The organism is Accumulibacter sp. (assembly GCF_029255285.1).
Classification (GTDB): Bacteria; Pseudomonadota; Gammaproteobacteria; order Burkholderiales; family Rhodocyclaceae; genus Accumulibacter.
In genome coordinates this window covers 1-114512 of sequence record NZ_JAPUVI010000029.1, presented here as the reverse complement: position 1 = coordinate 114512, position 114512 = coordinate 1, and the positions used below count along the sequence as shown (strand labels likewise).

110 protein-coding genes and 1 tRNA gene (1 of these 111 running past the window's edge) are annotated in these 114512 nt (G+C 62.0%); 44 read left to right on the top strand and 67 right to left on the bottom strand.

Translation table 11 applies throughout. The annotated features are described in order from the left end of the window. The 8 genes in view from Q1M07_RS04805 to Q1M07_RS04770 are tightly spaced (at most 7 nt apart) and all read left to right on the top strand, a layout consistent with a single transcriptional unit that may run on beyond the window. On the top strand, nt 1-1154 hold the 3' portion of the coding sequence (locus Q1M07_RS04805) for an NAD(P)/FAD-dependent oxidoreductase (RefSeq protein WP_300451417.1). Its footprint begins 181 nt before the window's first position; the window shows 1154 of its 1335 coding nt (coding positions 182-1335); its start codon lies beyond the left edge, outside the window; the stop codon is at nt 1152-1154. Between the two features lie 7 nt (nt 1155-1161). Then, nucleotides 1162-1926, top strand: coding sequence for a DUF1365 domain-containing protein (locus Q1M07_RS04800; protein ID WP_300451414.1), 765 nt, complete (start codon nt 1162-1164; stop codon nt 1924-1926). Further along, nucleotides 1923-3113: a cyclopropane-fatty-acyl-phospholipid synthase family protein gene (locus Q1M07_RS04795; protein WP_300451411.1), complete on the top strand. Its 1191-nt coding sequence runs from the start codon at nt 1923-1925 to the stop codon at nt 3111-3113. The genes Q1M07_RS04800 and Q1M07_RS04795 overlap by 4 nt, the downstream gene beginning before the upstream one ends. Then, the gene (locus Q1M07_RS04790) at nt 3082-3693 is read left to right on the top strand and encodes a chalcone isomerase family protein (protein ID WP_300451408.1); all 612 of its coding nucleotides are present in this window, start codon (nt 3082-3084) and stop codon (nt 3691-3693) included. The genes Q1M07_RS04795 and Q1M07_RS04790 overlap by 32 nt, the downstream gene beginning before the upstream one ends. A gap of 1 nt (nt 3694) precedes the next feature. Further along, nucleotides 3695-4921 carry an MFS transporter gene (locus Q1M07_RS04785; protein ID WP_300451405.1) on the top strand — a complete coding sequence of 409 codons (1227 nt, stop codon included), beginning with the start codon at nt 3695-3697 and terminating at the stop codon, nt 4919-4921. Next, the gene (locus Q1M07_RS04780; RefSeq protein ID WP_300451402.1) at nt 4918-5439 is read left to right on the top strand and encodes a DUF3833 domain-containing protein; all 522 of its coding nucleotides are present in this window, start codon (nt 4918-4920) and stop codon (nt 5437-5439) included. The genes Q1M07_RS04785 and Q1M07_RS04780 overlap by 4 nt, the downstream gene beginning before the upstream one ends. Next, nucleotides 5436-6191: an SDR family oxidoreductase gene (locus Q1M07_RS04775; RefSeq protein WP_300451400.1), complete on the top strand. Its 756-nt coding sequence runs from the start codon at nt 5436-5438 to the stop codon at nt 6189-6191. Before Q1M07_RS04780 ends, Q1M07_RS04775 begins: the two co-directional genes overlap by 4 nt. Nucleotide 6192: 1 nt before the next feature. Beyond that, the gene (locus tag Q1M07_RS04770) at nt 6193-6624 is read left to right on the top strand and encodes a nuclear transport factor 2 family protein (RefSeq protein WP_300451397.1); all 432 of its coding nucleotides are present in this window, start codon (nt 6193-6195) and stop codon (nt 6622-6624) included. A gap of 175 nt (nt 6625-6799) precedes the next feature. Here the strand turns inward: Q1M07_RS04770 and Q1M07_RS04765 are convergent, their stop codons facing one another. Next, nucleotides 6800-7252, bottom strand: coding sequence for a group II intron maturase-specific domain-containing protein (locus tag Q1M07_RS04765; protein WP_300451394.1), 453 nt, complete (start codon nt 7250-7252; stop codon nt 6800-6802). A 737-nt stretch (nt 7253-7989) separates the two neighbouring features. Between Q1M07_RS04765 and Q1M07_RS04760 the strand changes: the two genes are divergently transcribed. From Q1M07_RS04760 to Q1M07_RS04740, 5 genes are all read left to right on the top strand, one after another. Beyond that, nucleotides 7990-8814, top strand: a complete 825-nt coding sequence (locus Q1M07_RS04760) for a class I SAM-dependent methyltransferase (protein ID WP_300451392.1) — start codon at nt 7990-7992, stop codon at nt 8812-8814. A gap of 1257 nt (nt 8815-10071) precedes the next feature. Further along, nucleotides 10072-11214, top strand: coding sequence for a glutamine-hydrolyzing carbamoyl-phosphate synthase small subunit (gene carA, locus Q1M07_RS04755; RefSeq protein WP_300451498.1), 1143 nt, complete (start codon nt 10072-10074; stop codon nt 11212-11214). After that, nucleotides 11207-14413: a carbamoyl-phosphate synthase large subunit gene (carB, locus tag Q1M07_RS04750; RefSeq protein WP_300451389.1), complete on the top strand. Its 3207-nt coding sequence runs from the start codon at nt 11207-11209 to the stop codon at nt 14411-14413. Before carA ends, carB begins: the two co-directional genes overlap by 8 nt. A 66-nt stretch (nt 14414-14479) precedes the next feature. Further along, the gene (greA, locus tag Q1M07_RS04745) at nt 14480-14956 is read left to right on the top strand and encodes a transcription elongation factor GreA (RefSeq protein WP_300451386.1); all 477 of its coding nucleotides are present in this window, start codon (nt 14480-14482) and stop codon (nt 14954-14956) included. A gap of 2 nt (nt 14957-14958) precedes the next feature. Next, the gene (locus tag Q1M07_RS04740) at nt 14959-15423 is read left to right on the top strand and encodes a DUF4149 domain-containing protein (RefSeq protein ID WP_300451384.1); all 465 of its coding nucleotides are present in this window, start codon (nt 14959-14961) and stop codon (nt 15421-15423) included. Between the two features lie 51 nt (nt 15424-15474). Here Q1M07_RS04740 and Q1M07_RS04735 read toward each other — a convergent pair whose 3' ends face one another. Further along, the gene (locus Q1M07_RS04735) at nt 15475-15834 is read right to left on the bottom strand and encodes a YhbY family RNA-binding protein (protein WP_300451381.1); all 360 of its coding nucleotides are present in this window, start codon (nt 15832-15834) and stop codon (nt 15475-15477) included. Between the two features lie 48 nt (nt 15835-15882). Here Q1M07_RS04735 and Q1M07_RS04730 point away from each other — a divergent pair, with 48 nt between their 5' ends. The 4 genes from Q1M07_RS04730 to glmM all read left to right on the top strand — a co-directional run bounded on the left by Q1M07_RS04730 (nt 15883) and on the right by glmM (nt 20873). Beyond that, on the top strand, nt 15883-16527 hold the full coding sequence (locus Q1M07_RS04730) for an SAM-dependent methyltransferase (RefSeq protein WP_300451378.1): 645 nt from the start codon (nt 15883-15885) through the stop codon (nt 16525-16527). 100 nt (nt 16528-16627) lie between these two features. Continuing rightward, nucleotides 16628-18511, top strand: coding sequence for an ATP-dependent zinc metalloprotease FtsH (ftsH, locus tag Q1M07_RS04725; protein ID WP_300451375.1), 1884 nt, complete (start codon nt 16628-16630; stop codon nt 18509-18511). A gap of 120 nt (nt 18512-18631) precedes the next feature. Then, entirely contained in the window at nt 18632-19405 is a 774-nt protein-coding gene (folP, locus tag Q1M07_RS04720) for a dihydropteroate synthase (protein WP_300451495.1), read from the top strand. A 100-nt stretch (nt 19406-19505) separates the two neighbouring features. Beyond that, nucleotides 19506-20873 (top strand): phosphoglucosamine mutase, encoded by a 1368-nt coding sequence (gene glmM, locus Q1M07_RS04715; protein ID WP_300451372.1) that lies wholly within the window; start codon nt 19506-19508, stop codon nt 20871-20873. Nucleotides 20874-20913: 40 nt separating this feature from the next. Here glmM and Q1M07_RS04710 read toward each other — a convergent pair whose 3' ends face one another. From Q1M07_RS04710 to acs, 5 genes are all read right to left on the bottom strand, one after another. Further along, nucleotides 20914-21198: a DUF4212 domain-containing protein gene (locus tag Q1M07_RS04710; RefSeq protein ID WP_300451370.1), complete on the bottom strand. Its 285-nt coding sequence runs from the start codon at nt 21196-21198 to the stop codon at nt 20914-20916. A 70-nt stretch (nt 21199-21268) separates the two neighbouring features. After that, nucleotides 21269-23308: a sodium:solute symporter family protein gene (locus Q1M07_RS04705; protein ID WP_300451367.1), complete on the bottom strand. Its 2040-nt coding sequence runs from the start codon at nt 23306-23308 to the stop codon at nt 21269-21271. Nucleotides 23309-23318: 10 nt separating this feature from the next. Beyond that, the gene (locus Q1M07_RS04700; protein WP_300451364.1) at nt 23319-24026 is read right to left on the bottom strand and encodes a 3'-5' exonuclease; all 708 of its coding nucleotides are present in this window, start codon (nt 24024-24026) and stop codon (nt 23319-23321) included. Between the two features lie 2 nt (nt 24027-24028). Continuing rightward, nucleotides 24029-25936, bottom strand: a complete 1908-nt coding sequence (locus tag Q1M07_RS04695; protein WP_300451361.1) for a putative nucleotidyltransferase substrate binding domain-containing protein — start codon at nt 25934-25936, stop codon at nt 24029-24031. Nucleotides 25937-26132: 196 nt separating this feature from the next. Next, the gene (gene acs / locus Q1M07_RS04690) at nt 26133-28097 is read right to left on the bottom strand and encodes an acetate--CoA ligase (protein ID WP_300451358.1); all 1965 of its coding nucleotides are present in this window, start codon (nt 28095-28097) and stop codon (nt 26133-26135) included. A gap of 262 nt (nt 28098-28359) precedes the next feature. On the opposite strand from acs, the gene Q1M07_RS04685 reads away from it, so the two are divergent. The 7 genes from Q1M07_RS04685 to Q1M07_RS04655 all read left to right on the top strand — a co-directional run bounded on the left by Q1M07_RS04685 (nt 28360) and on the right by Q1M07_RS04655 (nt 35351). After that, complete coding sequence (locus Q1M07_RS04685) at nt 28360-28917, top strand: TIGR00645 family protein (RefSeq protein ID WP_300451356.1); 558 nt, start codon at nt 28360-28362, stop codon at nt 28915-28917. Between the two features lie 46 nt (nt 28918-28963). Beyond that, the gene (locus tag Q1M07_RS04680; protein ID WP_300451353.1) at nt 28964-30484 is read left to right on the top strand and encodes a fumarate hydratase; all 1521 of its coding nucleotides are present in this window, start codon (nt 28964-28966) and stop codon (nt 30482-30484) included. 55 nt (nt 30485-30539) lie between these two features. Further along, nucleotides 30540-30884, top strand: coding sequence for a RidA family protein (locus Q1M07_RS04675; RefSeq protein ID WP_300451350.1), 345 nt, complete (start codon nt 30540-30542; stop codon nt 30882-30884). Between the two features lie 15 nt (nt 30885-30899). After that, nucleotides 30900-31685 carry a glutamate racemase gene (gene murI / locus Q1M07_RS04670; protein WP_300451347.1) on the top strand — a complete coding sequence of 262 codons (786 nt, stop codon included), beginning with the start codon at nt 30900-30902 and terminating at the stop codon, nt 31683-31685. A 4-nt stretch (nt 31686-31689) separates the two neighbouring features. Next, on the top strand, nt 31690-32964 hold the full coding sequence (locus Q1M07_RS04665) for a TIGR03862 family flavoprotein (RefSeq protein ID WP_300451344.1): 1275 nt from the start codon (nt 31690-31692) through the stop codon (nt 32962-32964). 91 nt (nt 32965-33055) lie between these two features. Then, nucleotides 33056-34678 carry a peptide chain release factor 3 gene (locus Q1M07_RS04660; protein WP_300451341.1) on the top strand — a complete coding sequence of 541 codons (1623 nt, stop codon included), beginning with the start codon at nt 33056-33058 and terminating at the stop codon, nt 34676-34678. Nucleotides 34679-34715: 37 nt separating this feature from the next. Further along, nucleotides 34716-35351 carry a YceH family protein gene (locus tag Q1M07_RS04655; RefSeq protein WP_300451338.1) on the top strand — a complete coding sequence of 212 codons (636 nt, stop codon included), beginning with the start codon at nt 34716-34718 and terminating at the stop codon, nt 35349-35351. A 56-nt stretch (nt 35352-35407) separates the two neighbouring features. On the opposite strand, the gene Q1M07_RS04650 is transcribed toward Q1M07_RS04655, so the two are convergent. From Q1M07_RS04650 to ylqF, 29 genes are all read right to left on the bottom strand, one after another. After that, nucleotides 35408-35968, bottom strand: a complete 561-nt coding sequence (locus tag Q1M07_RS04650; protein ID WP_300451334.1) for an NUDIX hydrolase — start codon at nt 35966-35968, stop codon at nt 35408-35410. 61 nt (nt 35969-36029) lie between these two features. Beyond that, nucleotides 36030-37505: an NADH-quinone oxidoreductase subunit NuoN gene (gene nuoN, locus Q1M07_RS04645; RefSeq protein WP_300451492.1), complete on the bottom strand. Its 1476-nt coding sequence runs from the start codon at nt 37503-37505 to the stop codon at nt 36030-36032. A 27-nt stretch (nt 37506-37532) separates the two neighbouring features. Continuing rightward, complete coding sequence (locus tag Q1M07_RS04640) at nt 37533-39017, bottom strand: NADH-quinone oxidoreductase subunit M (protein WP_300451331.1); 1485 nt, start codon at nt 39015-39017, stop codon at nt 37533-37535. Nucleotides 39018-39040: 23 nt separating this feature from the next. Further along, nucleotides 39041-41131, bottom strand: coding sequence for an NADH-quinone oxidoreductase subunit L (nuoL, locus tag Q1M07_RS04635; RefSeq protein ID WP_300451328.1), 2091 nt, complete (start codon nt 41129-41131; stop codon nt 39041-39043). A gap of 2 nt (nt 41132-41133) precedes the next feature. Next, on the bottom strand, nt 41134-41439 hold the full coding sequence (gene nuoK, locus Q1M07_RS04630) for an NADH-quinone oxidoreductase subunit NuoK (RefSeq protein ID WP_186407231.1): 306 nt from the start codon (nt 41437-41439) through the stop codon (nt 41134-41136). 87 nt (nt 41440-41526) lie between these two features. After that, nucleotides 41527-42129 (bottom strand): NADH-quinone oxidoreductase subunit J, encoded by a 603-nt coding sequence (locus Q1M07_RS04625; RefSeq protein WP_300451323.1) that lies wholly within the window; start codon nt 42127-42129, stop codon nt 41527-41529. Nucleotides 42130-42141: 12 nt separating this feature from the next. After that, nucleotides 42142-42630, bottom strand: a complete 489-nt coding sequence (nuoI, locus tag Q1M07_RS04620; RefSeq protein WP_300451321.1) for an NADH-quinone oxidoreductase subunit NuoI — start codon at nt 42628-42630, stop codon at nt 42142-42144. 10 nt (nt 42631-42640) lie between these two features. Further along, on the bottom strand, nt 42641-43690 hold the full coding sequence (gene nuoH, locus Q1M07_RS04615; RefSeq protein ID WP_300451319.1) for an NADH-quinone oxidoreductase subunit NuoH: 1050 nt from the start codon (nt 43688-43690) through the stop codon (nt 42641-42643). After that, nucleotides 43690-46017, bottom strand: coding sequence for an NADH-quinone oxidoreductase subunit NuoG (gene nuoG, locus Q1M07_RS04610; RefSeq protein WP_300451317.1), 2328 nt, complete (start codon nt 46015-46017; stop codon nt 43690-43692). The genes nuoH and nuoG overlap by 1 nt, the downstream gene beginning before the upstream one ends. An 11-nt stretch (nt 46018-46028) precedes the next feature. After that, nucleotides 46029-47333, bottom strand: coding sequence for an NADH-quinone oxidoreductase subunit NuoF (gene nuoF, locus Q1M07_RS04605; RefSeq protein WP_300451489.1), 1305 nt, complete (start codon nt 47331-47333; stop codon nt 46029-46031). A gap of 26 nt (nt 47334-47359) precedes the next feature. Then, the gene (gene nuoE, locus Q1M07_RS04600; RefSeq protein ID WP_300451316.1) at nt 47360-47833 is read right to left on the bottom strand and encodes an NADH-quinone oxidoreductase subunit NuoE; all 474 of its coding nucleotides are present in this window, start codon (nt 47831-47833) and stop codon (nt 47360-47362) included. Beyond that, nucleotides 47833-49086 carry an NADH-quinone oxidoreductase subunit D gene (locus Q1M07_RS04595; protein ID WP_300451315.1) on the bottom strand — a complete coding sequence of 418 codons (1254 nt, stop codon included), beginning with the start codon at nt 49084-49086 and terminating at the stop codon, nt 47833-47835. The genes nuoE and Q1M07_RS04595 overlap by 1 nt, the downstream gene beginning before the upstream one ends. Continuing rightward, complete coding sequence (locus Q1M07_RS04590; protein WP_300451314.1) at nt 49079-49687, bottom strand: NADH-quinone oxidoreductase subunit C; 609 nt, start codon at nt 49685-49687, stop codon at nt 49079-49081. Before Q1M07_RS04590 ends, Q1M07_RS04595 begins: the two co-directional genes overlap by 8 nt. Nucleotides 49688-49709: 22 nt before the next feature. Continuing rightward, nucleotides 49710-50186 carry an NADH-quinone oxidoreductase subunit B family protein gene (locus tag Q1M07_RS04585; protein WP_300451313.1) on the bottom strand — a complete coding sequence of 159 codons (477 nt, stop codon included), beginning with the start codon at nt 50184-50186 and terminating at the stop codon, nt 49710-49712. A gap of 3 nt (nt 50187-50189) precedes the next feature. Then, the gene (locus Q1M07_RS04580) at nt 50190-50564 is read right to left on the bottom strand and encodes an NADH-quinone oxidoreductase subunit A (protein WP_300451486.1); all 375 of its coding nucleotides are present in this window, start codon (nt 50562-50564) and stop codon (nt 50190-50192) included. A gap of 59 nt (nt 50565-50623) precedes the next feature. Further along, a tRNA-Leu gene (locus Q1M07_RS04575) sits at nt 50624-50708 on the bottom strand. A 65-nt stretch (nt 50709-50773) separates the two neighbouring features. Continuing rightward, on the bottom strand, nt 50774-51145 hold the full coding sequence (gene secG, locus Q1M07_RS04570) for a preprotein translocase subunit SecG (RefSeq protein ID WP_300451312.1): 372 nt from the start codon (nt 51143-51145) through the stop codon (nt 50774-50776). A gap of 214 nt (nt 51146-51359) precedes the next feature. Further along, nucleotides 51360-52766, bottom strand: a complete 1407-nt coding sequence (locus Q1M07_RS04565) for a metallophosphoesterase (RefSeq protein ID WP_300451311.1) — start codon at nt 52764-52766, stop codon at nt 51360-51362. A gap of 50 nt (nt 52767-52816) precedes the next feature. Then, nucleotides 52817-53431: a serine/threonine protein phosphatase gene (locus tag Q1M07_RS04560; RefSeq protein WP_300451310.1), complete on the bottom strand. Its 615-nt coding sequence runs from the start codon at nt 53429-53431 to the stop codon at nt 52817-52819. Nucleotides 53432-53502: 71 nt separating this feature from the next. Then, on the bottom strand, nt 53503-54765 hold the full coding sequence (locus Q1M07_RS04555) for an anion permease (RefSeq protein ID WP_300451483.1): 1263 nt from the start codon (nt 54763-54765) through the stop codon (nt 53503-53505). 242 nt (nt 54766-55007) lie between these two features. Continuing rightward, nucleotides 55008-55691 (bottom strand): TIGR00153 family protein, encoded by a 684-nt coding sequence (locus tag Q1M07_RS04550; RefSeq protein ID WP_300451309.1) that lies wholly within the window; start codon nt 55689-55691, stop codon nt 55008-55010. A gap of 373 nt (nt 55692-56064) precedes the next feature. Further along, nucleotides 56065-56700, bottom strand: a complete 636-nt coding sequence (locus Q1M07_RS04545; RefSeq protein ID WP_300451308.1) for a DUF47 family protein — start codon at nt 56698-56700, stop codon at nt 56065-56067. A 105-nt stretch (nt 56701-56805) separates the two neighbouring features. Further along, entirely contained in the window at nt 56806-57819 is a 1014-nt protein-coding gene (locus Q1M07_RS04540) for an inorganic phosphate transporter (RefSeq protein ID WP_300451307.1), read from the bottom strand. A gap of 13 nt (nt 57820-57832) precedes the next feature. Continuing rightward, complete coding sequence (locus Q1M07_RS04535; RefSeq protein WP_300451306.1) at nt 57833-58471, bottom strand: DUF47 family protein; 639 nt, start codon at nt 58469-58471, stop codon at nt 57833-57835. Nucleotides 58472-58656: 185 nt separating this feature from the next. Then, nucleotides 58657-59415: a hypothetical protein gene (locus tag Q1M07_RS04530; RefSeq protein WP_300451305.1), complete on the bottom strand. Its 759-nt coding sequence runs from the start codon at nt 59413-59415 to the stop codon at nt 58657-58659. Beyond that, on the bottom strand, nt 59415-60080 hold the full coding sequence (locus Q1M07_RS04525; RefSeq protein WP_366983952.1) for an AAA family ATPase: 666 nt from the start codon (nt 60078-60080) through the stop codon (nt 59415-59417). Before Q1M07_RS04525 ends, Q1M07_RS04530 begins: the two co-directional genes overlap by 1 nt. A 269-nt stretch (nt 60081-60349) precedes the next feature. Further along, entirely contained in the window at nt 60350-63061 is a 2712-nt protein-coding gene (locus Q1M07_RS04520; RefSeq protein ID WP_300451304.1) for a LuxR C-terminal-related transcriptional regulator, read from the bottom strand. Further along, nucleotides 63058-63960, bottom strand: a complete 903-nt coding sequence (locus Q1M07_RS04515) for an acyltransferase (protein WP_300451478.1) — start codon at nt 63958-63960, stop codon at nt 63058-63060. The genes Q1M07_RS04520 and Q1M07_RS04515 overlap by 4 nt, the downstream gene beginning before the upstream one ends. Nucleotides 63961-63992: 32 nt before the next feature. After that, nucleotides 63993-64877, bottom strand: coding sequence for a ribosome biogenesis GTPase YlqF (gene ylqF, locus Q1M07_RS04510; protein WP_300451303.1), 885 nt, complete (start codon nt 64875-64877; stop codon nt 63993-63995). Nucleotides 64878-65010: 133 nt separating this feature from the next. Here ylqF and Q1M07_RS04505 point away from each other — a divergent pair, with 133 nt between their 5' ends. Continuing rightward, the gene (locus Q1M07_RS04505) at nt 65011-65832 is read left to right on the top strand and encodes an SAM-dependent methyltransferase (protein WP_300451302.1); all 822 of its coding nucleotides are present in this window, start codon (nt 65011-65013) and stop codon (nt 65830-65832) included. A gap of 58 nt (nt 65833-65890) precedes the next feature. Next, nucleotides 65891-66208: a hypothetical protein gene (locus tag Q1M07_RS04500; protein ID WP_300451301.1), complete on the top strand. Its 318-nt coding sequence runs from the start codon at nt 65891-65893 to the stop codon at nt 66206-66208. A gap of 7 nt (nt 66209-66215) precedes the next feature. Here the strand turns inward: Q1M07_RS04500 and fliE are convergent, their stop codons facing one another. The 3 genes from fliE to Q1M07_RS04485 form a co-directional block, all read right to left on the bottom strand. Next, nucleotides 66216-66539: a flagellar hook-basal body complex protein FliE gene (gene fliE / locus Q1M07_RS04495; protein ID WP_300451300.1), complete on the bottom strand. Its 324-nt coding sequence runs from the start codon at nt 66537-66539 to the stop codon at nt 66216-66218. Nucleotides 66540-66604: 65 nt separating this feature from the next. Further along, nucleotides 66605-67978 carry a sigma-54 dependent transcriptional regulator gene (locus Q1M07_RS04490; RefSeq protein ID WP_300451299.1) on the bottom strand — a complete coding sequence of 458 codons (1374 nt, stop codon included), beginning with the start codon at nt 67976-67978 and terminating at the stop codon, nt 66605-66607. Between the two features lie 15 nt (nt 67979-67993). Next, nucleotides 67994-69169, bottom strand: a complete 1176-nt coding sequence (locus Q1M07_RS04485; protein WP_300451298.1) for an ATP-binding protein — start codon at nt 69167-69169, stop codon at nt 67994-67996. 104 nt (nt 69170-69273) lie between these two features. Here Q1M07_RS04485 and fliF point away from each other — a divergent pair, with 104 nt between their 5' ends. The 13 genes from fliF (at nt 69274) to fliR (ending at nt 80339) form a co-directional block, all read left to right on the top strand. Next, nucleotides 69274-71028: a flagellar basal-body MS-ring/collar protein FliF gene (fliF, locus tag Q1M07_RS04480; RefSeq protein ID WP_300451297.1), complete on the top strand. Its 1755-nt coding sequence runs from the start codon at nt 69274-69276 to the stop codon at nt 71026-71028. After that, nucleotides 71018-72016 carry a flagellar motor switch protein FliG gene (gene fliG / locus Q1M07_RS04475; protein WP_300451296.1) on the top strand — a complete coding sequence of 333 codons (999 nt, stop codon included), beginning with the start codon at nt 71018-71020 and terminating at the stop codon, nt 72014-72016. Before fliF ends, fliG begins: the two co-directional genes overlap by 11 nt. A gap of 13 nt (nt 72017-72029) precedes the next feature. After that, entirely contained in the window at nt 72030-72755 is a 726-nt protein-coding gene (locus Q1M07_RS04470) for a flagellar assembly protein FliH (RefSeq protein WP_300451295.1), read from the top strand. Then, a complete protein-coding gene (gene fliI / locus Q1M07_RS04465) occupies nt 72752-74170 on the top strand; it encodes a flagellar protein export ATPase FliI (RefSeq protein WP_300451294.1) in 1419 nt (472 codons plus the stop codon). Before Q1M07_RS04470 ends, fliI begins: the two co-directional genes overlap by 4 nt. Nucleotides 74171-74225: 55 nt before the next feature. Continuing rightward, complete coding sequence (gene fliJ / locus Q1M07_RS04460) at nt 74226-74672, top strand: flagellar export protein FliJ (RefSeq protein ID WP_300451288.1); 447 nt, start codon at nt 74226-74228, stop codon at nt 74670-74672. Between the two features lie 59 nt (nt 74673-74731). After that, nucleotides 74732-75868, top strand: a complete 1137-nt coding sequence (locus Q1M07_RS04455) for a flagellar hook-length control protein FliK (RefSeq protein WP_300451286.1) — start codon at nt 74732-74734, stop codon at nt 75866-75868. A 92-nt stretch (nt 75869-75960) separates the two neighbouring features. Next, entirely contained in the window at nt 75961-76509 is a 549-nt protein-coding gene (locus Q1M07_RS04450) for a flagellar basal body-associated FliL family protein (RefSeq protein ID WP_300451284.1), read from the top strand. Between the two features lie 11 nt (nt 76510-76520). Continuing rightward, the gene (gene fliM, locus Q1M07_RS04445) at nt 76521-77525 is read left to right on the top strand and encodes a flagellar motor switch protein FliM (protein WP_300451281.1); all 1005 of its coding nucleotides are present in this window, start codon (nt 76521-76523) and stop codon (nt 77523-77525) included. A 67-nt stretch (nt 77526-77592) separates the two neighbouring features. Then, the gene (gene fliN, locus Q1M07_RS04440; protein ID WP_300451475.1) at nt 77593-77955 is read left to right on the top strand and encodes a flagellar motor switch protein FliN; all 363 of its coding nucleotides are present in this window, start codon (nt 77593-77595) and stop codon (nt 77953-77955) included. A gap of 130 nt (nt 77956-78085) precedes the next feature. Continuing rightward, a complete protein-coding gene (gene fliO, locus Q1M07_RS04435; protein ID WP_300451278.1) occupies nt 78086-78541 on the top strand; it encodes a flagellar biosynthetic protein FliO in 456 nt (151 codons plus the stop codon). After that, the gene (fliP, locus tag Q1M07_RS04430) at nt 78528-79280 is read left to right on the top strand and encodes a flagellar type III secretion system pore protein FliP (RefSeq protein ID WP_300451274.1); all 753 of its coding nucleotides are present in this window, start codon (nt 78528-78530) and stop codon (nt 79278-79280) included. The genes fliO and fliP overlap by 14 nt, the downstream gene beginning before the upstream one ends. Next, nucleotides 79277-79546 (top strand): flagellar biosynthesis protein FliQ, encoded by a 270-nt coding sequence (gene fliQ, locus Q1M07_RS04425; RefSeq protein ID WP_300451271.1) that lies wholly within the window; start codon nt 79277-79279, stop codon nt 79544-79546. The genes fliP and fliQ overlap by 4 nt, the downstream gene beginning before the upstream one ends. 7 nt (nt 79547-79553) lie before the next feature. Continuing rightward, nucleotides 79554-80339, top strand: coding sequence for a flagellar biosynthetic protein FliR (fliR, locus tag Q1M07_RS04420; RefSeq protein ID WP_300451268.1), 786 nt, complete (start codon nt 79554-79556; stop codon nt 80337-80339). Here fliR and Q1M07_RS04415 read toward each other — a convergent pair. From Q1M07_RS04415 to flgB, 12 genes are all read right to left on the bottom strand, one after another. Then, nucleotides 80336-80872 (bottom strand): hypothetical protein, encoded by a 537-nt coding sequence (locus tag Q1M07_RS04415; protein ID WP_300451265.1) that lies wholly within the window; start codon nt 80870-80872, stop codon nt 80336-80338. The genes fliR and Q1M07_RS04415 overlap by 4 nt on opposite strands. Before the next feature lie 18 nt (nt 80873-80890). Further along, nucleotides 80891-82234 (bottom strand): flagellar hook-associated protein FlgL, encoded by a 1344-nt coding sequence (gene flgL / locus Q1M07_RS04410; RefSeq protein WP_300451263.1) that lies wholly within the window; start codon nt 82232-82234, stop codon nt 80891-80893. Between the two features lie 9 nt (nt 82235-82243). Beyond that, a complete protein-coding gene (flgK, locus tag Q1M07_RS04405; protein WP_300451261.1) occupies nt 82244-84286 on the bottom strand; it encodes a flagellar hook-associated protein FlgK in 2043 nt (680 codons plus the stop codon). 73 nt (nt 84287-84359) lie between these two features. Next, complete coding sequence (flgJ, locus tag Q1M07_RS04400) at nt 84360-85322, bottom strand: flagellar assembly peptidoglycan hydrolase FlgJ (RefSeq protein ID WP_300451259.1); 963 nt, start codon at nt 85320-85322, stop codon at nt 84360-84362. 33 nt (nt 85323-85355) lie between these two features. Beyond that, nucleotides 85356-86441: a flagellar basal body P-ring protein FlgI gene (locus Q1M07_RS04395; RefSeq protein WP_300451472.1), complete on the bottom strand. Its 1086-nt coding sequence runs from the start codon at nt 86439-86441 to the stop codon at nt 85356-85358. A 63-nt stretch (nt 86442-86504) separates the two neighbouring features. Beyond that, a complete protein-coding gene (locus Q1M07_RS04390; RefSeq protein ID WP_300451257.1) occupies nt 86505-87197 on the bottom strand; it encodes a flagellar basal body L-ring protein FlgH in 693 nt (230 codons plus the stop codon). 9 nt (nt 87198-87206) lie between these two features. Then, nucleotides 87207-87989, bottom strand: a complete 783-nt coding sequence (flgG, locus tag Q1M07_RS04385) for a flagellar basal-body rod protein FlgG (protein WP_300451256.1) — start codon at nt 87987-87989, stop codon at nt 87207-87209. 16 nt (nt 87990-88005) lie between these two features. Then, entirely contained in the window at nt 88006-88755 is a 750-nt protein-coding gene (gene flgF, locus Q1M07_RS04380; protein WP_300451254.1) for a flagellar basal-body rod protein FlgF, read from the bottom strand. Nucleotides 88756-88790: 35 nt separating this feature from the next. Then, nucleotides 88791-90044: a flagellar hook protein FlgE gene (gene flgE, locus Q1M07_RS04375; protein ID WP_300451251.1), complete on the bottom strand. Its 1254-nt coding sequence runs from the start codon at nt 90042-90044 to the stop codon at nt 88791-88793. A 15-nt stretch (nt 90045-90059) separates the two neighbouring features. Next, nucleotides 90060-90743 carry a flagellar hook assembly protein FlgD gene (locus Q1M07_RS04370; protein ID WP_300451248.1) on the bottom strand — a complete coding sequence of 228 codons (684 nt, stop codon included), beginning with the start codon at nt 90741-90743 and terminating at the stop codon, nt 90060-90062. Nucleotides 90744-90768: 25 nt separating this feature from the next. Continuing rightward, complete coding sequence (flgC, locus tag Q1M07_RS04365; protein ID WP_300451245.1) at nt 90769-91173, bottom strand: flagellar basal body rod protein FlgC; 405 nt, start codon at nt 91171-91173, stop codon at nt 90769-90771. A 5-nt stretch (nt 91174-91178) separates the two neighbouring features. Continuing rightward, nucleotides 91179-91580: a flagellar basal body rod protein FlgB gene (gene flgB, locus Q1M07_RS04360; protein ID WP_300451242.1), complete on the bottom strand. Its 402-nt coding sequence runs from the start codon at nt 91578-91580 to the stop codon at nt 91179-91181. Between the two features lie 238 nt (nt 91581-91818). On the opposite strand from flgB, the gene flgA reads away from it, so the two are divergent. The 3 genes from flgA (at nt 91819) to Q1M07_RS04345 (ending at nt 93395) form a co-directional block, all read left to right on the top strand. Continuing rightward, entirely contained in the window at nt 91819-92529 is a 711-nt protein-coding gene (gene flgA, locus Q1M07_RS04355) for a flagellar basal body P-ring formation chaperone FlgA (protein WP_300451239.1), read from the top strand. A 93-nt stretch (nt 92530-92622) separates the two neighbouring features. After that, entirely contained in the window at nt 92623-92904 is a 282-nt protein-coding gene (flgM, locus tag Q1M07_RS04350; protein ID WP_300451236.1) for a flagellar biosynthesis anti-sigma factor FlgM, read from the top strand. Between the two features lie 14 nt (nt 92905-92918). Further along, on the top strand, nt 92919-93395 hold the full coding sequence (locus Q1M07_RS04345; protein WP_300451233.1) for a flagellar protein FlgN: 477 nt from the start codon (nt 92919-92921) through the stop codon (nt 93393-93395). A 5-nt stretch (nt 93396-93400) separates the two neighbouring features. Here the strand turns inward: Q1M07_RS04345 and motD are convergent, their stop codons facing one another. From motD to fliW, 14 genes are all read right to left on the bottom strand, one after another. After that, nucleotides 93401-94231 carry a flagellar motor protein MotD gene (motD, locus tag Q1M07_RS04340; RefSeq protein ID WP_300451230.1) on the bottom strand — a complete coding sequence of 277 codons (831 nt, stop codon included), beginning with the start codon at nt 94229-94231 and terminating at the stop codon, nt 93401-93403. A 3-nt stretch (nt 94232-94234) separates the two neighbouring features. Then, nucleotides 94235-94975 carry a flagellar motor protein gene (locus tag Q1M07_RS04335; protein WP_300451229.1) on the bottom strand — a complete coding sequence of 247 codons (741 nt, stop codon included), beginning with the start codon at nt 94973-94975 and terminating at the stop codon, nt 94235-94237. Continuing rightward, nucleotides 94968-95714 carry an RNA polymerase sigma factor FliA gene (locus Q1M07_RS04330; protein ID WP_300451226.1) on the bottom strand — a complete coding sequence of 249 codons (747 nt, stop codon included), beginning with the start codon at nt 95712-95714 and terminating at the stop codon, nt 94968-94970. The genes Q1M07_RS04335 and Q1M07_RS04330 overlap by 8 nt, the downstream gene beginning before the upstream one ends. 17 nt (nt 95715-95731) lie before the next feature. Next, entirely contained in the window at nt 95732-96613 is an 882-nt protein-coding gene (locus tag Q1M07_RS04325; protein WP_300451223.1) for an AAA family ATPase, read from the bottom strand. Then, a complete protein-coding gene (gene flhF, locus Q1M07_RS04320; protein ID WP_300451221.1) occupies nt 96606-97964 on the bottom strand; it encodes a flagellar biosynthesis protein FlhF in 1359 nt (452 codons plus the stop codon). The genes Q1M07_RS04325 and flhF overlap by 8 nt, the downstream gene beginning before the upstream one ends. Then, on the bottom strand, nt 97961-100048 hold the full coding sequence (flhA, locus tag Q1M07_RS04315) for a flagellar biosynthesis protein FlhA (RefSeq protein WP_300451218.1): 2088 nt from the start codon (nt 100046-100048) through the stop codon (nt 97961-97963). The genes flhF and flhA overlap by 4 nt, the downstream gene beginning before the upstream one ends. Continuing rightward, complete coding sequence (gene flhB / locus Q1M07_RS04310; RefSeq protein WP_300451215.1) at nt 100041-101180, bottom strand: flagellar biosynthesis protein FlhB; 1140 nt, start codon at nt 101178-101180, stop codon at nt 100041-100043. The genes flhA and flhB overlap by 8 nt, the downstream gene beginning before the upstream one ends. A gap of 172 nt (nt 101181-101352) precedes the next feature. Then, nucleotides 101353-103278, bottom strand: a complete 1926-nt coding sequence (locus Q1M07_RS04305; RefSeq protein ID WP_300451212.1) for a chemotaxis protein CheA — start codon at nt 103276-103278, stop codon at nt 101353-101355. 10 nt (nt 103279-103288) lie between these two features. Then, nucleotides 103289-104161, bottom strand: a complete 873-nt coding sequence (gene cheZ, locus Q1M07_RS04300; protein ID WP_300451210.1) for a protein phosphatase CheZ — start codon at nt 104159-104161, stop codon at nt 103289-103291. Between the two features lies 1 nt (nt 104162). Further along, complete coding sequence (gene cheY, locus Q1M07_RS04295; protein ID WP_300451207.1) at nt 104163-104552, bottom strand: chemotaxis response regulator CheY; 390 nt, start codon at nt 104550-104552, stop codon at nt 104163-104165. Between the two features lie 151 nt (nt 104553-104703). Beyond that, the gene (locus Q1M07_RS04290) at nt 104704-105642 is read right to left on the bottom strand and encodes a chemotaxis protein (protein WP_300451204.1); all 939 of its coding nucleotides are present in this window, start codon (nt 105640-105642) and stop codon (nt 104704-104706) included. A gap of 28 nt (nt 105643-105670) precedes the next feature. Further along, entirely contained in the window at nt 105671-106639 is a 969-nt protein-coding gene (locus Q1M07_RS04285) for a chemotaxis protein (protein ID WP_300451201.1), read from the bottom strand. A gap of 112 nt (nt 106640-106751) precedes the next feature. Continuing rightward, the gene (locus Q1M07_RS04280; RefSeq protein ID WP_300451198.1) at nt 106752-108449 is read right to left on the bottom strand and encodes a methyl-accepting chemotaxis protein; all 1698 of its coding nucleotides are present in this window, start codon (nt 108447-108449) and stop codon (nt 106752-106754) included. Nucleotides 108450-108682: 233 nt separating this feature from the next. Then, nucleotides 108683-109120, bottom strand: coding sequence for a flagellar assembly protein FliW (fliW, locus tag Q1M07_RS04275; protein WP_300451195.1), 438 nt, complete (start codon nt 109118-109120; stop codon nt 108683-108685). 174 nt (nt 109121-109294) lie between these two features. On the opposite strand from fliW, the gene Q1M07_RS04270 reads away from it, so the two are divergent. Continuing rightward, entirely contained in the window at nt 109295-111616 is a 2322-nt protein-coding gene (locus tag Q1M07_RS04270) for a Tex family protein (RefSeq protein ID WP_300451192.1), read from the top strand. A gap of 330 nt (nt 111617-111946) precedes the next feature. Here the strand turns inward: Q1M07_RS04270 and Q1M07_RS04265 are convergent, their stop codons facing one another. Then, a complete protein-coding gene (locus Q1M07_RS04265; protein ID WP_300451188.1) occupies nt 111947-112822 on the bottom strand; it encodes an adenylate/guanylate cyclase domain-containing protein in 876 nt (291 codons plus the stop codon). Nucleotides 112823-113241: 419 nt separating this feature from the next. Here Q1M07_RS04265 and Q1M07_RS04260 point away from each other — a divergent pair, with 419 nt between their 5' ends. Further along, entirely contained in the window at nt 113242-113997 is a 756-nt protein-coding gene (locus tag Q1M07_RS04260) for a fused MFS/spermidine synthase (protein WP_300451185.1), read from the top strand. Nucleotides 113998-114082: 85 nt separating this feature from the next. On the opposite strand, the gene Q1M07_RS04255 is transcribed toward Q1M07_RS04260, so the two are convergent. After that, the coding region (locus tag Q1M07_RS04255; protein WP_300451182.1) for a chemotaxis protein CheW at nt 114083-114512 on the bottom strand (430 nt) is incomplete at its 5' end.

Genomic DNA, 114512 nt, shown 5'->3' with positions numbered 1-114512 from the left:
TCGTCTTCAACGAGAGGACCTACCCCAACCTGATCGCGCTCTTCGAACACCTCGGCGTCGACAGCGTCACGAGCCAAATGTCTTTCGCCGTCAGCCTGGAAAACCCGCGGCTCGAATGGGCTGGCAGCGACCTCGCGACCCTGTTCGGCCAGAAGCGCAATCTCGTGCGCCGCGAATTCTGGGGCATGCTGGCCGACATCCTGCGTTTCAACCGCGAAACCGGCGACTGGCTGCTCGCCTACCCCGACAACCGGCAATGCCTGCGCGATTTCCTGACGGAAAGACGCTATTCGGCGGCCTTTGCCGACTGGTATCTGCTGCCGATGGCGGCCGCGATCTGGTCCTGCCCGACCGCCCAGATGCTCGATATGCCGCTCGCCACCTTCATCCGATTTTGCCGAAACCATGGCCTGCTGCAGGTCTTCGACCGTCCCATGTGGCGCACCGTCGAAGGCGGTGGCCGCGAATACGTCCGCCGCCTGGCCGCCAGGATCAAGGACAACGGTTCGCAATGCCGTCTGGCGTGCGCAGTCTGCGCCGTGACACGCGAAGGCGGCCGCCTGCGCGTCTCCCATCGCTTCGGCAGCGAGCATTTCGACCAAGTGGTCATGGCCTGCCACAGCGACCAGTCGCTGGCCATCCTCGGTGGCACGGCCAGCGATGCCCAGCGCCAGGTGCTGTCGGCCGTCCGCTATCAGCCCAACCGCGCCGTATTGCACACCGACCCGAAGCTGCTGCCGCGCAACCGCAAGTTGTGGTCGGCCTGGAACTACTTTGCCGCGGCGGGCCAGCCGGGTGAACAGCCGGTCGGGGTTTCCTATCTGATCAACAAGCTGCAGCCGCTGCCTTTCGAAGCGCCGGTCGTCGTTACCCTCAATCCGGCACGCCAGCCTGATCCCGCCAAGATACTGGCTGAATTCGACTACGCTCACCCGATCTTCGACAGTCCGGCCATCGCCGCCCAACAGAAGCTCCGCGATCCGGCCAGCGCTATCCAGGGCGATGGCGGCATCTGGCTGGCCGGTGCCTGGGGCCGTTACGGTTTCCACGAAGACGGCCTGAAGTCGGCCCTGCGCGTCGCCAACGGCATGGGGCTGAACGCGCCGTGGCAGCCCTTGCCCGCTCCGATGCGGCGCGCCGCCGCCTTTGCCTGAGCGTGCCATGACTCCCTCGCCGCGACTCTTCCTCGGTCATGTGATGCACCGCCGACTGCGGCCGGTGGTCCATGCCTTCGTCTACCCCGTCTTCTACATCCAGTTACCGGTGCGCGATCTGGCGGCCGGAAATTGCCTGTTCTTCGGGGTCGACCGGAGCAGTCTGCTCAGCTTCCGGCAAGAAGACCACGGTCCGCGCGACGGCAGCCCACTGCTGCCCTGGATTAGCGCCCAACTGCGCGCACGTGGTCTGCCGGACGATGGCGAGATCATCCTGCAGACTTTTCCACGCTTGTTCGGCTACGTCTTCAACCCGGTCAGCTTCTGGTTCTGCCATGACCACGCCGGCGCACTGATCGCCGTGCTCGCCGAGGTCAATAACACCTTCGGCGCGACACATGCCTACCTACTGCACGAGCCTGACGGCACCCCGCTGCGTGATGGGCAGGAACTGTGGGCGGACAAGGAATTTCACGTTTCGCCGTTCAACGAGATCACCGGTGGCTACCGCTTCCGCTTTTACCTCGACCGGCCAGTACCCTTGGCCCGCATCGATTACGACGACGCCGAGGGCGAACTGCTGCTTACTTCCATTTCCGGCAAGCCGCGGACCTGGGGTGCCGCGGCGCTGCTCGGCGCCTTCCTGCGCATGCCGTTCCTGACCGCCGGCGTGATCGTCCGCATCCACTGGCAGGCCCTGAAACTCTGGCTAAAAGGGGTGCCTTTCCGTGGTGCCCGTGCCCCCCAAGCTCTCCAGGAATCAAGCAAATGAACGACACCATGATACTTCGCGGCGGCGAACGCCTGGCCCGCGACACCCGCCTGACCTTCGAGTTGCTGGAAAAACTCCGCGGCGGCCTGCTCGAAATTCGTCTCCCCGACGGCTCTGGCGCCCTGTTCGGTGACGGTGAGCACGGCGTCACGCTGCATGTGCGCGACGAATCCCTGTTCGGCATGGTCCTGGCGCGCGGCGACATCGGGCTGGCCGAAGCTTATCTCGACGGCCTTTGGGACTCCCACGACGTCACCGGCCTGCTGACCTTGTTGGCCCGTAACCGCGAGGCGATCGGCAGGGCGGTCTATGGTTCCTGGCCCCGTCTGCTGGCGGCGCGCCTGCGGCACCGCCTCAACCGCAACAGTCGCGCCGGCAGCCGGCGTAACATCATGGCTCACTACGATCTCGGCAACGACTTCTACCGACTCTGGCTCGACCCGAGCATGAGCTACTCCGCCGCCATCTATCGCGAGGTCGATGACGGTACGCTGGCGGCGGCCCAGCGCGCCAAGTATCACCGCATCCTGCAGCGCCTGGCCGCCCGCCCGGGCGAGCGCGTGCTCGAAATTGGCTGCGGCTGGGGCGGCTTTGCCGAACTCGCCGTCGCCCAGGGCCTCGCGGTGACCGGTGTGACGCTTTCGCCGGCGCAGCTCGACTGGGCGAAGAAACACGTGCCGAACGCGGACCTGCGCCTGCAGGACTACCGTGACATCAACATCATGGAAAGTTTCGACCACGTCGTTTCCGTCGAGATGTTCGAAGCGGTCGGCGAACGCTTCTGGCCAGGCTACTTCAAAGCCGTGGCCAGCGCGCTGAAACCGGGTGGCCGGGCGGTGATCCAGAGCATTACCATCCGCGACGACCTGTTTTCCAGCTACCGCAAGGGCACCGACTTCATTCAGCAGTACATCTTCCCAGGCGGCATGCTGCCCTCGCGCAGCGCTTTCCGTGCCGCCGCGGCCAGGCAGGGGCTGGCGGTGCGCGACGAATACGCTTTCGGACTCGACTACGCACGCACCTTGGCCGAATGGCGCCACACCTTCGAAGCGAACTGGCCGGCCATTGCCCTCCAAGGCTTCGACGAAACCTTCCGCCGCCTCTGGCGGATGTACCTTTGCTATTGTGAGGCCGGCTTTCGGGCCGGAAACGTCGATGTCGTCCAATTCGAACTTGCTCATCGTTGAGCGGCTGGCACCAGGCCAGCCTGAGCACGAAGGCTACGCTCGGCCGCTGGAAATCGGCGGAAAAAACCCGCCGGCTTGCGCCGCGCGTCGTCGGATACTTCTTGCCCTGGCAGCGTTGCCGTTCGCCGTCTTCGCGCGCACCGACCCGACCGCCGGTCTTTCGCGCTGGGGCAGCGGCGAGTTCCGGCGCTTTGGCTTGCTCGTCTACGAGGCCACCCTGTGGGCTGCGGACGACCCGCAACGCCCGCCATTGGCGCTGAAGCTTACCTACCGGCGCAGCATCGCCGCGCAGGCCATCGTCGATGCAAGCGTCAAGGAGATGCGCCATCTGGGCTTCAGCGACGAAACCACGCTGCAGCGCTGGGGACAGCAGATGACCCGCCTGTTCCCCAACGTCATGCCGGGCGACCATATCCTCGGCTATTTCGCGCCCGAAGCGGCCGTCTTCTATTTCAACGACCGGCGGCTCGGCAGCATCGAAGACGCGGCTTTCGCCCGCGCTTTCTTCGCGATCTGGCTTGACCCGAAGACCAGCGCCCCCGAATTGCGTGCCGCGCTGCTCAAGCGCCAGGCGGGCTGACATGCACACCGGCAAGGTTCTCGCTTACGGCCTGCTCGGCCTGCCGCTGGCCTTCGCCGCGCTACCTCTGTACGTCCATGTGCCACGCTTCTATGCCGAAACCGCCGGCCTGCCTTTGGCACTGCTCGGCTTCATCCTGCTCGCCGCCCGCCTGCTCGATGCCGGCATCGACCCCTGGCTCGGCTGGCTGGCGGATCGCGTCTCGCGGCCGCGCATGGTGGCGATCGCGCTGCTGCCGTTTGGCATCGGCTTCATTGCTCTGCTCAACCCGCCGGCCGACTATCCGGCTCCCTGGCTGCTAGGCTCTCTGGCCTTGACCTACTTCGGCTTTTCCGCCGCCACCGTCGCCTATCAGGCGTGGGGCGCCGACATCGGACGCGACGTCGGTCAGCGCACCCGGTTGACAGCCGCCCGCGAGGGCTTCGGCCTGCTCGGCGTGGTACTTGCCGCCGCCCTGCCAGGTTTGCTGGCCAGCCGCCTCGACGACGGCATCGCCCGCCTGAGCTGGGTACTGCCGCCCTTGCTGCTGATCTCCGCGGCGACCACCTTTTCCTGGGTCGCCGCCGGTACTCCCCTCGCGCAACCTGTCAGCCAACCGCTGCTGCCAAGCCTGCGTCGCGTTTTCGCCGACCCGGCCTTCCGCCGCCTCCTTCTGGTCTTCGTGGCAAACGGCATTGCCGCTGCCCTGCCGGCCACGCTGTTCCTGTTTTTCGTGGCCGATGTGCTGCGCTTGAGCGAGGCAAGCGGTGCCCTGCTGGCCCTCTATTTCGTCGCCGGCGCCGCCTCGTTGCCGCTCTGGGTCCATTGTGCGACGCGCTACGGCCGGGTCGCCGCCTGGCTCGGGGCGATGGGCTTGTCGATCGTCGCCTTTGCCGGCGCCAGCCTGCTCGGCCCCGGCGACCTCGGACCCTTCGCGGCCATCTGCCTCGCCTCCGGTGTTGCACTCGGCGCCGATCTTGCGCTACCGGCGGCCATCGCGGCTGACCTCGGCGAGCGGCAGGGGCAGGCGGGCGCCTGCTTCGGCGTTTGGAACTTTGTCGCCAAACTCAACCTGGCGCTGGCCGCAGGGCTTTCCCTGCCCTTGCTCGGCAGCCTCGGCTACGTCCCCGGCAGCGGCCATGGGCTGCTGGCGCTGACCGTCGCTTATGCCCTTCTGCCGCTCGCTTTCAAGTCGCTGGCCGGCCTGTTGCTCTGGCGCTGGCGCCATTCCCTGGAGATCCTGCGATGAAACTCTTGTTCGCCGCCGCTTTCGCACTGGGCATTGCTGGTTGTGCCGCCATCGAGGTCGATCGATACCGATCGGAACAACCGGCGCTCGACCTGAAAGCGTATATGAACGGCACGCTCGACGCCTGGGGCATGTTCCAGAGTCGCTCGGGCGAAGTGACGAAGCGCTTCCACGTGCTCATCGATGCGCGCTGGGAAGGCGACACAGGCACCCTCGACGAGCATTTCCGATGGTCTGACGGCAGCACGTCGCGCCGGGTATGGACGTTGACCCGGCAGGCCGACGGCAGCTTTCGCGGCAAGGCCGACGATGTGGTCGGCGAGGCCGTCGGCGAAGTCTCGGGCAACGCCTTGCGTTGGCGCTACGTACTCGCCTTGCCGGTCAATGGCAAGGTCTATCACGTCGATTTCGACGACTGGATGTTCCTGATGGACGACAAGGTGATGATGAACCGATCCGCCATGTCCAAATGGGGCTTTCATTTGGGCGAAGTCACGCTGACCTTCGTCAAGCGATGAACCCGACCTTCACCGACTGGACGGGAAAGCGCGTCTGGCTGATCGGCGCCTCGAGCGGCATAGGCGCAGCGCTGGCCAGCGAACTGGCCAGACGTGGCGCACGACTGGTGCTCTCGGCGCGCAACGCGGCAAAGCTGCAGGAGCAGGCGCCCGCCGGTGCCCTGCCGATGCGCTGCGACGTGACCGACACGGACAGCCTGGCCGCTGCCCACGCGACCGTGCTGGCGACCTGGGGCGGCATCGACCTCGTGGTCTACCTGGCCGGAGACTACGTTCCGATGCGCGTCGCCAATTTCGATCTGGCCGTCGCCGAGCGGGTCATCAAGGTAAACTTCACGGCAGCCCTGCGCGTCGCCGCCGCCGTCCTGCCCGACCTGAAGCCGGGCGGCGGCATCGCTTTCGTGGCCAGCGTCGCCGGCTATCGCGGCCTGCCCAAGGCATTGTGCTACGGCCCAGGCAAGGCGGCACTGATCCACTTTGCCGAGGTCCTGCACCTCGATCTCGCACCGAAGGGAATCGGCGTCTGGGTGATCAACCCCGGCTTCGTCGCCACGCCGCTCACCGCCCAAAACGATTTCGCCATGCCGTGCCTGCTGACGCCCGAACAGGCGGCAACGGCTATAGTCGATGGCTTCAGATCGGCAAACTTCGAAATCCATTTCCCGAAGCGCTTCACCTGCCTGATGAAACTGTTGGCATGGCTACCCTATGGCTGGTATTTCCCACTCATCCGCCGCTTGACCGGAGGCTGACATGAGCATCGACGCTCTGGTCCGTTTCTACGAAACCCTGAGTCCGGCGGATGTCGCTCGCTTTCCTGAGTTCTACGCCGAAAATGCCTGGTTCAAGGATCCGTTCAACGAAGTGAGCGGTGTGCATGCCATCCAGAGCATTTTCGGCCACATGTTCCGCCAGGTCAGCAACCCGTTTTTCGTCATAGGCGAGCGGATCGTCGACAAGCACGGCGCGATGCTGGTGTGGACCTTTCATTTCGGCCTCCGACCGTGGTGCAGCGAGCCACTGGTTATACGCGGCGTCTCGCATCTGAAATTCGACCCCGATGGCAAGGTCAACTACCATCGCGACTACTGGGATACCGCCGAAGAGCTGTACACGAAGCTTCCTGGCATCGGCCTGCTGATGCGAAGCCTGAGCAAGGCACTGGGCAGCGGCAACGCGGGTTAGCCGCCTATCGAACTTAGTAGAGTCGAGATGTGGCGCGCTGGCGGTAGGCTCAGCTTGTCTGTTTCCGTCCCTTTCGTCTGACGGTGCCCAAGTAGCTTGGTCATAGCCCCGTTTCCACATCCCGCTCATCGAACCGGACGTGCGGATTTTCCGCATCCGCCTCTCGGACAAGACGTCACGCTTTCGCCCACGGAAGGTCGTGCGTTCTTTTCGGCAAATTGACCAGCTTCAACTTTTCGTAGAAATACCGGTCGGGGTAGCATCGTTCCCCCTTGCCCAGAACCTTGTGTTTCGCACACAACCACCGGCGGAGCCGTGTGAGCACATGGGCGTTGATCGCTCGATAGGCCGGGCTGACTGGACCCATGTTGAAGTAATTCGCCCAGCCAGTTAGTTTCCGGTTCAAGCGTCCCACGACATACTCGGCGTCCAGCAATATTCGGCGGCGGTCGGTTTCCTGGATGATGCTGTCCACCATGCGTTTGATGCTCTTCCGCGAGGGCCGGGCGCTGATATAGGCGCGCCCATTCTTCTGGTTGTAGCACCGCCCGAAGGTGTAACCCAGGAAGTCAAACCGCTCTTGCGGTATTGTTGGTCTTGAACCAAGGCCCCTTTCCTCCATCGGCATTACCCGGCTTCACCGATACTACGGGCCTCTCCGCCACCCCACCTCGCCCGGCCTGTCCCTCGCGGGCCTCCGGTTGGTCTTGCGCTTGACCACGGGATGGGGCTTCCCGTGTTGCGTCTGCCTTCCTCTTCCACACATGCCGTCACCATTACCCCGGCGGAACCACAGACGGCATTTCGCTCGCATTCGCCTGTAACAACGGCCTTCCCCGCTTCCCGGCGAGTCGGCTTCCGCATTATCACTTTCGAGGCCTGCTCGATATTCATTCACATTACGGCCTGCATGGTCGCCAAGTTCCTTACAGAACCCTCTACACCAGAGGCTTCAGCCGCTTCGTTGCCTCCACGACTGCTCCAGTTGCTACCGGCCGGAGCGAAAGTTGCCGGGCGAGTTTCGCACCCGCTGGAAGACAGCGCCTTGACACGGCGCACGGAAAGTGCTGATTCAATTTTTTTCACCACAGCTTGCCGGCTTCGAAGTCGTTGAGGATGCCGGTGAGTTGTGTGGTAAGCGTTCGGGCAAGGCGCGTCGCACGTCGTCGAGCCGGCCCCGGCGGAACTGCTCGGTTTTGTATAAGATTCATGTGATTGCCCTGAAGCCGAGGCGGCCTACAGAGTAAAGTGAACGAGCCTGTGATATGATGATATTGTGATTATGGCGGTGGTGCGGTCAGCGCTTCGCTTTTCGCAGACACCGTCACGGTAGGCAGAATTGGCTGTTCCGTAGGAGGTGAAAAGATGACGGGCGTTGTACCGAAAACTCCGTTGCCCGGGTCATGGAATCACTCCAGCGACGACAGGTTCATCGATTACTACGAACGACAGAGCCTGTCCAGCGAAAAAATCGCACGCTTTACGCTGGTCCGCGACAAGGCTATTGCGCTTCTCGGTGCCGGACACGGGTGCACGGAGCAACTCGATGTGGTGGACATCGGGTGTGGCTCGGGCACGCAATGTCGGCTATGGGCTCGGCAAGGACACCGGGTACGTGGACTGGATGTGAGTGCCCCCTTGATTGAACTGGCCCGCCAAAGGGCAAAGGCGGAACAACTCGATGTCCAGTTCGATGTCGGGTCAGCCACTGAGCTGCCGTACGCAGGCGAATCGGCAGATGTCTGCCTGCTGCCCGAACTGCTTGAGCACGTCGCCGACTGGCAAAGCTGCCTGAACGAAGCGATACGAATTCTGAGACCGGGCGGCCTGCTCTACCTTAGCACCACCAACTGGCTATGTCCGATCCAAGAGGAGTTCCAGTTGCCCTTGTATAGTTGGTACCCCGGCTTGTTGAAGCGAAGATTCGAGCGCCTCGCCATGAGCACACGCCCCGAACTGGCCAACCACGCGAAGTACCCAGCGGTGAACTGGTTCACCTTCTATTCCCTCGCCGCCTATCTGAAACGCCGCGGCTTTCGCTGCCTGGACCGCTTCGATCTCGTCGACACCTCGACGATTGGGGCGCTGCAACGGTTCGCCATCGGCGCGCTGCGGGCGATACCGCCGCTACGCTTTGCTGGGCACGTATTCACCCCGTGGACGGTAGTTTTTGCCCTGAAAGAGCAGTAGAGCACGATCACGAGTGCAATTCGGCTCCGCACAACCAGGCTATCGGACTTCCAGCGACGAAGTAACGCGCCATGCCCGACGTACATGTTCAAGTTCAGGGGTGCGTCGCTTGCGGCGCGTCCCGCTGGAGCAGCCCTCCTGGGTTGAGGCCAGAGCTTGGGGCTCCCACGCGAAGAAGCGCTAGGCGCTTCGGCTCGACGCGGTAGAACACCACACACGAAAACCGCGAAGCAATGGCACGCCCTACCTTGCCGTGTAGGTTGGAAGGCACTCGCCGATCATCGGCCTTCAGTCCGGAAAACAGGCAAACGGCAGCAGGCGAACAGCCACCCATCGACTGGGCGCCCCCACCCTACCCACCCTGACGGAGCCGACCAAGCATCACGTGCTGGCATGAATCGACGGCCTGTTGGATGGCGCCGCTTTCACCTGGGGGCAGGTCGAAGGCACCGCCTGGCAGCAAGGAAAGCTTTGAGGCGGATTTCCTGGCGCACTACCGCCACCGGGTCGCGCCCGAGCGCTAGTGCGCGCTGGCGGCGATCAAGCCGTGCCGAGTGCCGATCAGCCTCAAGAGGCAGGTCAAGAGCGCAGGACTCTTGTCATGCTAGCGACCCGCACCAGCGATGGCGGAGCAAACGACTGGCCAAATCAGGGGCGGTGAGCTGTCCCACCGCAATGCCTTGGCCAGGGTCTTCCGGGCGAGGATCCGGGCGGCGGCCTCCCGGTGGCTATCCGACGACGCAGGTGGAGCGCCAATCGGTGGACCGTGGCGAACCGGCCCTCATCCATCTCGGGTGCCACTTGTCGCGCAAAACGCCATTCGGGAGAGCGACATCGCCGCCTGTCATGACGGCCGATCGGCTAGCCCCATCGCATGCCAGGAAGGCGAGGATGGAATGGCGGACCGTGTCCGGCGCGGGTTTTCCGTAGCGCGTCCCGCGGCGTGTACTGCCGAAAGGATATCGGCGCGCGCGTTCCGTCGAGCTTCTCGGAGCCAGGGGCGGTCCCGGCCGCCAGCCGGCGATGTGCTGAAAACTGTTCGTTGGACTGTCGCTCGTCAGCCGGCGACAACGCAGTCCGACTGAGCAGAGAGTTCCTCCAACATGCCAAATCGCCCACCAAGAGGCGTGCTCCGGTATAATCCCGCCGCTTGCCAGTAGCCAAGCGGGAGGGCCTCATGTCCGTCCCGCTTTTGCGCATCTGAGGCCCGGACGGCGGCGCATTCGCCAGCCGCACCAACAGGAGTTTTTCGTGTCCTTGTTACCCACTCTTCCGCCCGCCATCCTCGCCCTGGCCGACGGTACGGTTTTTCGTGGCCAGACGATAGGCGCCGAAGGGAGCAGCAGCGGCGAAGTCGTTTTCAATACGGCGATGACGGGCTACCAGGAGATCCTCACCGATCCCTCGTATTGCCGCCAGATCGTCACGCTGACCTGCCCGCACATCGGCAACGTGGGCTGCAACTCAGAGGATTTCGAATCCCGTGGCAACTTTGCCGCCGGTCTGGTGATCCGCGATCTGCCAGTTCGCGCGGCCAACTGGCGTTTGCAGGAGACCCTCGCCAGCTACCTCAAAAAACACGGCATCGTGGCTATCGCCGGTATCGACACGCGCCAACTGACGCGAATCCTCCGGGAAAAGGGAGCCCAGGCCGGGTGCCTGATGGCGGGTGAGGTCGATGACGAGCAGGCAATCGCCGAAGCGCGCGCCTTTCCCGGTCTCGCCGGCATGGATTTGGCCAAAGTCGTCAGCATCGGCGCACCCTACCAGTGGACGGCGGGCCAGTGGTCGCCGAACGGCGATCTGGCACCCCCCGCCATTCAATGGCATGTCGTGGCCTACGATTTCGGTGTCAAGCACAACATCCTGCGCCTGCTGGCGTCGCGCGGCTGCAGGATCACCGTCGTTGCGGCGCAGACCAGCGCCGCCGAGGTCATCCAGCTTAATCCCGATGGCGTCTTTTTGTCGAATGGTCCCGGTGATCCTGAACCCTGTGATTACGCCATCGCGGCGATACGCGAGATCCTGGCCGCCGGGATCCCCACCTTCGGCATCTGCCTGGGGCACCAACTCCTGGCGCTGGCATCCGGCGCCCGCACGCTGAAGATGAAGTTCGGCCACCACGGCGCCAATCACCCGGTCAAGGATCTGCACACCGGCCAGGTTCTGATCACCAGCCAGAACCACGGCTTTGCGGTCGACAGCAGCACCTTGCCCGACGAACTGCTGGCAACACACATTTCGCTGTTCGACGGCTCTCTACAGGGTATCGCTCGCCGCGACGTGCCTGCCTTCTCGTTTCAGGGCCACCCGGAAGCCAGCCCGGGCCCGCACGACATCGCCTATCTGTTCGATCGTTTCATCAGGATGATGCAGGACAAGAAGCCACACCATGCCTAAGCGCGCAGACATCAAGAGCATCCTCATCATCGGCGCTGGACCGATCGTCATCGGCCAGGCCTGCGAATTCGACTACTCGGGAGCGCAGGCCTGTAAAGCGCTGCGCGAGGAGGGTTTCCGGGTCATCTTGGTGAACTCCAATCCGGCAACGATCATGACCGATCCAGAGATGGCGGACGTGACCTACATCGAGCCGATCACCTGGCGAGTCGTCGAGAAAATCATCGACCGGGAACGTCCCGACGCCCTGCTGCCAACCATGGGCGGACAAACTGCGCTCAACTGCGCGCTCGACCTGGCGCGGCATGGCGTCCTGGAGCGTTTCGGCGTCGAGATGATCGGCGCCACCCGGCAGGCGATCGACAAGGCCGAAGACCGCGAAAAGTTCAAGACCGCAATGACCAGCATCGGCTTGGCGTCGGCGCGCTCGGCTGTCGCGCACTCGATGGAGGAAGCGCTGCAGGTGCAGGCGATGATCGGCTATCCGGCGATCATTCGGCCCTCATTCACGATGGGCGGTTCGGGTGGTGGCATTGCCTACAATCAGGAAGAGTTCGTCGACATCTGCAAGCGGGGGCTCGAAGCCAGCCCAACCCGAGAACTGCTGATCGAAGAATCGCTGATTGGCTGGAAAGAATTCGAGATGGAGGTGGTACGGGACCGGAACGATAACTGCATCATCGTCTGTTCGATCGAAAACCTCGACCCGATGGGCGTCCATACCGGTGACTCGATCACCGTCGCCCCGGCCCAGACCTTGACGGACAAGGAATACCAGCTCATGCGCAATGCCGCTGTCGCGGTCTTGCGCGAGATCGGTGTCGATACCGGCGGGTCGAACGTGCAGTTCGCGATTTGCCCGACCGACGGACGGATGATCGTCATCGAGATGAACCCGCGCGTTTCACGCTCGTCGGCACTGGCTTCGAAAGCGACCGGTTTCCCAATTGCCAAAGTGGCGGCGAAACTGGCCGTCGGCTATACGCTCGACGAACTGGCCAACGAAATCACTGGCGGCAAGACGCCCGCGTCGTTCGAACCGTCGATCGACTACGTCGTCACCAAAGTGCCACGTTTCGCCTTCGAGAAGTTTCCCGAGGCCGATTCCCGGCTGACCACGCAGATGAAATCCGTGGGCGAGGTGATGGCCATCGGGCGGACTTTCCAGGAATCGCTGCAGAAAGCTTTGCGCGGCCTGGAGGTCGGTGTCGATGGCTTCGACGAGCGTAGCGTCGACCGTGAAGAGATCGAGACGGCACTCAGCGAGGCGCGTCCGGAACGAATCTGGTACATCGCCGACGCCTTCCGCATCGGCCTGCACCTAGACGAAATTCAGCGCCTGACCGGGATCGACCCGTGGTTCCTGGCACAAATCGAAGACCTCTACACGAAAGCCGAGCGCATCCGCAGCCGGCCACTCGCCTCGCTGTCGCGCGACGAGATACGGCACCTGAAGCGCGCCGGCTTCTCCGACAGGCGACTGGCGACGCTGATGCGAACGACGCAGACGGCGGTCCGCGAGCGTCGTCACGAGTTGGGCGTGCGACCGGTCTACAAGCGCGTCGACACCTGCGCCGCCGAGTTCGCGACCGATACCGCCTATCTGTACTCGACCTACGAGGACGAGTGCGAGGCAAAGCCGAGTGACCGGCAGAAGATCATGGTGCTCGGTGGCGGCCCGAACCGGATCGGCCAAGGCATCGAGTTCGACTACTGCTGCGTGCATGCGGCCTTGGCGATGCGCGAAGACGGCTACGAAACCATCATGGTCAACTGCAATCCGGAGACGGTATCCACGGATTACGACACCTCGGACCGCCTGTACTTCGAACCGCTGACGCTCGAGGACGTTCTCGAGATCGTCGCCGTCGAGAAACCACTCGGCGTCATCGTCCAGTACGGCGGCCAGACCCCGCTCAAGCTGGCGCGCGACCTCGAAGCCAACGGGGTAGCGATCATCGGAACCAGCCCGGACATGATCGACGCCGCGGAGGACCGCGAGCGATTTCAGAAGCTGCTGCGTGATCTGGGTCTCAGGCAACCAGCCAACCGGACGGCACGCAACGAAGCCGAGGCACTTCGCCTGGCGGCCGAAATCGGCTATCCGCTGGTCGTTCGACCATCGTACGTCCTCGGCGGTCGGGCCATGGAGATCGTTCATGACCCGCGCGACCTCGAACGCTATATGCGTGAGGCGGTCAAGGTCTCGAACGATTCGCCGGTCCTGCTCGACCGTTTTCTGAACGACGCGATCGAGGTGGACGTCGATGCGCTCTGCGACGGCGAAGACGTACTGATCGGCGGCGTCATGGAACACATCGAGCAGGCCGGAGTACATTCGGGCGATTCGGCGTGCTCGTTGCCACCCTACTCGCTGTCGGCTGAACTGCAGGACGAACTGCGCCGGCAGACCCGGCTGATGGCCAGAGGATTGCAGGTTTGCGGCTTGATGAACGTGCAGTTTGCCATCCAGGGCGGCGTGGTTTTCGTCCTGGAAGTGAACCCGCGGGCGTCGCGCACTGTTCCCTTCGTCTCGAAGGCCACCGGTTTGCCACTGGCGAAGATCGCTGCCCGCTGCATGGTCGGCAAATCGCTCGCCAATCAGGGCTTCGCCAGGGAAGTGATTCCGCACTATTTCTCGGTCAAGGAAGCCGTTTTTCCCTTCGCCAAGTTCCGCGGCGTCGATACCATCCTCGGCCCGGAAATGAAATCGACCGGCGAGGTAATGGGTATCGGACTCAGTTTCTCCGAGGCCTTCGTCAAGAGCCAGATGGCGGCCAGCGTACGCTTGCCCACTTCCGGTCAGGTCTTCATCAGCGTCAAGGAATCGGACAAGCCGAAAGCCGTGTCGATCGCCCGAGATCTGCGAGCCGCCGGCTTCACGCTGCTCGCGACCAGGGGCACGGCCGCGGCGATCGCCGCGGCCGGTGTTGCGGTGACTGTGGTAAACAAAGTAACCGAAGGCCGGCCGCACGTCGTCGATATGATCAAGAACCACGAGATCGTCCTGATCGTCAACACAGTTGATGAGAAGCGCAAGGCAATCAGCGATTCCCGCTCCATCCGCACCTCCGGACTGGCGGCGCGGGTGACCATCTACACGACGATCTGGGGCGCCGAAGCCGCGACGGCCGGGATCCGGAACCGTGGCGAACTCGTTGTCTATCCGCTGCAGGACTTGCACGCGCAACTGCACTGACTAACCTAACCCAAGACCGTCGCCGCTTCCCGCCGGGGCGACGCTTCCTTGCTGGCCGCGAATGTTATGAGCAAGACACCTCTGACCGTCAAAGGGGCGGAAAAACTCCGCGCCGAACTGCATCACTTGAAGACCGTCGAGCGCCCGCGTGCGATCGCGGCTATCGCCGAAGCGCGTTCGCACGGCGACCTCTCGGAGAACGCCGAGTACGATGCCGCCAAGGAAAGGCAGGGCTTTATCGAAGGCCGCATCAAGGAAGTCGAAAGCAAGCTGGCCAATGCTCAGATCATCGATCCGAGACTGCTGGACGCCGATGGGCGCTGCGTTTTCGGAGCTACGCTTGATCTCGAGGATCAGGAATCCGGTACCCGAGTCAGCTATCAGATCGTCGGCGAGGACGAAGCCGACATCAAGGCCGGAAAGATCTCGATCAATTCGCCGATCGCCCGCGCACTGATCGGCAAATTCGCCGGTGACGTCGCCGAAGTCCAGGCGCCGGGCGGCTTACGCGAATACGAAGTACTTGACGTACGTTACGAGTAGCCATGCGGCGCTTCGCTGACGCACTGTACGATGTGGCGCTGACGCTGTGGGTCGGGGGGTTGTGGACCATCGGCTATCTCGTTGCGCCAAAGCTGTTCGTCGCGCTGGGCAGCGATCGTTCGCTGGCTGGCGCGCTCGCCGGGCAGTTGTTCGATCTGATCGGCTGGCTCGGACTGGGATGCGGAACCTACCTGCTGTTGTTCATGATCCTGCGCGCCGGCACGGCTGCCCTACGCCGCTGGAACTTCTGGCTGGTTCTGCTGATGCTGCTGCTCGGCGCCGTCAGCCTGTTCGGCATTCAGCCGCTGCTGGCGCAGCTGAAGTCCGACGCCCTGCCACGCGAAGTGATGGAGAGTGTGCTGCGCAACCGCTTTGCCACCTGGCACGGCGTATCGAGCATTCTCTACCTCGTCCAGAGCCTGCTCGGCCTGCTGCTGGTCGTCGGCCAGCGGCGGGGCGGCAAGTAGGTGCGCCTCCTTCCTGGTTCAAAGCGCGCCGGACGACTTGCGACAGAGGTTTCAGTAGGCGGCCTCGCCCTGGAACCGACGTTTGCCACGCCGCGGCTCAACCTGCCTGACCCGAGGTTTGGCGGCTTTTTCCTGGCCCTCGGGCAGCGGGCGCCAAATCACCAGCAAGCGGCCGATATGCTGAACCGGCGCCGCTTGCAGGCGCTCACAGAGCGTGCCGAGAAACTGCTCGCGGAGCTGCCGGTCGCCGTGATGGATACGGATCTTGATCAACTGGTGACACAACAGGCGGCTGTCGATCTCCTTGACCACCGATTCGGAAAGGCCACCGAAACTGATCGAAGCGACGGGTTGCAGGGCGTGGGCACGGGCGCGCAGAACGCGGCGCTGGTCGGAACTGAGAGAGAGCATGCAAAGCACCCTTTTTCTTGAAGAACGCATTCTAGCGGGTTCACCCGGATGAAACGAAGCCGAACGAGCCCAGCCTGGTTGCGCGAGCATGTCAACGACGCTTACGTGCAACGTGCCCGCAGCGAAGGCTATCGCTCACGCGCCGCGTACAAGCTGATGGAGATCGACGACAAGGATCGCCTGATCCGTGCCGGCGACATCGTCGTCGACCTCGGCGCGAGCCCTGGCGGATGGTCGCAGGTGGTCGCCAAGCGACTGCAGGGCCGTGGACACGTCATCGCCGTCGACCGGCTGGCCATGGAGCCCCTGCCGGGCGTCAGCTTCCTGCAAGGAGATTTTCGTGAGCAGTCCTTCCTGCTCCACCTGGAAAACCTGCTGGCCGGTGCCGAGGTAGGGCTTGTTCTTTCCGACATGTCACCCAATATCTCTGGCATCTCGGTCAGCGACCAGGCGCGGGCCGTGCATCTGGCGGAGTTGGGTCTGGAGTTCGCCTGCAACTGGCTGAAACCGGACGGTGCGTTCCTGGTCAAATTGTTTCAGGGACATGGGTTCGAAGGATTTCTCGAAGCGATGCGAACGAGCTTCAAGTCCGTAGTCTTGCGCAAGCCGGCGGCATCACGCGACCGCAGCCCTGAGGTCTATTTGCTCGCCAAGGCCTTGAAAACCCGATCCGCCAATCGGCATCCTGTTTGATTCGGCAGGCGAAAATCGGTTTAGAATGGTAAATTCTTGGAAGACGGTCAGGCTAACGCTAGCTGCCCGCGCCGGACAACGTGGAAGAAGAGGTAAGGCATTGAATAACATGTTCAAGAATCTGGCCGTTTGGCTGGTTATCGGCCTCGTCCTGATGACCGTTTTCAACCAGTTCAATACGCGCCAGGTCGCCCAGTCTTCGATGGAGTACTCGCAATTCATCGAAGAAGTGAGCAAGGGAACGATTGCCAAGGTCGTGATCGAAGGGCGCGTGCTCAAAGCCACGACGACCGACGGCCGCAAGCTGACCAGCTACGCGCCTCCTGACCTGTGGATGGTGTCCGATCTGCTGAAGCACGGCGTCAAGATCGAGGCCAAGCCGGAAGAAGAGCAATCGTTCCTGATGAGCATCTTCGTCAGTTGGTTCCCGATGCTGTTGCTGATCGGCGTGTGGGTTTTTTTCATGCGCCAGATGCAGGGCGGCGGCCGCGGCGGCGCTTTCTCCTTCGGCAAGAGCAAGGCGCGTCTGCTTGACGAGTCGACCAATACGATCACCTTTGCCGATGTTGCCGGTTGCGACGAGGCGAAGGAAGAAGTTTCCGAACTGGTCGATTTTCTGCGCGATCCCTCCAAGTTCCAGAAGCTGGGGGGACGCATCCCGAAAGGCGTCCTGCTCGTCGGCAATCCGGGAACCGGCAAGACGCTGCTTGCCAAGGCCATCGCTGGCGAAGCCAAAGTGCCTTTCTTTTCGATCTCCGGGTCGGACTTCGTCGAAATGTTCGTCGGGGTTGGCGCCGCACGCGTGCGCGACATGTTCGAGAACGCGAAGAAACACGCGCCCTGCATCATCTTCATCGACGAACTCGACGCCGTCGGTCGTCAGCGTGGGGCGGGTCTTGGCGGCGGCAACGATGAACGTGAGCAGACGCTGAACCAGATGCTGGTCGAAATGGATGGCTTTGAAGGCAGCGTCGGCGTCATCGTCATCGCCGCCACCAACCGTCCCGACGTACTCGACCCGGCGCTCATGCGCCCCGGCCGTTTCGACCGCCAGGTCGTCGTGCCGCTACCCGACATCCGTGGCCGCGAGCAGATTCTCGCTGTCCACATGCGCAAGGTACCGCTGTCACCTGACGTCAAGGCAGACATCATCGCGCGCGGCACACCAGGTTTTTCGGGCGCCGACCTCGCCAACCTGGTCAACGAGGCCGCACTGTTTGCCGCCCGGGGTAACAAACGCCTGGTGGACATGGAGGATTTCGAGAAAGCCAAGGACAAGATCATGATGGGTGCCGAGCGGCGCAGCATGGTCATGAACGAGGACGAACGTCGGAATACGGCTTACCACGAGTCGGGGCATGCGGTGGTTGCCAAGCTGATGCCGAAATCCGATCCGGTGCACAAGGTAACGATCATTCCGCGCGGCCGGGCGCTTGGACTGACGATGCAGTTGCCCGAAGAGGATAGGTATGCGTACGATCGTGTCTATCTGATGAGTCGGATTGCTGTGCTCTTTGGCGGTCGTATCGCCGAAGAATTGTTCATGAATCAGATGACGACCGGCGCGTCGAACGACTTCGAGCGCGCCACGCAAATGGCGCGTGACATGGTCACCCGCTACGGCATGTCCGACGCTCTCGGCCCGATGGTGTATGGCGAAAACGAGGGAGAGGTTTTCCTTGGCCGCTCGGTGACAACGCACAAGAACATGTCTGAAGCGACGATGGAGAAGGTGGACGCAGAGATCCGCCGGATCATCGACGAACAGTACGCGCTGGCGCGCCGACTGCTCGAAGAGAACCGCGACAGGGTCGAGGCGATGGCTGCCGCACTGCTTGAATTGGAAACGATAGACAGCGACCAGATCGACGACATCATGGCCGGCAAGCCCCCGCGGCCACCCAAGCAGACGCCGTCGAAACCGTCGAGCAGAACCGACAACAACACGCCGGATGCGGCGCCGAGCGCAACGGCTCCGGCCTGAGCTAGACCCTTTCGAGCAGCGCGCGGCGAGGTGTCCGACATCAGTCCCGGCGCGGCAGGAGAGGCCGGCCGGAGCTTGCGTTGCGGAGCGTTTGAGCTCACCCTGAAGCGCCCGCTGATCATGGGCATTGTCAATCTGACGCCGGATTCCTTTTCCGGCGACGGTCTGGCGGCAAGCGTCCGACAGGCTGTCGCGTACGCGCGCAAGCAGATCGAGGCCGGCGCCGATCTGATCGACCTCGGCGCCGAATCGTCCCGGCCGGGTGCTGCTCCGACGCCGGTCGACGAGGAACTGCGACGCATCCTTCCGGTACTCGACGCGCTTGCTGGCTGCGGCGTGCCGGTTTCGGTTGATACCTACAAGCCGGAAGTCATGCGTGCGGTGCTGGCACGCGGAGCTTCGATGATCAACGATATCCGCGCACTGCGCATACCCGGCGCGATCACCGCGGTGGCCGACAGCGATTGCGCGGTCTGCCTGATGCACATGCGGGGTGACCCCTCGAACATGCAGGACAACCCGGTGTACACCGATGTCGTCGACGAGGTCCGCTCCTTCCTCCAAGCTCGTGTAGCCATCGCGACGGCAGCAGGAATCGGAGCTGATCGCCTGCTACTCGATCCCGGTTTCGGCTTCGGCAAGACGCTGGCACACAATCTCGAGCTTCTGCGCCGTTTCGCGGAGTTGCCTTTTGCCGGCCTGCCGATGCTGGCCGGCATGTCGCGCAAGTCGATGCTCGGTGCGATCACCTCCCGTCCGGTCGACCACCGACTGGCCGCCAGCCTCGCGGCCGCCCTGTTGGCGATACAACGTGGCGCCCAAGTGGTCCGCGTTCATGATGTCGCCGAGACACGCGATGCGCTGGCGATCCTCGCCGCGGTGGACATCGATTGAGGGCCTGTGCGTTTGTTCTCGGCGCCCTGGCGCCGGTTTGCGTAGAATGAACAACATCGGCGGACGGCCACCGGTCTACAACTCTGGGGAGTGAAGAAACGTGACGAGAAAGTATTTTGGTACCGACGGCGTGCGCGGGCGTGTCGGAGACAACCCGATCACACCGGATTTCGTGATGCGCCTCGGCCATGCGACGGGACGCGTACTGGCGGCACGCGAAGCGGCGCGTAGCCATGTCAAGGCCGGCGAACGTCCGGCGGTGCTCATCGGCAAGGACACCCGTATCTCAGGCTACATGCTCGAAGCGGCGCTCGAAGCGGGTTTTTCGGCGGCCGGCGTCGACGTCTGCCTGGTCGGGCCGATGCCGACCCCAGCCATCGCCTATCTCACGCGCGCCTTGCGCTTGCAGGCGGGAATCGTCATCTCCGCCTCGCACAATCCATACTACGATAACGGAATCAAGTTCTTCTCGGCGCGCGGCACCAAACTGCCGGATGAACTCGAGTTGGAAATCGAAGCAGCACTCGACGAACCGCTGAGCTGCGTTCCGTCGGCCGGCCTCGGCCGTGCCCGCCGGATCGACGACGCCGATGGACGTTACATCGAATTCTGCAAGAGCACGGTACCTTTCGAGCTCGACTTGCGGGGACTCAAGATCGTCGTCGATTGCGCCCACGGCGCCGCCTATCACATCGCTCCTCACGTCTTTCACGAACTGGGCGCTGACGTCAGCAGCATCGGCAGCGAACCCAACGGCCTGAACATCAATCAGGATGTTGGCGCGACGGCACCCGCGGCACTGCGTGAAGCCGTTCTGGCCCACGGCGCCGACCTCGGCATTGCCCTGGATGGCGACGCGGATCGAGTGATGATGGTTGATTCGGAGGGTAACCTATACGACGGAGATCAACTGCTGTTTGCCATTGTCCGTAGCCGCCTTCGGCAAGGCCCGGTAGCGGGTGTGGTCGGCACGCTGATGAGCAATCTGGCTCTCGAACACGCGCTTGCCGCGCTCAAGGTACCTTTCGTCCGCGCGGCGGTCGGCGACCGCTACGTGATGGAGGCGCTACGACAAAACGGCTGGCTGTATGGCGGCGAGAACTCGGGACACATTTTGTGCCTCGACCGGCACACCACCGGCGACGGCATAGTCTCGGCACTGCAGGTGCTGTCAGCACTACGTGAAAGCGAGGGAGACCTGCGGCAGTTGCTCGGAGACCTCATGCTCTATCCACAAAAGTTGATCAATGTGGCCTTGAGCAAGGGCTTTCCGTGGCAGAAAAATCCCTTGATCGCCGCCGTTCATCGTCAGGTGGAGAGTGAGTTGAATGGCTGCGGCCGGGTATTGTTGCGCGCCTCGGGTACGGAACCTCTGCTGCGCGTCATGGTGGAGGGTCAGGATCCGGTAGTCGTTTCCCGGGCAGCCGAGACGCTCGCCGGTGCCGTACGGGAGGCCGTCTCCTCGTGACGTCGGCGAGTGGCTACGACTTTGTGGGGTTCTTGCTTGATCAGGGGCGCTGGTCGTCGGCCTCGTGCTCGACCTCGTTGACGCCATATTCGCGGTCGAGATCGTTCATGTAGCGAGCGTAGCACCAGATGATGATGACGTAGATCAGCGGCGAACCTTGCGCGCCCATATAGAAACCTAGCGGAAAACCCAACAGGGTGAACCTGGCGAGATCGCGTGCGAAGTAACTGACCACAAAGGTGACGACGAACCAGATCGCGAGCAGCAAGGCGGTAATCCTGAGGTTGCGCCGCCAGTAGTCCTGATGCTTCTGGGTAAGTTTCACCCCGCCCTCCTCGCCACTGGCGAAAGCTTGCGAGCGCAACTCGTTTCGGCCGGAGCGGTACAGGCGATGATCACGAACGATCGGCTTCCGGATAGCGCACGCTTTCGACGAAGTCCTGCGTCTCCTTATCTGGTGGCTTGCCGCATAGACTGACGACGATGATCGTCAGGAAGCCGGCAGCGACGCCCCAGACCCCAGCCGAAGTCGACTGGATTCCGAGCCAGGGCTCCATGCCGATGCCGTCGATACCCAGCCACGGAATGGCGTCGAACTGGACTCGCACCATGTAATAGATGGTGACCAGCAGCCCGATCGTCATGCCGCTGACCGCACCAGCGGGAGTTGCCCGCTTCCAGAATACTCCGAGAATCAGGGCCGGGAAAAGCGCCGAGCCGGCCAGCGAGAACGCCCAAGCCACCATGAACAGGATGGTTGCTGGTTTCTGGGAAGCCACCGTCGCCGCCAGCACGGCGACCACCAGGAGCAGCGACTTGGAAACCACCAGCCGCCACTGTGTTGTGGCGTTCGGCCGGAAGACCTTGTAATACACGTCGTGCGACAAGGCACTGGCGATCGTCAACAGCAACCCGTCAGCCGTGGACAGCGCGGCCGCGAGCGCTCCGGCCGCAACCAACCCGGAAATGACATATGGCAGCCCGGCGATTTCCGGAGTGGCCAGCAGAATCACGTCTGGGTTGAGCGACAGTTCGGCGAGTTGCAGAATCCCGTCGCCATTGACATCCTCGATCGAGACCAAGCCGATCTTGCCCCAGGCGCTCACCCAGACAGGCAACTGGGCCATCGACGAACCGATCAGAGTCGAGTAGATCTCGTACTTGGCGAACACGGCGTACGCCGGTGCCGTCAGATAAAGCACCAGAATGAAGAGCAATGACCAGAACACCGAAGTACGCGCCTCACGCACGCTCGGTGTCGTGTAATAGCGCATCAGCACATGCGGCAGCGCGGCCGTGCCGACCATCAAACAGAATACGAGGGTCAGGAAATTCAGGCGCGCCGTCTCATTCACGCCGTCCCCATCTCCCGGATAAACCGTCACGTGATGCTCGGGCTCTGCGCCCCGCTGCGCCGCTTGGCGCATCAGATGCTCCCAGTAATCGCGGGCTGCGTCGCTGGTATGGGGCAACTCGCGGCGCTGACGCTCGATGGCGACGACATCTCGCATTTGCGCATTGCTGCTCTTCAGCTCGTTGATGCGGGCCGATAGCCGCTCCCTCTCTTCTTCGAGGGAGTCCGGAAGCGTCAGGATCCGCTCGTAATACTCGTCGGCACGCTGGCGAAAGAGGTGGCGCGAATCGATCTCGGCGGGGTCGTCGAAAATTTTCTCCTCCAGTGCTTGCACCTGTTGCAGCACCTGGCCATAGGTCAGTTGGGGCAGCGGAATACCCGTCACTTGGTAGGAAAGAATGGTCACCGGCACGAGATAGGCGACGATCAGGATCATGTATTGCGCGACCTGTGTCCAGGTAACGGCCCGCATGCCTCCGAGGAAGGAACACACCAGGATTCCAGCCAGGCCGACGAATACCCCGATCTCGAACTGCAGCCCGACGAAGCGACTGGTAATCAGCCCGACACCGTATATCTGAGCCACAACATAGACAAACGATGCGAGAACCGTGGCGAAAACGCCGACCAGACGTGCCGGCTTACCGCCGTAGCGGGCGGCGAGAAAGTCGGGGATGGTGTATTGCCCGAAACGACGAAGATAGGGCGCCAGCAACAGCGCAACGAGAACATAGCCGCCAGTCCAGCCCATGACGTACGCCAGCCCCTGATAGCCCGACAGATAGAGTGTACCGGCAAGCCCCATGAAGGAAGCGGAACTCATCCAGTCGGCACCGGTCGCCATTCCATTGAACACCGCCGGGATTCGCCGGCCGGCAACGTAGTACTCCGAAATGCTCGCCGTGCGCGCCAACACACCGATCGTGGCGTAGAGGAAGATGGTAAGAAACAGGAACGAATAGCCGATCCAGCGTGGCGGCATGCCGTAGCGCTCGAGGATCGCCAGCACGACGATGACGATGAAAAAGCCGGTGGTATAAAAAGCGTAGTAGCGGCGCAGTGGAGCGGAAAAAGCGGCCATCGCTTGTCGCCTAGCCGCTCTGATGCATGTGGCGGCGCGCTTTCGCGAGTTCCAGAAAACTGTTGGGGGTTTCGAAGCCCTTACGGGTGGCCCGGGCGATGGTGATCTGGAGGAGCTTGGCGGTGACAAAGGCGTCCGACACGACATGATGCCGCTGGATGCTTTCGATCGCGAAGTGGTCCAGCCAGGCGTCCAGGCACCACTGCGCGTCGTCGCTGATATCGCGAAACAGGTCGGACATCACCCATGCCAGATCAATCCATGGCTGCCGCAACTCGATGCCAAGATCCTTCGCCATCGTCCCGGCGACGATCTTTCCGGCAAACAAAGCGTGGTAGGCCACCCAAGGCGACTTGCCGGAAAAACGAAGAAAGGCCAGCATCGCGTCAGCCGGCGCCAGGCTCGCCTCGGGGCGGTCAACAAAGAAGGGCGACGCAGCGGCATTCACCCGGTCGTTCGCCAGCGATACGTAAAAAGCGTCCTTGAAGTCTATGAGCCCATCGACCACCGCCAACGCGCCGATCGAGACCAAGCGATCGGCCTTTGCGTTGACCGCCGTCGTCTCGACATCCACGACCACGTAGCGAGATCGATAGTGCGAACGCTTCAAGTCCGCCGGCGGCAACTCGTTCCAGTCCGCAAGCAAACGCTGCTGGCTGGAACTCAGTTCCCCGATGAAGCGCTCCTGGCCAGCCAACAGTCTGGAATACCACGCCATGATCAGAGCTGATAGTCGAGTTTCAGGCGCGCCTGCAGCTTGCGCGCCTGTCGGAAGGCTTCTTTGAGAACGCGCCGCTCGATCTCGTTCAGTTCGTCCGGCTTGACGAGGTTGTCCCCCGGTCTGCCATGCTCCTGCTCGAAATGCTGGTGCCGCAGGCGCAGGAGCTGGAGGAAATTGAAGCCCTCGATGCTCGCTGCAAGATCATCCGGACGGATATGCATCAAACCACCGGCTCGCTTGAGACGGGAAACCGTGTTGGTAGCCTCGACCTGGCGTGCCAGGGCGAAAACCCGTGCGGCGTCGGTAAACAGGCGGACGCCGTACTTCTTGAGATCGATCGTTCCCGGGTGCTCGGGGTCGGCATCGGTCACGAAGTCCCGGATCCTGCCAAGCGGCGGCGCCACACTGAGTGCATTCTGGGCCAGCATGCGTAAAAAAAGCGGATTCCCCTGCGCCTGCCTGAAGAGCGACAAACGCAAGCGATGAGCCAAGTTGAACTTGCCGTAAAGCGGCCGAAAATCGAAAAATATGGTCGCGTTCAACAAGGCCTGTGGCTCCGGCTCGCGTACCCAACACGCAAAGCGTTCATCCCACTCTTCAAGCGTCAGGCAGAGCTCCGGGTTGCTGGCCATGATGTTTCCCTTACACAGCGGGAAACCACACTTGTCCAGATCATCGTTGACATCTCTGGCAAACTCGAGAAAACGCAACTGCGTTTGCTCGCGATCCATGATGTCGGTCAACAGGTAAACGATTCCGTTATCCTGATCGGTGGTGAAGGTCTGCTCATCGCGCCCTTCCGAACCGAAGGACAGCCAGGCCCAGTCGATGCCGTAAAGGTCGTGGCGGTCGAGATTGAGTTCGATGACGCGACGAGTCACCGTATCGTTGAGTGTGGAAATGAACTGTGTCATCTCTTGTCCGCCGACGCCTTCGGCAAGCATCGTCAGTGACAGCTGGCGGACGTCGTTACGCGCGTGCTGCAGGACTTCGATGCTCGCCGCCGAGTCGATCGCGTGCCGGATCTGGCGCAGACCGGCACCCTGAAGCTTGAACAGATCACGCTCCGAAACCACTCCCTGCAGGCAGCCACCCTCGTCTACCGCCAACACATGCCGGACCGCGTGCATGGCCATGGCCAACGCCGCGTCGTGTGCGTTGGCGGCGAGCGGCAGGGTCAGCGGCGCCGGCGACATCACGCTGGCAATCGGTTGATCGAGCGAAGCCCCCGGTAACACGATGCGCTTCAGGACATCGGACAGGGTAAAAATACCGATCGGCTGTTGTCCGGCATCGACGACGATCATCGAACCGAGGTGACGTGCGGCCATCAGCTCGACCACTTGGCGAATCGAGGTTTCCGGCCCCACCGCTACCGGCTGGCGCTTGATGATCGCGCCAAGTGGGGAATTCATCGTCTTCTGCTCGCCGGCTCGCTGGGCAAGTTGAAGCTGCAACTGTTGCTGCGACTGGTTGAGCAAGCCCGCGATATGCTGCGTACAGAAGAGGTTGAAGACCGTACTTTTTTGGGTCAGACTAAAAAAGTCGTCAGCCGGCAAGTCGTAGCAAAACACGTCGTCACGTGCGACATAGACAGTGGACGACGGTTGCTGAGCCATCAGCGCGGAAATCGAAAAACACTGACCGGGGCCCAGCGTGACCGCCGAGTGCTCGACGCTGGCACTACCGCCGGGTTTGCTTCGTACTTTCCCGCGCTGCAGCACATGCAGGGTGCGCGCAACGCCCATCTCGCTGGCCAGAATCCGCGCGCCCTTTGGATAGTGCGCGAGCTTGACGTGCTCGGCCAGGAAACGCAAAGCCTCCGCCTCCATGCGGTCGAATGGCGGATAGGCCCGAAGGAAGTCGATGGCGGCGGAAACCAGCATTGCCGTCGCACTATTGCTCATCCCTGCTCCTCGATCGGTACAAACGAAGAGGCCGGCGGCGCCGGCCCGACAGGCAATTCCTGCTCCTGGGGATGTTCGCTCGCCCAGCCCTTCCTGCGAGCGGAAGCGCCGGGCGTTCGCGTGTCACGTTGCCGGAAATGATTCGCCCGACCAGGCAAGTGCCACGTCGCCAGGCGAACCGCTGACGGCCGCCGGATTAGCCACGCAGTTGCTCGAGAATGGCCGGATTCTCGAGCGTCGACACATCTTGCGCGACGGTTTCCCCCTTGGCCAGCGAGCGCAGCAGGCGGCGCATGATCTTGCCTGAACGCGTCTTGGGCAGGTTTTCGCCGAAACGAAGATCCTTGGGCTTGGCGATCGGGCCGATTTCCCGGCCGACATGGTCCTGCAACTCCTTGATCATCTTCTTCGCCGCCTCGCCGGTCGGCCGCGGCCCCTTGAGGACGACAAAGGCACAGATCGCCTCACCCGTCAGATCGTCCGGCCGACCAACGACCGCGGCTTCTGCCACCATCGGGTGCGATACCAGTGCGGACTCGATTTCCATCGTCCCCATCCGGTGCCCCGAGACATTCAAGACGTCGTCGATCCGACCGGTAATGGTGAAGTAACCAGTATTGACATCACGTATCGAACCGTCACCGGCAAGATAGAGTTTGCCATTGAAGTCGTCGGGGTAGTAGGACTTCTTGAAACGCTCGGGGTCCCCCCAGATGTTGCGGATCATCGCCGGCCATGGCCTCTTGACGACCAGCAGGCCGCCCTTGCCCCAGTCGAGTTCAGTACCGGTCTCGTCGACGACCGCCGCCTGGATACCCGGGAAAGGCAGCGTGCAGGAGCCGGGGACCAGCGGCGTGACGCCCGGCAGCGGGGTAATCATGTGACCGCCGGTCTCGGTCTGCCAGAACGTGTCGACGATCGGGCAGCGGCCACCGCCGACGCTGTCGTAGTACCACTGCCAGGCCGCCGGGTTGATCGGCTCGCCAACCGTGCCGAGCAGACGCAGCGACGACAGATCGTACTGTGTCGGCCCCACCGCCGGATTGGTATCGGCCGCCTTGACCAGCGAGCGGATTGCGGTGGGTGCCGTGTAGAAGATGTTGACCTTGTGGTCCTGAATCATTTTCCAGAAACGACCGGCATCCGGGTAGGTCGGGATGCCCTCGAAGACCACTTCCGTACCGCCGCAGGCGAGGGGTCCATAGGTGATGTAGGTGTGGCCGGTCACCCAGCCGATGTCCGCCGTGCACCAGAAGAGATCGTTCGGCTTGAGGTCGAAAGTCCACTTCATGGTAACGATGGCGTGCAACAGGTAACCGCCGGTCGAATGCTGTACCCCCTTGGGCTTGCCCGTCGAACCCGAAGTGTAGAGCAGGAACAGCGGATGCTCGGCCTCGACCCATTCGGGCTCGCAAACGTCGGACTGACCGGCGATCACATCGTGCCACCACACGTCGCGTCCGGCGACCATGTGGCATGCCCCACCGGTGCGCTGGAAAACGATGACGTTTTTGACCGACTCGCAACCGCCGAGGGCAATCCCCTCGTCAACGGCTGGTTTGAGCGGCAGCCGCTTTCCGCCGCGGCATTGCTCGTCGGCGGTGATCACCGCCACGGCGCCGGCGTCGTTGATCCGGTCGCGCACCGACTGGGCAGAGAAACCACCGAAAACGACCGAGTGGATTGCGCCGATACGCGCGCAGGCCTGCATGGCGACAATGCCCTCGATACCCATCGACATATAGATGACGACCCGGTCACCCTTCTTGATACCGCGCGCGCGCAGGCCGTTGGCGAACTGGCTGACACGCGCCAGCAGTTCCTTGTAGGTGATTCGGGACACCGCTCCGTCATCGGCTTCGAAAACGATCGCCACCTTGTCGCCGAGACCCGCTTCGATGTTGCGGTCCAGGCAGTTGTACGAAGCGTTCAGCGTGCCGTCGGCAAACCACTTGAAAAACGGCGCATTGGATTCGTCGAGCACTTGCGTGAAGGGCTGCTTCCAGGAAACGTGCTCACGGGCGAGGCGGCCCCAATAGCCCGTGTAATCCCTGGTGGCCTCGTCACACAGTGCCTTGTAGGCATCCATCCCGGAAATCGTGGCCTGTTTGACAAACTCGTCGGAGGGCTTGAAGAAGGTTACGGCCTCGTTCAGTGACATGTTCGATCTCCTGTGCAGTGTTTTGATAGAGGTTTCAAGACGTCGATGCAGCAAGCGGCGACAAGAAGCGATTGTTCGCGACTCCCACCCGGCAGCGGGCATGCAAGCCCTTAGGCTACCATTTCGTGTCACGCCAACTGTGTGGGATTAAACGCCGCCAATCTTACACACCACTTACGCCACTCTGCCCGGGCAAGCACGGAAGCGCGCTTTCATTGATGCTAAAATCCGTCATCCAACCACCACTAAAGCTGAAAAACGAATGGCATCCCTGAAACCCACGGTCGACCGGCTCGAAATGTTCATCTTTTGGAGCCGCTGGTTGCAGGCACCACTCTATCTCGGTCTGATCATTGCCCAGGGCGTCTATGTCTATCTGTTCATGGGCGAGTTGTGGCATCTTATCCACAATCTGTTCTTCAGCAACACGCGCATCAGCGAAACCGAGGTCATGCTTGTCGTGCTCGGGCTGATCGATGTCGTGATGATCGCCAACCTCCTGATCATGGTCATCATTGGCGGCTACGAGACCTTTGTTTCGCGACTCGACCTCGAAGGACATCCGGACCAGCCGGAATGGCTGTCACACGTCAATGCCGGCGTGCTCAAGATCAAACTGTCGACGGCGATCATCGGCATTTCCTCGATACATCTGCTGAAGACCTTCATCAATGCCGGAAACATGAACGAACACACGATCAAGTGGCAAGTCGTCATCCATGCGGTCTTCCTCCTCTCGGCGCTGTCGATGGTCTGGGTCGATCGAGTAATGACCCAGACGCTGGCGCTGAGTAAGACCACGCACGGAGCGCAACACTGACGGACGATTCATGCGGGGATTCCCCGACCCACCGAAGAGGGCTGAAATGACCACCATCAAGCAAGAAGATTTCATTCAGAGCATTGCCGACGCATTCCAGTACATCAGCTACTATCACCCGCTCGATTACATCAAAGCGCTCGGTGCCGCCTATGAACGTGAGCAGAGTCCGGCGGCGAGAGACGCCATCGCCCAGATTCTGACCAACAGCCGCCTGTGTGCGGAAGGTCGGCGGCCAATCTGTCAGGATACGGGAATCGCTGTCCTCTTTCTCAAGATCGGTATGGACGTCCGCTGGGATGCCACGCTATCGGTGCAGGAAATGTGCGACGAAGGCGTGCGCCGCGCTTACAACGACCCCGACAACAAGCTGCGTGCCTCGGTGTTGCTCGATCCGGCGGGTGCGCGAAAGAACTCGCGCGACAACACGCCGGCGGTCGTTCATTACGAGTTGGTACCCGGCCACCATTTAGAAGTCATATGCGCGGCCAAGGGGGGTGGCTCGGAGAACAAGTCCAAGTTCTATGCGCTCAATCCCTCTGACTCGATTGTCGACTGGGTGTTGAAAACCGTCCCGACGATGGGCGCGGGCTGGTGTCCGCCAGGAATTCTCGGCATCGGTATCGGCGGCACGCCGGAAAAAGCCATGCTTCTGGCCAAGGAATCGCTAATGGCGCCGGTCGATATCCATGAACTGATGGCCCGCGGCGCAAGCAATCGGGTCGAGGAGTTGCGGCTCGAACTGTACGACAAGGTCAACGCGCTCGGCATTGGTGCGCAGGGGCTCGGGGGCCTGACCACCGTTCTCGACGTCAAGATTCTCGATTACCCAACGCATGCGGCCAGCCTGCCGGTCGCGATGATCCCGAACTGTGCCGCAACTCGCCACGTACACTTCCATCTCGACGGGTCCGGACCGGCCGTCCTGACCCCACCCGACCTCGAGCAGTGGCCCAAGGTCAACTGGATGCCGAATACACAAACGTCCACGCGCGTCAACCTCGACACGCTGACGCCGGCTGAGGTCGCCGCCTGGAAGCCGGGGCAAACGCTTCTGCTCAACGGACGAATGCTGACCGGCCGCGATGCGGCGCACCAGCGCATACAGGACATGCTGGCCCGGGGAGAAAAGCTGCCGGTGGACTTCAGCAACCGCGTCATCTATTACGTCGGTCCGGTGGACCCCGTGCGCGACGAAGCCGTTGGCCCCGCCGGGCCGACAACCGCGACACGGATGGACAAATTCACCGAGATGATGCTCGCCCAGACAGGGCTGATCTCGATGGTCGGCAAGGCGGAACGCGGACCGGCGGCGATCGCCGCGATACGCAAGCACCGATCAGCCTATCTGATGGCCGTTGGCGGCGCCGCCTATCTGGTGGCCAAGGCGATCCGGACAGCCAAAGTGGTCGGTTTCGCCGACCTCGGGATGGAGGCGATTTACGAGTTCGAGGTGAAGGACATGCCCGTCACCGTAGCAGTCGATTCGACCGGTACGTCGGTGCATGACACGGGCCCGAAGGAATGGCAGGCGAGGATCGGCAAGATTCCTGTAACCCTCGCCTAAACCCCCTGAGCAAAAGCGCGATGGCCGAGCGGCCGGTTGGTGTTGGAGGAAAGACATGGCGATAGAGCGGCACGGAACGACACAGCGGTATTCCGACATTTGCGCCTACGGCAATTCGATCTATCTCGTCGAAACGCCGCAGACGCTGGACGCCAACGTCGCAACGCAAACGCGCGAAGTGTTGGCCGGTGTCGAAAAACTGCTCGAACAGGCCGGCAGTGACAAATCGCGACTCCTGATGGTCACCATCTACCTGCGGGATATCAGTGACGCTATCGCAGTAAATGCCGTCTGGGATCGCTGGGTTCCGCGCGGGACGGCGCCGGCGAGGATCTGCATCGAAGCGAAACTGACGCACCACGACTTCTTGCTCGAGGTAGCGGTCATCGCGGCGCGCTAATCTGTTGTCGGACGCATGATCGGTGTTTTCGACAGCGGTCTCGGAGGCCTTTCGGTGCTTGCCGCGATCGCTCGCGAGCTCCCCTCGGCCGACCTGGTCTACCTGGCGGACACGGCACACCTTCCCTACGGCGACAAGGACGACTCCTTCATCCGCGATCGTGTCCTGAGGATCGGCGGTCACCTCGTCGAGGCAGGTTGTGGCGTGATCGTCGTCGCCTGCAACACGGCCACCGTCGCCGCCGTGACCGCTTTTCGTGAAGCCTTTCCGAGACTACCGGTGGTCGGTGTCGAGCCCGGTGTCAAGCCGGCAGCTGCCGCCTCACGCAGCGGCCGGATCGCCGTATTGGCCACCACCTCCACGGCGCGTAGCCCACGCTTGGCACAGCTTATCCGACAACACGCGGGTTCCGTACGCGTGGCCGTCGAGCCCTGCCCCGGCTGGGCGACGCGTGTCGAAGCCCTGCACCTCGAGGATCCCGATTTCGTCGACGAGGCGCGTCGGCATTTGGCGCCATTGCTCGCCGACGGCGTCGATCAGATTGTCCTTGGCTGTACCCATTACGCCTTTCTCTGCCCAACCTTGGAGCCCATCGTCGCCCACCAGGCAACACTGGTTGACGTCGCCGACGCCGTGGCCCGCCAGTGCGTTCGCCTTGCCGGCGCCTCGGCGCTCGGCCGCGGCCAGTTGACCTTGCTCGCCACCGCCCAGCCAGAGCGACTGCATGCCGCCCTGCCCGCACTCGGCCTCTCGTGGTTGACGCATCGCCTCAAGGACTCGGCGCGTCTGGTCGTCGCCTGACCCCGTGGCCGCATTGCCGCACGCTGTTGTGGTCGTCGGCGGTGGACCAGCCGGGCTCATGGCGGCCGAGACACTGAGCCGCGCCGGAGTCGGAGTTGACCTCTACGACGCCATGCCGTCGTTCGGGCGCAAGCTTCTGATCGCCGGCCGGGGAGGTCTCAACATTACTCACTCTGAAGCCGCGCCCCTGTTCTGCAGCCGCTATGGCCAGCGCCAGGCTCAAATCGCTCCGCTGCTCGCCGCTTTCGGACCCGCAGCCGTTCGCGAGTGGGCCCATGGCCTGGGCATCGATACCTTCATTGGCAGTTCGGGCCGCGTCTTTCCGAGCGGGATGAAAGCGGCGCCGCTTCTGCGCGCCTGGCTGCATCGCTTGCGTGATTCTGGGGTGCACTTCCACGTACGGCACCGTTGGCAAGGCTGGAGCAGAACGGAGGCGGGGGAAAGAACGAAGCTCTTGTTCTCGACCCCTGACGGAGATCGGCAGCACGAGGCCAAGGCCGTAGTCCTGGCCCTGGGTGGCGGCAGTTGGAGCAGACTCGGCTCGGACGGGCACTGGTACGCGCTGTTTGAAAAGGCCGGCATAGCTTTGGAGCCCTTGCGTCCGGCCAACTGCGGCTTCGACTGTGACTGGAGCGCTCACCTGCGCGAGCGCTTCGCTGGTCAGCCGATCAAGTCGGTTGTCGCTTCGTTTCAGGACTCGGAGGGGCACTGGCAACAACGGCAGGGAGAGTTCGTTCTCACCGCCAATGGTGTCGAAGGTAGTTTGATCTATGCCTTGTCGGCCCCGTTGCGCGACCGAATCGCGGCCATCGGTTCGGCGACCCTGCAACTCGATCTGTTGCCCGGGCGAGAACTGGCCAGCGTGATCAGTGAGTTGTCGAGACCACGCGGCACCCGGTCGCTCGCTGGCCACCTGCAAAGCCGCCTGCGGCTCAGAGGTGCCAAGGTCGCGTTACTACGTGAATGTGTCCCGGCGGACGATGTTTCCGACCCCGCACGCCTCGGCACGGCGATCAAGTCGCTGCCCCTGCGCTTGATCGCCGCGCGACCACTCGACGAGGCGATCAGCAGTGCCGGAGGCGTGCGCTTCGAAGCGCTCGACGAACGATTGATGCTCCTCAATTGGCCGGGAGTTTTTTGTGCCGGCGAAATGCTGGACTGGGAAGCGCCCACCGGCGGCTATCTGCTCACCGCCTGCCTGGCCAGCGGCCGTGCGGCTGGTCTGGGTGCGCTGGCGTGGCTAGGACGTTCGACCGGTGCAGTTCCCGCGTCGGTCTAGACTTGCTATAGTTCGCGCTGCGCACCGCCAGCGGGTCAGCTTTCACCTTCCGCCGGCGGCTTTTGTTTTGCTGCCGCCGAAGGTTTTCGCGATGAGCATCACCCCGAGCCATCTCCACTTTCCGCCCGAGATCCTGCGCGACATCGCGCGACGACGAACCTTCGCCATCATTTCCCACCCGGACGCGGGCAAGACGACGCTGACGGAAAAACTGTTGCTGTTCGGCGGCGCGATACAGCTCGCCGGGACCGTCAAGGGGCGCAAGAGCGCTCGCCATGCGACTTCCGACTGGATGGAAGTGGAAAAGCAGCGCGGCATCTCGGTAACCAGTTCGGTGATGCAGTTCGACTATCGCGACCACACGATCAATCTCCTCGACACGCCGGGCCACGAGGATTTTTCCGAGGACACCTACCGTGTGCTGACCGCCGTCGATGCGGCAGTGATGGTCATCGACGCCGCCAAAGGTGTCGAAGCGCAGACCATCAAACTGCTAAACGTCTGCCGCATGCGTAACACGCCAATCATTACTTTCGTTAACAAGTTCGACCGCGAGGTACGCGAGCCTTTTGACCTGCTCGAAGAAATCGAGTCCGTCCTCGGCATCGAATGCGCGCCGGTCACCTGGCCGATTGGCATGGGCAAAACTTTTCGGGGCGTCTACCACCTGTTGAACGATCGTCTGCTTCACTTCGCCGCTGGCCAGGAACGACGCAGCGAGTCGGAGCCTTTAGACGGTCTCGCCAACCCTCTGCTCGACGCGCAGTTTCCCGCCGAGGTGGGAAAGCTGCGCGAAGACGTGGACCTGATTCAGAGCGCCAGCAGCCCTTTCGATCTGGTGGGTTTTCTCGCCGGGCGCCAGTCGCCCGTTTTTTTCGGGTCAGCGATCAACAACTTCGGTGTCCAGGAGATTCTCCAGGCGCTGCTGGATTGGGCCCCCCCACCGCAAGAGCGCGACGGCGGCACACGCCGAGTGCAACCCGGCGAGGCGACCTTCACCGGCTTCGTGTTCAAGATTCAGGCCAACATGGATCCCAAGCATCGTGATCGGATCGCGTTCTTCCGCGTCTGTTCGGGCCGCTACACGCCGGGCATGAAGGTCAGGCACCTACGCCTGGAACGCGACATGAAACTGGCCAACGTGCTGACTTTCATGGCCAACGAGCGTCTGCTGATGGAGGATGCGGTCGCCGGGGACATCATCGGCATTCACAATCACGGCAATCTTCACATCGGCGATACCTTGAGCGAGGGAGAGGCGCTAAGCTTCAAAGGAATTCCCTACTTTTCGCCCGAGCTTTTTCGCGTCGCGCGCTTGCGCGACCCACTGAAGAGCAAGCAACTGTTGAAAGGTCTGCAGGAACTCGGCGAGGAGGGAGCGATTCAGGTTTTCGAGAATCTCGCCAGCGGCGCACTGCTGCTCGGTGCTGTCGGCTACCTGCAGTTCGAAGTCGTCGCGCAGCGCCTGCAAACCGAGTACAAAGTCGACGCGATATTCGAACCGGCCGACATCTACACGGCGCGCTGGTTGAGCTTTCCGGACGACGCGACACGCCGCAATTTCGAGCGTGAGCAACTCCACCGAATGGCGAAGGACGTCGACGGCAACCCGGTTTACCTGGCCAGCACGCGTTACAACCTGGAAGTGACGAGCGAGAAATGGCCGCGCGTCGGCTTCCTCGACTCGCGGGAACACGGACAGCTACTCGCTTGACGCCCCACCAAGCGCACTTTCCAGAGAAAGACGACCGATGCCAGACAGCCTGCCTGCCCTGAGTTTTCTCGAAGCACGCATTCTCGGCGTGTTGGTCGAAAAGGAAAAGACTACTCCCGACACCTATCCGCTGACGCTGAACAGCCTGACCGCGGGCTGCAATCAGAAGTCCGCGCGCGATCCGGTGACGAATGTCAGCGACAACGAAGTGCAATCAGCACTGGAGAATTTGCGTAGCCGCGTTCTGGTGCTCGAAACCTACGGCGCGTCTGGACGCGTACTGCGCTACGCGCACAACTTCGGCCGCGCCTATGGCCTACCGACGGCGAGCGTCACTCTGCTGGCCATAATGGTACTGCGCGGCGCGCAAACCGTCAGCGAACTGCGCGCCAACAGCGAACGCCTGTACCACTTCGACGACAGCTCCTCGGTGGAAGCTTATCTGCAAGAACTGGCGGCGCGCGGCGGCGGCCCGCTCGTCAGCCGGCTGCCGAAGCAGGCCGGCGCGCGCGAGCATCGCTGGGCACACCTGCTGTGTGGTCCGGCCACGCTAGGCCCCGACGCTGCGCCGCAGGAAACGACCCGGGCAACCGCCGCCCTGGAAGAGCGTGTGGCTCGCCTGGAGATGGATCTGGCTGAACTGCGGGCGACGATAGCGGGAATCACGCGCTAGCGCCCAACCTCGGTAGCCGAACGCAAGCGGCGATTTGCCTGTCGCCGCCGCATCGATCACCAACCGGCGAGGATGACTTTCTCCGCCCAGAATAGCGCGGTAACCGTTTTCGCATCAGTGATAACGCCGCTCCTCACGGCCGCCAGCGCATCTTCAAGCGACAGACTCAAGAGGTCGAGAAACTCTCCTTGGTCGGGTTTGGGCGCGGATGCGCGGGATACGGAACGGGCGAGAAATATCTCGATTCGCTCGTCCGAGTAGCCTACACAGGGATGCATTGTTCCGAGATGGCGCCAATCACCTGCCACGTGACCGGTTTCCTCGCGCAGCTCCCGGATAGCGGTTTGGAGAACTTCCTCGCCCGGATCGATCTTGCCGGCCGGCAGCTCGAGGAAGCTGCGGTGCAGCGGATAGCGGTGCTGTCGCACGAAGAGCATACGGCCATCGTCGGACAAGCCGATGACCACCACCGCGCCCTGGTGTTTCACGTATTCGCGCAGCCTTTCCGCGCCGTCCGGCAGGCGCACGCGATCACAGCGCACGTCGAGCAGTTTGCCGCGAAAAACCTGCGTGCTGTCGAGTGGCTCCTCGCTCAGGTGTCGGTATTCGTCGTCCATTCTGAGACTCCCAATGAAAACGCCCCGCCTGGCGGGGCGTGGGCGATCGACCGAGCAGCGCTCAGAGTGAGCGCAGAAGCGCGACGGCGCAAAGCGACATCAAGGCTTGCGGAAAAATCCCCAGCAAGGCCACCGCCAGACCGTTGGCTGAGATCAAAACCTTCATGTCCATCGGTGCCTCGATGGGTGTGGCATCGATGGGCTGATCGAAATACATGATCTTGACGACGCGCAGATAATAGAAGCAGCCAATCAGCGAAAAGAGTACCGCGACGATCGCCAACCAGAGCTGACCAGCCGCGACGACCGACTGCAATACGGAGAATTTGGCAAAGAAACCGACGAAGAACGGTACTCCCGCCATCGAAAACATCATCATCATCATCAGTGCGGCGAACCAGGGGCTGCGCTTGTTGAGGCCCTTGAGGTCATCGAGATCATCCGATTCGACGCCGTTCCTGGCCAGCAAAAGAATCATGCCGAATGTGCCCGCGCTGGTCAGGACATAGGTCACGACGTAGAACATCGACGCGCTGTAGGCACTGATAGAGACGAAGGGCGCATCGCCGCCGACGACGCCGGTGACCAAGCCGAGCAGCATGAAGCCCATGTGGGAGATCGCCGAATACGCCAGCATGCGCTTCAGATTAGTCTGCGCGATGGCAGCAACGTTGCCGATGGCCATGGACAATACGGCGAGCAGGATCAACATCGACTGCCAATCCGAAGACACAACGATCAGGCCGCTGACCAGCATGCGGATGACGATCGCGAAGGCGGCTAGTTTCGGTGCGGTGGCGATAAATAGCGTGACAGCCGTCGGCGCGCCATGATAGACGTCCGGAATCCACATGTGAAACGGAACGACTCCCAGCTTGAAAGCTATCCCTGAAACCAGGAAGACCACACCAAATACGAGAATCGTCCGGTCGACCTGGCCGGTGTCCAAGCGCTCGGCGACCGCCCTGATCTCGAGCGTACCGGTGGCACCGTAGATCATCGACATGCCGTACAGGAGAAGACCTGACGCCAGCGCACCCAGCACGAAGTACTTCATCGCCGCCTCAGTTGCCGGTACCGAATCGCGATTCATGGCGACCATCGCGTAGAGCGACAGCGAAAGCAGTTCAAGCCCGAGATAGACGGTCAGGAAGTGATTCGCTGAAATCATCACCATCATGCCCAGTGTGGCGAAAAGCACGAGGACGTAATATTCGCCCCTGGCCATCTGTTCGCGTTCGAGGATGTAGCCGCGCGAGTAGAACAGCACGACGAGCACCGTCAGGTAAAGCAGCAGTTTCAGCAAGTCGCTCAGGAGATCGCCAACGTACATATTGCTAAAGGTATAGCCGACGTCCGCGGAAGTCATCGCAAAGGTAAGGACCGCTGTCGCGACCAGGGTAAGCTGCGTGGCGACGAATGTCAGCGTCCGCTTCTTGTCTTTGACAAAGAGATCGAGCAAAAGGATCAGGCAAGCCATCGCCAGCATGAAGATCTCCGCACTAGCGAGTCGAAGATCAGGCGTCTGGAACTGCATGTCGGCAAGAGTCATAGCGGCTACCAATTATTGGATCTTGCTGAGGGCGACGTGACGCAACAACTCGTTTACAGAGCTGTGCATGACTTCAGTAAAGGGCTGCGGATAGAGACCCATGCCCAGCGCACCAAGCGCGAACAGTACAAAAATGAAAAACTCCCGGGCGTTGATGTCGGCGAGTTCCGCGACATGGTGGTTGGCCACGGCACCGAACACCACTCGCTTGTACATCCACAGAGTATAGGCCGCACCGACGACCATCGTCGTCGCTGCCGCAAAGGCTATCCAGAAGTTGTAGCCGACGGCGGCGAGGATGACCATGAACTCGCCGACGAATCCGGAGGTGGCCGGCAGACCGGCGTTGGCCATCGCAAAAAGCATGAAGAATGCGGCAAATTTCGGCATCTTGTTGACCACACCGCCGTAGTCGGCGATCTGCCGCGAGTGCGCCCGATCGTACATGACGCCGATCGAGAAGAACATCGCACCGGAAACAAAGCCGTGAGAAATCATCTGTACGAGCGCACCCTCGATACCCATGGCGCTGAAAATGAAGAAACCGAGAGTCACGAAACCCATGTGCGCAATCGACGAGTAGGCGACGAGTTTCTTCATGTCCTCCTGGGCCAGGGCGACGAAGCCGATGTAGATGATGGCGATCAACGACAGTGCGATCACCAGGCCGGCCAGTTGGTGCGAGGCATCCGGCGCGATCGGCAGGGAAAAGCGCAGGAAGCCGTAGGCACCGAGCTTCAGAGCGATCGCCGCGAGGACGATCGATCCACCGGTCGGTGCTTCGACGTGGGCGTCTGGCAGCCAGGTATGCACCGGCCACATCGGTACCTTGACTGCGAAAGCAACCAGGAAGGCGAGGAACAACCAGGTCTGCGGCGCCATCCCGAGAGGCATTTGGTGCCAGTCAAGAATAGAGAAGCTGCCGCCCGATTTCAGGTACATGTAGATCAGCGCCAACAGGAACAGCAGAGACCCCAGAAGCGTAAAAAGGAAAAACTTGAAGGCCGCGTAAACGCGGTTCGGACCACCCCAGATACCGATAATCAGGTACAGGGGGATCAACGACGCTTCGAAGAAAACATAGAACAGCAGACCGTCGAGCGCCGAAAATATGCCGTTCAACAAGCCCGACATGATCAGGAAACCGGCATTGTACTGCGCCACCTTGCTGTCGATGACCTGCCAGCCGGCAAGTACGACCGTCACCGTGATGAAGCTGTTGAGAATGACGAACAGCATCGAGATGCCATCGACGCCGAGATGATAGTTGACGTTGAAGCTGGGAATCCAACTCTTCAGCTCAACGAACTGCATGGCCGGCGTATGCATGTCGAAACCGGTATACAGCGGTATCGTCACCAGCAGGCCGGCGACGGCACCCAATAGCGACAGCATTCTTGCCAGCGGTGCGTTACGATCCGATCCCGTTGCCAGAACCAGTAGCCCGGCAAGAATCGGAACCCAGATGGCAAGAGAGAGAAGCGGCGTGCCTGACATATCGTTCCCAGTCTTTCTCTAGCTCAGGCGCGCGTGACCCAAAGGGTCATCAAGACGAACACGCCGATGATCATCGTAAAAGCGTAGTGGTAAATGTGACCGGTCTGGAACAGGCGAGCCACGGCGGATAGCCAGCCGACAAGGTGCACCGCACCGCTGACGATGACACCGTCGATCAGGCCGGTGTCGCCGCCTTTCCACAATCCCCGTCCAAGCAGACGTGCACCGCCGGCAAAGACGACATCGTTGAACTTATCGAAGTAGTACTTGTTGTCGAGCAGGGTGTACAGCGCGCCAAAACGGCTCTTGATGGCGGCCGGAATGTCCGGGCGTTTCATATATAGAAACCACGACAACGCGACGCCCAGGAAAGCCAGCCAGAACACGGCCGTGGTCACGGCGTGCGTTGCCATGGCAAAAGCGCCGTGGAAATGATGGGCAAGTTCCTTCATTACCGGATGCGCGCCCGAATCGACGAAAATCGACTGCTTGAAGAAATCGCCGAACAGCATCGGTTCAATTCCGATATAGCCGATGACCACCGAAGGTATCGCCAGCATGACGAGGGGCAAGGTCACCACCCAGGGCGTCTCGTGTGGCTTCTGGCCCGGCGCGAGCCCATGATGGTGTCCGGCATCATGGTCATCGCTGGCATGATGTGCATCGTCGTGCGCCGAATGGTCGTCGTGGGCCGAGGCGTGACCGGCCTTGGCAGTGGCCACCGTTTCGGCATGATGTGGCACCTTGCCAAAACGTTCCTCACCGTGAAATACCAGAAAGTACATCCGGAAAGAATAGAAGGCAGTGACGAAAACGCCAGCCATCACAGCGAAATAGGCAAAGCCGGAACCCGGCAAGTGCGACAGAGCCACGGCCTCGATAATCGAATCCTTCGAATAGAACCCGGCGAAGAACGGTGTCCCAATCAGCGCCAGCGAGCCGATCAGGGAGGTAATCCAGGTGATCGGCATGTACTTGCGCAGACCGCCCATATTGCGTATGTCCTGGTCGTGGTGCATGCCGATGATCACCGAGCCGGCGCCGAGGAACAGCAGCGCCTTGAAGAAAGCATGTGTCATCAGGTGGAAGATGGCCACCGAATACGCGGAAACACCCAAGGCAACAGTCATGTAGCCAAGCTGCGACAGTGTCGAATAGGCCACCACACGCTTGATGTCGTTCTGGATGACGCCGAGAAAGCCCATGAACAGCGCCGTTATCGAACCGATCACGACAACGAACGAGAGCGCCGTATCAGACAGCTCGAAGAGTGGCGACATGCGGGCAACCATAAAGATGCCGGCCGTGACCATCGTCGCCGCGTGGATCAGCGCGGAGATCGGTGTCGGACCTTCCATCGAGTCCGGCAACCAAACATGCAGAGGGACCTGCGCCGACTTGCCCATCGCGCCAATGAACAACAGGATGCAGATGGCAGTCATCAGTGCGACGCGGCCCTCGCCGAACAACGCGATGCTTGTCTCGCTGGCGAGCGATGGCGCTTTGGCGAAAACGGCGGTGTAATCGAGCGTTCCAAAATAGGTGAGGACGAGACCGATACCGAGAATAAAACCGAAGTCGCCGACGCGGTTGACCAGGAAGGCTTTCAGATTGGCGAAAATCGCCGTCGGCCGGGTGTACCAGAAACCGATCAGCAAATACGAAACCAGGCCAACCGCCTCCCAGCCGAAGAAGAGCTGCATGAAGTTGTTGCTCATGACGAGCATCAACATCGAAAAGGTAAACAGCGAGATGTAACTGAAAAAACGGTTGTAGCCAGGATCGTCCTGCATGTAACCGATGGTGTAGATGTGAACCATCAGCGAAACCGAGGTGACGACCAACATCATGGTCACCGTCAGTTGATCGATCAGAAAACCAACCTCGAAACGATACTCTCCCGACGTTAGCCACTGGTAGACCGGCCCATTGTAAGTATTGCCCGCCATCACGTCCTGAAAGATGACGAACGAGACGAAGCACGCCACGGCAACGCCGGCGATCGTTACGGTATGCGCCATCCAGCGCGGAATCACCCGGCAGAAAAGGCCGGCGATGATCGCGCCGACAAGCGGCGCCAGAGGGACCATCAGGTAGAGCTTTTGCATTTCCATGTTCAACCCTTCAGGCTGTCCAGATCATCCACATGGATGGTTTTCAGGTTACGGAACAGCACCACCAGAATCGCCAGCCCGATTGCCGACTCGGCAGCCGCGACGGTCAGGATAAAGAAAACGAAGACCTGCCCGGCGAGATCCTGCATGTAGTGGGAAAAGGCAATGAAGTTCATGTTCACCGCCAGCAGCATCAGCTCGATCGACATCAGGATGATGATCAGATTCTTCCGGTTGAGGAAAATGCCAACGACGCTGATTGCGAAAAGGATCGCGCCCAGGATCAAAAAGTGGGACAGTGTAAGCAAGGTGCCTCCCTGATTCCTTCTGCATTGAGCGGCCAGGCTTGGCCGCGCCGTCTTATTCTCGTTCTTGGTGTGCCGCCTGAAGTGCGCTCAGTCCCTCTTCTCGGCGGGCATCTGAAGCACGCGGACTCGATCCCTGGCCTTGACGAAGACTTGCTGCGACGGGTTGACCGCCTTGTTCTTTCTCCTGCCGCGCTGAGTCAGGGCGACGGCGGCAACAATCCCGACGAGAAGGATCACTGAAGCGAGTTCGAAGGGGTAAACATACTCCGTGAACATCAGGCGCCCGACGGCCTGAACGTTGCTTTCGTCGGCCGCCGTCTGGCGAACGCCGCTCTCCAGGAAACCCAGGTAGTTGCCGCCGAGCACCATACCCATCTCGGCCACCATCAGCAACGCGATGATCGAACCCAACGGCAGGTAACTCCAAAATCCTTCGCGCAAACGATCGAGGTTGATGTCCAGCATCATTACTACGAACAGGAAGAGGACCATAACCGCACCGACGTAGACCAGGACGAGCGCCATGGCCAGGAACTCGGCCTGCAGAAGAACCCACACGCCACTCGCTGTAAAGAAGGCAAGAACCAGGAATAGCGCGGCGTGCACCGGATTGCGCGCAGTGATCACACGCAACCCCGCAAACACCAGGATCGCCGAGAGAAAATAGAAAACGAAGGTCTTGAATTCCATCGCGTCGGCCTGTCAGCGGTATTTCGAGTCGAGTTCGCGGTCGGCAGCGATCTGCGCTTCGTAGCGGTCACCATTGGCCAACAGCATCGGCTTGGTGTAATAGAGGTCGCCACGTGTTTCCCCGTGGTACTCGTAAACCCGGGTTTCGACGATCGCATCGACCGGACAAGCTTCCTCGCAGAAACCGCAAAAGATACATTTCGTCAGATCAATGTCGTAGCGCGTCGTCCGGCGCGACCCGTCGTCACGCTGGTCGGACTCGATCGTAATCGCCATCGCCGGACAAACGGCCTCGCACAGCTTGCACGCGATACAGCGTTCCTCGCCGTTCGGATACCGTCGCAGGGCGTGCAATCCGCGGAAGCGGAAACTCTGCGGAGTTTTCTCTTCCGGGTACTGAACGGTAATCTTGCGCGCAAACATGTAACGCCCGGTCACTGACATTCCCTTGAACAGTTCCCTGAGCAACAGGCTGTTGAATACTTCCTTCATCGAACCCATGGCTAGCCTCTCACTTCCAGATGTTCATCGGCGACATCATCCAGCAGCCGACGACGACCAGCCAGATCAGACACAAGGGTATGAACACTTTCCAGCCGAGACGCATGATCTGGTCGTAGCGATAACGCGGGAAAGTAGCGCGAATCCAGAGGAAGAAAAAAAGGACGGCAGATATCTTGAGGAACAGCCACAGGATGCCGTCGGGCAGGAAACCCACCGGAGATAGCCAGCCCCCCAGGAAGAGTGTCGAGGCCAGCGTCGACACCAGGATCATGTTCGCGTATTCGGCAAGAAAGAAAACCGCGAAAGCCATTCCCGAGTACTCGACATGGAAGCCGACGATTTCCGATTCGCCCTCCGCCATGTCGAACGGCGCGCGGTTGGTTTCAGCGACGATAGACACCAGATAGACGACGAACATCGGCAACAGCGGCAACCAGTTCCACGACAGAAAACCGAGCCCCTTCTCCGCAAAATAACCTTTCCCCTGACTATTGACGATGTCGCCCAGGTTGAGACTGTTGGAAACCATCAAAACCACCACCAGCGCCAGACCCATGGCGACTTCGTAGGAGATCATCTGCGCCGCCGAACGCATTCCCCCAAGGAAGGCATACTTGGAGTTCGAGGCCCACCCCGACAGGATAATTCCATAGACGCCGATCGAAGTAATCGACATGATGTAAAGGAGGCTGGCGTTCACATTCGCCAGCACCAGCGTATCGTTGAAAGGAACGACCGCCCAGGCGGCAAGGGCCGGAGCAAAAGCGAACATAGGCGCAATCAGAAAGACGCCCTTGTTGGCACCGGTCGGAATGACGACTTCCTTGAGCAAGAGTTTCAAGCCGTCGGCGATCGGCTGGATCAGTCCCCAGGGGCCGACGCGATTCGGGCCGATGCGCACTTGCATCCAGCCGATGACCTTGCGTTCCCAGAAAGTCAGGTAGGCAACCGCGAGGAGTAGTGGCGCGATGATCAAGACGATCTTGAGAAGCACCCAGACCAGCGGGAACAAGGATCCAAACAGACCCTGCAGCAGCCCTTGCAGCGCATCCACCATCACGCACGCTCCACGTTGATCGCACCGAACATTTCACCCAGTGCCGCGGTCGCACGATGCGCGGCGGCGACCCGAACACAGCCGACCGGCACGGTCTCGTCCAGCCGTGCGACGAGAACAGCCTCGCCGGAGCACTGCTTGACACGTACCGAAGCGCCGTCGCTGGCGCCCACGGTCGCCAGCGTTTCCGCGTTCATGCGCGCTGTCGGCAGCGCCGCGTCAGTCGTCCTCTGCAGCGCCGCCGCTCGCCGGACCAGCGGATCGGACTGGTAAATCGGCACATCGGCGATGCGTTGCAAAGCCGCACCGGTGGCCGGCAAGACCAAGGCTACGCCATTGAGGCCGTTACCCAGACCGCTGACGAAACCCTCGCCAGCCGGAGCCACCTCGTCGCGCACCTGCTCGCTCGATTCGTAGTCGAAGCCAGGCAGGTCGAGCAAGTTACCCAGCACACGCAGCACCTTCCAGCCAGGCCGAGCATCGCCCAGAGGTCGGACGACACCCTTGAAGCTCTGCAAGCGACCTTCGGCATTAACGAAGGAGCCCGAGGTCTCGGTAAAAGGCGCCGTCGGCAGGAGGACGTCCGCATAGTCGCGCACCGTGCCGTCCTTGAAAGGCGTCAACGAGACCACCAGCCTCGCCTCACGAAGCGCAGACAGGGCCTGCTGCGGATCATGGCAATCAAGTTCCGGTTCGACGCCCAGCAAGACATAAGCCTGACGCGGCTGGGCGAACATTTCATACGCGTTGAGCGCCGTCGGCAAGGCCTTCGCGACGTAGCCACCGACACTGTTGGCTGCTTCGCCGATGAAGCCGCAGCTCGCGCCGGTGATCCTCGCCAACTCGACGGCCAGAGCATGCAACTGTGCCGCCTGCGGATGCTGCTCGGCAGCGTTTCCCAGGAAGATGGCACGCTTTTCGCCGTCCAACAAGCTCCTGGCTATCGCCTGGCTGACTGCGCAGGGATCAATGGATTCGAGCCCCGCGGCAACCGTCTCACCCTTCAGTTGAGCCGCCGCCTTCACGACAGCCGCCAAAGCCCGCGGCAACTCAGCGGGGGACACGCTGAGTTGCGCGTGCAGCTTGATCAGTGGATCATCGGCCCCCAAGCTCAACAGGCTTACCTTGCCCCACTTCTTGGCGAGCTGACGCAGACGCTGGGCGAACAATGGGTGGTCCTTGCGCAGGAAGCTGCCGACCACCAGCGCCGCATCGAGATCCTTGATTTCCGACAAACGGAGACCAAGCCAAGGGACTCCGCCAAGCTTGCCGTCGCTCGAGAAATCGCGGCGGCGCGGGCGGAAATCGATGTTGCCCGAACCTAGCGCGCGGACCAACTTCTGCAGCAAGTAGATTTCTTCGAGCGTCGCGTGCGGTGAGGCCAGCCCGGCCAGGGCCTGGCCGCCGCTACTGCCGACGATGTCCTTGAGCGCGTGCGTGACGTAATCGAGCGCAATGTTCCAGTCGACTTCGCGCAGCGAACCATCGACACGAATCATCGGTTTCGTTAGCCGCGCCGGAGAACCCAAGGCTTCGTAGGAAAAGCGCTCCCTGTCCGCTATCCAGCACTCGTTCACGTCTTCGTTCTCGCGCGGCAGAACACGCATGACGACGTTGTTCTTCACCTGCACCGAAAGATTGGCACCAAGGCTGTCATGCGGGCTGATCGATTTGCGACGCGCCAGTTCCCAACTGCGCGCTGCATAACGAAACGGCCTGGAAGTGAGGGCGCCGACCGGGCACAGATCGATCATGTTACCCGAAAGCTCCGAGTCGACCGACCGTCCGACGAAGGTCATGATCTCCGAATGCATGTTGCGATTGGCCATGCCGAGTTCCATGACCCCAGCAACTTCCTGCCCGAAGCGAACGCACCGCGTGCAATGAATGCAGCGCGCCATTTCCTGCATTGATATCAGCGGACCGACATCCTTGTGAAAGACGACTCGCTTCGCTTCCTGAAAACGTGAGGCGCCGCCGCCATAGCCGACCGCCAAATCCTGCAACTGGCACTCACCGCCTTGGTCGCAGATTGGACAGTCGAGCGGATGATTGATCAGCAGGAACTCCATCACGCCCTTCTGCGCCTTGATAGCCAGATCAGAATGCGTGAACACCTTCATGCCGTTGGTCACCGGCGTTGCGCAGGCCGGCAATGGCTTGGGCGCTTTCTCGACCTGGACCAAACACATGCGACAGTTCGCAGCGATCGAGAGCTTCTTGTGGTAGCAGAAATGCGGGATATAGGCGCCAATCTGCTGCGCGGCGTCCATAATGGTGCTGCCATCCGGCACATGCGCTACCTTGCCGTCGATTTCGATTTCCATCGTGTCGGACCCTAAACCGTTGCCGTGAAGAAGCCACTGCCAGCACGCTGGACATCAACGGGCACCAGGCACTTCTTGTGTTCGATGTGATAGGCGAACTCGTCACCGTAGTGCTTGACGAAGCTCTGGACCGGCATCGATGCCGCATCGCCAAGCGCGCAAATCGTGCGGCCCATGATGTTGGTGGTAATGCTGGCCAGCAAGTCGAGGTCATCGCCGCGCCCCTGGCCATGCTCGATCCGATGCACCACCTTGTACAGCCAGTTGGTTCCTTCGCGACAGGGCGTACACTGCCCGCAAGACTCTTCGTAGTAAAAGAAGGAAAGGCGCTCGAGCGCCTTGACCATACAGGTCGTTTCATCCATGACGATGACGGCCCCCGATCCCAGCATCGAGCCAGCCTTGCTGATCGAGTCGTAGTCCATAGTGCACTCCATCATCGTCGCCGCGGGGACCACCGGTGACGATGAACCACCAGGAATGCAGGCTTTCAGTTTCCGGCCGCCGCGCATGCCCCCGGCCATCTCGAGCAGAGTGACGAACGGCGTGCCAAGCGGAACCTCGTAGTTCCCCGGCCGATTGACGTGGCCCGAAACGGAAAACAGTTTGGTGCCACCGTTATTTGCCTTGCCCACCTCCAAAAAGTGCTCGCCGCCCAGATTGAGGATGTAGGGGATCGAAGCAAAGGTTTCGGTATTGTTGATCGTCGTCGGCTTGCCGTACAGACCGAAGGAAGCGGGGAATGGTGGCTTGAAGCGTGGCTGACCCTTCTTGCCCTCGATCGACTCGAGCAACGCCGTTTCCTCGCCGCAGATGTAGGCCCCGTACCCGTGGTGCGCGAAAAGCTCAAAACTGAAACCCGAACCGAGAATGTCCTTGCCGAGAAAACCGGCGGCCCTCGCTTCGTCGAGCGCTTCCTCAAAGCGTTCGTAGATCTCCCAGATCTCCCCGTGGATATAGTTGTAGCCACGCGTCGCACCCATCGCAAAGGCGGCGATGGCCATTCCCTCGATCACCGAGTGCGGGTCGTAACGCAGAAGATCACGGTCCTTGAACGTACCCGGCTCACCTTCATCAGAATTACACACCACATACTTGTCACCCGGAAACGAGCGGGGCATGAAACTCCACTTCAGTCCGGTCGGAAAACCCGCACCTCCACGACCCCGAAGGACCGATTTCTTGACCTCGTTGATCACGTACTCTTGCGGCAACTTCTCTTCGAGAATTCGTCGCAAGGCAGCGTAACCACCCCGCCTGACGTAGTCGGCGAGACGCCACGCCTTGTCACCGCCCTCGAGACCGACGCTGAGCATCGGATTGATCGCACCGAGAATCGCCATTACTTGAGCTCCGCCAGCAACTTGTCGATTTGCTCGGGATTCATCCAGCTACACATGCGGCGATTGTTGACGATCATCACCGGCGCATCGCCACAGGCCCCCATGCACTCGCCTTCCTTGAGGGTAATCAGCCCGTCCGGAGTAGTTTCGTTGTAACCGATTCCGAGTTTCCGCTTGAGGTACTCGCCGGCGTCGACACCCCCGGTGAGCATGCACGGCAGATTGGTACAGACCGAAAGCTTGTACTTGCCAACCGGCTCGAGGTCGTACATGTTGTAAAAGGTGGCCACCTCGTACGCTGCGATAGGCGCCATACCGAGATAAGCGGCGACAAACTCGATAGCTTCACTCGAAAGCCAGCCCCGTTCCTGCTGGGCGATGGCGAGCGCCGCCATCACCGCCGATTGTTTCTGGTCGGCCGGGTACTTGGCAATCTCGCGGTCGATTCTTTTGAGGGATTCTGAAGTCAGCATCAGCGGTCAATCTCGCCAAAAACTACGTCCTGCGAACCAATAATCGTCACCACATCGGCCAGCATGTGACCGCAAACCATTTCATCCATCGCCGACAGGTGGACATACCCCGGCGGTCGTATCTTCAGGCGATAAGGCTTATTCGCACCGTCGGAAATGACGTAGATACCGAACTCTCCCTTGGGATGTTCCACCGCCGAATAAACTTCACCCTCGGGCACGTGCATACCTTCCGTGCACAGCTTGAAGTGGTGAATCAGTTCCTCCATATTCGACTTCATGGCTTCGCGGCTAGGCGGGGAAACCTTGTGGTTGTCCGACATCACCGGACCTGGATTCCGCCGCAGCCAGTCGATACATTGCTTGAGAATGCGATTCGATTGCCGCATCTCTTCCATGCGAACGAGGTAGCGATCATAAGAATCGCCGGTTTTACCAACCGGAATGTCGAAATCTAGACGATCGTAAACCTCGTAGGGCTGTTTCTTGCGAAGATCCCAGGCGATTCCTGAGCCGCGCAGCATCGGTCCCGTGAAACCGCGCTGCAAGGCACGCTCCGGTGAGACGATTCCGACATCGACCAGTCGCTGCTTCCAGATCCGGTTGTCGGTGAGCAGCGTTTCGTACTCGTCGAGCAGCTTCGGGAAGCGGCTCGCAAAATCGTCCAGGAAATCCAGCAGCGAACCGCTGCGCGCCTCGTTGAACGGCTTGATCTGGGCCGCGCTCTTCCACTTTGATTCCTTGTACTGCGCCAGACGATCAGGCAGGTCGCGGTAAACGCCACCCGGCCGGTAATAGGCGGCATGCATCCGCGCACCGGACACCGCCTCATAGGCGTCGACCAGATCCTCGCGCTCACGGAAGGCATAAAGCACCATCGTCATTGCCCCGACATCGAGGCCATGACAGCCAACCCACAACAAGTGATTCAGGATGCGCGTGATCTCGTCGAACATTACCCGGATATACTGAGCCCGAAGCGGTACTTCGATCTGCAACAGGCGCTCGATAGCCATGCAATATGCATGCTCATTGCACATCATCGACATGTAATCCAGACGATCCATGTACGGCACCGACTGGATCCAGGTCTTGGTTTCGGCCAGTTTCTCGGTTGCCCGATGCAGCAGACCGATATGGGGATCGGCGCGCATCACCACCTCGCCGTCGAGTTCGAGCACCATCCGCAGGACGCCATGCGCCGCCGGGTGCTGCGGTCCGAAGTTCAGGGTGAAGTTACGAAGTTCAGGCATTTTCGGCTTTCCCGTAGGTCGCTTCGCGAACGATCCGCGGCGTGATCTCACGCGGCTCGATGGTCACCGGTTGGTAAATCACCCGTTGCTGTTCGGGGTCGTAGCGCATTTCGACATAGCCAGAAATCGGAAAATCTTTGCGGAACGGATGGCCGATAAAACCATAGTCGGTGAGTATCCGACGCAAATCGTGATGCCCCGGGAAAACGATGCCAAAGAGATCAAAAGCTTCGCGCTCAAACCAGTCGGCAACATTCCAGACTGCCGTCACCGACGGTACCGAAGGGAAGTCGTCGTCGGGCGCAAAACACCGAACGCGTAGCCGCCGGTTTCGGGAAATGGAGATCAGGTGGCTGACTACGGCGAAACGTTTGCCGTCGCGCCGCACACTGGCGTAGGCCGAATAATCGACGCCGCAGAGATCGATCAACTCCTCGAAAGACAACTCAGGCTCGTCGCGAAGCGTCTGCATCACGGCAAGATAGTCGGCGGCATCGACTTCGATGGTCACTTCGCCGAAGGCTATCTGCAGGGACTTAATCCGATCTCCGAGGTGCTTTTGCAGACCCTGACTCAGCGCTTCCAGCGTGACAGACGACATGGCTCACTCTCGATGAGGGTTTTCAACGGGCAATGGTATTGGTACGACGAACTTTGTTCTGTAGCTGAATCAGCCCATAGATCAGCGCTTCGGCCGTCGGCGGACAACCCGGCACATAGATGTCGACCGGAACGATCCGGTCGCAGCCGCGAACCACCGAGTATGAGTAGTGGTAGTAACCACCGCCATTGGCACAGGAACCCATCGAAATCACCCAGCGCGGTTCGGCCATCTGATCATAGACCTTGCGCATCGCTGGAGCCATCTTGTTGGTCAGCGTTCCGGCGACCACCATGACGTCCGACTGCCGAGGACTCGGGCGAAAGACGATGCCGAAACGGTCGAGGTCGTACCGCGAACATCCGGCGTGAATCATCTCGATCGCGCAGCAAGCGAGCCCGAAGCTCATAGGCCAAAGCGAGCCGGTGCGCACATAGTTGATCAGCTTGTCGGCCGTAGTGGTAACGAAGCCTTCTTGAAGAATACCTTCAATGCCCATTACTCACTCCCAATCCAGCGCACCCTTGGCCCAGGCATAAATATATCCGACGACCAAAATGGCGATAAAAACCAGCATTTCGATGAAACCGAACCATCTCACTGACTCGGTCTGCACGATTTCCCTAAAGATCGTTGCCCATGGCAAAAGGAACGCCACTTCGAGATCGAACAGGATAAAAATAATGGCGATGAGATAATAGCGCACGTCGAACTTCATGCGCGCGTCTTCGAAGGCCTCGAAACCGCATTCGTAGGGAGAAAGCTTTTCGCTGTCGGGGCGATGCGGCGCCACGATGAGTCCCGTCAGAACGGGCGCAAAACCAAAAGCGACGCCAACCAGGATGAAGACAAATACCGGGAAATAACTTTCCAGCATCATTCGCCCCACAAGCACTTCGATTCAGACTGCAGCCACCCGCAGCGGATGACATCTCCTGGTGCCGACGATGAGACTCGAACTCATACGACCGAAGTCACTACCCCCTCAAGATAGCGTGTATACCAATTTCACCACGTCGGCATTGCCACAGAGAGGGACGAGTTAACCGAGGGCTGCTGCACTTCCCGTCCCTCCCGCCAAACCAATTACTTTGGAATATCCTTTGCTTTCGAATCCGGTTCTCCCGAGCTCGCCGCCTTGTCAGCACCACTCGCCGGGCTCACCGGAACAGGCGAAGAGTTTACTGCATCCTGCATCACACTGCCAGCCGTTTTTGGCTTGCTTGAAGCAATATAGGCCAGCGACAGACTAGTCATGAAGAAGATGGTCGCCAGCACTGCGGTGGCGCGACTCAGGAAATTAGCCGAACCTGTTGCCCCGAACAGGCTCCCGGAAGCGCCACTACCGAACGCCGCGCCCATGTCGGCGCCTTTGCCGTGCTGAACCAGGACGAGACCTATGACTCCTATCGCCGCCAGGATGTGCACCACCAAGACCACCGAAAAAAGATAATCCATATAGCCTCTCACTCGACCCGACGCTTGACAAGAAAGCCTGACAATACTGGCCCGCACAACGGCGAAAGCTCGCCGAGCAGAATTTTCGAACGGGCCAATTGCCGGCCGAAAAAACTTTGGAAGTATAGCGGCTGCGCGCTAAGCTGGTCAATCGACTCCTAGGTACGGAACCCGTAATCTGCGCGACCTATACTGCTCCAAACGAGGAGTGCGATCAGCCCGCATTCCCCTCCAGGCCATTGATGATCGGCGTCAAAGCATCCACCGGGTAAACCAGCGGTACCATGGTATCGTCGATGAGGGTGAACACGCCGACTTGGTCGGGATGGGCACTGAACAGCACGTGATGATTGGCGATAGCGTCGACGTTCAACCACAGGGTCCCTTCGCGGTCGATCGGCGTATGGCCGACGATGAAAGGCGTCTTCGGATCGACCTGCAGCGCGCGGCGGAAGCGCTTTACGTCACGGCGGTTGTAGCCCTGGGGGCGGTTTGCACGATACAGGCGGTTGTTGATCAGCTCCAGAACCAAGTCCGGATGACGATGAATCTGCACCAGCATCTCCCGGTTGACCTTGGTCTTCGGCGCTGCCGCATGGCTCGCCAGGAAATTCGGCGAAACCGCGACATAGGGCAACAGCCGATAGAATTCCCCCATCGCTTTCAGATAGGCGGTACCGCGCCGCTCGCTGAGTTCCTTGGCCCACAAGAGGCCCTGCGGAATTCCGTCCTTGGCGATGTCCTCGGAAAAGGAATCGTGGTTGCCACGAAGGTAGAAGACCTGCTCCGGGAAACGCAACTTGAGTCGGAAAATGAGATCCATCAACACCATCGACCCGACCATCTCCCTGAGTTGCCCATCCACCTCCGAGTGCACGGCGTCGCCCAGTATCACCAGAACCGCACTGCCGTCTTCCAGTGCTTCGAGAAAGGCATTCTGGCTCAACACCGTCAAGAGATTGTCCACCTGAGCGTGCAGGTCGGCGACCAGGATCGGAGTCACTGTCGGCGGCAATATCAGCAGACCACCCGGCAGGCCACGGTCGTCGCGCGGACGATAGACCTCATCACGCAACAGGCGAATGACCGCCTCGATCAACGCCAAGGCTTCGTCTCTCGCCAAGGCTTCGATCGGGCCGCCAAAAATGTCGCGCAAGCGCCGCAACTTGCTCATGCGGATCGATTTGACCTCGTCGAGCATCGGTGCAATGGCCGTTCCCGCATCGCTCAAATTACGAAAAACCAGTGCATCCCGACCGTAGATCACGACGAGGTGCTGCTCATCGACGGCCGAAGGGTAGTCGAACATCGCTTGTTGGGTTGCGTCCCCGGAACCCAGGGCCAGCCAGCTCTTCGGGCTGAGCCGTAGAAAGCCACCGATGCGACGAAGATGGGTGCGCGGGTCGAAAATGATGAAACTGCTGAGCCGGATCGTCTCGCCCCGCTGGTTTAGACGAGTTTCCGGGTACAGGTGAAGGCGCCTGTCATTCAAGCCCAGAGTGATCTCGATCGGAATGCCGTCGAGCGGTACACGCACCTTGGTGCTGCCCAGCCGATAAGCGTCGCCGAGCTTCAGGTTATGGCCCCAGCCAAATCCGAGCCGGGCAGAGATCGCCTTCAACCGGGCGACAAGACTCGCTATGCGGCGGGGGCGTCTGGCAGTACGCCTCTTCACGGCAGAGGCCGGGCGCCGACGAAACGCCTCGGAGCGCTGTCCATCCCTTCACGGAGATAGACGTAGAAACCCTTCTCATGCAGAAACTCCGCGACACGGCGAAACACCTCGAGTTGCGCCGTGCAGATCGCCAGGCTGAGTTGGGCGTCCACCGGATGCGTGCTATGCCGTGCCCGCTCGCTACGCCGCTCGAAGACGAGATCCGCAGGCGGCAGCAGGAACTCGAACACATAGCGCCGATACCAGTCGACTGAGAAAAAAAAGCGCTTTCGTGGCGGCAACACCAGGCGAGCAAAGTCGACCAGCGGCAACGGGTTGCGATCTAGAAACTCGGCATCGAAAACCGACACTGCGTTTTCAAGACCGACGAAAGGCATTCCCAAGTGAATTTCACGCGGTCGAACCGAAAGAATTTCCGATCGCCACCAGTGCTTCTTTCCGAGATCCAGATAGCCTTCCTCAGACCAGCCGCCGAGGTGCACGATCAAGGTGCTCTTGCCGGCACCCGGAGGACCGGTCACCAGAATCTGGCGATAGCGAATATCAGCCGGAAAGTCGATGCCCTTGTAGTTCTGCAGCGACTCGACGAACTGGGTGGGCAAGTCGGCCATTGCTTCAGGCTGGCCGGCTCGGCGAACCGCCCGCCGACGCCCGCCCGGTAGATCGACGACTCGTCACCACTCTAGGAAAACGACGCTTTGAGGCCATGGAACACGATGGCCGCGAGGAGGCCGCCAACCGGAACCGTGATGAACCACGAAACGACGATTCCGCTCACGACTCGCAGGTCGAGAGCGCCGATACCACGGGCGATGCCGACGCCCATCACGGCACCAACGGCAATATGCGACGCCGAAACCGGCAAACCCAGACCGGAAGCTGCCACGGTGACGAAAGCGGCGGCGATCGTCGCGCAGTAGGCCCGGGTCGGCGTCAACTCGGTGATTTTGTGGCCAAGCGTGGCCATCACTTTGTAGCCATAGGTCGCCAGACCGACGACGATTCCCAGGCCACCGATGAGCAGCATCAAGGGTGTCACCGGCGAGGTCGCCGACACCGCCCGCGTCTCGATGATCTGGATTGCTGCCGCCATCGGACCGATACCATTGGCCACGTCGTTGGAACCGTGCGCGAAGGCCATCGCCGCCCCGGTCAACACCATCTGTGGGATGAACAGTCGCTCGACGCTGGCATGCTGGGAGGCTCGATCGGCATGCGCGCCGAGTTTGACGCGCTTCATCATCAGCCAGGCACCTACGGCGACGACGATACCGATCGCGACCGCCAGTAGCCGACCTTCGAGAATGCCAAAATTGATGTTGATGTGCTGCAGACCCCTGGCAATGACGATCAGCGAAACGACCCAGCCGACCAGAAAAGCATAAACTGGCCCCCATTTACGCGCCTGACCAACCGGGTCGCGAGTGTTGAAAATGAACCGCCGGATGCTCAGGGTCAGCGACAGGGCAACGATTCCACCAAGCACCGGTGATATGAACCAACTGGCGACGATCTCACCCATCTTCTCCCATTGCACCGCGTCGGAGCCAAGAGCGGCCACGCCGACGCCGCAAACGGCGCCGACGATGGTATGCGTCGTGGATACCGGCCAGCCGCGTAAAGTGGCAACCATCAGCCAGATGCCGGTGGCCAACAAGGCGGCGAGCATCCCGAACATCAGCAGATGCGGCACCGGCGCAAAACGTGCGCCATCGATGATACCTTGCGCGATCGTGTCAGCCACTTCGCCGCCCGCCAGATAGGCGCCGAGAAACTCCATTACGGCGGCCAGAACGACGGCCTGCCTGACCGTGATGGCTCCCGACCCGACGGTGGTCCCCATGGCGTTGGCAACATCGTTAGCTCCTATGCCCCAGGTCATGTAAAGGCCGCAGCCGAAAGCCAGAGCCAGAAAAACGGATTGATGCTGAGCGATGATCTCCATGCGGCAACCCCTAGCGCCCGGGTCGAAGACGTGACGGACGAGCGCGATGCCTGCCAGCGGCACGATCTCTCCGAAAAAACACCTCGCTAGCGCGACGACTCCGGAGGCGGAGACGCCAACCGCGAAGCCTTCGCTTCACCCACCGCTCACGCCCGACGGCCACGCCGACAGGCACCCCTCCACCGAGCGTGAAGGCTACAAATCTCATCATCGGGCTTGGCTCACCTGGTCAACCAACGGCGCTAGCGGCGGGCAATCAGCAGACGCAGTACCTCTCCCACCCGCTCAGCGTGGTCGGCCAGCGTCCCGACCCACTGGATCAACTGATACCAGAACATCACGGACACCGGCTTGTGGTTATCCTCCTCGGCAAAAAGCGCTCGCGCCAAGTCCATTCCCATGACATCCGTATCACTCTCCATATGCCCGAGTTCGATGACCATTGCCTGCACACGCTCGGCAGGACGACCGCGGAAGCCGCTCTCCAGGAGCTCGTCGATCTGCTCGATGATCTGGTGCGCCAGTTCGCAGGTATCGACGCAACGAGCTACCAACCGCATCAGCGGTTCGGCCATGCCTGCCGGCACCTCCATCCGGCGCTCGACCAGCAAACCGGCGATATCCTGCGCCGTGTCGGCGATCGCGTCCTGCATGGCCAGCAGTTCGAGAAGGTCCTGCCGGTCCACGGCAAGGAGCAGGCTGCGCGGCAAGTGGTCGCACATGTCGGCCCTGATCGCGTCCGCTGCGCTTTCCTTGACGAAAATCCGGTTTTTCTGCTCTTCGAGCTGCTCCTGGTCATTGTCGATCAACGCCCGAAAAAGGGCCGGAACCTCACTGACGCATTCGATGACGACGCGCATGTGCTGCTGCAGCGGCTTGAACGGCGATCTGCCAAACAACGCTGCTATCGGGTTGGTCGGTAACATCGGTGCCTCCGTTGACGCGCTTGTAAGCTCCTGCAAAATGGAGAAACGGACATCCATAGCCCGGGGCGGCGACCAGCACCGGCCATCGCCCCGGCAAACCGGCGACGCTCCGCTTCCGGCGCAGATTGTAGTCCGAAGTTCGCCATCCGTGAGGCTTTGCCACTCAGTGCTCATCCGACGCGCCTGCGGTAGCGGGTGGTCGTTTCGCGCGCTTGAGTTCCGTGCCCGGTGCCGCAGCCCGAACGACCTGAACAAGTAAGTTGGCGAGAGCCGGGCTGGCGCACCGCGACCGATCAATAAAAGCGCAACGCCCCGTTGCCGGGGCGTCCGTTTGCTGAACCAAACGTCCGGGCAATGCACGCCCGGTCAGTTCTCAAGCATTCTGGAGCAGAATTTCCTCGAGCGTCTGGGCCGACTTCTTGCTGGCCCGCAGCACCTTCTCCTGCAATGAATAGAACTGCCGCATGCGCATGGCCCGCAGAGCGGCGGCCTCGTCTCCCTCGGTATCGAACAGGCTCTTGATGGCCTTGTACATCACCGCGACGGATTTCTCTTCGATGTGCTCGATCTCGACGCACAGATCGACCGTCTCCTTGTTGCGCTCCTTGGCCTTCAGCGAGGCAATCGCACGCGTCAGGCGCGTGCAGGCGTCGACCGTCATCGATGCCAGCTCGTGCGACTCGGTATTTACCTCGGTGATGTTGTAGATGCTGGCCGCTTGTGCGACATCCTGTACCGCGTTCATCACGCTGTCGATGTCTAGCGTCAGGGCATAAACCTGGTCACGGTTGAGCGGCGTGACAAAGGACTTGTGCAGCATGGTCAGCAGATCCGCCTTGATCTGGTCCGCACTGGTCTCGTTCATATTGATTTCCTCGACCAGCGCGGCAACGTCCTGCTTGCTGACCCCCAGGCTGTTCACCAGGCGCAGCATGGCATTGGCTCCGGCCAGGACGCGCTCGCTGTGTGCCGCGAGAAGCTCAAAAAACTCGGACCGCTTGGGTAACATGAATACCTCCCTTGAATGACTCTTGTAACGACGATTGACTGATTCCGGTGGCTGGGTCGGCGGACGCCCGTTGCCGGCGCGTCCGCTAGGGCGAATACTTGTGGCTTACAGGAACTTGGTTCCGATGTACCAGAAGACCGCGGCGATCAGGCCCGAGGCCGGGATGGTCAACACCCAGGCAACCAGCAGATTGGCAGTGATCGCCCAGCGCACCGCCTTGACGTCGGTCGCCGCACCGACGCCGATGATGGCACCGGTGATGGTATGCGTCGTCGACACCGGAATGCCGCCCAGCGTCGCCAGTCCAAGAGTGATCGCGCCACCCATCGAAGCGCACGATCCGCTGATCGCGTTGAGCTTGGTGATCTTGGTTCCCATCGTCTTGACGATTCGCCAGCCACCGAGATACGTTCCCCAGGCGATAGCGAAGTAGCACGCGTAAATCACCCAGGTGGGCAGGGTCGCAACGTCCTTGGTCGCTACGCCGGCAGTGATCATCAGCAGCCAGATGATGCCGATGGTTTTCTGCGCGTCGTTACCACCGTGGCCCAGACTGTACGCAGCAGCGGCGAACAACTGCCCGCCCTTGAAGAACTTGCCGGCCTGATACGGCGAAGTGCCACGAAAGATCCAGGCGACAAGCACCATCAGCAGGCCGCCGATGATGACCCCGACCAGCGGCGAAATGATGATGAAAGCGAGGATCTTGCCGAAACCCTCCCAAACGATGGGCGCCCCCGAGCCGGCCTTGGCCACCGTCGCGCCGACCAGACCACCGACCAGGGCGTGCGATGACGACGACGGAATGCCGTAGTACCAGGTGATGATGTTCCAGGCCAAAGCGCCGATCAAGGCCCCGAAAATCACGTAATAATCGACGAAGCTGGGATCGACCGTGCCCTTGCCGATGGTTGCCGCCACCTTGAGCTGGAATACCCAGAGCGCGGCGAAGTTGAAGAACGCGGCGAACAGCACCGCCTGTTTCGGGGTCAGGGCTCCGGTCGCAACGATCGTCGAGATCGAGTTGGCGCCGTCGTGAAACCCGTTCATGAAGTCGAACGCCAGTGCCACTGCAATCAGCAGCGCCAGCGTCCAGATGCTCATATTTAGGCCTTCCATTTTCGGCTACCTCTCAGGAGTTTTCGATCAGGATCTCTTCGATCATCTTGGCCGCTTCCTGGCAGGAATCGAGGACGGCTTCCTGAAGCGAGTAGAACTCCCGCATCTTCATCGTCTGCCAGATGTTGGCACCCTCCTGGAACAAGGCGGTAATTGCCTTGTGCTGAATCTTGTCGGCCTTCGACTCGATCTCCTCGATCTCCTTGCACAAGTTCAGCGTCTCCTCGCCGCGCGACTTGTCGCCCAAGGCCGCCACCGCGCGATTCAGACGCATGCACGCATCGGCGCTCAGGGCCGCCATTTCGCGCGCTTCCACCGTCGACTGCTTGATGTTGTACATGCCCAACGCATTGGCAACGCTTTGCAGCACATTCAGCGTCATGTCGAGGTCGCTGATCAGCGCGTGGATCTGATCGCGGTTGATCGGGGTGGTGAACGACTGGTGCAAGCGACTGATCACCTTGGCCTTGATCTGGTCACCGTTCTGCTCGTGCTGATTGACTTCGTCGACCAGCGCCGCGAGGTTTGTCCCGGCGTCGCCCAGACCATTGATCAGACGCAAGGTTGCGTTGGCTCCAGCCACCACTTGTTCGGAATGCGCAGCGAGAAGTTCAAAGAATTCCTTGCGTTGCGGCATCAAACTACTAAACATACGACCTCCCTTGGTTATCTGCTCCAACGAGCAGCGCACAGAAAAAAGCCTAAAATACGTCTTCGCCGATCGTCTGTCGGCACCACGACAAGCACTACAACACGCCAACCACTACAACACGCCGTCGGGCGCATCCCGCCGGTTTGCCGGCGACGGACGCCAACCCGCCCAACTCCTCGCCCCGATCAACCCTTTTTTCCAGCCTTCGAAGCCCCAGCCAGAGCACCGAGCACCGACTTCATCTCGTCGAGTTTCTGCTCGGCAAAAACCTTCACCCCAGCGCGCAGGATGTCCGACTTGCTCGCCGCCCAGCCGGCGGCTTTTGCCAGCTCGACGCGCAGCGACTCGATAGCCGCCGCTTCGCTCTTCAGCAGCTCGACCGTGTAACGCACGAGCTTGTCGCCCTTGTCCTTGGTCACCCGCTCCACCTTCACTACTGCCTCCTCGAGCGTGGCCAGTGGCTTGCCCGCCGACTCCTTGGTCGTCGGCGCGGCGGTCGTTACGGGTCCGCGCTTTTTCCTCGTTGTTTCCCGTTTGGCCGGTTTCTCCAGCGCAGCCGACTTTGCCTCGGCAGCCGCTTTGCGAGCTACCGGCCGGGCTTTCGGCGCCGCCGCCGGCGCCGCTTCCGGCACGGCAGTTTTCGCGGCTGGCGACTTTGCGCGAGCAGGCTTCTTCCCGGTCTTGGCCGGCGCCTTCGCCACGGCAGACTTCGTTTCGCCACTCGCCTGGGCCGCCACCGTCTTCACCGCAACCTTGGCCGCCTTGCCGGCAGTTGGCGCGGGCTCACTAGCCGGTACGGCAACGACGGGGGTTTCGGCTTCCGGCTCGGCAACCAACGGAACGTCGGTGGCAGCCAGCCGCTCGGCGAGCGATTCGTCCTCTTTCTTGAGGCTGGCGCGCAGCGCGGACTTGTTGGAACTGGCGGCTCGGGTCGGTGTCGTCATCAGGTGTCTCCCAGTTGTTTAAGAACGGCGGCGATCAATCTACGGACTTCATCCTGCGCGGCCTCCGCAGCCGCGCCGAGCTGAAAGACCGAGGCCCCGATGACCGCGCTCTGCGCATAGGCATTGCGCTGGCAGAGCGTGGCGTCGAGGATCGGCAAGGTAAATTCGTGCAGCAATTCGAGCACATCGGTCGCCAGCGCCGTGTTTTGCACCCGGTTGGGGACGATGCAGCCGTGCAGCCGATGGCTTTGCTCCATGCGGTTGAGAATCAGCCGCTCGACGGCAAGGGTCGACCAGAGATCGGTCGGACTCGGCACGGCCGGGATGATCGCCAAATGCGCGACGGCCAGCGCGGCAAGAGTCGACGGGTGATAAATCGACGGTGGGGTGTCCAGCACCACATAGTCCGCCTCGCGCTGCAGGTCACCGACATGCTTGATCAGTTCGAGCCCGGACATTTTGCGCACATCGAGCTGCAGTTCGGAGTCGAGCAAGGGGGCTGACTCGGCCCAGCGAAACGCGCTCTCCTGGGGGTCAAGGTCGACCAGAAGCACGCTGGCACCGATCGCATGGAACCCGCCACCGAGTTGCATCGCGACAGTGGTTTTCCCGGCGCCGCCCTTCTGCGACACGACAGCGATCACCCGGGCTAGGGACATTGACATGGCATCCGTTTCGCGAGCGGACTACGGGTAGGGAGAATTTGCATAGCGGGCAATTATGCCACCATGCGGAAAAGCGGGAAGCCGGAATTGACTCCTGGAAGGGCCATGAAACGGGCCATTTTTCGCCGAATTGGCGAATGCCTGACTTAAGTCAATGAAAAGCGGTTCGGCGCCCTGCAATGGCGGGCAATTTGCTTAGTCAAAACCGACTGACGAGCCGCCTGGACAAGCTGGCAAAGGGGCTCCGGGCAGCGTTCGCGGCGGGCCTGTCAGCCGTCGGCGAGGAGATTGAGCGTCCTCGCCCTGACGACCGCTTCGCGGCGACTCGAGGCACGCAATTTGCGATAGATGTTCTGCGTATGCCGCTTGACGGTCGCCCGCGAGATACACAGCTCCTCCGAGATTTCGACGTTGCTCAGCCGGACGGCGAGCAGCTTGAGGATTTTCAGCTCGCGCCGGGTGAGATCGGCGCCCACCTGCTGGCGACCCGCCGTCACCAGCCAGTCGTCGTTGAGCGCGGCGAGAAGCCGCCCAACGTAGCTCGCGTGACCATGGCCAGCGTCCAAACGTTTCAACGGCTTGACCAGGTCCTGACCTAGATCGACGAAAACACGGATCAGACCTGCCGGCTGCGCCAAGGCCACGGCACGGCCGAGGTAGTCGGTAGCAGCGACCTCGTTCGCCATCGCGTGCTGAAGCAACGCCTGCAGCGCCAGCACTTCGACCAGAAAACGGACGTTGTGCCGTGACGCCAGATCCTCCTCCAGTAGCTGCAGAAGACGGCCCGCCTGCTGGTGCGCCTCGGCAGTACCCTCGGCAATCCACACTTTGGCCAACGTCAGATGCGGCGCGCTGAAGAACCTATAAACATAGTGGACAGGCCCGGGGTCGAAGCCCCTCGCCCATTCCACAGCGTCGTTGAGGCGCCCCTGGCGCAGCGCGAGGTCGGCCTGAAACGCGCGAGCGCGGAACAGCGCCGGCAAGTCGGCGTTCTGCTGCAGATGCGCACACACCCGGTCGACGATCTCACGCGCCCGATCGGCCTGGCCCAGCGCCTGATGAACGGCGGCCAGGACGTACGAAATCTCGGTACGATAGCCGAGTCGCGGCGCGTTCGACGGCGCGACTGCCGGCACCAGCGTCGCCTCGGCAAGTGCCAGCTCATTCCGCTGGTACTGAACGAGACCGAGAAAGTAGCGCCCGAGAGCAATCTCGCCGCCGGTACCGAAACCCGAATCGGGTAGCGGGTAGTACTGGTTGGCGGTCCACTGCAACGCTGACAGATCGGCCGCCATCCAGTCAATCAGGCAAAGGGTGGCGACCAGTGGCGCCTGGCAGGCGTCGATCGGCCCGGTGGCCTGCACCAGGGCCTGCTGAATGGCGTGGCGAGCGCCGTCGAGGTCGCCAGCGAGTTGCCGCCCCCCGGCCAAAAGTGCCTGGGCGGTGACACGAGCGTGTACGCAGGCGACCGGCAGGAGCCGCAGTGCCCGCTCGGCAAAAGCCACGGTGACCTCGGCCCGGCCTTCGAAGTAAGCCTGCAGGCTGCGCAACGCGAAAACGTGGCCGGACAGGGCCTCATGGGCTACGGTAGAAAGGCCGCCAACCCCGTTTTCGATCAGCCATTCGATCCGGTCGCAGACTGCCGGAATTTCCACGTGCCGCCCCTGGTGATACATCAGCCAGGACTTCAGGGCGAGCAGTTCCGCGTCGTTCTCGACAATGTCGGGCGGCAGCCGCCGCAGGCAGCGATCGAGCCGGTAACGCTGTTCGCGGCTTACCAAGACGTGGCGATGGCGCGCCAACAGACGCCCGGCTACCGCCGCGCCGCCACCGGCAAGCGCGTGCGGGATGGCCTCTTCCAGGCAACCCCGCGTTTCCAGCCAATCGGCCGCCCGCCGGTGCAATTCCGCAATCTCGCCGGGTCCCAGGCGCAGTTTGAGTTGGCACAGGAGGAATTCGCGAAACATCCGATGATAGCGATACCACTCGCCGTCGTCACCGATCGCGCTGCACAGCAGGGCGCCGCTCGACACGGCCTGCAGCAACGGCTGGCTTCCGGCGGCGCCGCCCGGCGCCTCTCCGGTCGCGAGCATGACATCACAGAGAGGCGCGCAGAAGCGCTCCAAGATCGAGGTACGCAGCAGACCGTCAATCGCCTCCGGCACCTGTTGGGCAAACAGTTCTTCAAAGAAATATTGCTGAACTTGCGGCAAGTCGCCTCGGCAGACGAGGTCCACATCGTCGCCTCCCCCGCCGTTGCGCATCGCTAGCGCCGCCAGTCGAACACCGACCGGCCAACCTTCCGTAGTCTCCTGCAACCGGGCAAGCGTTGTCGCCACCATCACGTGTCCAACGCAGCGTTCGACCAGCATGGCGCTTTCGCGTTCGGAGAACTGCAGGTCCGCCGTGCCGATCTCGGCCAAGGCGCCGCCTACGCGCAGCGCGCTGAGACACAACTGCGGCGTACGGCGGGTGACGATCACCAGCCGCAAGCCGTCCGACGAGTGAGCCAGCAAACGATCCAGCAAGGTTTGCACCGGCGTCGAGTCGACGCGCTGATAGTTGTCGAGAACCAGCACCAAGGGCACTGGCAAGGCATCGAGATCGTTGCTCAGACGGCCGGCAAGAATGGTCGGCGAGCAGGGTTGACCGGAATTCAGGTAGCGCACCGTCTCGGCGCAGGCATCGGGAAACGCACTGTGCACAGCGGCGACGAAATAGCTTGCGAAAGCGATCAGTTCGCCATCGTCGTCGTCGAGCGACAGCCAAGCGGCCGGCCCTTCGCGGCCCTCGAGCCAGCAGGCGGCGAGCGAAGTCTTGCCATAACCGGCCGGCGCCGACAGGACGGTCAGTGGCAATTCGCAGCCGACCTCGAGCCGCCGCAGCAATTCACTGCGTGGGAAATAGTCCGCGACCAGCGGCGGAGGCCGCAGCTTGCTGAAGACGATCTGGACGGTGTGTGCTGCCAGCCCGACACTCATCGTGCAGACCTTTCGAGCAAGCGGGCAATCTGTTCATCCTTGTCGCGCCAGAGGCTTTGAATCCACTTCTGAAACGCCTCGCGAACCGCCGGGTCACCCGCGTAGTCAGCTTTCGCCAGATCGATCGGCACCGGCAGCGCCTGCACACGAACCCGCACGCGCTTCATCCGGCCACTCAGGAACGCCCAGAAGTCGGGCGCGCCGTCAGGATAGACGATGGTGACGTCGAGAATCGCCCGGAACTTGTCACCCATCACATTGAGCGCCAGAGCAATCCCACCGGCCTTGGGCTTCAGCAGGTAGCGATACGGCGACTGCTGACGCTGATGTTTGACTGACGTGAAACGAGTCCCTTCGCAGAAGTTCACGACGCTGGTCGGCAGCAGCGCGAACCTCTGGCAAGCGCGGCGCGTCGCGTCCTGGTCTTTGGCGCGCAGCTCCGGGTGCTGGCTGAGCACTTCTTCACTGTGCCGGCGCATGAAGGGAAAATCGAGTGCCCACCAGGCAAGACCCATCACCGGCACCCACAGCAGTTGCTCCTTGAGAAAGAACTTGAGCAGCGGAATGCGGCGCGTCAGCAAGTGCTGGAGCACTAGAATGTCGGCCCAGGTCTGATGATTGCAGTTGACGAGATACCAGCCACGGGCGTCCAGTCCGGCGATGCCTTGCACATCCCACACCGCGTTCTGGGTCAGCGCCATCCAGGCACTGTTGCACCCTATCCACGCTTCCGCAATCCGGATCAGAATCGGATCGAGACGCAGGCGAACGGCGTGCAAGGGCAGGACGAGCTTGAACAAGGCGACCAGCAACAGGAGCGGTACCCAGAACAGGCTATTCAGTCCGAGCAGCAGCGAGGCGATCAGACCGATTAGCGGGGCAGGCAGGAAAGCGAGCATGGGCGAGATGTCGTAACGACTGGCGCGATGATTCAACAGGTCGTCGCGGGCAAGCTGGCCAACATCGCGCTGCGTGTCCCCGGCGTCTCCAGGCTGATGCGGCCGAGCGCGCCGTCGCGATAGTCCTGCAGCAAGGTCTTGGCGGCCTTCTCGAAATCCGCGTCACCGCCACGCCTACGCAAGCCGCGGCGCTGAGCGATGGTTTCGATGAGTTTGACGGCGTCGAAATGGGCCGCCGCTTCCACCGGAAATCCGTAGCGGCCGGAGACGAGGAGCGGATAACGCGCCAGCAGCAGATCGGCCAGAAAAGTCCCCACCTCTTCGTAGACGATCGCATTGCGGCCGATGGCATTACTAGCCGCCAGCATCAGGCCATCACTAGGGTATTCAATCTTCGGCCAGAGCAGACCAGGCGTATCCGTCAACCAATGGCGGATGTCGAGTTGCGAAGTCTGCTGCGATTTGGTCACCGCCGGTTCGTCGCCGACCTTGGCCAGCCGGCGCTTGAGCAGGGCATTCATCAGGGTTGACTTGCCGACGTTCGGAATGCCCATGATCAGCATCCGCAAGGGTTTGCCATTGTCCTTGCGGTGTGGCGCCAGGGGCTGGCACAAAGCCGGCAGACGCGCCACGTCACCAAGCCTCCGGCAGGATAGCGCAACCGGACGCACGTCGGCCTGACGCTGGTAATAGTCGATCCACGCCTGGGTGACCAGCGGATCGGCCAGATCGGCCTTGTTGAGCACTTTGAGGCACGGGCGCTGACGTTGCAGCCGCAGTTCGCGAATCATCGGGTTGGTGCTCGCCTCCGGCAAGCGCGCGTCCACCACTTCGATGACCACATCGATCGACGCCATCGTTTCGGCGGCCTTCTTGCGCGCCGAGTTCATGTGACCGGGGTACCACTGGATGGCCATGGACTATTGCAACTTGTTGGAGATCCGGGAATTATCCCACCGCTTGGCCCCGGCCGGCCGATTTTTGCCAGGCTCGGGACAAGCCGCAAAGCGCTAGAATGTCGCTCCTTCACACATCCGAATCAGGAACCTCTTGCCGGCCATCCCCGAAATCAGGCCTGGGCAGTCGATCGAACTGCTCCAGGAACTGCACATCCTGACACGCGACGGCAAACTGAACCAAGACAGCCGACGCAAGCTGAAGCAGGTCTACCATCTGTTCCAGTTCATCGAGCCGCTGCTCGTCGAACTCCTCACCGACGGCGCCGGACTGACGCTGGCCGATCACGGCGCCGGCAAGTCCTACCTCGGCTTCCTGCTCTACGACCTGTTCTTCAAGGCGAGGAGCCAGGGGCACATCTACGGTATCGAGGCGCGTGCCGACCTCGTCGAACGGGCACGCCGTCTGGCCGAGCGACTCGCTTTCGCGCGCATGACCTTCCTCGATCTGCGCGTCAGCGCGGCGATCGACACGCCGGACTTACCGGCAAGCTTCGACATCGTGACCGCACTGCACGCTTGCGACACCGCCACCGACGATGCGATTCGCTTCGCGCTTCACAAGCAGGCACGTTTCATCGTCCTGGTCCCCTGCTGCCAGGCTGAGGTCGCCGCCCTGCTGCGCCGCAACAAGAATGTCTCGCTGGCCAGAACACCGCTCGCCGAACTTTGGCGCCATCCCATCCACACCCGCGAATTCGGCAGCCAGGTGACCAATGCCTTGCGCTGTCTGCAACTCGAAGCGCAGGGTTATCAACTGACGGTCACTGAACTCGTCGGCTGGGAGCACTCGCTCAAGAATGAGCTGATCATTGCCCGGCGCGGCAAGGAGCGACGCGGCGACGCGATGGCGCGCCTGGAGGAGATCTTGTCGGCGCTGAATCTCGAAGAACTGCACGATCGCTTCATCTATTGACCGGCCAACGCCATGCGCCTTCGCCTTTGACTCGGCCGTCTACGAACCGGAACCGTCGATGGAAAAATGGATAACCCGCGTCGTCGCGGTGCTCTGCGCCGGCGGCAGCACCGCCCTGTTCTGGACCTTCGGAGTATTTCTCGCCGTCCCCTGGCGCGAGAGCCGCCTGCTGTCGCTCAACGGCATCGAGATGCAGGTGCTCGCCATACCGCTGCTCGCCGGACTGGCCGTCGCCTGGGGCGCCCTGCACATCCTGGCACTGGCCGACCGCGACGACAACCCGAAGACCTACTACGCGATCTGCCTGACCTTGCTCGTCGGATCGCTGCTCGCGATATACGGCGGCCTGGCGTGGGGCACCGCACGCATCGCCTGACAGCACCCTAGACCTGCATATTCATCACGTCGTTGTAAGCCGAAACAAGCTTGTTGCGGACCTGCACCATTTCCTGGAAGGAGATGTTCGCTTTCTGCAAGGCAATCATCACGTCGTGCAGATTCTCGCCGCCGTTGCCGGCGGCAAAATTTGCCGCCATCGCCTGCGCCTGCTGCTGCGTCTGGCTGACGGCCGCAATCGAATTCTGGAGTACCTGCGCGAAGTCCGTAGAGGCCGCCGGGGCGCTGGCCGGCTCGGCAGAACGACTTCCCGCCGCGGCCGATGTGGCGCGCAGCATGCTCAACATCTGGTCAATACCTTTGGTGTCCATTCGTTTCTCCAAACGCTGTCTGACAAGCTAAGCAAAAAACGTGCCCCAGGACGGCCAATCGGCGATCAGTCTTTCAAAAAGCCCTCCAGGCGATACTGCCGCAATTTGTGGCGCAAGGTTCTCTCCGGCATCCCAAGCCGCTCGCCAGCCAATCTGCGTGATCCGCCGACAGCGGCCAGCGTTTCCAGGATATGCTCGCGCTCGACTTCCCTCATCTTGTCGGTTTTCGGACTCTCCGTCCGCACCCCGGGCACCGGCCCGCCGACGGCGCTTCTCTCCGGCGGCGGCTCGACCGGCGAATCGGCAACGATGGCGGCTGTCAGATGCAAGGAATCCAGATCGACCATACCGCCCGCCGCCAGAATGACGGCTCGCTGCATGACGTTTTCCAGCTCGCGGACGTTGCCCGGCCAGTGGTATTTCTGCAGCGCCTCCTCGGCGGCAGCGGACAGGCACAAGCCCGGACGACCGGCGCGGCCGCCGTGCTCGGCCAAGAGGTGGCGAGCCAGAGGAATGATGTCCTGGCTTCGCTGTCGCAAGGCTGGAATCAGCAAAGGGAAGACATTCAGCCGATAGAACAGATCCTCGCGAAAAAGCCCTTTCGCGACCGCGTCGGCCATGTCCCTATTGGATGTCGCCACCACGCGGATGTTAAGCGCCACCGGCTTCTGGCCGCCGACCCGCTCGACCTCGCGCTCCTGCAGCACGCGCAGCAGCTTGGCCTGCAGAGCGAGAGGCATCTCGGTGATCTCGTCGAGCAGCAGGGTACCGTTCTGGGCCTGCTCGAACTTGCCCACCTGCGCGTGCTGGGCACCGCTGAAGGCGCCCTTTTCATGCCCGAAGAGCGTCGCCTCGAGAAGGCTGTCCGGAATCGCCGCACAGTTGATGGCGACAAACGGTCCTTTCCGCCGGGCCGAATGCTGGTGGATGAAGCGCGCCACGACTTCCTTGCCAACACCACTTTCGCCGGTCAGGAGGACCGTCGTGTCGCTCTGCGCCACCCGCCTGGCGAGGGCAAAGAGGTTGCGACTGACCGGATCACCGGCCACCACCCGCTCATCGTCGAGTACCTCCGGCAAGCGGTAACGCTGCACATGATCAAGCAGCGCCTTCGGCTCGAAGGGCTTGAGCAAGAAATCGCAGGCGCCAGCCCGCATCGCTTCCACTGCCCGGTCGACGTCGGCAAAGGCCGTCATCAGAACCACCGGCAGGTGCGGGAAGCGCGTGCGAATCTCCTTCAGCAACGTGATGCCGTCGATCGGCAGCATGCGCACATCGCTGACCACCAGCGAAACTGCCTGTCCCGCCAGCACCTGAAGCGCCTCGTCGCCACCCGCCGCCGCGATGACCGCCTGCCCGGCCAGTTCCAGGGTATCGCATACGGCCTCGCGCAACGCCGCGTCATCTTCGACCACCAGTATCGGCATTCCGTATGTCATAAAATCAGCACTTCCTCAGTGATCCACCGCCGTCGCGTCGACAGGCAGCATGATGACGAACTCCGACCCGCTGTGCGGAACTGAACTGACTTTAATCGTCCCTCCGTGGGCGCGCGCGACGCCGAGGGCAATGGCCAGGCCAAGCCCGGTCCCTTGGCCGCGTGTCGTAAAAAACGGCTCGAAGACGCGTGCCTGAATCTCGGGGGCAATTCCGGACCCGCTGTCGCGCACACCAATGTGCACCTGCCCATCGACGACGCGCGCCGCGACGCTTACCAGCCCACCCGCCGTACAGGCCTGCAAGGCATTCTCGAGCAAATTCACCAAGGCGCCGGCCAATGCCTTTCGGCTGCCGGTAATGATCCTGTTATCAGCCTCGCTGATCACCCGGAGACCGACCCGCCGCTCAGCGAACAAAGGCTCGACGGCCTGCAGGGCGTCGGCCAGCAGTAGACGGACGGCCACCGCGTCGCGACCGAGGCGTTCGCCGCGAGCGAACAGCAGGACCTCCTGAATCAGGCGCTCGAGCCGTCTGAGTTGGGCGATGGCCTTGCCGGCAAAACGGATGCGCGCCGCGTCGGCCAACTCCGGCTGGCCAAGATTGGCGCTGTAGAGCAAGGCGGTGGCCAACGGCGTGCGCAACTGGTGCGCCAGCGACGCCGCCATCTCGCCCATGGCGACCAAGCGTTGATTGCGCTCCAGTTCCGTTTTCAGGCTGTGCGCTGCGGTGACGTCGTGCATCAGAAGGATTCGCCCGCCGGCCGAATCGAGCGGACTCTCGACGATCGACAGCCGCCGCGCTTCGAGCTGCCATTCGTCCGGCGCCTCGGTCGCCACCAGCCTCGCCTGAGCCAGATTCGGCCAGGGTTCGCCGACGAGGGACTGGCCGAACATCCGCCGTGCCGCTGGATTCGCCTCGCTGACGACGGCCGCGCTGTCGAGCACCACGACCCCCGCGGGCAGCGCGTTGAGCAACAACGAGAGTCGCTCTGAAAGCGCTTCCTTGGCTTCGTACTGGCGACGCAGTTCGCCGTTGGCCACCGCCAGTTCGGTGGTCAGCGACTCGACCCGGCCCTGCAAGCCCTGGTAGGACTCGGTGAGGGCCAGAGACACCTGGTTGAACACATCGAAAGCGCGTTGTAGATCCTGCGCCTGGCGTTCCGAGCCAGGCATTTGTGTGACTTCGCTCATGCGATGGAAAGTCCGCCCCCGTTAACCGCTACAATAGTCAAGCAATTATCGGCTTTTTTTTGCTTTTTTCCTGTCCTATCGCAGGATTGTCACGAATCGCGAGTATGGCGGCAGCGGGAATCGGAACCACCGGGACGACAGAAACGACAGGCGCGGGCAATCCGCTCGATCGCGCGCGCGAGGCGCTGGCGCGACTGAGCAACCGGCAGAAGGTCCTGCTGATGGTATCCGTCGCCGCCGTCGTGGCCTTGCTGGTGGTCGGCGGCATGATGCTCCGACAAAGCGAGTACAAGATCCTCTTCTCCAATATCGGCGAGCGCGACGGTGGCGCGATCATCGCGGCGCTCGAGCAGATGAACGTTCCCTACCGCTTCAGCGACTCGGGCAGCGCCATCCTGGTCCCCGCCAGCCGGGTCCACGACGTCCGCCTACGTCTCGCCGCGCAGGGTTTGCCAAGAGGCGGCGCCGTCGGCTTCGAACTGATGGAGAGTCAAAAGTTCGGTATCAGCCAGTTTGCCGAACAGGTGAATTATCAGCGCGGGCTGGAAGGCGAGCTCTCTCGCACGATCCAGTCGATCGCCGCCGTACAGGCGGCGCGCGTCCATCTGGCGATCCCCAAGCCGAGCGTTTTCATGCGCGAAGAACTGAAGCCATCGGCCTCGGTGCTGCTCAATCTTTACCCGGGACGCTCGCTCGATCCGCCGCAGATCGCCGGGATTCAGAACCTAGTCGCCGCCAGCGTGCCGCAGCTCTCTCCAGCCAGCGTCACCTTGCTCGACCAGAGTGGCGCACTACTGTCCCAGATGAAGAGCAAACTGCTCGAAGCCGGCCTCGACCCGACACAGGTGAAGTACATTCAGCAGGTCGAAGCGAGTATCATCAAGCGCGTCGAAGACATTCTGGCGCCGATCGTCGGTCCCGGAAACGCACGCGTGCAGATCGCTGCCGATATCGATTTTTCGCAAAGCGAGCAGACGGCGGAAACGCATCGACCCAACACGACGCCACCCGACATCGCGATTCGCAGCCAGCAGACCAGCGAGACGGCGAGCACCAACCCGACGGCGCAAGGAGTACCCGGCGCACTGACCAATCAGCCGCCCGTACCGGCCACCGCGCCGCTGACCCAACCGCCCGTTCCCGGCAGCGGCCCGGCCGGCGCGGCCGCGGCCGCGGCCGCGCCGCTGCCGGGGCAGATCAACGCCGCCGGCGTGCAGGCGCCGATCGCCAGTGTCGGCCAACCGATCAATACGAGCAAGAACGCGACGATCAACTACGAGCTCGACAAGACCATCCGGCACGTCCGGCAATCCGTGGGGACAGTCAAGCGCCTGTCTGCCGCTGTGGTGATCAACCAGCGCAAGGAAGTCGCCAAGGACGGCAAACTGGTCAGCAAACCGTTGCCGGACACCGAATTGAAGCAAATCAGCGATCTCGTCAAAGAGGCGATGGGTTTCAGCAAGGAGCGCGGCGACACGATTTCGGTCGCCAACGCCCCCTTCACGGCGATCGAGAAAGAGGACAGCCTGCCACCATGGCGCGATCCGGAGACCGTTTCGCTGACCAAAGACTTGGTCAAGTACGGCGTGATCGCCGGTCTCATCGCCTATCTGCTGCTGGGTGTCGTACGCCCGCTGCTCAAGACGATGCTCGAGCGCCCGGCCACCGCCGCGGGAGGAATCGGCGGCACGATCGACATCCACGCCGGCGAGGAAGGCGAGGGTGAGGAACGAGAGCACCGGCCATCACCCACCGAGTTGCTGGACAAGCGGATCGCTGCGGCGCGCGAACTGACCCAGCGTGATCCGCAACTCGTAGCCAACATCATCAAGGAATGGACGGGCGGCGGTGGCGGCTGAGGACGGCATCGAAAAGAGCGCCATCTTGCTGCTCAGTCTCGGCGAGGATTATGCGGCCGAGGTGCTCAAGCACCTCGGCCCGAAGGAAGTGCAGAAGCTCGGCCTGGCGATGGCCGGCCTGAAGTCGGTGCCGCGCACCCGTGTCGAAGAAGTGCTGGCCGATTTCCACAAATCGGCCGAAGAATCGGCCGCGGTACACGTCGATACCGACGCCTACGTCCGTTCGGTTCTCACCAAGGCGCTGGGCGACGACAAGGCGTCCAACCTGATCTCGCGCATCCTGCAACCTGGCGAAACCAAGGGCATTGAAGGCCTCAAGTGGATGGATGCGCCGACGGTCGCCGAGCTGATCAAGAACGAGCACCCCCAAATCATCGCGACGATTCTCGTCCACCTCGAACATGATCACGCCGGGGACATACTCAACCAGTTCACCGAGCGTCTGCGCAACGATGTCGTACTGCGCATCGCAACCCTCGAAGGCATTCAGCCGGAAGCGCTGAGAGAACTGAACGACGTCATGCTTCGCCTGCTCTCGGGTTCGGCAAGCATGAAACAGGCCGCCAAAGGAGGGGCCGGAGCGGTCGCCGAAATCCTGAACTTCATGGGCAGCGCCAACGAAACTGCGATCCTCGACTCGATCCGCGAATACGATCCCGACTTGGCACAAAAGATCCTCGACGAGATGTTCGTCTTCGAGAACCTTCTCGATCTCGACGATCGGGCGATCCAACTCCTGCTGCGCGAGATCCAGTCCGAGTCCCTGATCCTGGCCATGAAGGGCGCCACCGAGCCGCTGCGCGAAAAGATTTTCCGCAACATGTCGCAGCGCGCCTCGGAAATGCTTCGTGAGGACCTGGATTCGCGTGGTCCCGTACGCCTTTCCGAGGTCGAAGCCGAGCAGAAGGAAATTCTCAAGATCGTTCGTCGCCTTGCCGACGAGGGCCAGATCGTAATCGGCGGCGCGGGTGGCGAGGAAATGATTTGACTACAGCCAGGCCATGACCAACTGGATCCCCAAAGAAAAGCTGACCGCCTATCAACGCTGGGAGCTGGCCGCCTTCGACGAAAAGAAGAGCGCCGTAAAACCACCCCACGTTACCGCTGCCCCGCCGCCGGCCGCAGCCCCCGTCGACGTTCTGCCGGAACAAGCGGCCCCACCACCGGAACCACCGCTTGCCTTGCCGACGGCGGAAGACATCGAACGTATGCACCGCGAGGCACAGGCGGCCGGCTATGCCACGGGCTATCAGGAAGGCAGCGCCGCCGCGCAGGCCATGGCATCCCGCCTGGCGACCTTGTTGAACAATCTCCAGCAGGCCCTGGCGACGATCGATCAAGGCGTCGCCGACCAGTTGCTTGCCTTGGCAATCGAGATTGCCCAGCAGGTGTTGCGGCAGAGTCTGCGCGTGCAGCCGGACTTGCTCCTGCCGGTGGTCAGGGAAGCGATTGCCGTATTGCACGCCCATCATGGGCAGCCGATGCTGTTCGTTCACCCCGACGATGCCGCGCTCGTACGCCGCCACCTCGGCGATCAACTGTCGCACAACAACTGGCGAATCGCCGAAGATGACGGATTGTCGCCCGGCGGCTGTCGCGTCGAACTCGGCGCCAGCGAAGTCGACGCGACCCTCGAGACACGCTGGCGACGTGTCATCGAAGCGATCGGTGTCAGCGACGAGTGGCTGAAAACCGCCGACCTGGACAGTCGGGAAGCGGCGCGATGAGTGCGAGCGCCGAGAACCCGCATCTCGCCGACTGGCGGCACTTCCTGGAAGGTTGCTGTCGAGCCGCCGGCCAGATCAATTCGCTGCTCCCGAGCGGCCACCTGACACGCATCAACGGATTGGTGATGGAGGCTTCCGGACTCAAGTTGCCGCTTGGCAGTTCGTGCCGTATCACACCGTTAGGCGGCTCGCCGGTCGAGGCGGAGGTGGTCGGCTTCAACGGCGAGCGGCTCTTCCTGATGCCATCGGAAGACGTTTACGGATTGTCACCGGGAGCTCGGGTGGTCGCACTCGAGACGCGCAACCCGCCGCCGCGGATCGGTCGTCCGCCACCGGCACGTCGGCGCTCTATCGACCGTGCGAAGCTGGTTCCGGTCGGCGAGTCGCTCCTCGGTCGTGTCCTCGACGGAGCCGGACGGCCGCTCGACCGGCTCGGCCCGCTGCATGCCAAATCGCTGCGGCCGCTGCAAAGCCGGCCGATCAACCCGATGTCCCGGTCGCCGATCGATCAGGCGCTCGATGTCGGAGTGCGCGCCATCAATGCCCTGCTCTGCGTCGGCCGCGGGCAACGCATGGGACTCTTTGCCGGTTCGGGTGTGGGCAAAAGCGTCCTGCTCGGCATGATGGCGCGCTACACCGAGGCGGAAGTGATCGTCGTTGGCCTGATCGGCGAACGCGGCCGTGAGGTCAAGGAATTCATTGAGCAAATCCTGGGCGAGGAAGGCCTTCGTCGGGCCGTGGTCATTGCTGCACCGGCTGACGTCAGCCCCTTGATGCGCCTGCAAGGCGCCGCCTACGCGACCGCCGTCGCCGAATATTTCCGCGACCGGGGACGACACGTGCTGTTGATCATGGACTCGCTGACACGCTATGCCATGGCACAGCGCGAGATTGCCCTGGCGATCGGCGAACCGCCGGTCACCCGCGGCTACCCGCCGTCGGTTTTCGCACGCCTGCCACAATTGGTCGAGCGCGCCGGAAACGGCGCCGATGGCGGCGGTTCCATCACCGGTTTCTATACCGTCCTCGCCGAGGGTGACGACCAACAGGATCCGATCGCCGATTCCGCGCGGGCGATTCTCGACGGTCACATCGTCCTTTCGCGCACCCTGGCCGATGCCGGACACTATCCGGCCATCGACATCGAGCAATCGATTTCACGCGCCATGGTCAACCTGGTCACCCCGACGCATCTCGAACAGATCCGACGCTTCAAGCGCTTGTTTTCGCGCTACCAACGTTCACGCGATCTGATCAGCGTCGGAGCCTACGCGGCCGGATCCGACCCGCAGCTCGACCAGGCCATCGCCATCTATCCGCAGTTCGAAGCCTTCCTGCAGCAAAGCCTGGGCCAACCAGCAAACTTCGGCAGCAGCGTCGCGCAGTTGCAAGCGCTGTTCGGAAACACTGGCTGAAATGCCGTGCGCAAGCTAGAGCAAGAAAGCCGTCCGACGTTCTGACGAGTTCGCCGTGACCCGACCCTTCTCCCTGCAAACCGTGCTCGAGCTGATGCAGAGTCGCGCCGACGAGGCGACGCAACGTCTCGCCCGCCTGCTGGCCGCCGAGCGTGACGCGCGCAACAAGCTGGCGCTTCTGCGCCAGTATCGGGACGAATACGCGCTGCGCTTTCGCCAGGCGGCGCAACAGGGATTGGGACAACCGGAATGGCGCAACTATCAGGAATTCATGAACCGCCTCGACCAGGCGGTCGACCAGCAAAGCGAGGCGGTCCGTCAGCAAGAGAGCCGCACTGCCGCCGGCCAAGCGGCATGGCAACAGCAGCGGAGCCGTCTGCAAGCCTTTGATGCGCTCTCACAACGGCATCGCGCCAGTGAAGCGAGGTCCGAACTCCGACAAGAACAAAAAGCACAGGATGAATTTGCGAGCCGTGGCAAGGAAGACGACCCAGGAACTTGACCGGCATCTGGCGCGGGACTTGCTTCAATCGGGCATCCGCCTGCCGAAGAGGAAAGATCATGAGCATTGCCGTCGTTTCAAGCTTCGCCCGAGCACCGACCATCAGTAGAACCAACGCCGGCACGGGTGACGAACTACTGACAACGGCCGTCGCCGCCGCTGGTGGCGACTTTGCGAGCATCCTTCTCGGTCTGCCGATGGCTTCGGGTGCGCCGTCGTTACCGGCCGACACGAGCCGAAGCGCGCAGGTGGCGCCGCTTTCGTTCGCGCTGCCGGCCACCACCGATCAGGCGCCACCGGCAAACGAGAAAGCTGTCGACGGCGAGGCCGACGCAGGCGAGGTCACTCTTCCGGATGGCGTAGTGCTTCTTCCGGTCGCGCTTGGCTGGAATCCGCCAGTGCAACCGGCTGGCCTGCCAGCCGCCGACGGAAAACCAGTCGTCGCCCCACCGGAACAGGCGCGCGCCGAAGCGTCGCCGGCAAAAGCCACGATCCGACTGAGCGCCGCGCCGGTCGACCCGCGGGCGGCCGGCGGCAACGAGCGGCAGGCGTCGCCGTCGGCAACGCCCGATCCCGGAGAAGCGCCGGCAAGATTTGCCGTGGCCACTTTCACTGGCTCGACAGCCGAGCAAGCCGCCCCGACCATGTCGCCACACGCGCCGGACCTTGTCGCACCGGCCGTCAGCCCGACGACTCTCGCGACCTTGCCGCCCATCCACCTGCCCTCGGGCGCGACGCGTCCCGCCGACACAATCGTCGACCTTCCGACACCGCTGCGCGACGCGTCCTGGGCCACGGATTTTGGTCAGAAGGTGTTGTGGTTCGTCGGCAACGAGAAGCAGACTGCGCAACTGACCCTCAATCCGCCACAACTTGGAGCCATAGAAGTCACCGTCAACGTGGACAAGGGCAACGCCAACGCGCACTTCAGCTCGGCCAACGCCGAGGTGAGAGGAAGCATCGAAGCGGCGTTGCCGCGGCTGCGTGAAATGTTCGCCAGCGCGGGCATCGATCTGGGCCAGGTCAGTGTCGGTAGCGAGTCGTTCCGGCAACAGGCGCAGAGCCAGCCAAAGCCGTCGCCGGAACCCCGCGCATTGGCCGATGCGGCTATACTTGGGGCCGGATCGCTGAGCGGCGCGCCGGGGCAGTTCTCGAGCATGCCACACGGTCGTTCACTGGTCGACACCTTCGCTTGATCTAGATGTGGCTCGCCCACTTGGCCAAACCGAACGTCTGCCGGCTTTGAACGTCACGACCGAGCGAAAAGAGACAGGGAGAAAAGTGCCGCATGGCCAAGGATACGAAGCCCGCCACTGAAGGCGCCGAAGTCGCGCCACCGAAGCGCAGCAAGAAGCTGCTGATCATCATCATCGCGGTGGTGGTGCTCGTGCTCGGACTCGGAGGGGTCGCCACCTTCGTACTGTTGCGACACAGCCCGGAGGCGGACGACGAAGGCGAAGTCGCCGTGGAAAAAGCCAAGCCGAACAAGAAGAAGAAAGCCGAGCGCGAGGTGCCGATCTATGTCGCCATCGACGCTTTCACCGTCAATCTCGCGCCCGACAACGGCGACCAGTTTCTGCAGTTGGTCTTCTCGCTCGAGGTCCAGGACTCCCAGGTCGGTGACCTGCTCAAAATGTATACCCCTAAGCTACGCAACGACCTGACCTTGCTCTTGTCGAGCAAGAAGGCGTCGCAGTTGATCACCAAGGAGGGCAAGGAGACCTTGGCGCTCGAGATCAAGGAGCAGATCAACGGTATTCTCGATCCGGCCGGCAAGGCGAGCAAACGTGACGGACCCGTCAAGGAAGTACTGTTCACGTCGTTCATCATTCAGTAAGATAAGCGGTCATGAGTGCCGATTTCCTTTCCCAGGATGAAGTCGACGCCCTGCTGAAGGGCGTTAGCGGGGAGGCCAGCGAACCGGAACCCGACGAGGAGTCGTCCGACGGTCCGCGCACTTACAACCTCGGAACACAGGAGCGAATCGTTCGCGGGCGGATGCCGACGCTCGAACTGGTCAATGAACGCTTCGCCCGCTACCTGCGCATCGGCCTCTTCAACTACATGCATCGCAGCACCGAGATTTCGGTGGGGTCGATCCGGGTTCAGAAGTACAGCGAGTTCACCCGCAACCTTGTCGTCCCGACCAATCTCAATCTGATCAACGCCAAACCGTTGCGCGGCACGGCACTGCTCGTTTTCGATCCCAGTCTGGTATTCCTGGTGGTCGACAACATGTTCGGCGGCGATGGTCGCTTCCATACTCGCGTCGAAGGGCGGGATTTCACGGCTACCGAACACCGCATCATCCAGGGCTTGCTGGGCGTCGTGTTTGCGGAGTATGCCCGCTCCTGGAAGCCGGTGTACGACCTCACTTTCGAGTACGTGCGCTCGGAAATGAACTCACAGTTCGCCAATATCGCAACGCCGTCGGAAATCGTCGTGTCAACAACCTTCTCGCTCGAATTCGGCGGTTCGAGCGCCGATTTGCACATCTGTTTCCCGTATTCGATGATCGAACCTATTCGCGATCTGCTGTTCAGCACCATGCAGAGCGATCAACTGTCGACCGATCGGCGCTGGATCATCATGTTGCGCAAACAGTTGAAGAATGCCGAAGTGGAAATCACCGCGAAGCTGGCGACGACGACCGTCAGTCTGCGCCAAATTCTCAACATGAAGGTCGGTGATGTCGTCCCCATAGACATCCCCGAAAAAGTCATCGCCCTGGTTGACGATGTGCCCCTGATGGAATGCCGCTACGGGCAGCAGCATGGGCAATACGCGCTGAAAATCGACCATTTCATCGCTTCCGAAAACCAGGACACCGCTCTGGGAGAAAGCAGTGGCTAAGGACACCGAGAGTTTCGTGAGCGCGCCGGCCGATGACGACGCCACGGACGACGACTGGGCGGCGGCGATGGCCGAACAGGCGCTGGCCGACGCCGCACCGGCTGCCGAAGTACAGCGCGCCAACATCTTTCCCAGCTTCGGCGAACAGACCAGCCAGGGTACGCTGCTGAACGAACTCGACATGATCCTGGACATCCCGGTCCAGATGTCGGTCGAACTTGGGCGCACCCGGATCACGATCAAGAATCTTCTGCAACTTGCCCACGGCTCGGTCGTCGAGCTCGATGCGATGGCCGGCGAGCCACTGAACGTTTTCGTCAACGGTACGCTGATCGCGCAAGGCGAAGTCGTCGTGGTCAACGACAAGTTCGGCATACGCCTGACCGATATCGTGACGCCCGCCGAACGGGCCCGCAAGATCGGACATTGACCTTCGCCCCCACGGCTCCTCGCGAACCCGCCGTGCCGTCACTCCCGACCGGCGTTCGAAGAGCGAATCATTGGTCATCGACGGTCTTTTTTCAGTTTAAGATAGCGGGAAACATGGGCGGCGGACAATCTTGATTCGATATCGTGGAGTGATCGGTTTCACCCAGATGCCAGGCGTGCGGTGGGCAGGGCTCGCCTCTATTTCCGGCGCCGCGGCGGCACAGACCGCGGTCGCGGAAGCGCCGGCCGCTATTTCGGTGACCATGATGCTGCAGACGGTGCTGGCTCTGGCACTGGTCGTCGGCGTCCTCTTCCTCGTCGCGTACCTTCTGCGCAAGACCAACGGCGGTCGGGGATTCGGTAGCCACGGTCCCTTGCGCGTCGTCGGCGGATTGATGCTCGGCCCTCGCGAACGTGTCGTTCTTGTCGAAGTCGGCGACACCTGGCTGGTGGTGGGCCTCGTACCCGGTCAGATCCGAACACTGCACACGCTGCCGAAGGGCGAACTCAAAGCAAGCGGCGAGGGCGACCGACTTTTCGCGCAATGGCTGAAACAGATCGTAGAACGTAAGAATGAGAACGGTTAGGCCCCTTTGCTGGCTTCTCCTGCTCGGACTGGCTTGGCCGCTGGGTGCCTGGGGGCAGACCGGCGGACTGCCGATGCTGACCAGCACACCGTCAGCCGGCGGCGGCCAGACCTACACGCTATCGATCCAGACGCTGCTGACGCTGACCGCGCTTACCTTCATCCCCGCCGCGCTTCTGATGATGACCAGCTTCACGCGCATCATCATTGTCCTGTCTTTGCTGCGCCACGCGCTGGGCACTCAGACCTCGCCGCCGAATCAGGTTCTGCTCGGGCTGTCGCTGTTTCTGACTTTCTTCATCATGTCGCCGGTGCTGGATACCATATACACGGATGCCTATCTTCCGCTGTCGGAAAACCGGATCGATTATGTCCAGGCGATCGAACGAGGTTCTGTCCCATTGCGCAAGTTCATGCTCAAACAGACGCGCGAGTCGGATATCGCGCTCTTCGCCCGCATGACGAACGCCCCGCGCTTCCAGTCCAGCGACGAGATTCCGATGCGTCTGCTGATCCCGGCATTCGTCACCAGCGAGCTGAAGACAGCTTTCCAGATCGGCTTCATCATCTTCATTCCGTTTCTCATCGTCGACATGGTCGTGGCCAGCGTTCTCATGTCGATGGGCATGATGATGATGTCGCCGGTCATGGTAGCGTTGCCGTTCAAGCTGATGCTGTTCGTCCTCGTAGACGGCTGGCACCTGCTGCTCGGCTCGCTCGTGGCGAGCTTTGCCTCATGACCCCCGAGCTGGTCATGGACGTCGGGCGGCAGGCTGTGGAAATGACCCTGCTGCTGTCGGCACCGCTGCTCCTGGGAGCGCTGGTCATCGGCCTGATTGTCAGCGTCTTTCAGGCAGCGACCCAGATCAACGAGCAGACGCTGGCTTTCGTCCCCAAGCTGGTCGGCATGTTCCTGATTCTCCTCCTGGCCGGCCCGTGGATGCTGGAGATGATGGTCGAGTACGTGCGGCGGCTGTTCGAGAGCATTCCACTGTTGATCGGCTGAGTCGCTGATGGTCAGCCTGACGACAGCCGAGATCAACGCCTGGATAATCTCTTACCTTTTCCCGCTGGCCCGCGTTCTCGCCTTGCTGGCCGCTGCACCACCCTTCAACAACCCCGCCTTGACGGCACGCGTCCGCTTGGCCCTGGGCCTGGCAATCACCGTGGCCATCGCCCCGGCGCTGCCGCGCATTCCGGCGCTCGACCCGGCGTCGGGTGCCGGCTTGCTGTTTCTCGCTCAGGAGTTGCTCATCGGCACGGGGATGGGTTTCGCCATGCGCCTGGTCTTCAGCGCCGTTGACTTGGCCGGCAACGTCGTCAGTCTGGAAATGGGTCTGGGCTTTGCCAGTGCTTATGATCCGCAGACGGCGGGTCAGACGGCGGTCATTTCCGAGTTCATGGGTCTGCTGGCGCTGCTCGTCTTCATGGGCATCAACGGCCACCTGATGGTACTCGCCACCTTGACGCAAAGCTTCTCGGCCATTCCCGTCGGTACCGCCCAGCTCGCCGCCGACACTTGGTCTAGCCTGGCGAAGTCGGCCGCCATCATGTTTTCCGCCGGGCTGCTCCTCGTCCTGCCAATCGTCGTTGCCTTGATGATCAGCAACCTCGCCCTGGCTGTCCTGAGCCGCGCGGCACCGCAACTGAACCTGATCGCCATCGGTTTTCCGCTTACCATCGCGCTCGGGTTTATCGCGCTGATCGTCGGCCTGCCGTATCTCAGCGCACCCTTGCAGCAGTTGTTCGAGTACGGTCTGCAGTCGATGCTCGGCCATTTTCCGGCCGTCACCCGCTAGGGCAGCGGCTTCCCAGGATCGGCGCGGACGAGCTGTATGGTGCCCTCGGCGTAGCGATGGGTAAACGGCGTGCTCGACTCGACGCCCTCCGAGTAGTTGACGATCCGGTAGCCAGCAAAACCGCGCTCGCGCTGCAACTGAAGCGCCCGACGCCGGATGATCAAGCCGGACTCGCCATCGCCGCCGATACGAAAGCTCTTGGCACGCATCGATAACAGGTAGGTGTCGCCGTTCAGGGCTTTCTCCTCGATCGTCCAGTTGGGCGACAGCGGATCATATATCACGTAAGCCACGATTGCCGCGGCAGCGCTCATCTGCAGGTTTGCCGCCGGACCGACATAGTGGTTCGCGGCATAGCCCACGGCACCGGCCAGAGCAACGGCCTTCGCCGGTTCGAGGCGGACGGTCGGATTCGGCGACTGGGTGTAGGACTCATCCGCGACGCTGCGCTCGGCACGCGACGCCACGTCCCAGTTGATGGTTCCGCAGGCCGCCGACAGCGCGGCCAGCGCAAGAACCCAGACGAAGCGCATGCCAGGAATCCGCGCCGATCAAATGTATTTGAACAGACTCAGGTCGCTGATCGAGACAAAAGACTTCTGCGCCGCCTCGAGAACGACCTGCTGCCGGGTAAAGTCCGTGATCGCCTGCGCATAGTCCAGATCCTGCAGTCCGGAAAGCATCTGCTGATACTGAATATCCACCGCTGACGAATTGCTGCTTAGTGCGTCGAGTTCCTGCATGCGCGCTCCGACGCTCGATTGTACGCGGCTCACGTTGGCAATGGCCCGGTCCAGATTGGTCAAGTGAGCCGCCAGCTCGCCGGAAAACTCGATTCGCCCCGAGCTCGACGCCAGCGGCGCATTCAAGAGATCGATTATCTCCTGCATGGTCTGAAAAACGCTCTTCTGGGTACTTGGCCGGACAGTGAATGCGTCGCCGTCGGCGGGTGCGCCGCTGACCACGACTTGCGCACCAAAGTCGGTCGCCACCGCTGCCGGTGGCGCCGTCGTCGCCACGCGAATGGCCATCCCCGGCGTAAAAGGCTGTGGCGCGCTGACGGCTACGGGCGGCAAGGCGGCCGCCGGCGGCGCCGCAGTCGAGATATCGAACCATTGGTACTGGCTGACCCCGGCCACCGTCGAAAACTGTAGCTGCAGCGCGCGACTGCTGGCGCCCTGCCAGGCAAAACCATTCACCGCGCTGCGCCACATCGCCGGATCGAGCAGCGAAGATGAGTCGACTACTCCCGATCCCAGGTTGGTCGCGCCGGTGCCGGCACGCCCTGCGCTCACCGCGAAGCTGCCGTTCCCCTCCGGGATGTTCATGAACAGTTCGCTGCCCGCGACATTGGTCGCCATTTGCTGAGAGGCGGCGACCTGCAAGAGTTGCTGGCCATCATCCCCGGCATAGGCGACCGACGTACTGGTCGCTGGCGGCACGGCCGCAGTGCGCGCAAACGGCGCTGTCTCGCTCTGGTAACCGGCGAACAAGTAGTCGCCTTGCGCATTGCGGCTGTTGGCGATACCCAGCAACTCGTCAAAACGAGCGCTCAGTTCGGTGGCAATCGCTTGGCGGTCACTGTCGCTGAGAATCGTATTACCCGCCTGAATGACCCGGTCGCGAGCACTTGCCAGCAAATCGTTCACGGAAGTGAGTTGGCTATCGATTAGACCGAGGCGACCGCTGGCCTCAGCTTGGTTCGCCGCGTACTGCGTCGTCAGTTCCTTGGCCTGTGTGATCGTGAGAGCACGAGCGGCGGCGACGGGATCGTCCGCTGGAGTCAGCATCCGACGATCGCTCGAAATCTGGTTCTGCAGCTTGACGAGCTGCTCCTGGTTGCGCTGAATGTTGCGCAGACCCGCGCCATAAATCTGACTTGTGCTGATACGCATGGCTAACCCCTAGGCGCCGATTTGCAGAATCGTCTCGAACAGGCTGGCGCCGATTTGCAGCGCTTTGGCCGACGCCTGATAGGCCTGCTGGTAACGCAGCAGATTGGCCGCCTCCTCGTCGAGGTTGACTGCCGACAGGGAATCGCGATTGGCCTGGGCCTGTTCGAGCAGCGCCTGCTGCGCATCGTTGCTGATCTGTATCTGGCGCGTCTTGCTACCGATGTCGCTGACCAACTGCGCATACGCGTCCTGGTATGAGGTGGTTTTGCCGGACATCGTTTTCTGCGCCTGGAGCTGGCCCAAGGCCAAGACATTGCGCCCGTCCGCCGTCCCACCAGCGTTACGCGAAATCGAAAATGTATCGCCGTTGTTGGGCAGGCCGGTTATCGCGAAGCTGAAGCCGGAAGGCGGAACCGTGGCGACTGACCCGACCAGCGTGATGTTGTTTCCACTCACATAGTCCAGACCCGTGGCAGGAACGGCCGCCGCCGTGCCGCCATTGATGGAGACTTGCGCTCCCGCCGGAAAGCCTAGCAGCTTGCCGTCCTGGTAGCGCAGGGTAATCGGCGTTGCGGCGACCGGCACGGCGGCCGGATAGCCAGGTCCCACGGTGCCGGCCGAAATCGCCGCCGCCCCGGTATTGCTCGCCCCGGGCAAGGTACGGACTGGCCCGGCGGCCGTGATCAGACGAGGATCGTTGACCACCGCCGAGTTCACCGCGAGGTTGAGGGCGGCATTGCGTGTCGGCTGGATGAGATAGCTCGATCCGGCCAGCGCGCCCGCCGAAGCCAACAGCGTAAAACCTTGCGGATCGGCTGCCAGGGCCACGTTAACCGCCGCCAAGTCCGCCCCTGTCCATGTCTTGTTATCGGACAGGCGGGTCAAGGTCACGCTGGTGGCATCGGCGCTCAACCGGTAGTCGCTGCTGCCAAGGTCGGTGTAGAAATTGCCGCTATAAGGTGGCGGATCGACATAAGCCGCGCTCACCGTCGGACTGCCGGCGGGATTGCTGGCGTTGGCCAGCACGGTCGGCGGTGCCACGTTGAAAAGCGCCGGCGAAAAGCTGCTGGGCGACGCTGAGAGCTGCGACTGACCGAGAAGATCCTGACCGAGAGCGCTTTGTGCGTTGAAAGTCAAAGCGAGGGACGCAGCGCTCCGCCCCAGGTCGTTGCTCGCCCGATCGAGCGACTCCCGGCGAAAGGCCAGCAAGCCGCCCAGGCTGCCACCGGTAATCAGGCGCTCGGGCACCTCCTGCACACCGGTTGCGGTTTTCGTGCCGACCACCAGCCGGGTGCGGTCGCTGGCCGACGCCGTGGTGGTCAGGGGATTGAACTCCGAGCCGACGACCAGTTGCTGGCCGCTGCCGATGAAAACGTTATAACTGCCATCGCCATTGATCGTCGTCTTGGTCTTGACCAGTTTGTTGAGGTCCAGAATCAGGCGGTCCCGGATATCCTGCAAATCGTTCGCAGGCTGGCCGGTGGCCGCCTCGGCGACACCAATTCGCTGATTTAGCGAAGCAATCTGCTCGGCAAAGGTATTGATCGACGCGACACTCGCCGCCACCTGGGTATCGACGCCGTCGTACATCTGTGCGAGCTGACCGCCGAGCGACTGGTAGCGCGCACTCAGCGCCTGCGCACTGGCGACCATCGCCTGCCGACTCGGCAATTGAGACGGATTCGCGGCGACCTGCTGCACGCCCTTGAAGAAATCCTGCAAGGCCGGCGACAGGCCAGCGCTCGGATCGGCCAACATCCTGTCGATCTGTGCGATTTGCTCGGAGTAGCTCGCCAGTTCGCTCGCACTTCCTTGCGAACGGTTGACCTGGTCGGTCAGGAAGCGGCTGTAGATACGCTCTATCGTCGCCACATGCGTGCCCTGCCCGAGAAAGCCAGCGCCGGTCAGCAAACCGGCGTTGCTCCCCTGCACCGTCTGCTGGCGTGTGAAGCCGGGGGTTTCAGCATTGGCAATATTGTGCTGCGTGGTCTGCAGACCAAACTTGGCCGCGTTCATGCCCGTGAGACTGCTACCGATCATTCCTGTGCCCATGGCGGAGATCCTCTTCGACTATTTTGTAAACGGCAGCCTGGGCAAGATCTTTAGCGGCGCAGCAAGTATTCGTTCAGGCAACGGTCAGGGCCTGTCGTAGCGTCGCGCCGCCAATGATGCGAGCCAGCTTGTCAGCATACATCGGATCGGTCGCGTAGCCCGCTTGCTGCAATGAGCGCGCAAACTGCACGGCATTCTGCTGACCGATGACCCCTGCGAAGCGCGGTTTGCTGCTCAGCAGTTGCGCATAGTCGCGAAACGCTTCGGCATAGGAGCCATAGACTCGAAACTTCGCCCGCTCGCTCTGCGCCACGCCATTGACGAACTCGGTGGTCTGCACCTCGGTCGTTGGTCCAGACCAGCCACGCCCGGCCTTGATACCGAAGATGTTGAAGCTCGGCGAACCGTCCGCCCTCCTGATTTCGCGCTTGCCCCAGCCACTTTCGAGTGCCGAATGGGCAACCAGAAAATGCGGTGGCACGCCGGTAAGCGCCGCCGCTTCGACGGCGTGCGGCCAGACCCGGTCGACGAAGGCACGGGCTCCGGTCGAGGCGCCCGCGGCACCACCGACCACACCGTTTGCCGCCGCCTTACCGGCCACTGGCTCGGCCGAGTTGCTCGGGCTGACTGGCCGTGCCGGAACCGTGGGCGGCGTCGCATGGCGCGACAGCAGGGACTGCTGCAACGCGTCCAGTGGCGACGGCACAGCGATATCGGCCTGCGCAACATTGGCTTGGCGGGCCAACTGCCGCTCAATCATCGCGGCAAAGCCGAGCGGAGCCTGCGACGCCAGGTTCTGCGCCAGTTGCTGATCACCGATGCTGGTGAAGAAGCGGCTCTGCTCGCTGTCCAGCAGGCCGTTGCTCTGCGTCGCGTCACGCATGCTTTTCAACATCAGGTGCAGGAGCATCCCTTCGAACTGCTGCGCCGCCTGTTTAAGCCCGGCTTGCGGATCCTGTCGGAGCTTCGTACGCAGGTCTGCGGCCGCGGCCTGGTCGAGAATCAGGCGATTAGTGATGGCGTCAGTGGATTTCATGGACGGGGATCCCGGTGTGAGCCGAGCGGCCGCTCAAATGATCTCGAGCTCGGCGCGTAGCGCGCCCGCGGCCTTCATCGACTGCAGAATGGAGAGCAAATCCTGCGGCCCGGCACCCAGCGCATTGATCGCCTTCACCACGTCGGAAAGTTTGACGCCGGCCTTCAACTGCATCAGCGAACCGCCACCCTGTTTGACATCGATCTCGCTCTGCGTCGTGGTCACCGTCTGCCCACCCGCCAAGGCGTTGGGCTGACTGACTTTCTGCTCGGTATTGACGACCACGGAAAGACTGCCATGAGCCACCGCACACGACTCGATGGTGACCATCTGGTTCATCACCACCGAGCCGCTGCGCGGGTTAATGATCACTTTAGCGACGCTTTTCGCCGGGCGAACCTCCAGATTCTCCAGCCGTCCGAGAAAGGCCACCCGGCCGTCGGCCTCCTCGGGCGCGGCGACGCGAATCACCCGTCCGTCGAGCGCCTGCGCGGTCCCCGGACCGATTTCCCGGTTGATCGCTTCGACCACGCGCTGCGTCGTCCCGAAGTCGGTGGTCGCCATCTCATAGTGGATGAACGGACCTTGACCCAGCGCTGTCGGCACCTCCCGCTCGACCGTCGCGCCACCGACGACACGACCGGCGGACAAATGGTTGATCGCCACCTTGCTGCCGCCAGCCGCCGCGCCAGCCCCACCGACCAGCAGATTACCCTGTGCCTGCGCGTAGATCTGGCCGTCGGCGCCCTTCAGCGGCGTCATCACGAGGGTGCCGCCGCGCAGGCTCTTGGCGTTGCCCATCGACGATACCGTGACGTCGATCTGCTGCCCGATTCTGGCGAAGGGAGGCAATACCGCGGTCACCATCACCGCCGCCACGTTCTTGAGCTGAAGCGACTGAGTGGTCGCCAAAGTGGTGCCGAGCTGGGCCAGCATATTGATGATGCTCTGTTGAGTAAAGGGCGTCTGCGTGGTCTGGTCACCGGTCCCGTCGAGGCCGAAGACGAGTCCGTAACCGACGAGCTGGTTGTTGCGAACTCCCTGCACGGAGGCCAGATCCTTTATCCGTTCGGCCCCCACGGGAGCACTCGACAGCGCGCAGGCCAAGCCGGCAAGCATCGTCGTCAGGCACACCACCCGGCGGAGGCAACCATCGATCGTCCTTGACACGTGCCGCGCTCCTCAAAACGGAAGGAAAGTAAGGAAGAAGCGTGCCAGCCAGCCCATGACCTGGGCTTCGCTGATCGTACCGCTTTCCTTGTATTCGATGCGCGCATCGGCGATCTGCGACGACGCGACCGTGTTGGCCGCATTGATGAAATACGGATTGACGACGCCCGAAAGCCGGATGTATTCCTGTCCATGACCGATCGCCACCTGTTTTTCCCCGGAAACCAGCAGATTGCCATTAGGCAGCACTTCGATCACCGTCACCGCAATCGTGCCAGTGAAAACGTTGTTGGCCGCGGCGTCGCCCTTGCCGTTGGCGACGTTGCTGCTACTCCCCTTCAATTCCATGCCCTGAAACGACTTGCCGGGCAAGCCGATGATCGGTCCCGCCGCGGCGCTGATGCTACCGGTCTTGCTGACCGCGGTATTCGACTTGGTGGCCGCCGAAGTGTTTTCGGTGATACTCACCGTGATCGTGTCGCCGACGTAACGCGCGCGCCGGTCTTCGAACAGCGTTCGGGAGGCGCCTGCCTGATAGATGCTGCCGGTCGACGCCAGACTGGCGGCGAGCGCTTCCGGCCGGTGCTGCGGCCGAGCGGTCATCGGCTGATGAACGTTGGTCGGTGGCACGGTCGTGCAGGCCGCCAAGAGGAGCAGCGAGAACACCAGCAGCCGCCGTTGCGCGAGGGCAGAGAACCGAGTCATGATGGTCACTTACAGCTGCGTCAGACGCGCAAGCATCTGGTCGGAGGTAGACACTACCTTGGAGTTGAGCTCGTAGGCGCGCTGCGTCTGGATCATTAGAACCAATTCCTGCGCCACGTTGACGTTCGACGCCTCGACGTAGTTCTGTACGACGACGCCGGAGCCGTTCGTTCCCGGAGTATTGGGCGTCGGTGTCCCGCTCGAGGCCGTCTCCAGATAGAGATTCTCGCCAATGCTCTGCAGGCCGCCGTTGTTGATGAAAGTCGCCACCTGGACAGTGCCGATCTGCACTGTCGCCGCCGAACCCGACTGCGTGATGCTGACCACGCCGTCCGTGCCGACGGTGATGGTCAGCGCGTTGGCCGGAATCGTGATCGCCGGCTGCAACGGGTAGCCATTGGCGGTGACGATCTGCCCCTGATTGTCCTTCTGGAACGATCCATCGCGCGTGTAGGCGGTCGTCCCGTCGGGCAGTAGTACCTGAAAGAAACCCGCGCCGTCGATCGCCATATCGAGACTGTTGCCGGTTTGCTGCAAAGAACCCTGAGTAAAGATTCTCCCGGTGGACACCGGAGTGGTGCCCAAGCCGATCTGCAAGCCATCCGGGATCTGGGTGGTTTGTGACGACTGGGCGCCCGGCTGGCGCAGGGTCTGATAGAGCAGATCGGCAAAAATTCCGCGCGCCTGCTTGAAGCCGTTGGTGCTGACGTTTGCCAGATTGTTGGCAATGATGTCGATCTGCACCTGCTGGGCGTTGAGACCGGTGCTGGCGGTCCACAGCGAGCGGATCATTGGCTTGTCGTCTCCATCAACGGTTCATCGAGAGAAGCTGGGTCGCCGCCCGGGCGTTGCTGTCGGCGGTCTGCAACATCTTGATCTGCATTTCGAACTGGCGCGCCAGACTGATCATGCGAACCATGGCGTCCACCGAATTGACGTTGCTGCCTTCCAGCGCCTCGGTAACGACTTTGACTGTCTCGTCGGTTTCCGCCGGCACACCACTGGCCGTCCGAAAAAGCCCGTCATCACCGCGCACGAGTTCGCTTTCCGGCGGATTGACCAGTTTGATCCGGCCGACGACGTTGGTGTTGTTGATCGCCCCCGCGCCGACGCGCGGAATGGCCGACACCGTCCCATCGGGCGCCAGCGCGATGTTGTTGTCGGGCGGCAGCGAAATCGGCCCCCCTTCGCCGAGCACGTTGAAGCCGGCACTGGTCTGCAGCACGCCGTTGGCGTCGGTCTTGAGGTTGCCAGCGCGCGTATAGGCTTCGCGACCGTCGGCCCCCTGCACCGCGATCCAGCCCTGGCCCTGAATCGCAATGTCGAGCGGCCGGCCGGTGGTCAGCAACGGGCCCTGTTCGTAGACGTTGGCGACCGAGGCGTCGACGGCAAAGGCGCGCGTCGGCGCGCCGGGACCGAGCACCGGAACGGCGCGGAAGCGATGCTCCATGGCGCGGTAGCCGATCGTCGCGGCGTTGGCCAGATTCTGCGCCACGCCGGCCTGCTGCAGGAAGCTCTGCTTGGCCCCGCTCATGGCGGTGTAGATCAGACGGTCCATGGTGACCCGCGGCTCGATGGGCTCGCTTCAGCGGACTAGCGCAGGTTGACCAGAGTCTGCAGGACTTGGTCCTGCGTCTTGATCGTCTGTGCATTGGCTTGATAGTTGCGCTGCGCGGTAATCATGTCGACCAACTCCTTGGTCAGATCGACGTTCGAATCCTCCACCGCCGCCGACTGAATCACGCCGCGACTTCCCGTACCCGGCGCGCCGACCAGTTCGGGACCGGACACCGACGATGAACTCCACTGGTTGTTGCCGAGATTCAGCAAACCATTCGGATCGGCAAAACTGGCCAGTACCACTTGCCCCAGGTTGCGCGTCTGACCATTGCTGTAGCGGCCCTGGATGATGCCGTCGGTGCCGACGCCCATGCCCGCCAGATTGCCGGCACCGTAACCCCCCTGTGTCAGGCGGTCGACGCTCGATTCGCTGCCGTATTGCGTGCTTCCCGTGAAGTCGAGGGTTCCCGGCGACCACGGCGTCACCGCTCCGCTGGTCAGCGCCCAACTGGGCAGAACCTGTTTGGCCGAGGCGGCGGTCAGCGCGCCCGACGTGTCGAAGACCAGATTTCCACCCGGGAGAATCTGCGGACTCGCGCCGTCGAGGGTCGCCCAGACCGTCCATTCGCCGCCGGCCGGCGGCGTGGGAGTGTTGAGGATGTAGAAGGTCGTCATGTTGTGCGCCACACCAAGTGTGTCGTAGACGGTGACGGCGGTCGAAAAATTGTAGGTGTCCGGGTTGGCGAAATTGAACGGAGAAATCGGCGGCACCGTTTCCCGCGAGTCGAGATTGAGCACCGCCGAGAGGTTTCCCGAAAGCGGGTCGCTGGTCGCCCGCGGAGGAATCTGGTTGGCCGACAACTGAAGTTCGACCGGGCTGGAGGGAGAAATCTCGCCGAGGTCATCGGCCGGATATCCCGTCAGGCGGAGCTTCAGGTCGTTGATCAGGTACCCTTCCTTGTCGATGTGGAACTGACCGTTACGGGTATACGTGATCGTTCCCTGGTCGCTCATGCGGAAAAAACCGCCGCCGTTGAGCGCCAGATCGAGGCCATTATTGGTGGTCGTCAGGTTGCCCTGAGTAAACTGCTGCGCAATCGACGAAACGCCAACGCCGATCCCTACCTGCGATGCGCCGACGATACCCAGCGACGCCGCGAAAACATCCGAAAAATGGGCGTTGGCACCCTTGAAGCCCACCGTACTGGCATTGGCCACGTTATTGCCGATCACGTTCAACGCCGTCGCCGAGGCATTCAGCCCACTCAAACCCTGTTGGAAACTCATGTCTTTCCCCTGCTCTTAGAGAATCGTCTGCACTTTGTCGAACTCCACTCTTCCCAGTTCACCGAGGTCAAGCTGGAAGCGGTTCTTGTCCCTGACCAGAGCAGAAACCGTGCCAATCTGCAGTGTCTCGGCCGGCACCTTCTCTCCGCCACGTGTGGCTTCAACCGAGAAGCGGTACTTGCCGTCCGGCGCCGCCGTGCCAGCATCGGTCTTGCCATCCCACACGAAGTTGAAGCTGCCCGCCTCGTGCGCACCGAGTTTCTGGCTTTGCACCACTCGGCCGGCGGCATCGAGAATCGTCAGCTTCACGCTGTCGGCCGGCTCGCTCAGGCTGACACCGCCATTCGCCACGCCGCCGGCCAGCGAAAGCTGAGAACCGGGCACCAGGACATTTTTGCCGATCAGACCGGCAGCCTGCATCGCCTGACCATCGGCGTAGGTACCGAGCAGGGTTTCTAGCGTCGCGTTGAGCCGCTCGATGCCCGTCACGGTATTGATCTGGGAAATCTGGCTCGTCACGGCAGCATTGTCGAGCGGATTGAGGGGATCCTGGTTCTTGAGTTGCGTCACCAGAAGAGTCAGAAAGCGATTCTGTACAGCCTCGCTCGCGGACGCCGATTCAGCGGCTCCGGATCTCGACTGGGCATTGAGGGTGGCGAAGATGTCGCTTGCCGAAGTGCTTGGTGCTACGGTTGCCATGCTTCTCTCCTTGAATTCTGCCTGCCTACTGGCCGATCGTCAGTGTCTTGAGCAGTAGTTGCTTGGCCGTGTTCATCACCTCGACGTTGGTCTGGTAGGAACGCGCCGCCGAGATCATGTTGGTCATTTCCTCGACCACGCTGACGTTGGGCATCGTCACATAACCTCTCTCGTCCGCCGCCGGGCTGCGCGGATCATAGACCATCCGGCCTGGGCTGCTGTCCTCGACCACCTGCTTGACCCGCACCCCTTGCGCGGCCGGGCTGCCCATGGGCGTGGCCGCAAAAACGACCTGTTTGGCGCGATACGGCTTGCCGTCGGAGCCGACGACGCTGTCGGCATTGGCCAGGTTGCTGGCCACCGCGTTGAGGCGCATCGCCTGGGCCGTCAAGGCGCTGCCAGCCACCTGTAAAGTATTGAGAATACTCATGGATTCTAACCCTGAACGGCGGTCAGCAAGGTCTTGATCTGGCCGCTGAGGAAGGTCATTCCGGCCTCGTAGTACATCGCGTTCTCGGAAAACTGCGCCCGCTCGACATCCATGTCGACGGTGTTGCCGTCAGCGCCAGCTTGCGTCGGCTGGCGATACAGCAAGGACGCCAAACCCGATTCCGCGTTTCCCGACAGGTGGTGAGGAGAGGTCGTCGTCAAAGCTAGAGTGCCGTCGCCCCGACCATCGACCGCTTTGGCCAGCGCGGCGGAAAAATCGAAATCGCGCGCCTTGAAATTGGGCGTATCGGCGTTCGCGATGTTGCCCGCCAACACCTGCTGCCGATTGGCACGCAGTGTCAACGCCTGGTGTTGAAACGAAAGTGCGCTGTCGAGCTTGCTAACCACGGGAAACCTCATTGACCAGATCGATGATGACATCCCAAGCAATAGGCATGCCACGGCTTGGTGGCGGCAGCCCGGACGAGTTCGGCGAAGGCGTGCCGGGAGGCCGGGCCGCGATTTGCCGGTTTGCCGGCAAATCTTGCCGGGTAATGCGACAGCCCCCCGAATCGCCTACGACTCACAGCGCTGGCGCCTGACAGACGGCCTTCGCGAGGGGGCAACAATCAGGCAGAATGGCGGGATGTCTCTTCACAGCCCAATTGACCGCCTGGGACAGCCTCTGCGACGCTACCTCTGCGCACTGCTGCTCATCATCGCGACCCACAATGCTGGTGCCGAACCTACGCTGACGGCTGCTCTGGACGACTACCTCCGTCTCCAGATCCAGGGCTTGCCCGGCCAGGTCAGCTACACTGTCGGCCAACTCGACCAACATGCACAAAAGGCGCCGTGCAGCGCCTTCGAGCCATTTCTGCCGACCGGCGGCCGCCTGTGGGGGAAAACGACCGTCGGTGTCCGCTGTCTCGGGCCGACGCCATGGACTGTGTACGTCCCGGTGCAGATCCGGATCACCGGCACCTACCTGCTGACGGCACGGCAATTGGCACCCGGCCAAATCGTCGGTGCGGCCGACCTGCGCGCGCAAAGTGGCGATCTCGGAGCGCTGCCCAGCAGCGTGCTGACCGACCCGGCACAGGCCATAGGTAAGACGGTCAAGAACGGCATTGCAGCAGGTCAGCCACTGCGCGGTGACTTGCTGATTGCCGCATGGGCGGTACAGCAAGGCCAGAGCGTCAAGCTGCTATCCACCGGCGCCGGCTTTGCGGTCAGCAACGAGGGGAAGGCGTTGAACAACGCCGTCGAAGGCCAGGTTACCCAGGTCCGGACGGCCAGCGGACAAGTGGTCAGCGGCGTCGCCCGCGCGTCGGGCATCGTCGAAGTCTCCTATTGACACTGAAACCGCGGCAGCGCAAGAAAAAATGCTAAAGTTCCCGCCTACTTCGCCGATACCGGGATTGAGTACAACCGTTCAAGGGACATCACCGTGAAGATCGAAAGCACCAGCAACACCGCGAGCACCGTCGGTGAAGCGCGCCAGCGCCCGGCAGTGGCCAGACCAACGGCCAGTGCGGCTGCGGAAGTCCACCTCAGTGCGCTGGCCGCGCAACTGCAGGGCACCGGCGACCCGACATCGTTCGATGTTGGTCGCGTTTCAGAGATCAAGCAGGCGATCGCCGAAGGTCGGTTCACGATCAATGCCGAAGCGATCGCCGACCGGCTGATCAGCTCGGCCAGCGAACTGGTGGATTCTCAGCGGCGCGCCTGAAACCCGCTATCCGGATGAGCGCACCAGCAAGCAATTGCTTTCCCACGACCGAAGCCGAAGTGGCGGCGGTCCGACGCTTCCTCAGCCTCCTGGAGAGCGAGCACGGGATGCTGGTCAAGGGTCAAGTCGACCAGTTGGCCGACGTTGTCCGGGAGAAGAGCGAACTGGCCGCTCAGCTCGCCGCCCTCGCCAGTCGGCGTAGCGAGGCACTCGAGGCGGCCGCCTTGACGGCGGATCGCTCCGGCATCGCCGCCTGGTTCGCCGCCCACCCGGCGGAAACACGGGCGCGAGATCTGTGGTCCTCGCTATTGTCGCTCGCCGGCCAGGCACGTGAGTTGAATCGTCAAAATGGCGAACTCATTCAGATTCGCCTGCAGGACAACGCTCTGGCGCTGGAAGCGCTGCTCGGCGCGAACGCCTCACTCAATCTCTACGGCCCGGACGGACAAAGTGCGCCGTCCAGTGGGCGCCGGATCAGCGACAGCGCCTAGCCCAACTAGCGTAGCGGCGGCATGACCGCTTCTCCTGTCGCGTTGGGCAGCTTGGCGGCTTGGGACGATGGTGGGCGAAGAGTTACTTCCGTTCCCTTTTCTGGAATCGCCGAGTCGATCAATATGCTGACCCGGCGATTACGTGCCCGCCCGTCAGCCAGCAGATTGGGCTCCACCGGCCGCGTATCGGCATAGCCGATCGCCGTCAGGCGTTCGGCGGCTATTCCCGCATCGGCGAACAAGCGCAGAACCGTCGTCGCACGCACTGCCGACAGTTCCCAGTTGGACGGAAACTGGGCGTTCTTTATCGGCACGTTGTCGGTATGCCCCTCTATCGTGATCGGGAAATCGGCCGCCACCAGCACCTCGGCAACGGATTGCATGGCCTTGACGAGTGCCGGCTGAAGAACTGCCTGGCCAGGCGAGAACAGTATGCTGTCGTTGATCTCGATGGTCACGCCACGGCTGGTTTCGAGAACGCGAACCTTGCCCTGCGCGATCAGTGGCGCCATCACGTCGAGAATCTCCTTGGCGACGTTGCGCATCTTGTCGCGCTGCTTTTGCCGGGCCACCTCGTTCGCCTTGCTCGCCAAGCTGCTCTTGGTGGCCGCGGCCGGAGTCGGGACGACCATCGGCGTTTGTCCGGAGCTGTTGACCGGCACATTGCGAAACGCACTGACCATCGAACTGCTGAGGATCCGGTACTTGCCCTCGTTCACCGAGGACAAGGCGTACATCACGACGAAGAAGGCGAAGAGAAGGGTAATGAAGTCGGCATACGAAACGAGCCAGCGCTCGTGATTGTCGTGCTCTTCTTCACGCCGTAGACGTGCCATGGCCTAGAAGAGATAGCCGCGCAAACGACTTTCGATGATGCGCGGGTTGTCGCCATTGGCAATGCCGACCAAGCCGTCGACGACCATCTCCCGCTGCACGATGAGCCGATTGATGTGCGTCTTGAGCTTGTTGGCCATCGGCAGGTACACCAGGTTCGCCAAACCAACGCCGTAGATCGTGGCGACGAAGGCGACGGCGATGCCGGCGCCCAGTTTGGATGGGTCGGACAGGTTCTCCATGACCTGAATCAAGCCCATTACGGCGCCAAGTATGCCGATCGTCGGCGAATATCCACCCGCGGCTTCCCAGATTCGGGCCGCGAGTTTCATTTCTTGTTCGAAGGTATTGATCTCGACTTCGAGCACTTCCCGCAGCCTTTCCGGCTCCGCCCCGTCCACCAGAAGCTGCAGGCCCTTGCGAACGAATTCGTCCTTCAGTTCGCCAACCATTGCGTCGAGAGCCAGCAGTCCTTCTCGGCGCGACACTTGGCTCCAGCTCGAAACCTGCTGGATCAACTGCAGATGATTGACCGTTGGGGGATACCATACCCATTTCACCATCCGCATGCCGCGCACGAAAGTGGTATAGGGGCTCTGCAGCATGACCGCACCCAGCGTACCGCCGACGACGATCAGCATCGCCGTCGGCTGGGCCAGCGAGCCTACGTGGCCGCCTTCGAGAAGCTGGCCACCGACGATGGCCAGAAATCCGATCAGCAGGCCAAGCGCGCTGGTTCTATCCATGGCGCGGGGCTTTTGCCGTCTTCGGGCGATCAAGGCCGAAAAGACGGGCGCGCAAGCGCATCACCACCTGGCTGTGCATCTGGCAGACGCGTGATTCGGTGACACCCATGACTTCCCCGATCTCGCGCAGATTGAGATCCTGCTCGTAGTAAAGCGCCATCATCAAGCGCTCGCGCTCGGGCAGGCCGTCGATCGCCTGCACCAACAACTGGCGAAAGCTTTCGTCCTCGAACAGCTTCGAGGGATCAGCGGCCTCGTCGACCAGATGACGTTCGAGAAAGTCTTCTCCGCGCTCGACAACCATGTCCTCCAGATAAACGAGTTGATGGCCCCTGGCCTCCTGCAGCATCTTCTGGTAATCGGTGAGCACCATGCCCAAGGACTCGGCAAGTTCCTTTTCGCTCGGTGCGCGGCCATGTTCCTGCTCCAGTCGAGCAATCGCGGACTCTATTCGCCGGCAATCGCTGCGCAGGCTGCGCGGCAACCAGTCATTCTCGCGCAAACCGTCGAGCATCGCGCCGCGCACCCGCTGCGCCGCGTAGGCCTCGAACTGCGCCCCCATGGCCACCTCGAAACGACCGAGAGCGTCGAGCAGACCCAGCATTCCATTCTGCACCAGATCGTCGAGCTGAACACTCGCCGGCAAGCGAGCCATGAGGTGGCAGGCGATGCGCTTGACCAGCGGTACGAAGTGCTGGACCAGCTGATCCCTATTGAGCTGACCAGCAGCGTTGTACATTCTTATGGGCGTGGCTATCAGGCGTAGATAGCAGTCGGATCGATGTGTCGGCTCAAGTGTAGCAGTTGTTCGACGAATTGTTCGAGCCCACCGAGATCGTCGACGCGCGGCCACTCCAACAGGTCACGAGCCATCTGCCGGTACGCCTGCGCGGCCGGTGCATCCGGAAATAGCCCGGCAACCGGCTGGCACAGTCTCGCGGCCTGGCGCAAACACTCGTCGAAGGGAACGAAGCCGGCGTATTCCAGGTGCGCCAGCCGACGACTGCCGGTCACCTGCGCGATGTTGTCATGTATCGCCTGCGCCTCACTACCCAGGCGTACTTTGTTCACCATTAATCGGAAATGCTTGCGTGCATAGCCCAGACTCACTTTCTTGATCAGGGCGTAGGCGGCGGTGATCGCGCTGCTGTTCGGTGAAACGACGACCACCGTCTCGTGCGCCGCGAGGCCGAGCGGTGAAAAACCAAGCGGATGATCGAGCGACGCGTCGACGAGGACGACATCGGCCGGCTGCCCGATCTCGCTCAGGCACTCGAGCAAAACCCGCTGCTGACCAGCGTTCAGCCTGGCGAGCCGCCCGACGACGCGCACCGTAGGCAGCACACGCACTCCCGGTGCCACCGTAACCATCACCTCGGACAAGCTCCTCTGACGGTCGATCACCTGCTGCAGGTCGTGGGGCGCGCAAACGCCGAAATAGCCGGCAATGTTGTCATCGGGATTTTCATCGAGTACCAGGACTTCCCTGCCCTGCGCGGCCAGTGACGCCGCCAGATTGGCCACCGCGACGCTCTTGCCAACACCGACGCTGCCCGCGGCAAACGTGACGACCCGTAGCGGCGGACGGCCAAAGAGGCGACGCAGACCAGCCGCCTGGTCGGCTCGAAACTCAGCCACGCTGGCCTCCAGCGGACAGCATGCCGGTCGCCGAGCTGGCCATCAGCAAACCGGGCTCGACGCCGGCCAAGCGATGCGGCGACATCTCGGGCAGATCCTTGAACGCGCGGTGCAACAAATAGGTCCGATTGGGCAGATGCAGGTCTTCCGGCACTCGCTGTCCATTGGAGACGTAGAACAGGCGCAGGCGGTGACGGATGATGACATCCAACGACGGAGCCAGACCGGCCGCCTCGTCGACCTTGGTCAGAATACAACCGGCCAAGTTCAAACCACTGTAAGCCCTGACGACGTCGTCGAGCGTATCACCGCCGCTGGTCGCCGCGAGCAGCAACAGAGACTTGACTTTGCTGTCACCGAACATCGCCACCTGCTCGCTGACCAGACGGTCGCGCTGGCTCATCCCCATCGTGTCGATCAGCACCATGTGTTTATGCTGCAAGTCGCTCAAGGTCGCCCTCAGATCGTCGGCATCTCTCGCCAGATGGACCGAAACGCCGAGGATCCGACCATAGATTCGCAGTTGCTCGTGCGCACCTATCCGGTAACCGTCGGTCGTCACCAGCGCCAGTTTCCTGGCCCCGTGGCGCAGCACGCAGCGTGCCGCGAGCTTGGCCGTGGTGGTCGTCTTGCCGACCCCGGTGGGCCCGACCAAAGCGTAGAACCCACCCCGGTCGACGATGTCGGTTTCGCTGTTGATGGTCAGCATCGAACGATCGGCCCCACCCTTCACCCAAGCCAGGGCGTGTCCGGTATCCAGGTCGCGCGGCAGATCGACCAGCAATTCACGCGCAAACTGCGGCGAGAAGCCCGCGTCGAGCATCTGGCGCAGCATTTCGTTCTTCACTGGCTCGGCACGCGCCGACTCTCCCCAAGCGAAACCGGCCAGTTGTTGCTCGACGATCCGACGCAGCGTCCGAATCTCCTCCATCACCGCGGCGGGAACCACTTCCGCTTCGGGTTGCGCCGCCGCCCTCGGCGACGGCCGCGGCAGGTCGACCGGCGGCAGCGGGCGCGCCGCCAACGGCGGTGGCAGCGGTCGGGCCGACGGCTGGCCCGTCACCGGCTGGCGGACGGGCGGAGCACTCCGCACCGGCGGCTGCGGCGCCACGGCACGCGCGGCAGGGGTTTCCGTCGCCGCCTCGGGAAGCGGCTGCGGCTTGGCGCGCGGCGGCGCTTCACGCTCGGGCGTCGGGACGATCATCTCCATGTCCCGCGCGGCAACCGCCATGATTTCCACGCCTCCGGGAATGCCGCGATTGGACAAGATGATGGCATCCGGGCCGAGCGTCTCCTTGACCTTGCGCAAAGCGTCTCGCGTCGTTGCGGCGATGAATTTCCTGACGTTCATACCCTGCCTCCAATGATAGAGGTAACTTTGATGATCCGGTTTTCAGGCACTTCGCTGTGCGCGAGAACCTTCAACTGACTGATGCTTCGCCGCAGAAAGCGCGACAACAGCGTACGCAGCGCGGCGGGAACCAGCAACACGCTCGGCAATCCGGCGCTCTCCTGGCGCTGCGCTGCGGCCACCGCCTCGCGCACCAGCGTATCGGCGAGACCCGGTTCGATCGCCGCGCCCTCGCCCGTACCGGCCACGGCCTGCAGCAGCAAGCGTTCGAGTTGCGGATCAAGCGACATGACCTGCATTTCCGCGCTTCCCGGATAGAGATCCTGGACGATCGAACGACCGAGCGCGACCCTTACCTGGGTAGTCAGAAACTCGGGATCCTGGGAGCGGGGCGCGCTGTCGGCGAGCGCTTCGATGATCGTCCGCATGTCGCGAATCGGCACTCCTTCTTCGAGCAGATTGCGCAACACTTTCTGCAGCGCCCCCAAGGGCATGGCCTTGGGCACGACATCCTCGACCAGCTTGGGCATTTCCTTGGCCAGATGATCGAGCAGCGCCTGAGTCTCCTGGCGGCCAAGAAGCTCCGCGGCGTGCGAAAGAATCAGATGGTTGAGGTGCGTCGCGGTGACGGTACTGGCATCGACGACCGTGTAACCGTAGGCCTGCGCCTGCTCACGCAGCCCCGGCTCAATCCACACCGCGGGCAAGCCGAACGCCGGATCTCTGGTCAGCGTACCCGCTACCTGACCCGCCACCCGGCCGGGATTGATCGCCAGCAGGCTGCCGGGAAAGGCTTCCCCGTCACCGATTTCGACACCTTTCAGCAGAATCTTGTAGGCGTTCGGCTTCAGTTCCAGGTTGTCGCGAATATGTACCGGAGACACCAGAAAACCCACTTCCTGCGCAAATTTCTTGCGCAGTCCTCTGATTCTGCGCAGAAGTTCGCCGTCCTGCCCCTTGTCTACCAACGGAATGAGGCGATAGCCGACTTCGAGGCCCAGAACATCGACTGGCGTCACGTCGGCCCAACTCGCCTCCTGCGTCTCGCGCGGCGCTGGCGGCGGCGCAGCTACCGGCAGCGGCACCGCGGCGCCGCTCGCACGCTTCTCGATCCACCAGGCCAAGGCCGCCAGACCACCCGCCAGAAGCAGGAAGACGAAGTTCGGCATACCGGGAATCAGCCCCAGCAGACCGATGATGGCCGCCGTCAGATACAGGAGTTTCGGGTTGCTGAAAAGCTGCGACGTAAACTGCTGTGAAACGTCTTCGGCGTCGCCAACGCGGGTGACGACCAGACCAGCGGCAATCGAGATGATCAGTGCCGGAATCTGCGCCACCAGGCCATCGCCGATCGCCAGCAGAGTATAGGTTCGCGCCGCCGTGCCGATGTCGAGATTGTGCTGCAGCACACCGACGACCAAGCCGCCCAGGACATTGATCAGCATGATCAGGATGCCGGCCACCGCGTCGCCGCGGACGAACTTCGAGGCACCGTCCATCGACCCGAAGAAGTTGGCTTCCTCGGCGATCGTGGCGCGCCGCTTGCGTGCCTCGTCCTCGCCGATCAGGCCGGCATTGAGGTCGGCATCGATCGCCATCTGTTTACCCGGCATGGCATCGAGCGTAAAGCGCGCAGCCACTTCGGCGACCCGACCGGCGCCCTTGGTAATGACCACAAAATTGATGATGACGAGAATCGTAAACACCACCAGCCCGACCGCGTAGTTGCCTCCGACCAGGAAGTGCCCGAAAGCTTCGATGACCCGCCCCGCGGCTCCGGGGCCGGTATGGCCCTCGAGCAGAACGACGCGCGTCGAAGCGACGTTGAGCGACAAGCGCAGCAGCGTGGTGACCAGCAGGACCGTCGGAAAAACAGAAAAGTCCAGTGGCTTGACGACGCTCATGGCGACCAGCATGACGACGACTGAAATGGCGATATTGAAAGTAAAAAAGAGATCCAGGGCGAAAGCCGGCAGTGGCAGGACCATCATGGCCAGGATCAGCAAGATCAGCAGCGGCCCCGCCAACTGCCGCTGACCGAAGCGGACGAAGATGCTCTGCAAGGCGATGCCCGCGCTAGCCATTCAAAGCCTCTGGCAGCAAATCGGCGGGCACCGCGATCGCCTCGGGTGGAACGGGATGGCTGCCACCGCTCCGCTGCCAGTGGCTCAACTGATAAACGTAGGCCAGCACCTCGGCAACCGCCGCGTAGAGCGTCGAGGGAATCTCCTGATCGACGTCGACGTGACGATAGAGCGCCCTCGCCAGCGGCGCCGCTTCGAGCATCGGGACGCGGCTCTCGGCGCCGATCCGGCGAATCGTCAGCGCCACTTCACCCATTCCCTTGGCCAGCACCTTGGGCGCCCGCATCCCACTGCTGTAAGCCAGTGCCACCGCGTAATGCGTCGGATTGGTGACGATCACATCGGCTGCCGGCACGGCCGCCATCATTCGCTTGCGCGCGGCCTCACGCTGGAGTTGGCGGATACGTCCCTTGATTTCCGGGTTGCCTTCCAGCTCCTTGCTTTCCTGTTTGACTTCCTCCCGACTCATCTTGAGCTTGTCGTGGAATTGCCAAAGCTGGAAAGGAACGTCGATGGCGACGATGACCAGCATCGTCGCGACGATCACCAGAAAGCTGAAACTCAGCAGATGGCCGGCACTGGCCATGCCGGCCTCGCTCGACTGCGTGAACATGGCAAGCAAGTCGCCGCGCTCACTCCACAGCACCCAGACCGCAACGCCGCCGACCAGAAAGGCCTTGGCAACGGCCTTGGCGAGTTCCACCAGCCCGCTCCAGGAAACGAGTCGCATCAAACCCTTGAGCGGGTCCAGACGCGAGAAATCGGGCTGCAGGGCCTTGGGGGAAAAGTTCCAACTGCCAACGAAGAACGGCGAGAACAAGGCGGCAACGAGCAGCGCCAAAAGCAACGGGGTGAAGGACAACAGGGCGTCGAGCGAGATATCGGCCAGGCGGACCAGCATCGACGGCGGCTCGCGCAGCGAGCCGCCGTCGAGCACCAGGCCGCGCCGGAAGATGGCCGCCACCCGCTGCACCATCCAAGGGCCGACGAACCAGAACGCGGCGGCGCCGACGATCAAAATCAAGAACGCACCGACCTCGCGCGAACGAGGGACTTGCCCCTCTTCGCGGGCTTGTTCCAAGCGCCTTGCCGACGCCGGTTCGGTTCTTTCGAGGTCGCTTTCCTCAGCCATTTCGAGCTTCCCATGTACTCAAGCCTATTATAGAAAAAAACTATAAAAAATAGACAGGTATGGGTGTTTATTTAGACTGGTTCTCGGATAGTGGCAGAAGAGCAACAGTTGTCGTCTTGGAACAAAAAGAACAGGGGGCCGCAGCCCCCTGGAAAGCTTCTGACGACAGGTTTCAGGCAAAGATTTCCAGTGCCCGTGCGTGGCCGCCGCGCGTCTCCCGGTCGTTGGGTGAAGCCAGATCGACGAGCAACTCCTTCATGTCCAGAATCAGGACGATCTGCCCGTTCGAGAGCGTCGTCACTCCGGCGACGCCGCGCGGGCGAAAATCGTCCAGCGCCTTGATCACGGCGTCGTCGCGCCCGGCAAAGTTGTCGACCGCGAGAATGAAACTGCGCTCGGCCGCCTGCATGAGTACACCGTACTCGGGCGGCCTGACCTGTGGCCAGCCGAGCAAGCGCGCCAGGGAAATGACCGGCAGAATCTCACCCCTGACAACGAGGGTCTCCTTGCCTCCGACTTCCTGCATGCGCGCATGGTCGATCGGCAGAATCTCCCTGACCATGGACAGCGGCAGGGCAAACGGCTGATCACCGAGCAGGACCAGCAGGACCGGCAGAATGGCCAGCGTCAAGGGCAGCGAAATGACGAACACCGAACCCTTGCCAGGTTCCGAGCGGATTTCGATCGAACCGTTGAGTTTCTGGATGTTGGTCTTGACGACATCCATGCCGACGCCACGGCCCGATACCGCCGACGCCTGGGACATCGTAGAGAAACCGGGAAGAAAAATCAGATTCAGGCTCTGCCGGTCGTCCAGCGTGTTGGCTTCTTCTTCGTTGATGATGCCCTTCTCGACGGCCTTCGCCCGAATACGCTCCGGACTCATGCCGCGCCCGTCGTCGGCGATGATCAGGACGATGTGATCGCCCTCCTGCCGCGCTTCCAGGCGGACGACGCTCTTTACCTGCTTGCCCGCCGCCAGACGCTCCTGCGGCGACTCGACACCGTGATCGACGGCATTTCGAATCAGGTGAATCAGCGGATCGGCAAGATCCTCGATCATCGTCTTGTCGACTTCGGTCTCCTCGCCAACCAGCGCCAGTTCGACGTCCTTGCCCAGTTGCCGCGCCAGATCGCGGGCAATCCGCGGATACTTCTGGAACAAGCGCCCGATGGGTTGCATCCGCGTCTTCATCACCGAATTCTGCAAATCGGAGACCAGCAGATCCAGTTGGCTGACCGCCTGATCGAGCGCCTGGAGCGTGTCCGTGTCGGTTCTGCCAGCGAGAATATCGACCCGCAGGCTGGTCAGACGGTTCTTCGTCAAACCGATCTCGCCTGACAGATTGAGCACCTGATCCAAGCGCGCCGTGTCCACCCGGATCGTCGTCTCGCGAGCGGCCGCCCTTTCGTCCGCCCGCCGACCGGAGGTGGTGCCACTCGCCACGGCACCCGGCTTGTCCGACGCGCGCCGCCCTTCGGGCGGAAAATGCGGCTGCAGCCCAGCCACGTCGACCTTTGCCACGGGTTCGACCGCCGGCTTCGCGACCGGCAACTCGGCAGGCCGTCCAGTCACGGCTCCGTGCAGCGCCTGCCAGTCCAGACCCCGCATCGGGCCAGCGAGTGGGGCCGACGAAGGCGGCGTAGTGGTGGACGGTGCGGTGGCAGCAGCGGGTGCCGCCGACGGCGCCTTTTTCTGTTCGGCCGCCCCCTCCAGGGCAGCGCGCAAGGTCGTAACCACCTCGGCCGGTGCCGGATCAGGCTGGCGGCCCTGGGCGATCTCGCCAAACATGTTGCGCACACCCTGAGTCGCCGCCATGATGGTATCCATCAGTGCCGGCGTCAGCGCCATCTCGGCGTTCCTCAGCTTGTCAAACAGGTTTTCGGTCAAGTGGCAGAGCTTGACCAGTTCCGTAGCGTTGAGAAACCCGGCCCCTCCCTTGATCGTATGGAAGCCGCGGAAAATCTCGTTCAGCAGGCGATGATCGTCGGGACTCCGCTCGAGATCAACGAGCTTGTTGTCGACATCCGACAGCAGATCACCGGCTTCCTGAAGAAAATCCTGCAGCAGGTCTTCCATCCCGGCAAAAGCGCTCATCGTGAACCTCCTAAAATCCCAGGCTACCGAGCAGGTCATCGACCTGCTGCTGCGACGCAACCACGTCGCTGCGCCCCTCGGCGTTGATCACCGGCCCGTTGAGCAGGCTCATCACCGAATCCGTCCGCCGCTCGCCGGGCATGGTTTCGATCAGAACCCCCATCAGTTCCGTCTCGAGTTCCTGAGCGACACCGATGATTTTCTTGATCACCTGCCCCGTTAGATCCTGGAAGTCCTGCGCCATCATGATCTCGAGCAGTTGCGCTTTGGTGGCCGCCGTTTTCTCGGGCAAATCCCGCTTCAGGAAGGCGCGCGTGTCCTCGGCCAGGCGTTTGAACTCCTCGACGCCGATCTGATTGGCGAACAACGCGTCCCACTTCAGCGCCAGCGCCGCCGAACCGGACTCCAGGGCGTCCTGCAAGGGGTTGGCGATATCGGTCGCGTTGAGCACCTTGCAGGCCGCCTGTTCGGTAAGGTTGGCGACATAGGTCAGGCGGTCGCGGGTGTCCGGAATGGCGGCCACCGTGTTCTCGAGAAGTTCGCTGTAGCCAAGCTGACCGAGGGTGTCGTGCAACTGCCTCGCCATCTGGCCGACGCGATGGAATACTTTATTCTGACCCGGCCACGAATCGCCGCTCGGCGATGCGCCAGCCTCACCGGCGTGAGAGCCAGGCGAGCGTGCCGAGGCTACGGAGTCGAACAGCGCCTGCAACTCGTCGCTGTCGTCGACCTCGCCCCCCCCTTCACGCAACTGCTGTATCACGGACGGTCGTGCCGAGACGGGCGGCGCCACCGGCGCCACGGCCGCGCCGGCCTGCGAGGCGATGCTGTCGAACAAATCCTCGAGATCCTTCGAGTCACCAGAGATGTTGGAATTGCTCATTTCAGCCACCCATCTTGTCAAAAATCTTCTGCAGCTTCTCGGCCAAGGTCGCGGCGGTAAACGGTTTGACGATGTAACCCGAGGCGCCGGCCTGCGCCGCGGCGATGATGTTCTCGCGCTTCGCCTCGGCGGTGATCATCAGCACCGGCAAGTGCTTGAGCGCTGCCGACTTGCGAATCGCTTGGAGGAGTTGCAGGCCGTCCATGTTCGGCATGTTCCAATCGGTGACGACGAACTCGAACGAATCGTTCTGCAGCTTCTGCAAGGCCATCGCACCATCTTCGGCCTCGTCTACATTGGAAAACCCGAGTTCCTTGAGAAGATTCCTGACGATACGGCGCATTGTCGAAAAATCATCCACCACCAGAATTCTCATCTTCGGATCAGCCATTCTTTCCTCCAGGTTGCATTACCTTAAAGCCGTGCGCCATTGGCGAATCACTCCTTGCCCGCCTAGCGGAAGACGGAGCGTGGGCGTGAGCGCAAGCGGTCATGGCTTATCATCGACGATATCCGCCGAAAGCCATGAGCGCACGGTTCTTTCAGTGCTCGAGCCAGGGACGCAAGGTATCGGCAAGGACCTCAGCGTCAAACTTGGCAACGTAGGCATCGACGCCAACGGCTTTCCCCATCGCGTGATTGGCCTGCGACGACAGCGATGAATGCATGATCACCGGAATGCCGGCAAAACGCGCATCGCCCTTGATGTTCTTGGTCAGCACATAGCCGTCCATCTCGGGCATTTCGGCGTCCACCAGGATCAGGCGAACTTCGTCACGCACCCCTCTGCCGGTCTGCCCGGCGTGCGCGGCAATGGCCTGCAGACGACTCCATGCCTCGGCGCCATTCGTCGCATGCTTGTGCTTGACCCCGAGTTTGTCGAGCACTTCGCCGATCTTGCGTCGCGCGACAATCGAGTCATCGGCGAAAAATATGCTAATATCCTCATCCACGTTGGCCGGCGGAATATCGACGATGATCGCCTCGCCAAAGGCATTGGCCAGGATCTGCTCGACGTCGAGAATCGACACGAGGTTGCCGTCGTCCAGTTCGGTGATCGCCGTGATCAAACCCTGATTGGTCGACAGGACGCTTTCCGGGGCTTTCACCCTCTCCCAGTCCACGCGGATAATGCGGTCCACCTCATGGACCAGGAAACCGAGCGTACGCTTGGAGTATTCGGCCACCATCATGGTCTTGCCGTATTCGTGCGGCTGACCCTGATGATCGAGAAACGAAATCAGCGACAGTACCGGGATGACATTGCCACGCAGCGAAATCAGTCCTTCGACCCCGCGCGGCATGTTCGGCGTTCTGGTGATGTGCGGCGTCCGGCCGACTTCCCTTACCTTGAACACGTTGATCCCGAAGGTCTCGCGAGTACCCAGAGAGAAGAGCAGGATCTCCATCTTGTTCGACCCGGCCAGCCGCGTACGCGCATCCACGCCCTCGAGCAGGTTTTTCTTTTCTGCCAAATCCATCGTAAAGCGCTCCCGAGAGATCCCGAAATCAGGTCAACTGCACAACCGGAGCCACCCCCAGCAACCGGCGCGTGAGCGTCTCCGACAGGCGTTGCGGTTCGAACTTCGGCACATACTCATCAACACCGACAGACTTACCAAGTTGCTGGTTGGACATCCCGGACAAGGAGGAATGCATGATCACCGGCACGCCGGTGAAGCGGGGGTCGGACTTTATCTTCTTGGTCAGAATGTAACCATCCATCTCCGGCATTTCGATGTCGGTCAGCACCAGGCTGATCAGGTCGGTCACGTTTTGGCCCGAAGCCTGCGCGTAGGCCGCTACCTTTTCCAGTTCGTCCCACGCTTCGCGGCCATTGATCGCCGCCTGGGATTTCACTCCCATGGCGTCCAAGGTCCGCTGAATCTGCTTGCGCGCAACCGACGAATCGTCGGCGAAAAACACGGTCAAGCCTGGATGGTCCAGCGGCTTGATATTCCGGTAGACGTGCTCGTCGTCGTAGTTCGTCGTTTCCGAAAGGATTTTCTCGACATCCATCAACATCACCAGGCGACCGTCGGGCAATTCCGTGACCGCCGTCACCAAACCACCCATTTCGGCCAGCAACATCGCCGGTGGCACCCGCATCTGGCTCCAGTCGAGGCGTAGGATGGTATCCACGCCTTCGACGAGAAAACCCTGGGTGTGCCCAGCGTATTCGGTAACGATCATGATCGAGCGCGGCGCCTCGGTATCCACGCCCGCATAACGTGCCAGATCGACGACTGGAACAAGGGAGCCGCGCAAGCTGACCATTCCCTCGACCGAAGGAGGCATTTCCGGCGCCGACGTGATCGGCGGCGTACGCATCACCTCGCGCACCTTGAAGACGTTGATGCCGAAGGTCTCGCGCCGGCCGGTGCGGGCGTCGGTACCGAGCATGAACAGCAGAATCTCCAGCTTGTTGGTTCCCGCCAGCTTGGTGCGGGCATCAATATTCTTCAATAGGTCGGACATTTTTCGTTCCCTCGCAGCAAGACCCGCACAAGGCCATAGCGAAACATCTTAATTCAAATGAACGCCGCTGACCAATGATCCACCGGCTGCGCAGGCCGCATCGGACAGCGCTTTACATCACGGTCTGGTACCCCATGCGAAAACCGCCCCAGTGTCTGCCCTTGACATAGATCGGAGACGAAATGTCATGCAACAGTTCGCCGGTGTCGCGTCGATAGGTCTGCAACAGGAAGGGATGTCGGTGCGTGCCGCTGCGCTTGCCGACCGGGTCGTCGAAAATCCGTTTGGTACGGTTGTTCGCGAAATCGATCTTTTCGTCTCCGGTCAGAGGCTGCGAAAACTTTTGGTTGTGCGTCGGCACATAGCCGTTGCGATCGATGCAGACCGCGTAGGTCAGCCACTTGTGCTGGGCCAACAAGTTCTCCTGCAAAGGCAAAGCGAACTGATCGGTGAAGTCATCAAAACGCGTCTTGAATTTCTGCGGCCGTGTATTCGGGATCGGCTGATACCGATCGTCGAACAATTCCTCGAGCGCAATCCGCCCCGTATCGATCGCCTGCTCGAACATTCGGCCCACTCCCTGGGCGGCTTGACCGACGATCTCCGGCATCTGAGCGTGCGTCGCGACCGCCTGCTCGCCGGCCTCGCCGAGTTGGAATACATTACTGATTTCTTTGAGATTTTCGGCCAAACACTGAACCTGATCGACGGCCACCAGAGCCTGCTCGGTGAGCGCGTTGTTGGTTTCGGCCATCTCCCGGATACGACCGACGTGCTCGGCGATGCTCTGCCCCGTGCGGCTCTGCTGAGCAACCGAGGCAGCGATAGCCTCGACCTTCTCCATCGTTTCGCGCGCCCCTTCGTTGATACGTTCCAGCGACTGAGCGGCCTGCATCGCAAGATCCGCGCCAACGTGAGCTTGTCCTGTCCCGGCCGCGATGCTACTGATCGCACTCTCGGTCTCGCCCTGAATCGCACCAATCATTTGACTGATTTCGCCGGTAGCCTGGGATGTCCGTTCGGCAAGCTTGCGCACCTCATCGGCCACGACCGCGAAACCACGCCCCTGTTCACCGGCGCGCGCCGCTTCTATCGCGGCGTTGAGCGCCAGCAAGTTGGTCTGGTCGGCAATCTCGCGTATCGTTTGAACGATGCCGCTGATTGCTTTCGAGCGCTCGCCCAGCGCACCTACCACCTCCGCCGACTGCGTCACCGTCGCCGCGATCTGCTTCATCTCGGCTGAAGCACCATGCGCGATCGCCATTCCGTCGTTCGACAGGCGGTTCGACGCTTCGGCAATCGCCGCGGTATCGCTCGCATTCCGACTGACCTGAGTCATGCTTTCGGTCAGTTCGCTCATCGCGCTGGCCGTCGCCAGTGCCGCATCGCGTTGCTGCTTCGAACCCGACGCGACACGGGCCGAATCGTCGATCAAAAGTCCGGACGCCTTGACCACCTCGGCCGAGTTGAACAGCACCTTGCCGACGATGGTCGCGAAACTCCCGATCAGTCGGTTGAAGTCAGCCGCCAGCGCAGCGATTTCGTCCTTGCCTTCGACGGCGGCTCGCCGTGTCAGATCCCCATCACCGTACATCGCCGCAATGACCTCGCGTAACCGTTGCAGGCGGCCAATCATGCTCCTCTCGAAGACGGCCGCGACGACACCGGTGGTCAGCACGAGCAAGCCGAGCGCCACCGGCCAAGCATAATCGCTACCCCCGTACACCCCAATCGCCACCCCTCCAAACAGCGCCGCGGCGGCCAACGGGACGGCCATTGCCGCGCGAATTCTCCAGGCTAGTCCATTCATTCCCGCCTCCTCCTCGCGATCGTTTTCTAGTTATGTTCTCTCTCATCATAGGACATGTTTGCGGTGCGAGAACCCAGATCTTTACTGAGGGCTAACGAAGCGGCCGTAGTCCGCGCGACGATCGGTAGCGCCCGAGGTCGACCCGGGAACGCGTTACTGGCCACCCCTACTCATCGCGAGCTGGGAAAAAGCCGGCGCCCAAGCAGCGCACCTTGTCCGCCTAACAGCGGTCGTCAGCGCGCCCGATACAACAAGGTCGGATGGACTTCCTGCAACACTTTCTGCATCGCCCGGCGGTTACGCAAGTTCAGAATGATCGGAGAGCGCGTGTTGGCCGCGATCTTGCCGCCCTCTGCCTCGTTACGATAGACGATGACCACCACCGTCGCGTCGTCGGCGTTATCGAGTTCGAGCAAGCGGCAATCGGCATCCGAGAGTTCGATCTCATATTCCAGATCCAGCGTTTCGGGGGCGACAATCGGGAACATGACCGCGGAATCGTCGAGTGATTGCAGCCAGAAAACCGTCGGCTTGCCTTCCCGGCCTTCCTCGTGAAAGACCTTGAAACGCTTGCAGTCGGCGAAACCGGCCAGTCCCTCGGCAAAAGTGAATACCGTTTCCGGATCGACCGGCACGTCCTTCAAGTCAAAGTGTTCGATGTCGATTTTCATGTGGCCCCCGAAGCGCAGCCTTACCGGGCTGCCAAGGGTGCCAGATTAGCGCGATTCGCAAGCAGCGGCAATTCGGCGGCCTGAACAAGCCGCCGCTGCCTTGAGTTTTGACGCCCGATTGAGCATAGTTCGCGTTCTTTCGAAGAGCCCTGCCACCACCGCCCGCCCATACCGATGCGACCACCGACAGATCACGCCACCTCCCAGCGCATCGCCGCGCGCATTGCCGAAGAGATCGGCTGCCACCGGCAACAAGTTCTGGCCACCGCCGCGCTGCTCGACGAAGGCGCCAGTGTTCCCTTCGTTGCCCGCTACCGCAAAGAAGTCACCGGTGGCCTGGACGACATTCAGTTGCGCTGGCTCGACGAGCGCCTGAGCTACCTGCGTGAGCTCGAAGAGCGGCGTGCCGTGGTACTCGCTTCGATCGCCGAACAGGGCAGGCTGACACCCGAACTGGCGGCCGAAATCGACGGCGCGGAAAGCAAGCAACGCCTCGAAGACCTCTACCTGCCCTACAAGCCGAAACGGCGGAGTAAAGCGCAAGTGGCTCGCGAAGCGGGCCTCGCGCCGCTGGCCGACGCCCTGCTCACTGACCCGACGCTATCGCCGGAGCGGGAGGCCGAGCGTTACCTGAACGCCGAAGCCGGCTTTGCCGACCTGCGGAGCGTACTCGATGGCGCCCGTCAGATCCTGATGGAGCAGTTCGCCGAAGACGCCGAACTGCTGGGTAATCTGCGCGGCTATCTCGAAGATCACGGCCTCCTCGAGTCGACCGTCGTCGCCGGCAAGGAAAACGAAGCGGCAAAGTTTCGGGACTACTTCGCCTACAGGGAAGCGATTCTCGCCATACCCTCGCATCGCGCGCTGGCGCTCTTCCGCGGACGCAACGAGGGACTGTTGCGACTGGCCCTGATTCTCGACAGCGAGATCGACGAAGCGGCCGGCGGCGTCAATCCCTGCGAGTCGCGTATTGCGCGGCGCTTCGGCATCGCCGACCTGGGCCGAGCGGCCGACCTGTGGCTGGCCGACACCGTGCGCTGGGCCTGGCGCATCAAGATCTCGCTGCACCTCGAAGCGGAACTGATGAATGCTCTGCGCGAGCGCGCCGAGGCCGAAGCGATCCGCGTTTTCGGCGCCAACCTGCACGACCTGCTGCTCGCCGCGCCGGCCGGCAAACACGCCACCATCGGACTTGATCCCGGCCTGCGTACCGGCGTCAAGGTCGCCGTCGTCGATCCCACGGGCAAACTCCTGGAGACAGCCACGATCTACCCGCACGAACCTCGCCGCGACTGGGACGGCGCCTTGCACACCCTGGCCGGACTGGCACGCAAACACCGGGCAGACCTGATCAGCATCGGCAACGGCACCGCTTCCCGCGAGACCGATCGCCTGGCGGCCGAGCTGATCCGTCAGCAACCGGAGCTCCACCTGCGCAAGATCGTCGTTTCCGAGGCCGGCGCTTCGGTCTATTCGGCTTCCGAATACGCCTCCCGCGAGTTCCCCGACATCGACGTCAGCCTGCGCGGCGCCGTGTCTATCGCCCGTCGCCTGCAGGATCCGCTGGCCGAGCTGGTGAAGATCGATCCCAAGTCGATCGGTGTCGGCCAGTACCAGCACGACGTCAGCCAGACCCGCCTGGCCAGGGCACTCACCGCGGTCGTCGAGGACTGCGTAAACGCCGTCGGCGTCGATGTCAATACCGCTTCGGCACCTCTCCTGGCCCGGGTCTCAGGGCTCAGCCCGTCGCTGGCGGAGAACATCGTCGCCCACCGCGATGCGCATGGCGCCTTCGCCAACCGACAGGCGCTCAAGGCCGTGCCACGTCTCGGCGAGAAAACCTTCGAACTGGCCGCCGGCTTCCTGCGCGTCAATGAAAGCGACAACCCTCTCGACAGTTCGGCGGTACACCCGGAAGCCTACCCGCTCGTCGAGCGCATTCTCGCCGACCTCAAGATGGGCATCCGCCAACTCATCGGTGACACGCGAACGCTCAAAACGCTGTCCCCCGAAAAGTACATCGACGAAAAGTTCGGCCTGCCGACCGTTTGCGACATCCTCAGGGAACTCGAGAAACCCGGACGCGATCCACGTCCCGAATTCAAGACGGCCGCCTTCCGGGACGGCGTCGAGCAGCTCGGAGATCTGCAACCCGGAATGATCCTCGAAGGTGTCGTCACCAACGTCGCCAATTTCGGCGCCTTCGTCGACATCGGCGTCCATCAGGACGGTCTGGTACATATCTCGGCCATCGCCGACCGTTTCGTCAAAGATCCGCGCACTGTCGTCAAGGCGGGCGATGTCGTCAAGGTCAAGGTAATCGAGGTCGACCTGCCGCGCCAGCGCATCGCGCTGAGTATGCGGCTCGCCGACGAAGCACCGACGCCAAGAACTGCCTCCGCAGCGCTCTCGGCAAACGCACGCCAACGCCAGCAGGCTCAACCCGCGCCGACGAGCGCCATGGCCAGCGCCTTTGCCCGTCTGCAGCAGCGCTGAGCGAAACGGCGGCGACTCGCCAGCCAGCCGCCGGCGCGCCAAGCCCGGCCGCTGCGGACGCCTGGGCGCTGCTAGTGGCCGCCGGTGCCCAGTTCGAACTGGCCGCGGCTTCGCAGGGCGAGCGCCCGTCTCGCCCTGGGTACCGACCGATCGGCCACCGGGCAACGTTAACTCAAGCTGCCGATGCCTGAGCCGCAGACCGTGCATTGCCTGGCCGAAGGCCTGCTGAACCTGCTAAGCCCGCGGCCGTAGTTCACCCGCGTAGCGACTCTCCGGCAAGTCCTTGCCACACCCGATCGGCTCGTCACCCGTCCGGCAGAACCGATCGTTTCATTCACAAGCAACGTTCCACGTCAGGTCGGCGCCGCCTTCCCCGATGCTGTGGCCGAGACTGATGCGGCCGCTGCCGCGCAGGATGAAATCCTCCCGGTTGAGAATCACCTCGCCGTCGGTATCGGCTTGGACATAGGTGCCATTAGTGCTGCTGTCGGTAAGCACAAACTTGTCGCGGCGAAACTCGATGCGGGCGTGCGTACGCGATGCGCATCGCACCTGCAGCGTAATCGTGCAGGCCGAACCACGGCCGATCGTCACCGCCTCGTCGCCCGGCCTGAACGTCAGCCCGCCGCCAGCGTAGGCAAGCCGCAGTGTCGCCGTCGTCGCGCCTGGATTCGGCAGGCTGCCGGTGATTACCGTCAGGTTGTCGGCCTGCCAGATCACCTCGCAAATGGCAATCGAATCCGTCTTGCCCTTGACCGCGAAACTGCCCATGCTGCGTGTCGAATCACGCAGTTCCGGCGACATCGTCAGCGCCGTCGCTTCCGTGGTGATGATCTGACCGGCCTTTGCCAGATCGGTGATGCGCGCCGCCGTATTGACCGCATCCCCGAACACGTCGCCGTTTTCCTCGATCAAACGACCGGCATTGAAGCCGATACGGATCGACAGTCCTTGCGGCGCCGCCGCATCATCGTCGGCAAGCCGGCTTTGCATCTCGCAGGCCGCCAGAGTAACGGCATCGCAGTCGGGAAAAACGCACATCAGCTCGTCGCCGATCGTCTTGACGACACGCCCGCCGTACTCGACGACGACCACGCGCAAGACCCCCAGGCAAGCGTCTACCAAGCCCTTCGCCCGACTATCGCCGAGCGTTTCGTAGAGTTTGGTGCTGCCCGTGATATCGACGAAAAGAACCGCCTGTTCCATTATTGACCCTTTGCACCGTAGCGGGACGTATCATAGCGCCTGAGCGAAGCGACGCAAGCGCTGCGCGCGCACCGGGCCGTGCGATCACCCGCCCGCCAGGTCCGATATTCCCTGGCACAAGCGTTGGTGTCGGGCGAACGAAAGGCCGACTGGCGCACCGTCAGCCACCCGGAACACTCCTTTGGCTACCCCGAGAATCGACGACCAGAACACATGTCGGCAAAAACCAGACGCACCGCGAAAGGCCGGGAAGCGGTTTCGGCCTGTCGCGACTACCGCCACACCGCCAGCCTACGCCGGCGGCATGATCGGACATTCGCTTGCTCTCCTTCAAGACTAGGGTTGCCGAGCGAATCCGCCGGATACGGCAGCGTTTTGCCGCCGCTCTCCGCCTGCCAGGATGGCTGCGGCAAAGTCTGATGCCACGCCAGTCGATCGAGATCAGCGAGAAGTCCGGTGTGCGCTACCTTCACTTCTCGTCCGCGTGGGTGCAGGGTGCGATGCGCATCCAGCGGCCGTACGTACTCGAACTGCCCTACACGCGGGAGATGATGGCGGGCCTGTTGCTGCGCGACCCGCCCTGGCCACGCCAGGCGCTGCTGATCGGCCTGGGCGCCGGCTCACTCGCCAAGTTCGTTTATCACCACTTGCCGGCAACCGAGATCACGGCGATCGAGATCGACCCGCAAGTCGTACTGGTCGCCCGACTGCATTTCCGGCTGCCCGACGACCCACTTCGGCTGCGCATCGTCATCGCTGATGGCGCCGAATACATGCTGCGCGGCGGCTCCTCTTACGACTACATCCTGGTTGACGGCTTCGACCGCCATGCCCGTGCCGGCGTCCTCGACACACTGCCGTTCTATCAGGCCTGCCGCGCGCGCCTAAGCAGCGGAGGGCTCGTGGCGATCAATCTTCTGGGCCGCGAGCGCGGCTTTGCGGCCAGTGTCGATCGCATCACGCGGGCGTTTGGCGGCCGCTCGCTGGCCTTCCCATCCTGCGACAGCGGCAACACCATCGTCTTCGCCACGGCCGGTGACCCGGTCGACCTCTGCTTCGCCGATCTCGCGGAGCGTGCCAGGCAATGCAAACGGGAAACCGGTCTGAATCTCCTGCCTACCGTCGCCCGCCTGCAGAAGGCCCACGGCCTGCCAGGGGGCAGGCTGGTCCTCTAAAAGCGCCGCGCACCGAATCCCGGCTGACAGAGCACCGGGTCCGCAGACAGGATGGCTGGCTGGAAGACCGGAGAGAATCCGCCGCTCAAGTCGAGCGCTCGGCGTCAACATGAGCGGCGGCGAGCAGTGCTATGTCCTCGGCCGAGAGCACTCTGGCGATGTTGAGCAGGATGACGAATTTTCCGGCGACCTTGCCCATGCCCTGGATGAAGTCGGCGCGCAGGCGGGCGCCGAAGGAGGGCGGCGGCTCGATTTCGCTGGCGGGGATTTCGAGCACTTCGGAGACGGCGTCGACCAGGATCCCGATGTCGTGGCGCAGATCGCCTTCGCTGACTTCGACGATGACGATGCACGAGCGTTTGCCGACCTCGCTCTTCGCGTGGCCGAAGCGCGCCGAGAGATCGACGACCGGCACGACGGCGCCGCGCAGGTTGATGACGCCGCGGATGAAGGGCGGCATCATCGGGATCTCGGTCAGGTTGCCGTACTCGATGATTTCCTTGACGTTGAGGATG

Excerpts from the sequence above, each read along its gene's own strand:
- Q1M07_RS04695 (WP_300451361.1), bottom strand. The coding sequence starts at position 25,936 with ATGAGCAATAGTGCGACGGCAATGCTGGTTTCCGCCGCCATCGACTTC.
- Q1M07_RS04415 (WP_300451265.1), bottom strand. The coding sequence starts at position 80,872 with ATGCGCTTCGTCTGGGTTCTTGCGCTGGCCGCGCTGTCGGCGGCCTGC.
- secG (WP_300451312.1), bottom strand. The coding sequence starts at position 51,145 with ATGGATTATCTTTTTTCGGTGGTCTTGGTGGTGCACATCCTGGCGGCG.
- motD (WP_300451230.1), bottom strand. The coding sequence starts at position 94,231 with ATGGCACGTCTACGGCGTGAAGAAGAGCACGACAATCACGAGCGCTGG.
- Q1M07_RS04655 (WP_300451338.1), top strand. The coding sequence starts at position 34,716 with ATGCCAGACAGCCTGCCTGCCCTGAGTTTTCTCGAAGCACGCATTCTC.
- Q1M07_RS04765 (WP_300451394.1), bottom strand. The coding sequence starts at position 7,252 with ATGCCGATGGAGGAAAGGGGCCTTGGTTCAAGACCAACAATACCGCAA.
- greA (WP_300451386.1), top strand. The coding sequence starts at position 14,480 with ATGAGCAAGACACCTCTGACCGTCAAAGGGGCGGAAAAACTCCGCGCC.
- nuoG (WP_300451317.1), bottom strand. The coding sequence starts at position 46,017 with ATGGAAATCGAAATCGACGGCAAGGTAGCGCATGTGCCGGATGGCAGC.
- ylqF (WP_300451303.1), bottom strand. The coding sequence starts at position 64,877 with ATGGCCATCCAGTGGTACCCCGGTCACATGAACTCGGCGCGCAAGAAG.
- Q1M07_RS04785 (WP_300451405.1), top strand. The coding sequence starts at position 3,695 with ATGCACACCGGCAAGGTTCTCGCTTACGGCCTGCTCGGCCTGCCGCTG.
- acs (WP_300451358.1), bottom strand. The coding sequence starts at position 28,097 with ATGTCACTGAACGAGGCCGTAACCTTCTTCAAGCCCTCCGACGAGTTT.
- flgG (WP_300451256.1), bottom strand. The coding sequence starts at position 87,989 with ATGATCCGCTCGCTGTGGACCGCCAGCACCGGTCTCAACGCCCAGCAG.
- Q1M07_RS04345 (WP_300451233.1), top strand. The coding sequence starts at position 92,919 with ATGAGCGCACCAGCAAGCAATTGCTTTCCCACGACCGAAGCCGAAGTG.
- Q1M07_RS04395 (WP_300451472.1), bottom strand. The coding sequence starts at position 86,441 with ATGCTTGCCGGCTTGGCCTGCGCGCTGTCGAGTGCTCCCGTGGGGGCC.
- Q1M07_RS04740 (WP_300451384.1), top strand. The coding sequence starts at position 14,959 with ATGCGGCGCTTCGCTGACGCACTGTACGATGTGGCGCTGACGCTGTGG.
- fliM (WP_300451281.1), top strand. The coding sequence starts at position 76,521 with ATGAGTGCCGATTTCCTTTCCCAGGATGAAGTCGACGCCCTGCTGAAG.
- Q1M07_RS04490 (WP_300451299.1), bottom strand. The coding sequence starts at position 67,978 with ATGACATACGGAATGCCGATACTGGTGGTCGAAGATGACGCGGCGTTG.
- Q1M07_RS04515 (WP_300451478.1), bottom strand. The coding sequence starts at position 63,960 with ATGCTCGCTTTCCTGCCTGCCCCGCTAATCGGTCTGATCGCCTCGCTG.
- Q1M07_RS04660 (WP_300451341.1), top strand. The coding sequence starts at position 33,056 with ATGAGCATCACCCCGAGCCATCTCCACTTTCCGCCCGAGATCCTGCGC.
- nuoL (WP_300451328.1), bottom strand. The coding sequence starts at position 41,131 with ATGGAAATGCAAAAGCTCTACCTGATGGTCCCTCTGGCGCCGCTTGTC.
- Q1M07_RS04800 (WP_300451414.1), top strand. The coding sequence starts at position 1,162 with ATGACTCCCTCGCCGCGACTCTTCCTCGGTCATGTGATGCACCGCCGA.
- fliI (WP_300451294.1), top strand. The coding sequence starts at position 72,752 with ATGAGTGCGAGCGCCGAGAACCCGCATCTCGCCGACTGGCGGCACTTC.
- Q1M07_RS04760 (WP_300451392.1), top strand. The coding sequence starts at position 7,990 with ATGACGGGCGTTGTACCGAAAACTCCGTTGCCCGGGTCATGGAATCAC.
- flhA (WP_300451218.1), bottom strand. The coding sequence starts at position 100,048 with ATGGCTAGCGCGGGCATCGCCTTGCAGAGCATCTTCGTCCGCTTCGGT.
- Q1M07_RS04335 (WP_300451229.1), bottom strand. The coding sequence starts at position 94,975 with ATGGATAGAACCAGCGCGCTTGGCCTGCTGATCGGATTTCTGGCCATC.
- Q1M07_RS04305 (WP_300451212.1), bottom strand. The coding sequence starts at position 103,278 with ATGAGCGCTTTTGCCGGGATGGAAGACCTGCTGCAGGATTTTCTTCAG.
- Q1M07_RS04560 (WP_300451310.1), bottom strand. The coding sequence starts at position 53,431 with ATGGCCGACTTGCCCACCCAGTTCGTCGAGTCGCTGCAGAACTACAAG.
- flgJ (WP_300451259.1), bottom strand. The coding sequence starts at position 85,322 with ATGAAATCCACTGACGCCATCACTAATCGCCTGATTCTCGACCAGGCC.
- fliW (WP_300451195.1), bottom strand. The coding sequence starts at position 109,120 with ATGAAAATCGACATCGAACACTTTGACTTGAAGGACGTGCCGGTCGAT.
- Q1M07_RS04500 (WP_300451301.1), top strand. The coding sequence starts at position 65,891 with ATGGAAAAATGGATAACCCGCGTCGTCGCGGTGCTCTGCGCCGGCGGC.
- Q1M07_RS04580 (WP_300451486.1), bottom strand. The coding sequence starts at position 50,564 with ATGCTGGAAAGTTATTTCCCGGTATTTGTCTTCATCCTGGTTGGCGTC.
- Q1M07_RS04520 (WP_300451304.1), bottom strand. The coding sequence starts at position 63,061 with ATGAGTGTCGGGCTGGCAGCACACACCGTCCAGATCGTCTTCAGCAAG.
- Q1M07_RS04640 (WP_300451331.1), bottom strand. The coding sequence starts at position 39,017 with ATGTCAGGCACGCCGCTTCTCTCTCTTGCCATCTGGGTTCCGATTCTT.
- fliF (WP_300451297.1), top strand. The coding sequence starts at position 69,274 with ATGGCGGCAGCGGGAATCGGAACCACCGGGACGACAGAAACGACAGGC.
- Q1M07_RS04550 (WP_300451309.1), bottom strand. The coding sequence starts at position 55,691 with ATGTTACCGACCAACCCGATAGCAGCGTTGTTTGGCAGATCGCCGTTC.
- Q1M07_RS04485 (WP_300451298.1), bottom strand. The coding sequence starts at position 69,169 with ATGAGCGAAGTCACACAAATGCCTGGCTCGGAACGCCAGGCGCAGGAT.
- Q1M07_RS04590 (WP_300451314.1), bottom strand. The coding sequence starts at position 49,687 with ATGTCGTCTGTCACGCTGGAAGCGCTGAGTCAGGGTCTGCAAAAGCAC.
- fliR (WP_300451268.1), top strand. The coding sequence starts at position 79,554 with ATGGTCAGCCTGACGACAGCCGAGATCAACGCCTGGATAATCTCTTAC.
- flgK (WP_300451261.1), bottom strand. The coding sequence starts at position 84,286 with ATGGGCACAGGAATGATCGGTAGCAGTCTCACGGGCATGAACGCGGCC.
- Q1M07_RS04790 (WP_300451408.1), top strand. The coding sequence starts at position 3,082 with ATGTCGTCCAATTCGAACTTGCTCATCGTTGAGCGGCTGGCACCAGGC.
- flhF (WP_300451221.1), bottom strand. The coding sequence starts at position 97,964 with ATGAACGTCAGGAAATTCATCGCCGCAACGACGCGAGACGCTTTGCGC.
- flgA (WP_300451239.1), top strand. The coding sequence starts at position 91,819 with ATGTCTCTTCACAGCCCAATTGACCGCCTGGGACAGCCTCTGCGACGC.
- Q1M07_RS04390 (WP_300451257.1), bottom strand. The coding sequence starts at position 87,197 with ATGACTCGGTTCTCTGCCCTCGCGCAACGGCGGCTGCTGGTGTTCTCG.
- Q1M07_RS04450 (WP_300451284.1), top strand. The coding sequence starts at position 75,961 with ATGGCCAAGGATACGAAGCCCGCCACTGAAGGCGCCGAAGTCGCGCCA.
- Q1M07_RS04535 (WP_300451306.1), bottom strand. The coding sequence starts at position 58,471 with ATGTTTAGTAGTTTGATGCCGCAACGCAAGGAATTCTTTGAACTTCTC.
- Q1M07_RS04540 (WP_300451307.1), bottom strand. The coding sequence starts at position 57,819 with ATGGAAGGCCTAAATATGAGCATCTGGACGCTGGCGCTGCTGATTGCA.
- flgL (WP_300451263.1), bottom strand. The coding sequence starts at position 82,234 with ATGCGTATCAGCACAAGTCAGATTTATGGCGCGGGTCTGCGCAACATT.
- Q1M07_RS04280 (WP_300451198.1), bottom strand. The coding sequence starts at position 108,449 with ATGAATGGACTAGCCTGGAGAATTCGCGCGGCAATGGCCGTCCCGTTG.
- Q1M07_RS04770 (WP_300451397.1), top strand. The coding sequence starts at position 6,193 with ATGAGCATCGACGCTCTGGTCCGTTTCTACGAAACCCTGAGTCCGGCG.
- Q1M07_RS04555 (WP_300451483.1), bottom strand. The coding sequence starts at position 54,765 with ATGGAGATCATCGCTCAGCATCAATCCGTTTTTCTGGCTCTGGCTTTC.
- flgF (WP_300451254.1), bottom strand. The coding sequence starts at position 88,755 with ATGGACCGTCTGATCTACACCGCCATGAGCGGGGCCAAGCAGAGCTTC.
- fliQ (WP_300451271.1), top strand. The coding sequence starts at position 79,277 with ATGACCCCCGAGCTGGTCATGGACGTCGGGCGGCAGGCTGTGGAAATG.
- Q1M07_RS04795 (WP_300451411.1), top strand. The coding sequence starts at position 1,923 with ATGAACGACACCATGATACTTCGCGGCGGCGAACGCCTGGCCCGCGAC.
- carB (WP_300451389.1), top strand. The coding sequence starts at position 11,207 with ATGCCTAAGCGCGCAGACATCAAGAGCATCCTCATCATCGGCGCTGGA.
- Q1M07_RS04625 (WP_300451323.1), bottom strand. The coding sequence starts at position 42,129 with ATGGAATTCAAGACCTTCGTTTTCTATTTTCTCTCGGCGATCCTGGTG.
- Q1M07_RS04680 (WP_300451353.1), top strand. The coding sequence starts at position 28,964 with ATGACCACCATCAAGCAAGAAGATTTCATTCAGAGCATTGCCGACGCA.
- Q1M07_RS04705 (WP_300451367.1), bottom strand. The coding sequence starts at position 23,308 with ATGGCCGCTTTTTCCGCTCCACTGCGCCGCTACTACGCTTTTTATACC.
- Q1M07_RS04530 (WP_300451305.1), bottom strand. The coding sequence starts at position 59,415 with ATGACGACACCGACCCGAGCCGCCAGTTCCAACAAGTCCGCGCTGCGC.
- Q1M07_RS04675 (WP_300451350.1), top strand. The coding sequence starts at position 30,540 with ATGGCGATAGAGCGGCACGGAACGACACAGCGGTATTCCGACATTTGC.
- Q1M07_RS04370 (WP_300451248.1), bottom strand. The coding sequence starts at position 90,743 with ATGGCAACCGTAGCACCAAGCACTTCGGCAAGCGACATCTTCGCCACC.
- Q1M07_RS04525 (WP_366983952.1), bottom strand. The coding sequence starts at position 60,080 with ATGTCAATGTCCCTAGCCCGGGTGATCGCTGTCGTGTCGCAGAAGGGC.
- fliN (WP_300451475.1), top strand. The coding sequence starts at position 77,593 with ATGGCCGAACAGGCGCTGGCCGACGCCGCACCGGCTGCCGAAGTACAG.
- Q1M07_RS04700 (WP_300451364.1), bottom strand. The coding sequence starts at position 24,026 with ATGGCGTGGTATTCCAGACTGTTGGCTGGCCAGGAGCGCTTCATCGGG.
- Q1M07_RS04780 (WP_300451402.1), top strand. The coding sequence starts at position 4,918 with ATGAAACTCTTGTTCGCCGCCGCTTTCGCACTGGGCATTGCTGGTTGT.
- Q1M07_RS04650 (WP_300451334.1), bottom strand. The coding sequence starts at position 35,968 with ATGGACGACGAATACCGACACCTGAGCGAGGAGCCACTCGACAGCACG.
- Q1M07_RS04685 (WP_300451356.1), top strand. The coding sequence starts at position 28,360 with ATGGCATCCCTGAAACCCACGGTCGACCGGCTCGAAATGTTCATCTTT.
- murI (WP_300451347.1), top strand. The coding sequence starts at position 30,900 with ATGATCGGTGTTTTCGACAGCGGTCTCGGAGGCCTTTCGGTGCTTGCC.
- Q1M07_RS04735 (WP_300451381.1), bottom strand. The coding sequence starts at position 15,834 with ATGCTCTCTCTCAGTTCCGACCAGCGCCGCGTTCTGCGCGCCCGTGCC.
- folP (WP_300451495.1), top strand. The coding sequence starts at position 18,632 with ATGGGCATTGTCAATCTGACGCCGGATTCCTTTTCCGGCGACGGTCTG.
- nuoF (WP_300451489.1), bottom strand. The coding sequence starts at position 47,333 with ATGCTCAGCGTCGGTCTCGAGGGCGGTGACAAGGCGTGGCGTCTCGCC.
- Q1M07_RS04595 (WP_300451315.1), bottom strand. The coding sequence starts at position 49,086 with ATGCCTGAACTTCGTAACTTCACCCTGAACTTCGGACCGCAGCACCCG.
- nuoI (WP_300451321.1), bottom strand. The coding sequence starts at position 42,630 with ATGGGTTCGATGAAGGAAGTATTCAACAGCCTGTTGCTCAGGGAACTG.
- fliE (WP_300451300.1), bottom strand. The coding sequence starts at position 66,539 with ATGGACACCAAAGGTATTGACCAGATGTTGAGCATGCTGCGCGCCACA.
- flhB (WP_300451215.1), bottom strand. The coding sequence starts at position 101,180 with ATGGCTGAGGAAAGCGACCTCGAAAGAACCGAACCGGCGTCGGCAAGG.
- Q1M07_RS04260 (WP_300451185.1), top strand. The coding sequence starts at position 113,242 with ATGCCACGCCAGTCGATCGAGATCAGCGAGAAGTCCGGTGTGCGCTAC.
- Q1M07_RS04290 (WP_300451204.1), bottom strand. The coding sequence starts at position 105,642 with ATGGATTTGGCAGAAAAGAAAAACCTGCTCGAGGGCGTGGATGCGCGT.
- Q1M07_RS04330 (WP_300451226.1), bottom strand. The coding sequence starts at position 95,714 with ATGTACAACGCTGCTGGTCAGCTCAATAGGGATCAGCTGGTCCAGCAC.
- nuoE (WP_300451316.1), bottom strand. The coding sequence starts at position 47,833 with ATGCTGACTTCAGAATCCCTCAAAAGAATCGACCGCGAGATTGCCAAG.
- Q1M07_RS04270 (WP_300451192.1), top strand. The coding sequence starts at position 109,295 with ATGCGACCACCGACAGATCACGCCACCTCCCAGCGCATCGCCGCGCGC.
- Q1M07_RS04265 (WP_300451188.1), bottom strand. The coding sequence starts at position 112,822 with ATGGAACAGGCGGTTCTTTTCGTCGATATCACGGGCAGCACCAAACTC.
- nuoH (WP_300451319.1), bottom strand. The coding sequence starts at position 43,690 with ATGGTGGATGCGCTGCAAGGGCTGCTGCAGGGTCTGTTTGGATCCTTG.
- nuoN (WP_300451492.1), bottom strand. The coding sequence starts at position 37,505 with ATGCAGTTCCAGACGCCTGATCTTCGACTCGCTAGTGCGGAGATCTTC.
- fliP (WP_300451274.1), top strand. The coding sequence starts at position 78,528 with ATGAGAACGGTTAGGCCCCTTTGCTGGCTTCTCCTGCTCGGACTGGCT.
- cheZ (WP_300451210.1), bottom strand. The coding sequence starts at position 104,161 with ATGAGCAATTCCAACATCTCTGGTGACTCGAAGGATCTCGAGGATTTG.
- Q1M07_RS04775 (WP_300451400.1), top strand. The coding sequence starts at position 5,436 with ATGAACCCGACCTTCACCGACTGGACGGGAAAGCGCGTCTGGCTGATC.
- Q1M07_RS04545 (WP_300451308.1), bottom strand. The coding sequence starts at position 56,700 with ATGTTACCCAAGCGGTCCGAGTTTTTTGAGCTTCTCGCGGCACACAGC.
- Q1M07_RS04455 (WP_300451286.1), top strand. The coding sequence starts at position 74,732 with ATGAGCATTGCCGTCGTTTCAAGCTTCGCCCGAGCACCGACCATCAGT.
- Q1M07_RS04470 (WP_300451295.1), top strand. The coding sequence starts at position 72,030 with ATGACCAACTGGATCCCCAAAGAAAAGCTGACCGCCTATCAACGCTGG.
- cheY (WP_300451207.1), bottom strand. The coding sequence starts at position 104,552 with ATGGCTGATCCGAAGATGAGAATTCTGGTGGTGGATGATTTTTCGACA.
- flgC (WP_300451245.1), bottom strand. The coding sequence starts at position 91,173 with ATGAGTATTCTCAATACTTTACAGGTGGCTGGCAGCGCCTTGACGGCC.
- flgE (WP_300451251.1), bottom strand. The coding sequence starts at position 90,044 with ATGAGTTTCCAACAGGGTTTGAGTGGGCTGAATGCCTCGGCGACGGCG.
- Q1M07_RS04730 (WP_300451378.1), top strand. The coding sequence starts at position 15,883 with ATGAAACGAAGCCGAACGAGCCCAGCCTGGTTGCGCGAGCATGTCAAC.
- Q1M07_RS04285 (WP_300451201.1), bottom strand. The coding sequence starts at position 106,639 with ATGTCCGACCTATTGAAGAATATTGATGCCCGCACCAAGCTGGCGGGA.
- Q1M07_RS04585 (WP_300451313.1), bottom strand. The coding sequence starts at position 50,186 with ATGGGCATTGAAGGTATTCTTCAAGAAGGCTTCGTTACCACTACGGCC.